Origin of the sequence: Sphingobium sp. LF-16, from assembly GCF_003711185.1 — a bacterium.
Classification (GTDB): Bacteria; Pseudomonadota; Alphaproteobacteria; order Sphingomonadales; family Sphingomonadaceae; genus Sphingobium; species Sphingobium yanoikuyae_A.
Genome location: NZ_CP029335.1, coordinates 2325280 through 2438752, shown reverse-complemented (window position 1 = coordinate 2438752; position 113473 = coordinate 2325280). Strand labels below are relative to the sequence as shown.

Annotated in this window: 107 protein-coding genes and 2 pseudogenes (2 of these 109 running past the window's edge); 66 read left to right on the top strand and 43 right to left on the bottom strand. The window is 64.9% G+C overall.

All coding sequences use genetic code 11. The features are described 5' to 3' along the window. The 3 genes from ligA to DIZ22_RS11365 all read left to right on the top strand — a co-directional run. On the top strand, positions 1–858 hold the 3' end of the coding sequence (gene ligA, locus DIZ22_RS11375; protein WP_048939446.1) for an NAD-dependent DNA ligase LigA. 1254 nt of this gene lie to the left of the window's left edge; the window shows 858 of its 2112 coding nt (coding positions 1255–2112); the start codon falls outside the window, past its left edge; the stop codon is at positions 856–858. Between the two features lie 114 nt (positions 859–972). After that, positions 973–1290, top strand: a complete 318-nt coding sequence (locus DIZ22_RS11370) for a hypothetical protein (protein ID WP_004211293.1) — start codon at positions 973–975, stop codon at positions 1288–1290. A 77-nt stretch (positions 1291–1367) separates the two neighbouring features. Continuing rightward, entirely contained in the window at positions 1368–2396 is a 1029-nt protein-coding gene (locus DIZ22_RS11365; protein ID WP_048939445.1) for an acyltransferase, read from the top strand. Here the strand turns inward: DIZ22_RS11365 and DIZ22_RS11360 are convergent. Then, complete coding sequence (locus tag DIZ22_RS11360; protein WP_048939444.1) at positions 2393–2785, bottom strand: helix-turn-helix domain-containing protein; 393 nt, start codon at positions 2783–2785, stop codon at positions 2393–2395. The genes DIZ22_RS11365 and DIZ22_RS11360 overlap by 4 nt on opposite strands. A gap of 110 nt (positions 2786–2895) precedes the next feature. Here DIZ22_RS11360 and DIZ22_RS11355 point away from each other — a divergent pair, with 110 nt between their 5' ends. Continuing rightward, positions 2896–3507 carry an NAD(P)-dependent oxidoreductase gene (locus DIZ22_RS11355; RefSeq protein WP_048939443.1) on the top strand — a complete coding sequence of 204 codons (612 nt, stop codon included), beginning with the start codon at positions 2896–2898 and terminating at the stop codon, positions 3505–3507. Positions 3508–3651: 144 nt separating this feature from the next. On the opposite strand, the gene yghU is transcribed toward DIZ22_RS11355, so the two are convergent. After that, complete coding sequence (gene yghU, locus DIZ22_RS11350) at positions 3652–4521, bottom strand: glutathione-dependent disulfide-bond oxidoreductase (RefSeq protein ID WP_048939442.1); 870 nt, start codon at positions 4519–4521, stop codon at positions 3652–3654. A 115-nt stretch (positions 4522–4636) separates the two neighbouring features. Next, complete coding sequence (locus DIZ22_RS11345; protein ID WP_048939441.1) at positions 4637–5074, bottom strand: universal stress protein; 438 nt, start codon at positions 5072–5074, stop codon at positions 4637–4639. A 292-nt stretch (positions 5075–5366) separates the two neighbouring features. Between DIZ22_RS11345 and DIZ22_RS11335 the strand changes: the two genes are divergently transcribed. From DIZ22_RS11335 to DIZ22_RS11315, 5 genes are all read left to right on the top strand, one after another. Then, the gene (locus tag DIZ22_RS11335; protein WP_137405291.1) at positions 5367–5975 is read left to right on the top strand and encodes a hypothetical protein; all 609 of its coding nucleotides are present in this window, start codon (positions 5367–5369) and stop codon (positions 5973–5975) included. Between the two features lie 23 nt (positions 5976–5998). Further along, the gene (locus DIZ22_RS11330) at positions 5999–6244 is read left to right on the top strand and encodes a hypothetical protein (RefSeq protein WP_048939438.1); all 246 of its coding nucleotides are present in this window, start codon (positions 5999–6001) and stop codon (positions 6242–6244) included. A gap of 1190 nt (positions 6245–7434) precedes the next feature. Then, positions 7435–7722, top strand: coding sequence for a co-chaperone GroES (groES, locus tag DIZ22_RS11325; RefSeq protein ID WP_004211301.1), 288 nt, complete (start codon positions 7435–7437; stop codon positions 7720–7722). Between the two features lie 56 nt (positions 7723–7778). Continuing rightward, positions 7779–9422 (top strand): chaperonin GroEL, encoded by a 1644-nt coding sequence (gene groL / locus DIZ22_RS11320; RefSeq protein ID WP_004211302.1) that lies wholly within the window; start codon positions 7779–7781, stop codon positions 9420–9422. A 241-nt stretch (positions 9423–9663) separates the two neighbouring features. After that, positions 9664–11655 (top strand): EAL domain-containing protein, encoded by a 1992-nt coding sequence (locus DIZ22_RS11315; protein ID WP_037517799.1) that lies wholly within the window; start codon positions 9664–9666, stop codon positions 11653–11655. A 3-nt stretch (positions 11656–11658) separates the two neighbouring features. Here DIZ22_RS11315 and DIZ22_RS11310 read toward each other — a convergent pair whose 3' ends face one another. Next, complete coding sequence (locus DIZ22_RS11310; protein WP_048939437.1) at positions 11659–12594, bottom strand: crotonase/enoyl-CoA hydratase family protein; 936 nt, start codon at positions 12592–12594, stop codon at positions 11659–11661. 235 nt (positions 12595–12829) lie between these two features. Between DIZ22_RS11310 and DIZ22_RS11305 the strand changes: the two genes are divergently transcribed. Together DIZ22_RS11305 and tgt are read left to right on the top strand one after the other, a co-directional pair. Continuing rightward, positions 12830–13012, top strand: a complete 183-nt coding sequence (locus DIZ22_RS11305) for a hypothetical protein (RefSeq protein WP_004211308.1) — start codon at positions 12830–12832, stop codon at positions 13010–13012. Between the two features lie 59 nt (positions 13013–13071). Beyond that, a complete protein-coding gene (gene tgt / locus DIZ22_RS11300; protein WP_048939436.1) occupies positions 13072–14202 on the top strand; it encodes a tRNA guanosine(34) transglycosylase Tgt in 1131 nt (376 codons plus the stop codon). A gap of 7 nt (positions 14203–14209) precedes the next feature. Here the strand turns inward: tgt and DIZ22_RS11295 are convergent, their stop codons facing one another. After that, positions 14210–15763, bottom strand: a complete 1554-nt coding sequence (locus DIZ22_RS11295) for a sensor histidine kinase (RefSeq protein ID WP_037517808.1) — start codon at positions 15761–15763, stop codon at positions 14210–14212. 59 nt (positions 15764–15822) lie between these two features. After that, positions 15823–16017, bottom strand: coding sequence for a NepR family anti-sigma factor (locus tag DIZ22_RS11290; RefSeq protein ID WP_037511289.1), 195 nt, complete (start codon positions 16015–16017; stop codon positions 15823–15825). Positions 16018–16349: 332 nt separating this feature from the next. Between DIZ22_RS11290 and DIZ22_RS11285 the strand changes: the two genes are divergently transcribed. The 8 genes from DIZ22_RS11285 (at position 16350) to DIZ22_RS11255 (ending at position 25608) form a co-directional block, all read left to right on the top strand. Next, a complete protein-coding gene (locus DIZ22_RS11285) occupies positions 16350–17144 on the top strand; it encodes a response regulator (protein ID WP_004211315.1) in 795 nt (264 codons plus the stop codon). Positions 17145–17236: 92 nt separating this feature from the next. Further along, positions 17237–17368, top strand: coding sequence for a hypothetical protein (locus DIZ22_RS22400; protein WP_004211316.1), 132 nt, complete (start codon positions 17237–17239; stop codon positions 17366–17368). Between the two features lie 142 nt (positions 17369–17510). Then, complete coding sequence (locus tag DIZ22_RS11280; RefSeq protein ID WP_048939435.1) at positions 17511–18197, top strand: sigma-70 family RNA polymerase sigma factor; 687 nt, start codon at positions 17511–17513, stop codon at positions 18195–18197. An 82-nt stretch (positions 18198–18279) separates the two neighbouring features. Next, entirely contained in the window at positions 18280–18537 is a 258-nt protein-coding gene (locus tag DIZ22_RS11275; RefSeq protein WP_004211319.1) for a hypothetical protein, read from the top strand. Between the two features lie 207 nt (positions 18538–18744). Then, entirely contained in the window at positions 18745–20133 is a 1389-nt protein-coding gene (locus DIZ22_RS11270) for a TIGR03013 family XrtA/PEP-CTERM system glycosyltransferase (RefSeq protein ID WP_122928209.1), read from the top strand. Between the two features lie 10 nt (positions 20134–20143). After that, positions 20144–22225, top strand: coding sequence for an XrtA/PEP-CTERM system histidine kinase PrsK (prsK, locus tag DIZ22_RS11265; protein ID WP_122928208.1), 2082 nt, complete (start codon positions 20144–20146; stop codon positions 22223–22225). Continuing rightward, on the top strand, positions 22225–23589 hold the full coding sequence (prsR, locus tag DIZ22_RS11260) for a PEP-CTERM-box response regulator transcription factor (RefSeq protein ID WP_004211323.1): 1365 nt from the start codon (positions 22225–22227) through the stop codon (positions 23587–23589). Before prsK ends, prsR begins: the two co-directional genes overlap by 1 nt. A gap of 3 nt (positions 23590–23592) precedes the next feature. Further along, positions 23593–25608 (top strand): tetratricopeptide repeat protein, encoded by a 2016-nt coding sequence (locus DIZ22_RS11255; RefSeq protein ID WP_122928207.1) that lies wholly within the window; start codon positions 23593–23595, stop codon positions 25606–25608. A gap of 29 nt (positions 25609–25637) precedes the next feature. Here the strand turns inward: DIZ22_RS11255 and DIZ22_RS11250 are convergent, their stop codons facing one another. Both DIZ22_RS11250 and DIZ22_RS11245 read right to left on the bottom strand, forming a co-directional pair. Then, a complete protein-coding gene (locus DIZ22_RS11250) occupies positions 25638–25982 on the bottom strand; it encodes a GntR family transcriptional regulator (protein WP_004211328.1) in 345 nt (114 codons plus the stop codon). A 73-nt stretch (positions 25983–26055) separates the two neighbouring features. Next, the gene (locus tag DIZ22_RS11245; protein ID WP_048939433.1) at positions 26056–26634 is read right to left on the bottom strand and encodes a nitroreductase; all 579 of its coding nucleotides are present in this window, start codon (positions 26632–26634) and stop codon (positions 26056–26058) included. 176 nt (positions 26635–26810) lie between these two features. Between DIZ22_RS11245 and DIZ22_RS11240 the strand changes: the two genes are divergently transcribed. From DIZ22_RS11240 to DIZ22_RS11220, 5 genes and pseudogenes are all read left to right on the top strand, one after another. Continuing rightward, positions 26811–28340, top strand: a complete 1530-nt coding sequence (locus tag DIZ22_RS11240) for a peptide MFS transporter (protein ID WP_048939432.1) — start codon at positions 26811–26813, stop codon at positions 28338–28340. Then, entirely contained in the window at positions 28337–29740 is a 1404-nt protein-coding gene (locus DIZ22_RS11235) for an amidohydrolase (protein WP_048939431.1), read from the top strand. Before DIZ22_RS11240 ends, DIZ22_RS11235 begins: the two co-directional genes overlap by 4 nt. After that, positions 29737–31050, top strand: coding sequence for an amidohydrolase family protein (locus DIZ22_RS11230; RefSeq protein WP_048939430.1), 1314 nt, complete (start codon positions 29737–29739; stop codon positions 31048–31050). The genes DIZ22_RS11235 and DIZ22_RS11230 overlap by 4 nt, the downstream gene beginning before the upstream one ends. A gap of 127 nt (positions 31051–31177) precedes the next feature. Continuing rightward, the gene (locus DIZ22_RS11225; protein ID WP_004211334.1) at positions 31178–31375 is read left to right on the top strand and encodes a hypothetical protein; all 198 of its coding nucleotides are present in this window, start codon (positions 31178–31180) and stop codon (positions 31373–31375) included. Between the two features lie 54 nt (positions 31376–31429). After that, positions 31430–31516: pseudogene (locus DIZ22_RS11220) on the top strand (IS5/IS1182 family transposase); the annotation flags it as partial. A 109-nt stretch (positions 31517–31625) separates the two neighbouring features. Here DIZ22_RS11220 and DIZ22_RS11215 read toward each other — a convergent pair. After that, positions 31626–32162 carry a CAP domain-containing protein gene (locus DIZ22_RS11215; protein WP_234415741.1) on the bottom strand — a complete coding sequence of 179 codons (537 nt, stop codon included), beginning with the start codon at positions 32160–32162 and terminating at the stop codon, positions 31626–31628. Positions 32163–32200: 38 nt separating this feature from the next. After that, entirely contained in the window at positions 32201–33136 is a 936-nt protein-coding gene (locus DIZ22_RS11210) for a hypothetical protein (RefSeq protein ID WP_122928206.1), read from the bottom strand. Positions 33137–33302: 166 nt separating this feature from the next. On the opposite strand from DIZ22_RS11210, the gene DIZ22_RS21815 reads away from it, so the two are divergent. Next, complete coding sequence (locus DIZ22_RS21815) at positions 33303–33641, top strand: hypothetical protein (protein ID WP_137405288.1); 339 nt, start codon at positions 33303–33305, stop codon at positions 33639–33641. Positions 33642–33672: 31 nt separating this feature from the next. Here the strand turns inward: DIZ22_RS21815 and DIZ22_RS11205 are convergent, their stop codons facing one another. Then, on the bottom strand, positions 33673–34170 hold the full coding sequence (locus DIZ22_RS11205; RefSeq protein ID WP_004211336.1) for an SH3 domain-containing protein: 498 nt from the start codon (positions 34168–34170) through the stop codon (positions 33673–33675). A 102-nt stretch (positions 34171–34272) separates the two neighbouring features. Here DIZ22_RS11205 and DIZ22_RS11200 point away from each other — a divergent pair, with 102 nt between their 5' ends. From DIZ22_RS11200 to DIZ22_RS11165, 8 genes are all read left to right on the top strand, one after another. After that, positions 34273–35271, top strand: coding sequence for a D-glycerate dehydrogenase (locus DIZ22_RS11200; protein WP_122928205.1), 999 nt, complete (start codon positions 34273–34275; stop codon positions 35269–35271). Between the two features lie 71 nt (positions 35272–35342). After that, complete coding sequence (locus DIZ22_RS11195; protein WP_004211340.1) at positions 35343–35528, top strand: DUF1328 domain-containing protein; 186 nt, start codon at positions 35343–35345, stop codon at positions 35526–35528. A 5-nt stretch (positions 35529–35533) separates the two neighbouring features. Next, a complete protein-coding gene (locus DIZ22_RS11190; protein ID WP_004211342.1) occupies positions 35534–35737 on the top strand; it encodes a DUF5818 domain-containing protein in 204 nt (67 codons plus the stop codon). A 54-nt stretch (positions 35738–35791) separates the two neighbouring features. Next, complete coding sequence (locus tag DIZ22_RS11185) at positions 35792–37546, top strand: DUF885 domain-containing protein (protein ID WP_122928204.1); 1755 nt, start codon at positions 35792–35794, stop codon at positions 37544–37546. Between the two features lie 306 nt (positions 37547–37852). Then, the gene (acnA, locus tag DIZ22_RS11180; protein WP_048939073.1) at positions 37853–40522 is read left to right on the top strand and encodes an aconitate hydratase AcnA; all 2670 of its coding nucleotides are present in this window, start codon (positions 37853–37855) and stop codon (positions 40520–40522) included. Positions 40523–40601: 79 nt separating this feature from the next. Continuing rightward, the gene (locus DIZ22_RS11175; protein ID WP_037515777.1) at positions 40602–40859 is read left to right on the top strand and encodes a hypothetical protein; all 258 of its coding nucleotides are present in this window, start codon (positions 40602–40604) and stop codon (positions 40857–40859) included. After that, entirely contained in the window at positions 40856–41527 is a 672-nt protein-coding gene (locus DIZ22_RS11170) for a cyclase family protein (RefSeq protein WP_048939074.1), read from the top strand. Before DIZ22_RS11175 ends, DIZ22_RS11170 begins: the two co-directional genes overlap by 4 nt. Before the next feature lie 123 nt (positions 41528–41650). Next, on the top strand, positions 41651–42385 hold the full coding sequence (locus DIZ22_RS11165) for a Bax inhibitor-1/YccA family protein (protein WP_048939075.1): 735 nt from the start codon (positions 41651–41653) through the stop codon (positions 42383–42385). A gap of 79 nt (positions 42386–42464) precedes the next feature. Here DIZ22_RS11165 and DIZ22_RS11160 read toward each other — a convergent pair whose 3' ends face one another. The 4 genes from DIZ22_RS11160 to DIZ22_RS11145 form a co-directional block, all read right to left on the bottom strand. Further along, positions 42465–43094, bottom strand: coding sequence for a glutathione S-transferase family protein (locus DIZ22_RS11160; protein WP_048939096.1), 630 nt, complete (start codon positions 43092–43094; stop codon positions 42465–42467). Between the two features lie 62 nt (positions 43095–43156). Next, positions 43157–45220 carry a S9 family peptidase gene (locus tag DIZ22_RS11155; protein WP_122928809.1) on the bottom strand — a complete coding sequence of 688 codons (2064 nt, stop codon included), beginning with the start codon at positions 45218–45220 and terminating at the stop codon, positions 43157–43159. Between the two features lie 109 nt (positions 45221–45329). Then, the gene (locus DIZ22_RS11150; RefSeq protein WP_122928203.1) at positions 45330–46568 is read right to left on the bottom strand and encodes a hypothetical protein; all 1239 of its coding nucleotides are present in this window, start codon (positions 46566–46568) and stop codon (positions 45330–45332) included. 88 nt (positions 46569–46656) lie between these two features. After that, positions 46657–47316, bottom strand: a complete 660-nt coding sequence (locus tag DIZ22_RS11145) for an alpha/beta fold hydrolase (protein ID WP_170978360.1) — start codon at positions 47314–47316, stop codon at positions 46657–46659. 445 nt (positions 47317–47761) lie between these two features. Between DIZ22_RS11145 and DIZ22_RS11135 the strand changes: the two genes are divergently transcribed. Further along, entirely contained in the window at positions 47762–48190 is a 429-nt protein-coding gene (locus DIZ22_RS11135; RefSeq protein ID WP_199909698.1) for a DUF4279 domain-containing protein, read from the top strand. Between the two features lie 359 nt (positions 48191–48549). Here the strand turns inward: DIZ22_RS11135 and clpA are convergent, their stop codons facing one another. Then, positions 48550–50871 (bottom strand): ATP-dependent Clp protease ATP-binding subunit ClpA, encoded by a 2322-nt coding sequence (clpA, locus tag DIZ22_RS11130; RefSeq protein WP_048939078.1) that lies wholly within the window; start codon positions 50869–50871, stop codon positions 48550–48552. A gap of 156 nt (positions 50872–51027) precedes the next feature. Then, on the bottom strand, positions 51028–51225 hold the full coding sequence (locus DIZ22_RS11125; protein ID WP_004211362.1) for a DUF1192 domain-containing protein: 198 nt from the start codon (positions 51223–51225) through the stop codon (positions 51028–51030). A 102-nt stretch (positions 51226–51327) separates the two neighbouring features. Between DIZ22_RS11125 and DIZ22_RS11120 the strand changes: the two genes are divergently transcribed. The 8 genes from DIZ22_RS11120 (at position 51328) to DIZ22_RS11085 (ending at position 58698) form a co-directional block, all read left to right on the top strand. Next, entirely contained in the window at positions 51328–52335 is a 1008-nt protein-coding gene (locus DIZ22_RS11120) for an NAD(P)H-quinone oxidoreductase (RefSeq protein ID WP_048939079.1), read from the top strand. A gap of 10 nt (positions 52336–52345) precedes the next feature. Then, positions 52346–53077, top strand: a complete 732-nt coding sequence (locus DIZ22_RS21810; RefSeq protein WP_164488889.1) for a hypothetical protein — start codon at positions 52346–52348, stop codon at positions 53075–53077. A gap of 85 nt (positions 53078–53162) precedes the next feature. Further along, positions 53163–54026, top strand: a complete 864-nt coding sequence (locus DIZ22_RS11110) for a UDP-2,3-diacylglucosamine diphosphatase (RefSeq protein ID WP_048939081.1) — start codon at positions 53163–53165, stop codon at positions 54024–54026. A gap of 14 nt (positions 54027–54040) precedes the next feature. Then, the gene (locus DIZ22_RS11105; RefSeq protein WP_122928202.1) at positions 54041–55069 is read left to right on the top strand and encodes a glycosyltransferase family 1 protein; all 1029 of its coding nucleotides are present in this window, start codon (positions 54041–54043) and stop codon (positions 55067–55069) included. 115 nt (positions 55070–55184) lie between these two features. After that, entirely contained in the window at positions 55185–55868 is a 684-nt protein-coding gene (locus tag DIZ22_RS11100) for a cell cycle transcriptional regulator TrcR (protein ID WP_010337928.1), read from the top strand. Positions 55869–56016: 148 nt separating this feature from the next. Then, positions 56017–57738: a long-chain fatty acid--CoA ligase gene (locus DIZ22_RS11095; RefSeq protein ID WP_048939083.1), complete on the top strand. Its 1722-nt coding sequence runs from the start codon at positions 56017–56019 to the stop codon at positions 57736–57738. A gap of 45 nt (positions 57739–57783) precedes the next feature. Further along, complete coding sequence (msrA, locus tag DIZ22_RS11090) at positions 57784–58317, top strand: peptide-methionine (S)-S-oxide reductase MsrA (protein WP_004211369.1); 534 nt, start codon at positions 57784–57786, stop codon at positions 58315–58317. 114 nt (positions 58318–58431) lie between these two features. Then, complete coding sequence (locus DIZ22_RS11085; protein ID WP_004211370.1) at positions 58432–58698, top strand: hypothetical protein; 267 nt, start codon at positions 58432–58434, stop codon at positions 58696–58698. Between the two features lie 14 nt (positions 58699–58712). Here DIZ22_RS11085 and DIZ22_RS11080 read toward each other — a convergent pair whose 3' ends face one another. Then, positions 58713–59669: an L-threonylcarbamoyladenylate synthase gene (locus DIZ22_RS11080; RefSeq protein WP_029547760.1), complete on the bottom strand. Its 957-nt coding sequence runs from the start codon at positions 59667–59669 to the stop codon at positions 58713–58715. A 110-nt stretch (positions 59670–59779) separates the two neighbouring features. On the opposite strand from DIZ22_RS11080, the gene DIZ22_RS11075 reads away from it, so the two are divergent. Beyond that, entirely contained in the window at positions 59780–60595 is an 816-nt protein-coding gene (locus DIZ22_RS11075) for an ATP-binding protein (RefSeq protein WP_048939084.1), read from the top strand. 3 nt (positions 60596–60598) lie between these two features. Here DIZ22_RS11075 and DIZ22_RS11070 read toward each other — a convergent pair whose 3' ends face one another. The 3 genes from DIZ22_RS11070 to DIZ22_RS21805 all read right to left on the bottom strand — a co-directional run bounded on the left by DIZ22_RS11070 (position 60599) and on the right by DIZ22_RS21805 (position 62626). Next, positions 60599–60937 (bottom strand): hypothetical protein, encoded by a 339-nt coding sequence (locus tag DIZ22_RS11070; RefSeq protein WP_230588606.1) that lies wholly within the window; start codon positions 60935–60937, stop codon positions 60599–60601. A 128-nt stretch (positions 60938–61065) separates the two neighbouring features. After that, on the bottom strand, positions 61066–62394 hold the full coding sequence (locus DIZ22_RS11065) for a sorbosone dehydrogenase family protein (protein WP_122928201.1): 1329 nt from the start codon (positions 62392–62394) through the stop codon (positions 61066–61068). Positions 62395–62455: 61 nt separating this feature from the next. Next, positions 62456–62626: a hypothetical protein gene (locus DIZ22_RS21805; protein ID WP_010337933.1), complete on the bottom strand. Its 171-nt coding sequence runs from the start codon at positions 62624–62626 to the stop codon at positions 62456–62458. Between the two features lie 231 nt (positions 62627–62857). Between DIZ22_RS21805 and DIZ22_RS11060 the strand changes: the two genes are divergently transcribed. Beyond that, a complete protein-coding gene (locus tag DIZ22_RS11060; RefSeq protein WP_004211380.1) occupies positions 62858–63061 on the top strand; it encodes a hypothetical protein in 204 nt (67 codons plus the stop codon). 72 nt (positions 63062–63133) lie between these two features. Here the strand turns inward: DIZ22_RS11060 and argC are convergent, their stop codons facing one another. The 4 genes from argC to DIZ22_RS11040 all read right to left on the bottom strand — a co-directional run bounded on the left by argC (position 63134) and on the right by DIZ22_RS11040 (position 66810). Next, complete coding sequence (gene argC, locus DIZ22_RS11055; protein WP_048939086.1) at positions 63134–64078, bottom strand: N-acetyl-gamma-glutamyl-phosphate reductase; 945 nt, start codon at positions 64076–64078, stop codon at positions 63134–63136. Further along, on the bottom strand, positions 64075–64983 hold the full coding sequence (locus DIZ22_RS11050; protein ID WP_048939087.1) for a C40 family peptidase: 909 nt from the start codon (positions 64981–64983) through the stop codon (positions 64075–64077). Before DIZ22_RS11050 ends, argC begins: the two co-directional genes overlap by 4 nt. After that, complete coding sequence (locus DIZ22_RS11045; protein WP_004211384.1) at positions 64943–65350, bottom strand: MarR family winged helix-turn-helix transcriptional regulator; 408 nt, start codon at positions 65348–65350, stop codon at positions 64943–64945. Before DIZ22_RS11045 ends, DIZ22_RS11050 begins: the two co-directional genes overlap by 41 nt. A 62-nt stretch (positions 65351–65412) precedes the next feature. Then, positions 65413–66810: a leucyl aminopeptidase family protein gene (locus DIZ22_RS11040; RefSeq protein WP_048939088.1), complete on the bottom strand. Its 1398-nt coding sequence runs from the start codon at positions 66808–66810 to the stop codon at positions 65413–65415. Positions 66811–66965: 155 nt separating this feature from the next. Between DIZ22_RS11040 and DIZ22_RS11035 the strand changes: the two genes are divergently transcribed. Both DIZ22_RS11035 and DIZ22_RS11030 read left to right on the top strand, forming a co-directional pair. Continuing rightward, positions 66966–67166 carry a hypothetical protein gene (locus DIZ22_RS11035; RefSeq protein ID WP_004211387.1) on the top strand — a complete coding sequence of 67 codons (201 nt, stop codon included), beginning with the start codon at positions 66966–66968 and terminating at the stop codon, positions 67164–67166. Further along, on the top strand, positions 67166–68008 hold the full coding sequence (locus DIZ22_RS11030) for a DUF4163 domain-containing protein (protein ID WP_048939089.1): 843 nt from the start codon (positions 67166–67168) through the stop codon (positions 68006–68008). Before DIZ22_RS11035 ends, DIZ22_RS11030 begins: the two co-directional genes overlap by 1 nt. An 18-nt stretch (positions 68009–68026) precedes the next feature. On the opposite strand, the gene rimO is transcribed toward DIZ22_RS11030, so the two are convergent. From rimO to serS, 6 genes and pseudogenes are all read right to left on the bottom strand, one after another. Continuing rightward, a complete protein-coding gene (rimO, locus tag DIZ22_RS11025) occupies positions 68027–69409 on the bottom strand; it encodes a 30S ribosomal protein S12 methylthiotransferase RimO (RefSeq protein ID WP_170978359.1) in 1383 nt (460 codons plus the stop codon). A gap of 94 nt (positions 69410–69503) precedes the next feature. Continuing rightward, a complete protein-coding gene (locus DIZ22_RS11020; protein WP_048939090.1) occupies positions 69504–72329 on the bottom strand; it encodes a TonB-dependent receptor in 2826 nt (941 codons plus the stop codon). A gap of 155 nt (positions 72330–72484) precedes the next feature. Beyond that, complete coding sequence (locus tag DIZ22_RS11015; RefSeq protein ID WP_048939091.1) at positions 72485–73543, bottom strand: potassium channel family protein; 1059 nt, start codon at positions 73541–73543, stop codon at positions 72485–72487. Beyond that, positions 73540–74633 (bottom strand): annotated as a pseudogene (locus tag DIZ22_RS22440) (M23 family metallopeptidase). Before DIZ22_RS22440 ends, DIZ22_RS11015 begins: the two are co-directional and overlap by 4 nt. A 59-nt stretch (positions 74634–74692) precedes the next feature. After that, positions 74693–75457, bottom strand: a complete 765-nt coding sequence (surE, locus tag DIZ22_RS11005; RefSeq protein WP_004211396.1) for a 5'/3'-nucleotidase SurE — start codon at positions 75455–75457, stop codon at positions 74693–74695. Between the two features lie 13 nt (positions 75458–75470). Continuing rightward, a complete protein-coding gene (gene serS, locus DIZ22_RS11000) occupies positions 75471–76748 on the bottom strand; it encodes a serine--tRNA ligase (protein ID WP_048939092.1) in 1278 nt (425 codons plus the stop codon). An 88-nt stretch (positions 76749–76836) separates the two neighbouring features. On the opposite strand from serS, the gene DIZ22_RS10995 reads away from it, so the two are divergent. Then, a complete protein-coding gene (locus DIZ22_RS10995) occupies positions 76837–77277 on the top strand; it encodes a host attachment family protein (protein WP_164488888.1) in 441 nt (146 codons plus the stop codon). Positions 77278–77473: 196 nt separating this feature from the next. Here DIZ22_RS10995 and DIZ22_RS22395 read toward each other — a convergent pair whose 3' ends face one another. After that, positions 77474–77608 carry a hypothetical protein gene (locus tag DIZ22_RS22395; protein ID WP_017501572.1) on the bottom strand — a complete coding sequence of 45 codons (135 nt, stop codon included), beginning with the start codon at positions 77606–77608 and terminating at the stop codon, positions 77474–77476. Positions 77609–77657: 49 nt separating this feature from the next. Here DIZ22_RS22395 and DIZ22_RS10990 point away from each other — a divergent pair, with 49 nt between their 5' ends. The 3 genes from DIZ22_RS10990 (at position 77658) to DIZ22_RS10980 (ending at position 79687) form a co-directional block, all read left to right on the top strand. Next, on the top strand, positions 77658–78257 hold the full coding sequence (locus DIZ22_RS10990) for a hypothetical protein (protein ID WP_234415744.1): 600 nt from the start codon (positions 77658–77660) through the stop codon (positions 78255–78257). Positions 78258–78777: 520 nt separating this feature from the next. Beyond that, complete coding sequence (dksA, locus tag DIZ22_RS10985; RefSeq protein ID WP_004211401.1) at positions 78778–79242, top strand: RNA polymerase-binding protein DksA; 465 nt, start codon at positions 78778–78780, stop codon at positions 79240–79242. Positions 79243–79318: 76 nt separating this feature from the next. Then, positions 79319–79687, top strand: a complete 369-nt coding sequence (locus DIZ22_RS10980) for a PilZ domain-containing protein (protein WP_048939094.1) — start codon at positions 79319–79321, stop codon at positions 79685–79687. Positions 79688–79980: 293 nt separating this feature from the next. Here DIZ22_RS10980 and DIZ22_RS10975 read toward each other — a convergent pair whose 3' ends face one another. Beyond that, positions 79981–80139, bottom strand: a complete 159-nt coding sequence (locus DIZ22_RS10975; RefSeq protein WP_010337949.1) for a YdcH family protein — start codon at positions 80137–80139, stop codon at positions 79981–79983. Positions 80140–80325: 186 nt separating this feature from the next. Here DIZ22_RS10975 and DIZ22_RS10970 point away from each other — a divergent pair, with 186 nt between their 5' ends. From DIZ22_RS10970 to DIZ22_RS10935, 8 genes are all read left to right on the top strand, one after another. Further along, on the top strand, positions 80326–80505 hold the full coding sequence (locus DIZ22_RS10970) for a DUF465 domain-containing protein (RefSeq protein WP_037492086.1): 180 nt from the start codon (positions 80326–80328) through the stop codon (positions 80503–80505). A gap of 120 nt (positions 80506–80625) precedes the next feature. Beyond that, the gene (locus DIZ22_RS10965; RefSeq protein WP_010337951.1) at positions 80626–81096 is read left to right on the top strand and encodes a DUF1465 family protein; all 471 of its coding nucleotides are present in this window, start codon (positions 80626–80628) and stop codon (positions 81094–81096) included. 128 nt (positions 81097–81224) lie between these two features. After that, positions 81225–83243 carry an autotransporter assembly complex family protein gene (locus tag DIZ22_RS10960; RefSeq protein WP_122928199.1) on the top strand — a complete coding sequence of 673 codons (2019 nt, stop codon included), beginning with the start codon at positions 81225–81227 and terminating at the stop codon, positions 83241–83243. After that, a complete protein-coding gene (locus DIZ22_RS10955; protein WP_122928198.1) occupies positions 83243–87448 on the top strand; it encodes a translocation/assembly module TamB in 4206 nt (1401 codons plus the stop codon). Before DIZ22_RS10960 ends, DIZ22_RS10955 begins: the two co-directional genes overlap by 1 nt. Before the next feature lies 1 nt (position 87449). Then, positions 87450–88844 (top strand): L-serine ammonia-lyase, encoded by a 1395-nt coding sequence (locus DIZ22_RS10950; protein WP_048937372.1) that lies wholly within the window; start codon positions 87450–87452, stop codon positions 88842–88844. 177 nt (positions 88845–89021) lie between these two features. Then, positions 89022–89675: a porin family protein gene (locus DIZ22_RS10945; RefSeq protein ID WP_004211411.1), complete on the top strand. Its 654-nt coding sequence runs from the start codon at positions 89022–89024 to the stop codon at positions 89673–89675. 95 nt (positions 89676–89770) lie between these two features. Next, positions 89771–90199 (top strand): thioesterase family protein, encoded by a 429-nt coding sequence (locus DIZ22_RS10940; protein WP_048937371.1) that lies wholly within the window; start codon positions 89771–89773, stop codon positions 90197–90199. Positions 90200–90405: 206 nt separating this feature from the next. Then, positions 90406–91506, top strand: coding sequence for a glycoside hydrolase family 43 protein (locus DIZ22_RS10935; RefSeq protein ID WP_234415745.1), 1101 nt, complete (start codon positions 90406–90408; stop codon positions 91504–91506). A gap of 57 nt (positions 91507–91563) precedes the next feature. Here DIZ22_RS10935 and pyrF read toward each other — a convergent pair whose 3' ends face one another. From pyrF to DIZ22_RS10900, 7 genes are all read right to left on the bottom strand, one after another. After that, positions 91564–92238 carry an orotidine-5'-phosphate decarboxylase gene (gene pyrF / locus DIZ22_RS10930; protein WP_010337957.1) on the bottom strand — a complete coding sequence of 225 codons (675 nt, stop codon included), beginning with the start codon at positions 92236–92238 and terminating at the stop codon, positions 91564–91566. Beyond that, positions 92235–92573, bottom strand: a complete 339-nt coding sequence (locus DIZ22_RS10925; protein ID WP_048937369.1) for a LapA family protein — start codon at positions 92571–92573, stop codon at positions 92235–92237. The genes pyrF and DIZ22_RS10925 overlap by 4 nt, the downstream gene beginning before the upstream one ends. A gap of 68 nt (positions 92574–92641) precedes the next feature. After that, positions 92642–93442: an aldose 1-epimerase gene (locus DIZ22_RS10920; protein WP_240626848.1), complete on the bottom strand. Its 801-nt coding sequence runs from the start codon at positions 93440–93442 to the stop codon at positions 92642–92644. Positions 93443–93495: 53 nt separating this feature from the next. Continuing rightward, positions 93496–94908 (bottom strand): sugar porter family MFS transporter, encoded by a 1413-nt coding sequence (locus tag DIZ22_RS10915; RefSeq protein ID WP_017501562.1) that lies wholly within the window; start codon positions 94906–94908, stop codon positions 93496–93498. A 29-nt stretch (positions 94909–94937) separates the two neighbouring features. Beyond that, positions 94938–95813 (bottom strand): SMP-30/gluconolactonase/LRE family protein, encoded by an 876-nt coding sequence (locus DIZ22_RS10910; protein WP_048937367.1) that lies wholly within the window; start codon positions 95811–95813, stop codon positions 94938–94940. Between the two features lies 1 nt (position 95814). Beyond that, a complete protein-coding gene (locus DIZ22_RS10905) occupies positions 95815–96573 on the bottom strand; it encodes an SDR family oxidoreductase (RefSeq protein ID WP_048937366.1) in 759 nt (252 codons plus the stop codon). Continuing rightward, positions 96570–97718 (bottom strand): fumarylacetoacetate hydrolase family protein, encoded by a 1149-nt coding sequence (locus DIZ22_RS10900; protein ID WP_010337963.1) that lies wholly within the window; start codon positions 97716–97718, stop codon positions 96570–96572. The genes DIZ22_RS10905 and DIZ22_RS10900 overlap by 4 nt, the downstream gene beginning before the upstream one ends. Positions 97719–97941: 223 nt before the next feature. On the opposite strand from DIZ22_RS10900, the gene DIZ22_RS10895 reads away from it, so the two are divergent. Further along, complete coding sequence (locus DIZ22_RS10895) at positions 97942–98127, top strand: hypothetical protein (RefSeq protein ID WP_004211421.1); 186 nt, start codon at positions 97942–97944, stop codon at positions 98125–98127. Between the two features lie 137 nt (positions 98128–98264). Here DIZ22_RS10895 and DIZ22_RS10890 read toward each other — a convergent pair whose 3' ends face one another. Beyond that, a complete protein-coding gene (locus DIZ22_RS10890; protein ID WP_026109251.1) occupies positions 98265–98678 on the bottom strand; it encodes an EF-hand domain-containing protein in 414 nt (137 codons plus the stop codon). Between the two features lie 287 nt (positions 98679–98965). Here DIZ22_RS10890 and purB point away from each other — a divergent pair, with 287 nt between their 5' ends. Both purB and DIZ22_RS21800 read left to right on the top strand, forming a co-directional pair. After that, positions 98966–100282: an adenylosuccinate lyase gene (gene purB / locus DIZ22_RS10885; RefSeq protein ID WP_048937364.1), complete on the top strand. Its 1317-nt coding sequence runs from the start codon at positions 98966–98968 to the stop codon at positions 100280–100282. A 623-nt stretch (positions 100283–100905) separates the two neighbouring features. After that, on the top strand, positions 100906–101229 hold the full coding sequence (locus DIZ22_RS21800; RefSeq protein WP_137405452.1) for a hypothetical protein: 324 nt from the start codon (positions 100906–100908) through the stop codon (positions 101227–101229). 221 nt (positions 101230–101450) lie between these two features. On the opposite strand, the gene DIZ22_RS10875 is transcribed toward DIZ22_RS21800, so the two are convergent. Together DIZ22_RS10875 and DIZ22_RS10870 are read right to left on the bottom strand one after the other, a co-directional pair. Then, on the bottom strand, positions 101451–102524 hold the full coding sequence (locus DIZ22_RS10875; protein WP_048937363.1) for a LacI family DNA-binding transcriptional regulator: 1074 nt from the start codon (positions 102522–102524) through the stop codon (positions 101451–101453). Positions 102525–102598: 74 nt separating this feature from the next. Further along, positions 102599–104743: an alpha-glucuronidase family glycosyl hydrolase gene (locus DIZ22_RS10870; RefSeq protein WP_122928196.1), complete on the bottom strand. Its 2145-nt coding sequence runs from the start codon at positions 104741–104743 to the stop codon at positions 102599–102601. 201 nt (positions 104744–104944) lie between these two features. On the opposite strand from DIZ22_RS10870, the gene DIZ22_RS10865 reads away from it, so the two are divergent. The 5 genes from DIZ22_RS10865 to DIZ22_RS10845 all read left to right on the top strand — a co-directional run. Beyond that, positions 104945–107269: a glycoside hydrolase family 3 N-terminal domain-containing protein gene (locus DIZ22_RS10865; RefSeq protein WP_240626847.1), complete on the top strand. Its 2325-nt coding sequence runs from the start codon at positions 104945–104947 to the stop codon at positions 107267–107269. Between the two features lie 3 nt (positions 107270–107272). Continuing rightward, the gene (locus DIZ22_RS10860; protein WP_048937360.1) at positions 107273–109651 is read left to right on the top strand and encodes a glycoside hydrolase family 3 N-terminal domain-containing protein; all 2379 of its coding nucleotides are present in this window, start codon (positions 107273–107275) and stop codon (positions 109649–109651) included. 86 nt (positions 109652–109737) lie between these two features. Next, complete coding sequence (manD, locus tag DIZ22_RS10855) at positions 109738–110949, top strand: D-mannonate dehydratase ManD (protein WP_004211435.1); 1212 nt, start codon at positions 109738–109740, stop codon at positions 110947–110949. A gap of 138 nt (positions 110950–111087) precedes the next feature. Next, entirely contained in the window at positions 111088–112362 is a 1275-nt protein-coding gene (locus DIZ22_RS10850) for an MFS transporter (RefSeq protein ID WP_048937359.1), read from the top strand. A gap of 4 nt (positions 112363–112366) precedes the next feature. Further along, positions 112367–113473, top strand: partial view of a mannitol dehydrogenase family protein gene (locus DIZ22_RS10845; protein ID WP_122928194.1) — the 5' portion only. Its footprint extends 354 nt past the window's final position; only the first 1107 of its 1461 coding nucleotides appear in the window; its start codon is at positions 112367–112369; its stop codon lies beyond the right edge, outside the window.

The following is a 113473-nucleotide window of genomic DNA, read 5'->3' as shown; positions in this document are numbered from 1 at the left end:
CACTGCCCGGTCTGCGGATCGGAAGCGGTGCGCGAGGAGGAGGAAGTCGATTATCGCTGCACCGGCGGCCTGATCTGCGCCGCCCAGCGGTTCGAGCGGCTGCGCCATTTCGTCAGCCGCGCCGCGCTCGATATCGAGGGGCTGGGCGAAAAGACGATCGAGGAATTTCTCGACCTTGGCTGGATCAAGGAGCCGGCCGACATCTTCCGCCTGCGCACCCATGCCGGTGAACTGCTGGGGCGTGAGGGCTGGAAGGAAAAGTCGGTCGACAATCTGCTCGCCGCGATCGAGGCGAAGCGCGCGCCCGATGCCGCCAAGCTGCTGTTCGGCCTTGGCATCCGCCATGTCGGCGCCGTGACCGCGCGCGACCTGCTCAAGCGCTACACCACGCTTCCAGCGCTCCGCACCCTGGCCGACGAGATCATTGCCCTGCGCGATCAGGCCTATGAGACGCCGGCGAAGAAGGACAAGGCGATCGCCGAACATATCGGGGTCGAGAATGTCGGCGCTGCCGTGGGCCATGCGCTCGCCGATTTCTTCCACGAACCCCATAATGTCGAGGCGTGGGACGATCTGCTGAGCGAAGTGTCGCCGCCCGATTATGTCGTCGAGACCACCGCCAGCGCCGTCACCGGCAAGATCGTCGTCTTCACCGGCAAGCTGGAGACGATGAGCCGCGACGAGGCCAAGGCGCAAGCAGAGCGCCTGGGTGCCAAGGCGGCGGGATCGGTCAGTGCCAAGACCGATCTGGTCGTCGCCGGTCCGGGTGCGGGATCGAAGCTCAAGCAGGCGACGGCACTCGGTATCGAGGTGATTAGCGAAGAAGCCTGGGCTGACATCGTCAGGGCGGCAGGCTAGAGCATTTTCGAAGCAGATGGTATCATCTGCTGGCTCGGAAAATGCGGAAAATAAAAGGAAAGTAGAGCATCATCCATTCAGAATGAATGGATGATGCTCTATAGGGCGATCATCATGTCAAACAGCAACAACAGTGGCACCGTCCTGGTCGACGGCGCGCATTATGATTGGGAAGTGCGGCGCGAACCGCAATGGAGCGATGCCGATGGCTGGCGCGGCATGACCGTCGCCCTGCAGCAGCAGGGGACGCAGCGCGGCGCGGTGCTGGAATTTCCGCCGCCCAAGCGCCTGCTCAAAGGACTGGCGCGCGGCCGGCTCCAGATCAACGATGCCATCGTCGCGCGCGGCGTGCGCGCGGCGCTGGCGGCCGGCTGGGAACCGGAATCGCGCGGTAAGCCGATGCAGTTCATGGTCGACGCCGACGGCAATTGATGCCGGCGCCCCGGCGCGGGCGCTATCGTTCACGCAAATTTACCCAATCTTATCGCGTGGGGGCGTAGGGCAGGGGGATGATGGGGCAGGGCAGGACGCGATTGCAGGAACTGGACGCGCTGCGTGGCATCGCGGCCTTTTCCGTGCTGCTCTTCCATTATTTCAACATCTACCCCAAGCTCTTCCCGCATGGGCATCGCCTGCCGCCCTTGTTCGAACATGGCGGCTATGGCGTGCTGCTCTTCTTTGCCATTTCCGGCTTCGTCATCGCCTTCTCGCTGGAAGGAACGCGCAGCGCCGCCGATTTCGCGGTCAAGCGCTTCGCCCGGCTTTTCCCGGTCTATTGGGCCGCGATGGCGCTCTCGATCGGCATCGTCCTGCTGCTCGGCGCCGGCCAGTTGCTGCCGCCCGCCTGGGTGATCCCGGTCAACATGACGATGCTGCAGGGCTATTTCTATCTGCCTGCGGTCGACGGCGTCTACTGGACGCTGGGCGTCGAACTCGCCTTCTATTGCTGCATGCTGGCGATCTGGATGGGGCGCGGCTTTGCCCGGCTCGAATGGCTGCTGCTCGGCTGGCTCGCGATCAAGGCCGCAATCGCCGGCTGGCACGCCATGCCCAGCCGCCTCGTCATGCTGCTGGTGCTCGACTATATCCCCTTTTTCATCATCGGCATGCTCTTCTACCGCATCTGGTCGGGGCATCGTCGCTGGGGGCAACAGGCGCCCTTCTTCGTGGCGGCGCTGGCGACGATCGCCTGGGCCGACCCGCGCGAATATCTGGTCGCCGCGCTGCTGGTGATGGCGATCTTCGCCGCGATGCTGCGCGGCTGGCTGCCCTTCCTGCGCCATCGGCTGCTGCTCTGGCTGGGGGCGATCAGCTACGCGCTCTACCTCATCCACCATAATGCCGGGCTGGCGATCATGAACCTGGTCGATCGCGCCGGCCTGTCGACCTGGATCGGCTTCCTGCTGGCAACCGCTGCTTCGCTGCTGCTGGCGAGCGCGCTCACCTATGGCGTGGAGCGTCCCGCCGCCCGCCGCATCAACCGCTGGTGGCGTGAACGCACCGCGTCACAGGGCCAGCGCGCCACCCAGGCCGGTTAGGCGGCCTCGACCTCGCGCGCGTCATGCGCCCGGCGCGCATCCATGATCGCGCCGACATGGCCCTCGGCCCAGCGGGTGATCTGGTCCAATATGCCGATCAGCCCCTGCGCCATCTCCGTCAGCCGATATTCCACCGTCACGGGCACCGTGGCATAAGCCGCGCGGCTAACCAGTCCGTCGCGCTCCAGGCTTTTCAATGTCTGGGACAGCATCTTCTGCGAGATCGCGCCGATCCGCCGGCGCAGATCGTTGAATCGCACCGGCCCGTCCTTCAACGTCAGCATCACCAGCACAGCCCATTTGTCGCCGATCCGGTCCAGCACATGGCGGGTCGGGCAATCGGGATCATAGGCGTCGCCAGTGCGGGGCAGGGGCGTGGGCGCAGTCATGGCAGGCGGTTTCCTCGGCGTAACCAGGTGATGGCAAAGTGCCTTCTTGCGACCATGATATCAGGATCGCTATCTGGTTTCCATTGGTAACTACCCATGGAGAATGGAACATGAAGATCGCGATCATCGGCGGCAGCGGCCGTGCGGGGCGGGAAATCAGCGCGGAGCTGGCCCGCCGCGGACATCAGGTGACGGCGATCTCGCGCCATCCCGAACAGGCTGTGCAGGATGCCGGCGTCACCGCCATCGCTGGCGACGTCAATGATGCCGCCGCGCTCAGCGCGCTGCTCGCCGGCCATGATGCGGTGGTCAGCGCCGTCATGTTCGCTGACACCGATCCGGCATCGCTGGTCGGCGCGGTGCGTGCGTCGGGCGTGGCCCGCTATCTGGTGGTCGGCGGCGCCGGCAGCCTGGAGGTCGCGCCGGGCGTCAAGCTGATCGACACGCCAGACTTTCCCGAAGCCTATAAGGCCGAAGCTGGTCGCGGCGGCGATTTCCTCGCCTATCTGCGCGGCGTGGACGATCTCGACTGGACCTTCCTCTCGCCCTCCGCCCTGTTCTTCGTCGGTGATCGCAAGGGGACATTCCGTCTCGGCACCGACCAGCTGCTGGTCGATGGCGAGGGCAATAGCAGCATTTCCTATGCCGACTATGCCATCGCGCTCGTGGACGAGATCGAGGCGCCCCGGCACGTCCGCCAGCGCTTCACCGTGGGCTATTGATGGAATTCCTCCCCAAGCTTGGCTTGGGGAGGGGGACCGCCACAGGCGGTGGAGGGGCCGGTGCGTGACCTTGCATCATGCCCCTCCGTCCGTGCTTCCCGTTTCTCGACAGGCTCGAAACGAACGGAAGCTATGGAATGGGTGTCAGGCCACCCCCTCCAGCTTGTCCTGCGTCTTCGTGGCAAAGTCGCCCGCGTCATGCCGCTCGTGCAACTGATCCTCCAGCGGCCCGTTGGTCTTGTTGACGATCCGCCCGCGCTTCACCGCCGGGCGCGCATCGATCTGCTTCGCCCAGCGCAGCACGTTCTTGTAGCTGCCCGCGTCCAGAAACTCCGACGCGCCATAGACCCGGTTCAGCAGCACGCCCGCATACCAGGGCCACACCGCGATATCGGCGATCGAATATTCGTCGCCCGCCAGATATTCGTTGTCCGCCAGATGCCGGTCCAGCACGTCCAGCTGCCGCTTCACTTCCATCGTGTAGCGGTTGATCGGATATTCGTATTTTTCCGGCGCATAGGCGAAAAAATGGCCAAAGCCGCCGCCCAGGATCGGCGCGCTGCCCATCTGCCAGAACAGCCAACTCAGCGCCGCGGTGCGCTTGGCCGGATCGGTCGGCAGGAACTTGCCGAACTTCTCGGCCAGATAGAGCAGGATCGCGCCGGATTCGAACACGCGCTGCGGCGGCGACACGCTATGGTCCATCAGCGCGGGGATCTTGCTGTTGGGATTGACGTCGACAAAGCCGCTGCCGAACTGGTCGCCATCGCCGATGCGGATCAGCCAGGCATCATATTCGGCCTGCGTGACGCCCGCCTCCAGCAATTCCTCCAGCAGGATCGTCACCTTCTGCCCATTGGGCGTGCCCAGCGAATAGAGCTGGAGCGGATGCGGGCCGACCGGCAATGGCTTGTCATGGGTGGCGCCGGCGATCGGCCGGTTGATATTGGCAAAGGCGCCGCCCTTATCCTTGTCCCAAATCCAGACGGCGGGCGGGGTATAGCTGTCGGTCATGCAGGCATCGCTCCGATAAGGGCCTGTTCCAATAAAGGCCTGGGATGCCCGGCAGGTAGGAACGGCGCCCGCCCGCCGCAACCGAGCGCCGCTCAACCCCTGTTGATTATTTCTGCTAACCCGCTGCCTGCGTCCGCACCACCAGCACGCTGACCGGCGACTGGTGGATGATCGCCGACGCATTGGACCCCAGCATCTTGGATGTGAGCGAGGGCTGGTGCGAGCCGATCACCACCAGGTCGGCCTTCAGCCGCGCCGCCTCGCTCAGCACCTCGTCGCGCACCCGCCCGCGCCGGGTCAGGAAATGGGTGCGATCGGGCGCCAGCCCGGCCTCGCTCGCCCATGTCTTCATCGCCGCCAGCGCATCACGCTCCTCATTCTCGTCGAAACTGCCGTCCAGCAGTTCGGAATAGCGGGTCGGCAGATAATAGCGGACATAGAGCAGATGGACGACGCCCTGGTGCCCCGCCACATCGGCCGCGCCGGCAATGGCGGCACGGGCGAGGTCAGGGGCGTTGACATCGACGGCGGCGACGATCGTGGCATAGGACATGGCGCTCTCCTCTTATCGCTTATGCGCCGTCCAACCATCGACGCGCGTGCGGGATGCCCCAGCCATCAAAGATTCCCGACCCGACATGAATAAGGACATACCGCAATCGCCGGGCAATGGGAGAGAGGCAAACTCGACCATTCCCACCCGTCGCTGAGATGGCGGAGTGGGGTGGATTTGCGACAGTCAGCTTTTGGAGAGAGGAGCGACGATAGCTTACCTTGGACAGTAAAAATCAAGCGGCAACAATCGTCGATAGCGAGCTTGCGCCAGAAGTGGCATCGTCATCATCATGATCATGCGGATTACACTGCTCGCGATTGTTTTTGGATTGGGCGTCTCTCCAACCTCCAACTCCTCGCCTGTCTCAGCGCGGCTCTGCCCATCGGACCCAAAGATCGCCACGCTGCTCGCTGGGTCAAGCATTGTGCTTATCGGCAAGATGGATGTGCCGAAGCAACGACTTACCGAGGAAGCGGCAAAGCCGTCACCGGGGTATCTGGACATCCCTATAAAGGTCGAGAGCGTCGTGAAAGGCGAAGACATGAGCAGTGCTACTGTCCGCTTCTATCCGCAGGATGCCACATACAAGCTATCTAATGCTGCGATGCTTGGCTTAGCTGGCGAACCGGCCATCCTATTTCTTAACCGAGGAGATGATGGTCCTGTTAGCCTATACTTCGCTGGCTATACGCCGGACGCATTGAAGCGGGCAACTGACCTGACGGTCGCCGCTACACGCGCCGAAGCTTCACGGCAGGCGAAGATCGTCGCATCGTGGCGGGCCAATACCACGCTTCCCCACTTCGCGAAGGTGCGCGCGCTCATCGCCAATCTCGGTCAGTCGATGGCGATCAGCAGCAGCATGTATTCGACCAGCTTGAAGCGTTGGGTTACGTAGCAGTGCCTGCTATCATTGCGCAGATGGATGATCGTCGCCATCTACGCACGCAGGCGATCTCCCTCGTGAACCACGCCCCAGACGCGTTCGAGGGGATGCGTCACTACGGGCCAGAGCAGGTCGGGGATGGACTTGATGCGGTGCTCAATCAAATCACCGGCGAGAGCTTCGGATCAATTGTGAACGGCGGTTCGAGTCGTCAACGCGATGCAGTGGTTGCCGGCTGGAGGGTCTACGCCGCCGATCTTGCATGTAAGCAGGACAAGTAACGCCCGGCTGTTTCTATCCTTCAATAAGCTTTATTGGCTAGATTTGGTGATGCAGCCTTCAATGTGCCACCTGAATGAGTGTCCGGTTTCAGCGATACGGAAGATTTTGGGGAGTGGCCAAGAATGGTCGAAAGCCGCTTCAGGGGTTCCGTCGCTTTGATCGTCGAATGCAGAGTGCAAGGAATATCGGATAAAGGCCCAACGAAGCTATAAAACCATAGAACAATCTGCCATCCGCTCTGGCTGAGCAGGACCGATAAACTTCATCGGTCAAGGCTGTTGAGCAATCACCCGCCATCATCGCCGAGATTACAACAACCATAAAGGCAGTAAGGATATAAATAACGGTCGCGGCGAGCAGATTACGCTTTTTCATATCAGTAATATGCGCCCCACGATGGGGCGCCGCAATGTCAGCTCATGGGCAAGGCGATAGTTTCGATTAGCGGCAAAAACTGGTCGTTACTTAGCTGTCAAAGCCGGATATCGTCATTGCGAGCGGAGCGAAGCAATCCACTGGCGCGAGATGGATTGCTTCGCTCCGCTCGCAATGACGGAGATGCTCGCGTCGCCGATACTGTCCTACATGCCCGATTTCTGATCTACCCTGCGCGATGGACCAGCGCCTTTCTTCGCATCGCCGCCTCTGCCTCGCCTGTAGCCTCATCGATGCGCGGCAGGCGCCTATGTGCCGCGTCGCCGTCGCTTCGCCGCCGCATGACGGGCGCGCGCCACTGACCCGCACCCCCACACCCCCGACGCGCGGCAGGCGCGTAGTCGACGCGTTCCCGGCGCGTTGGCGGTGCAAAGACCCCGGAAACCCCGTTTACACTGTGAACTTCGACGGGCGCGTGGCCCTATGCTGTTACCCGTCCTGCCGCCTGTCGCGTCGCAATCGTCGTGCGGTCCGTCGCGCCCGGCATGACGGGGCGGGGTGATTGCGCTATGGCCTGCGTGCCGGTCCGATCGATCCCCGATCCATCGGGACGGCGAAAATTTTTATCCCGTCCCGCCCTTGACCGGCGAAACGACTTTTCCATATGCATGCCGCTAGCACTCTCCATCCGCGAGTGCTAACAAGTGAGAGAGTTCATCGGGAGAAGGACAAGGCGGGGCACAATATCGCACGGGGGCATTCCTCTTGCGGGCCACGCCGGACCCATCCCAGCACAAAGGGAAAGGCAATCATCATGGCATTCCGTCCGTTGCATGACCGCGTTCTCGTTCGCCGCATTGAAGCGGAAGCGAAGACGGCCGGTGGCATCATCATCCCCGACACCGCCAAGGAAAAGCCGCAGGAAGGCGAAATCGTCTCCGTCGGTTCGGGTTCGAAGGCCGAAGACGGCAAGGTCACGCCGCTGGACGTCAAGGCCGGCGATCGCGTGCTGTTCGGCAAGTGGTCGGGCACCGAAGTCAAGGTCGACGGTGAAGACCTGCTCATCATGAAGGAATCGGACATTCTGGGTATTGTCGCCTAAGCGATTTCCCGAATTTCGGTTTTCCATTTTTCCCCATTTTTCGAAGGAATTAGATCATGGCAGCGAAGGACGTAAAGTTTTCGCGTGACGCTCGTGAGCGCATCCTGCGCGGCGTCGACATCCTGGCCGACGCGGTCAAGGTGACCCTGGGCCCGAAGGGCCGCAACGTCGTCATCGACAAGAGCTTCGGCGCCCCCCGCATCACCAAGGACGGCGTCAGCGTCGCCAAGGAAATCGAACTGAAGGACAAGTTCGAGAATATGGGCGCCCAGATGGTCCGCGAAGTCGCTTCGAAGACCAACGACATCGCCGGTGACGGCACCACCACCGCGACCGTCCTGGCCCAGGCCATCGTGCGCGAAGGCATGAAGTCGGTTGCCGCCGGCATGAACCCGATGGACCTGAAGCGCGGCATCGATCTCGCCGTCGCCAAGGTTGTCGAGGACATCCAGTCGCGCTCGAAGCCGGTTGCCGGTTCGGCCGAAGTGGCCCAGGTCGGCATCATCTCGGCCAATGGCGACAAGGAAGTCGGCGAGAAGATCGCCGAAGCCATGGAAAAGGTCGGCAAGGAAGGCGTCATCACCGTGGAAGAGGCCAAGGGTCTCGACTTCGAGCTGGACGTTGTCGAAGGCATGCAGTTCGACCGCGGCTACCTGTCGCCCTACTTCATCACCAACCCGGAAAAGATGGCCGTCGAGCTGGCTGATCCCTACATCCTGATCCACGAGAAGAAGCTCTCGAATCTGCAGTCGATCCTGCCGATCCTGGAAGCCGTGGTTCAGTCGGGCCGTCCGCTCCTCATCATCGCCGAAGACATCGAAGGCGAAGCGCTGGCGACCCTGGTCGTCAACAAGCTGCGCGGCGGCCTGAAGGTTGCTGCGGTCAAGGCACCGGGCTTCGGCGACCGCCGCAAGGCCATGCTGGAAGACATCGCCGTCCTGACCAAGGGCGAAGTGATCTCGGAAGACCTGGGCATCAAGCTCGAAAACGTCACCCTGGGCATGCTGGGCACCGCCAAGCGCGTCACCATCGACAAGGACAACACCACCATCGTCGATGGCGCCGGTGATGCCGACTCGATCAAGGGCCGTACCGAGCAGATCCGTGCGCAGATCGAAGTCACCACTTCGGACTATGACCGTGAAAAGCTGCAGGAACGCCTGGCCAAGCTGGCTGGCGGCGTTGCCGTCATCAAGGTTGGCGGTGCGACCGAAGTCGAAGTGAAGGAGCGCAAGGATCGCGTCGACGACGCCCTGCACGCGACCCGCGCTGCCGTCGAAGAAGGCATCGTCCCCGGTGGTGGCACCGCGCTGCTCTACGCGACCAAGGTTCTCGAAGGCGTCGCTGGCGCCAATGACGACCAGACCCGCGGTATCGACATCGTTCGCAAGTCGCTGACGGCGCTGGTTCGCCAGATCGCCGCCAACGCCGGCCATGACGGTGCTGTCGTCTCGGGCAAGCTGCTCGACCAGACCGACACCTCGTTCGGCTTCAACGCGTCGACCGACACCTATGAAAACCTGGTTGCCGCCGGCGTCATCGACCCGACCAAGGTCGTGCGCACCGCGCTCCAGAACGCTGCCTCGGTTGCTGGTCTGCTGATCACCACCGAAGCCGCGGTTTCGGAACTGCCCGAAGACAAGCCCGCCATGCCCGCCATGCCGGGTGGCATGGGCGGCATGGGCGGCATGGACTTCTAATTCGGTCGCGACCGAAACGAAGTTCTCGCTCACGCGACAAGAAAGGGGCCGGTGGAGCGATCCACCGGCCTTTTTCATGCCCGTCGTTTCTGCTGTCCTACAGCCTGTTTCCGGCCCCATATGACGGTGCCTTGGCCGGGGAGGGGTAGGGGGATATTGTTGATCGGGCAGCGGAATTGATCTGCTTTGGTGGGCATCGGATTTACCAAATCTCAAGGCTGATCCGCCACTATGCTGGCACGTGTCACGCCTCGTCCGCCATCTGTGCGCAGTCCTGCGCGCGCGCTTTGCGCCCCGTACCCAGCAGAATGCTGAGGTGCAGGACAGCCTCGTCAAAGCGCTTTATGCCTCCCCGGCATCGCTGCTTTCCGGCGCGATTTCAGGTGGTTCGCTCAGTCTCGTGATCGCCTGGCAGGCCCATGTCCTGACCATGCACATCATTGCCGCGCTGGTCCTGATCGTGGGAATCAGTCGCTCCATTTCGGCCGTCTATTTCCAGCGTGCGCTGGCGCATCAGGATGGTCCGGCGCGTCCGATCTGGGGAATCGCCTATGAAATGGGCGCCTGGATCTATGCCGCGCTGCTCGGGCTTCAATCGCTCGCGACCCTGACGATCAGCCAGGATGCGACCCTGCATGTGCTGGCCGTCGGCATGGTCGCCTCCTATGCGGGCGGCATTTCCGGCCGCAATGCCGGCCGGGTCCATGTCGCGGTCGGCCAGACCTGCTTCACCATGCTGCCGACCTCCATCGGCCTGCTGATCGCTGGTGGCGTCGGCTATGTCGTCCTTGGCGTGCTCTGCTTCCTGATGATCTTCGCCATGGCGGAAATCACCAAGACCACGCACCGCATCGTGCTGGAAGCGATGCAGGGCAAGCAGGAGAAGAGCAACCTTGCGATCAAGTTCGAGCGGCTGGCCCGCTATGACAGCCTGACCGGGGTGGAAAACCGCATGGCGATGCAGATGCGGCTGCGCGACCTGTTCGACAATCGCATTTCCGATGCGGATCAGACCGCCGTCCTGTGGATGGACCTCGACCGGTTCAAGGAAATCAACGACACGCTGGGCCATATCGTCGGCGACCAGCTGCTGTGCCAGGTGGCCGAGCGGCTGACCCGCGCGCTCGACCGGCGCGGCCATGTCGCGCGTTTCGGCGGCGACGAGTTCGTGCTGATCTGCCCCGGCGTCAGCCGCATCCAGGCCGAAGTGATCGCCGGCGACATCACCCGCATTCTGGCCGGCGATTTCGAAGTTGGCGGCCATCACCTGACCATCTCCGCCTCGATGGGTATTGCCGTCGCGCCCGAAGATGGCGCCGATGGCGACGAACTGCTGCAGCATGCCGATCTGGCGCTCTACAAGGCCAAACATGCCGGGCGAAACCGCCATGCCCAGTTCGACTGGACCATGAAGGAGCGGCAGAACCGCACCTATGAGCTGGAGACCGGGCTGCGTAGCGCGCTCGCCAATGGCGAGCTGCAACTTCATTATCAGCCGATCTTCGATACCGAGACTGGCCGGATCACCATCTGCGAGGCGCTGATGCGCTGGCAGCATCCCGAACTGGGCTGGATTTCCCCCGCCGAGTTCATCCCGATCGCCGAAAGCTCGGCCCTGATCGAGCCAATGACCAACTGGGCACTGGCCCAGGCGTGCCGCGACGCGATGGGCTGGGACGAGGATATCCGGGTCGCGGTCAATATCTCGCCCGCGCTCATCAAGACCGACGGCCTGCCGCGCGCAGTCATCTCCGCTTTGCTCCAGTCGGGGCTCAAGGCGCGCCGGCTGGAGCTGGAAGTCACCGAATCCATCTTCCTGGAAGATGACCGCCGCACCCATCTGATCCTCAGCGAATTGCGCCGTATCGGCTTGCGCCTCGCGCTCGACGATTTCGGCACCGGCTATTCCTCGCTGGGCGCGCTGCGCACCCATGAGTTCGACACCATCAAGGTCGATCAGAGCTTCATGCGCGGCGTCGGCGAAAATCCCCGCGACCGCGCCATCGCCCAGTCCGTCGCCTATCTGGCGCGCGCGCTGGAGGTGGAGACGGTGGCCGAGGGGATCGAGACCGAGGAACAGTTGCGCTACGCCCGCGAAACCGGCTTCACCAACGTCCAGGGCTTCGTCCTCAGCCGGCCGGTCCCGATCGGCGAGTTGCAGGCCCTGCTCAACCGCAACAGGGCCGATGTCCATGACATGGCGGCGCTGATCCGCCAGCGCCGCCTGGCCTGATCCTTATTTGGTCAGCCGCGTCTGGGCCGACGCCAGCCGGCGCATCATGCGGATATCCTTGAGGTCGGTCTTGAGCGCCGAAGCGGCCCAATTCTCGACAATATCCTTCAGTTCGTCATGGTGCAGCGGATCGACCCGGCGCCCGGCTTCATAGACGCCGACATGGCCGGCATGGTGCGGGCGATTGCGGGCGACGAAATCACGCACAGCCGCTTCCCCCTCGCCATCCTCGACCAGCGTATGGACGATGCCCATGTCGAACATCTCCTCCGCGGTGAAGACCTTGCCCGACAGGATCATGCGCTCGGCCGCCAGCCGGCCCAGCTTGCGCGACAGGATCGAATAGGCACCCATGCCGGGGAACAGGCCGAACAGCATTTCGGGCAGGCCGAAACGGGCGCTGCGCTCGGCGATCACCACGTCGAAACAGAGCAGCGCCTCGAACCCGCCGCCCAGCGCATCGCCCTGCGCCAGCGCGATCGACACCACCGGCATGTCGCCATTGCGCCAGGTGCGATGGACGACGTCGATGCAGGCATGGCCATATTGGACCAGGCCGGGCAGGTCGCCGCGCTCGATGCAGCCGGCGAACAGTTCGAGGTCGCCGCCCAGGTTGAACACGCCGGGGAAGCGGGAACCCGCGACCATATATTTGACCGGCAACTGGCCGACATCGAACAGCCGCTTGGTCTCGGCATACCAGTAGCGGACGTCGCGCAGCATGGTCATGCTGAAATTGGGTCGATTGGCCGGCGTCATGAACGCCCAGAGCGTTTCGGATTCGGCCTCCCACTGCACGTCGATCTGGCCCAGGTCGAACAGTTGGGAAGGGGCGGGAGATGACGTTACGGCATCCTCGCCAAAGCTTTCGATCTCGAATGCCGCTTCGACCTCGGTCGCGCGCTCGTCAGCTGCACTAAAGCGTCCTGAATCAATCATGTGCGCCCCATTTTTCTCTTGAATCTGAACCTTCGACGGTCGGCGCTTATGATGCAGTGCGGGACAAATAGTTGACAGATCATTAACCATTTTTATCCGCAACTGTTGCCCGGAAAGCGCGGTAAATGCGCCGAAATGGAGATTGTTGTTGCGATATCGCAACAGAAATTTTCGTTTCCCCTTTTCAGCCCGTCTGCTCAGCCCTTTGTTAACCATTGTTAATTAGGGCGGTCGCATGGACATGCATCGCCTTCCGGCCCGCAAGAATGTGACACTCACGCTACAGGATGCGCAGGGCCAGCCCTGGACCTTGCGCCTGTCCACCGATTGTCTGCGCTTCATCGGCCGCTATCGCCGGGTCGAGGGGTTCGACATCGACGCGATGACCCTGTTCGACGGCGTCCGCCGGGCCGGCTGAAACGGCGCTCCGACCGCGCTGCTCTTGTGCGCGCGGGCGTTCGCTCCTAGAGCGCGGCGATGACCAAGCCCCGCTTTTCCTTCTCGATCGCCGCCACCGACGGCAAGGCCCGCACCGGCGCGATCCAGATGCGCCGCGGCGAGATCCGCACGCCGGCCTTCATGCCGGTCGGCACCGCCGCCACCGTCAAGGCGATGCGCCCGGCCGAAGTGCGCGCCACCGGCGCCGACATCATCCTGGGCAATACCTATCATCTGATGCTGCGCCCCGGCGCCGAACGCATGGCGCGACTGGGCGGACTGCACGGCTTCATGGGCTGGGACCGGCCGATCCTGACCGACAGCGGCGGCTATCAGGTGATGAGCCTCAGCGCCCTTACAAAGATGAGCGAGGAGGGGGTCGCCTTCTCCAGCCATCTCGATGGCTCCAAGCATATGCTCAGCCCCGAGCGCTCGATGGAGATCCAGCGGCTGCTCGACAGCGACATCGTCATGGCGTTTGACGAATGTACCAAGAATGGCTGCACCCATGATGAAGCTGCCAAGTCGATGGAGCGGTCGATGCGCTGGGCCAAGCGCTCGCGCGACGGCTTCGATGCGGGCGGCGACCATGCCGAGCGTGCGGCGCTGTTCGGTATCCAGCAGGGCTCGCTCAACGAAGGGCTGCGCAAGATTTCAGCGGAAAAGCTGATCGAGATCGGCTTTGACGGCTATGCCGTGGGTGGCCTTGCAGTGGGCGAGGGGCAGGAGGCGATGTTCGCCACGCTCGACTTCGCGCCCGACATGCTGCCGCAGGACAAGCCGCGCTACCTGATGGGCGTGGGCAAGCCCGACGACATCGTCGGTGCAGTGGAGCGCGGCATCGACATGTTCGACTGCGTGTTGCCGACCCGGTCGGGCCGCAATGGCCAGGCCTTTACCTGGGCCGGCCCGCTCAACATCCGCAACGCCAAGTTCAACGAGGATCTGGGCCCGCTCGATCCGCGCTGCGGCTGTCCGGTCTGCGCGACCTGGAGCCGCGCCTATCTCCATCATCTGGTGAAGTCGGGCGAGATGCTGGGCGCGATGCTGATGACCCAGCATAATATCCACTTCTATCAGGAACTGATGCAGGGCCTGCGCGACAATATTGCGGCGGGCACATTGTCGACCTTCACGGCCGATTTCCGCCGCGACTATCAGCGGGTCTGACGCTTTTTCAGGGAATGACACTGATCGCGATGCTGTAGCGGCCCGCTTCGGCATCATGATCGAGCGGGGAGCGGAGCTGGCGCGACAGGCCGGTCAGCACCCGGCCATAGCGTTCGTTCAGCAATAAAGTCATTTCCGGCCCGGCGCACAGCGCGGGCGACGCCATCTGCAACAGGGCGCGGTCGTTGCGATCGGCCTCCAGATGCACCGAAATCCGCATCGTTGCGCGCGGATCGGACAGCATCGCCAGTTCGACCAGTTCGGTCACCAGGAAGGCGACCGGAACGGCGACATCCTGGCTGATGTGCAGATCATCGTCGCTGTCGATCTGGATACCGAAACGGCGCGCCTCATGCGGGGCAGTGCCGCGCAGGCTGGCGGACAATTCGCTGATCAGCGGACGCACGCCGACGCCGCGATTTTCCTCCAACTCGGCAAAATGGTTGCGATGGACGACCGACAGGGCGTCGACCCGGCGCTGGATCGACCCATAGGCCGACACCGCTTCGGGCTCATGCGCCGACCGGGCGTGCAGGCTGATCAGGCTGGCGATGATCTGCAGGTTGTTCTTGACCCGATGATGCACCTCGCGCGTCAGCTTGCGCTGGGTGTCGAGCGCGGCGGCCATTTCCGCCTCATGGGTGGCGACATCCTCACTGATCTCGCGGAATGTGTCGCCCAGGTCGCTGATCTCGTGCGCGGGGGTGCGGATGCGCCGCAGCGGCTCCAGCACTTCGCCGGGCTGATAGGCGGCAACCTGGCGCCGCAACAATACCAGCGGGCGGATCAGCAGCCGATTGACCACGAACCAGCCGATCGCCGCGGCCGCGAACCACATCACCAGCGGCAGGAACAGCGACAGCAGCCGGGCGATCGTCGCGGGCGGCTCGCGCACCGTCATGGTCAGCAATATGTCGGGCGGGTCGAGCCGGGCAGACAGGCTGCTGCTATGACCGTCGATCCGGCTGCCGGGGCGGCTGACGATCATCTGCCGCTCGCCCTGGCGCAGGCTCAGTTGCCGGTTCTGCAGCGCGGTGGCCGGATCGGCGACGCTTTCGAGGTGCGGCCGCGAATAATAGGCCAGCGCCGCGACGCGGTTGTCATGGCTGTGGGTGCGCGAGAGCAGAAAGTCGCCGGACGACAGCAGTTCGACGCGCGGGCCGATGAAGCGGCGCGCGGGCGGAATGCCGGCCGGTTCCGGCGTGGCCGATCCGCACAGCTTCTTGCCCGATCGGTCATAGATATAGAATCGGATGCCGTTCCGGTCCTGCGCGGTGAGGAAGAAGGAGAGGCGGTTGCAGATTTCGCCGTCCGCCTTGCCATCGGCCAGCGCGTTGACGGTCAGGCCCAGCGCGGTGCGATCAGCGTTCAGATCTGCGGTCAGCTTGCGCGCGCTCTGCGTCACGGCGACACGCAGCAGCGCCTCCTTCTCCAGGTCAGCGGTGCGGATCGCCTGCAGCGACGCCACCAGCGCGATCAGCCCCAGCGGCAGCAGCGCGAGCGTCAGGATGAGGAACATCTTGACGCCGGTGGACCGGAGATAGACGCCGAACATGGTCATGGGGGATCGAGAGGGTCCTTGTCTGGGCGGCAGAGAAATGCCGCCCCGACCAGCGTTGATCAGTCCAGTTTGCTGAGCAGGTCCAGCATTTCGGCGGGAATATCTTCGTCGACCGTGCGCTGATAGACGGACTTGAGCACCTGGGACACCTGGGCCTCGTCCTTTTTCGCGGCCGCGCGGCGCTTGCGTGGTTCGGGCGCAGTCTTCATGTCGCGGTCGCGGATGGTCGTGCCGACGTCAATATCCCCTCCCATCCTGTCCCGTTCCGTTGTTGAAGAAACCAAAATCAGCCCCTTTGAAGCTAAATCCGTGACGCCAGCCTGTCCGCTATTTCGCCGCAACGCATAGCGGCGTCAATTCACCAAGCTGGGCAAATTTCACCAAAAAGCCGTTACCGTCGAAAAAACCGAACGAGAGTGAAACAAATCTTGGTGTCGATGGTTCCGGCATTCGAAGCATTTTTTGCACCGTCGGTCATTCGGCGGCAGGGGGAGAGGGGCTTGCCAGCGCGGCATCGTCATCCCATCCTCCGGTGGAGCCGATGTTTCGGACAACAGGCCCGACAGGGCAGGGAGAAGACTTACCGATGTCGCTTGGACAGCAACTGCACCCCCATCTTCCTTTCTTGCGGCGCTATGCGCGCGCGCTGACGGGCAGCCAGACTCATGGCGATGCCTATGTCCGCGCCACGCTGGAAGCGATCGTCGCCGCGCCGGAGGAGTTTCCCAGCGGTGTCGATCCTCGCCTCGGCCTCTACAAGACCTTCCATGCGATCTGGTCGTCCTCGCATCTGGATGACGAGCCCGGCTTCTCGGGTTCGATCGGGCAGGAGGCGATCGCCCATGCCCGCCTGGCCCGGCTGACCCCGCTGCCGCGTCAGGCGCTGCTGTTGACCGCGCTCGAAGGCTTCACCACGGAAGATGCCGGCTATCTGATCGGTCTCGACACCGCCGATGTCGAGGCCCTGGTCGAGGAAGCGCTGGAGGAAATCGAAGCGCAGACCCGTGCCAAGGTTCTGATCATCGAGGATGAGCCGATCATCGCGATGGATATCGAGACGATCGTGCGCGACCTTGGTCATGACGTGACCGCCATCGCCGTCACCCGCGAGGATGCGGTGCGCGAGGCGCTGGCGGAGCGGCCCGGCCTGGTGCTGGCCGATATCCAGTTGGCCGATGATTCGAGCGGCATCGACGCGGTGAAGGACATTCTCGCCGAATTCTCGGTGCCGGTGATCTTCATCACTGCTTTCCCCGAACGGCTGCTGACCGGCGAACGGCCCGAGCCGACCTTCCTCATCACCAAGCCGTTCCAGCGCTCGACGGTCAAGGCCGCGATCTCGCAGGCGCTTTTCTTCGACGAAGCGACCGCTCCGGCCTGACCTGTCTTCCCGCCGGCCGATCCTTTGTGACGGTCGGCGGAACCCTCCCGGCTTTAACGCGTTAAATATGCGTAACGATTCGGAGAGGGCCGATGGCCGACGAGGAGCAGCATATCTCGACGCAGGACGCACGGGGCGGCGCCACGCCGCACGTCGTTCGCTATGTGCTGGGCATTTCGCTCGCACTGGCCGTGATCGTGATGCTGCTGGTTCTCTGGCGTTAAGGCAGTGGAAAAAATGGGCGTTTCTAGGGGTATCTTGGGAATTGGCCTTTGGCGGTAATCGAACTAGGGTGCGGATGCATATATGGCTTTGACGACTTCGGTTCATGCAGCGAGGGCGACAGTCGAAACGGGGGTTGCTGCCGTGGATGAAGGGCTGAACCAGGCGCCGCGCGAGGCACTGTCGGACGGCGAGTTCAAGCGGGAACTGGCCGCGGTCATTCCGCATCTGCGCGCCTTCGGGCGCTCCCTGTCGGGCAATCGCGACACCGCCGACGATCTTGTCCAGGAAACCCTGCTCAAGGCCTGGGCCGCCCGTGCCCGCTTCCAGGCCGGCACCAACATGCGCGCCTGGACCTTCATCATCCTGCGCAACCATTATCTCTCGCAGATGCGCCGCTCGCGTTTCCGCGGCGACTGGGACGACCTGACCGCCGACCGGCTGCTTGCCGCGCCTGCGGGGCAGGACAAGCATGTCGAACTCAGCGACATGCAGCGCGCCTTGCTGCAATTGCCCCAGCCCCAGCGCGAGGCACTGATCCTGGTTGGCGCGGGTGGCTTCGCCTATGAGGAAGCTGCGGAGATCTGCGGCGTTGCGGTCGGTACGATCAAGAGCCGCGTGGCCCGCGGTCGCGCCGCGCTCGAGCAGATATTGGAGGAGGGCGCGTTGCCCTCGCGCCGGACGCAGGAAACGACCGACACGGCGGTGCTGGACGAGATTATGGACGATGTCGATCGCCTGAGCCGGGGTCGCATCTCCGACAATCTGGTCGACCATGGTGCCGACGACGACGGCGATGACGACATGGGTGGCAAGACCGTCGAGGATTGAGGGCGGGATGCACTTGCCCCGGCGTGATCGGGAACGATCCGCCCGGCTTGTCGGTTGAAAGGCCATGGGAAGGACGGAAGCCATGGGCAGCGACCCGCAACATCGACAGGATCGGACCGGGCGACGCTCGGATCGTCCGCAAGGCAGCGGCGGTATCGTCTTCGCGCTGGTGGCGCTGGCCCTGATCCTGGCGATCGGCTTCTTCTACCTCACCAACGAAAGCCGCGAAGATCGGCGCGCCGACGCCATTACCCAGGCGGCGGATTCGGTCGATAATGGTGCCCGGATCGTGGGTGAAGCTGCGCGCAATGCGGCCGACAAACTGCGCAACAACAACTGACACGACACCGTTGTCTCGCGACGCTGACGCATCCTGGTGTCGCTTTCATTTACAGTCATTGGCGCCATCTTCAGATTTTCTTTGTCATTTTCAGGCAGGGTCTGAGCCCTGTCGGATTTCCTTACAGCTTGTTGTAAGGCTGGGCCGACTCCAGTTGGCGGCCCTTCCCGACCGGAGGGGCGGTGCTGCGGGAAGAAGCGCGATACGATGATCAGGCTGTTCAAACATTATGTCCCTCATGCGGTGCTGCTGCTCGGCCTGCTCGATTTCCTGCTGCTGATCGGCGCGGCGGAAGCGGGCTGGATCCTGCGCGCGCATCAGATCGGCATGGATGTCGAGCCGATCGCGACCCGCATCGGCCCGCTGCTGAGCTTCGCCTTCGCCATCCAGACCGGCATGATCGCGGTGGGCGTCTACAGCCCCGAAGCACTGCAATCGATCCGCTTCGCCTGCGCCCGCCTGCTCGTCGCCATCTCGCTCGGCGTCATCTTCCTCTCGGTCATGTATTTCCTGCTGCCCGGCATCACCCTGTGGCGCTCCAACTCGCTCTACGCGATGGGGCTGGCGATGGGGCTGCTGCTGCTGGCGCGGATGCTGCTGGGTTCGCTGCTCGGCGGCGAGGCGTTCAAGCGCCGCCTTGTCGTGCTGGGGGCCGGCCGGCGGGCCAACCGCATCCGCGACCTGGAACAGAAGCGCGGCGCCGGTTTCCTGGTGGTCGGCTATATCGCCATGAATGACGGCGACCAGGTGGTGGAGGAGGCGATCAACCGCACCGCCATCTACAACATGTCCGATTATGTGGTGCGTCTGAACGCCAGCGAAGTCGTGCTGGCGCTGGAGGAACGGCGCAACGCCATCCCCATGTCCGACCTGCTGCGGATCAAGACCACCGGCGTCCATGTCAACGATCTCTCGACCTTCCTGGAGCGCGAGACCGGGCGCGTCGATCTCGACAGCGTCAATCCCAGCTGGCTGATCTTTTCCGATGGCTTTTCCGCCGGTCGTCGCCTGTCCAGCATCGCCAAGCGCATCTTCGACATCATCGCCAGTTCGATCCTGCTGCTGCTGACCGGCCCGATCATCCTGTTCGCCGCCTTGCTGGTGAAGCTCGACAGCCGTGGCCCGGCTTTCTACCGGCAGCAGCGCGTTGGCCTCTATGGCCAGGAATTCTGGATCGTGAAGCTGCGCACCATGCGCCAGGATGCGGAGGTCAAGGGCCAGGCAGTCTGGGCGGAGAAGGATGATCCGCGGATCACGCGCCTGGGCTATTGGCTGCGCAAGCTGCGCATCGACGAACTGCCGCAGAGCTGGACCGTGCTGAAGGGCGAGATGAGTTTCGTCGGTCCGCGCCCGGAACGGCGCCAGTTCGTCGAGGATCTGGAACAGCATCTGCGCTATTATGCCGAACGGCATATGGTGAAGCCGGGCATCACCGGCTGGGCGCAGATCAACTATCCCTATGGCGCGTCGATCGAGGATGCCCGCCATAAGCTTGAATATGATCTTTATTATGCCAAGAATTACACGCCCTTCCTGGACCTGCTGATCCTGATCCAGACGGTGCGGGTGATCCTCTGGCCCGACGGCGCGCGCTGAGCGGCAGGCCATGAGCGCGCTGCTGCAATTCATCGGCGACTGGGGCCATGCACTGGCCGCGGTCCTGTTCGCCGCGCTTGGCATCTTCATCCTGCGGCGCCGGGACGATGCGGCCGAGCCGCGCATGCTCGCCAGCGCGCTGCTGCTGACCTCCTGCTGGGCGCTCTATGTCTCGTTCGGTGGCGTCGACAAGCCGCTGTCGGGCATCGGGGAAAGTGTCCGCAACGCCGCCTGGCTGATGCTGCTGTTCGTCATGCTGCGGCGCGGGCCGGCCTCGCGCGGCGGCGCGCTAGTCGCCGTCGGCCTCGTCTATCTCGCCGTCGCCGGCCTCATCTTCCTCCAGACCTCGACCGATCTCACCTGGCGGCAATTGCCGGTCCGCAGCGACCTGCATCAGATGCTGGTGGCGGTGTCGCTGGTGCTGCGGATGATGACCGCGATCGGCTGCCTGCTGCTGGTCCATCATCTCTATACCGCCTGGCCCTCGCGCGATCGCGGGCGGGTGTCGCTGTTGCTCGGCGCGCTGGCGGCGATGTGGACCTATGACCTCAATCTCTATGTCATCGGCTATTTCGCGATGGACCGGGTCAACGAACTCTATGCGCTGCGCGGGCCGCTGATGGCGCTGTTGGCGCCGGTGATCGCCATCGGCATGCGCAAGGAAATGGCCGGGCGGCTGCAATTGTCGCGCACCATCGCCTTCCAGTCGCTCTCGCTGGTCGCGGTCGGCCTCTATGTCGTGGTGCTGACCGCGGCGGCGGTGCTGATCGAGATGATCGCCGGCCCCTATGCGCGGGTGGTGGAGATTGGCGCGGTCTTCTTCGTCGCGGTGACCGCGCTCGTCCTGCTGCCCTCGCCACAGATGCGCGCGCTGTGGAAGGTGCAGGTCGCCAAGCATTTCTTCCAGCATCGCTACGACTATCGCACCGAATGGATGCGCTTTGGCGAAACCATCGGCCGGCCGGGCGAAAATGCCCCGCCGCTGGGCGAGCGGGTGGCCAAGGCGGTCGCCGACATCACCGATTCCCCCGCTGCCTTGCTGCTGCTGCGCACCGATGACGGTCGGCTGGCGTTCGAGGCGCAATGGAACTGGCCGCAGGAGCCGATTGCCGGCATGTCCCTGCCGCTCGACCAACTGGAAAGCTGGGAAGGGAGCGGCTGGATCGTCGATGTCGGTCGCATCCGCGATGGCGACGCCACCTTCGACCTGCCGCTTTGGCTGATCGAGGATGCCCATGTCTGGGCGCTGGTGCCGCTGCTCCATTATGGCCGGCTGATCGGCGCGATCCTGCTTGCGCCGCCGCCGATCGACCGCCGCCTCGACTGGGAGGATTTCGACATGCTGCGCGCCGCCGGGCGTCAGGCGGCGACCCATATCAGCGAGGCGCAGGGGCAGCAGGCGCTCGACGACGCCCAGCGCTTCGACGAGTTCAACCGCCGCTTCGCCTTCATCGCGCATGACATCAAGAATCTGGTCAGCCAATTGTCCCTGCTCTCGCGCAATGCGGAGCGGCACGCCGACAATCCCGATTTCCGCGCCGACATGCTGCTGACGCTCAAGGAGTCTGTGGGCAAGATGAACGACATGCTCGCCCGCCTGTCGCAGCATAACAAGGGCCGGCCCGAAGAGCCGCGCCCGGTGGCGCTGGGCCCGCTGGTCGAACAGGTCGTGCGCAGCCGCGCCCGCCAGCGCGCGATCACCGTCAGCGGCGACGTGCCGGTCGCGCTCGCCGATCCGGCGCGGGTCGAGCAGATATTGGTCCATCTGCTGCAAAATGCGATCGATGCCAGCGATGCCGATCGCCCGGTCGAACTGCATCTGGGCAGCGCGCATGGCCAGGCGACATTGGCTGTGGTCGATCAGGGCTGCGGCATGACCGCCGAATTTATCCGCCGCGATCTGTTCAAGCCCTTTTCGTCCAGCAAGGCCGGCGGCTTTGGCCTCGGCGCCTTCGAGGCGCGCAGCCTGGCCGAGGCGATGGGCGGGCGGATCGACGTGGAAAGCAAACCCGGCGTGGGGAGCCGTTTCACCCTGCGCCTGCCGCTGGCGCCCGCGCCGGCGTGCGATGATGTTCAAGGAAAGGCCGCCTGATGAGCGACACCCGCCCCAAATTGCTGATCGTCGAGGATGATCCCGGCCTGCAGCGGCAATTGCGCTGGGCCTATGAGGATTATCAGCTCTTCATCGCCGGCGACCGGCTGGAAGCGATCGAGATGCTGCGGATGGAGGCGCCCGATGTGGTGACGCTCGACCTGGGCCTTCCGCCGGACCCGGACGGAACCAGCGAGGGCTTTGCCACGCTGGAGGAGATATTGCGCATCAAGCCCGATACCAAGGTGATCGTGGCGTCGGGCCATGGCGCGCGGGAAAGCGCGCTCAATGCCATTTCCGGCGGTGCCTATGATTTCTACCAGAAGCCGGTCGACATTGACGAGCTGGGCCTGATCGTCCGGCGCGCCTTTCACGTCCATGCACTGGAACAGGAAAATGCCCGCCTCGCCGAAGCCGCGCCGGAGGGGGGCAGGGTGCTCGGCCGGATGATCACCGGCGCGCCGGAAATGATGCGGGTCGCCCGCACGATCGAGCGGGTCGCCAGCGCCGATGTCTCGGTCATGCTGCTGGGCGCCAGCGGCACCGGCAAGGAATTGCTGGCGCAGGGGCTGCATGATGCGAGCCCGCGTCGCGGCGGTGCCTTCGTCGCGATCAATTGCGCGGCCATCCCCGAAACCCTGCTGGAATCAGAACTGTTCGGGCATGAAAAGGGTGCCTTCACCGGCGCGGTCAAGACCACCCCCGGCAAGATCGAGCAGGCGCAGGGCGGCACCCTGTTCCTGGACGAGGTCGGCGACATTCCGCTGCCCTTGCAGGTGAAACTGCTGCGCTTCCTGCAGGAAAGGGTGATCGAACGGATCGGCGGGCGCCAGCCGATCGCGGTGGATACGCGCATCGTGTGCGCCACCCACCAGGATCTCGACGCGATGATTGCCGCCGCCAGCTTCCGCGAGGATCTCTATTATCGCCTGGCCGAGATCGTCATCCGCATCCCCGCGCTGCGCGACCGGCCGGGCGATCCCGCGCTGCTAGCGCGCCACTTCCTCACCCGCTTCGCGCAGGACATGAACCCGCAGGTCAAGGGCTTCGCCCCCGATGCACTCGCGGCACTCGACGCCTGGGGCTGGCCGGGCAATGTGCGCGAGCTGGAAAATCGCGTGAAGCGCGCGGTCATCATGGCTGATGGCAAGCATGTGACGGCGGCCGATCTCGACCTAGACGGCGATCGGGCCGAAGGCAGCGAGGTCGTCAATCTCAAGGCGGCGCGCGAAATGGCCGATCGTCGCGCCATTCGCCGGGCGATCGCGCGCACCGACGGCAATATTTCCAGCGCCGCCAAGATATTGGGGATCAGCCGGCCGACCCTCTACGACCTGCTCAAACAATATAAGATGCAGGGCTGATCGATGCGGCGCTCACGCCTGATCCTGCTGGCGGGCCTTGCCCTGCTGCTGCTGGCGCTGGCCGGCCTGTGGCAGTGGCGCGTGCATGAGGCGGACGGCAGTGCCGCGCTCGCGCGCGGGCTGGCCGCGCTGGATGCCGGTGATGCGCGCACCGCCCGGATCGAGATGATGAACGCCATTCGTGGCAATCCGGCGTCGCTGCCGGCGCGGCTGGGCCATGCCCGCGCGCTGGTGCAGTTGGGTGATGGCGCCGGGGCGCAGGCCGATCTGCTGCGCGCGCGCAAGCTGGGCGCCAGCGTCGGCGACACGAATGGACTGCTGGCGCAGGCGCTGCTGTTGCAGGGCGATGCCGATGGCGCCCTGCGCGCCGTGCAGGCGGGCGAAGGCAAGTCGGCCGAGGCGGCCCGTGTCGCCGCCCGCGCCTGGCAGGCCAAGGGCGACAATGACGCCGCGCAGCGCGCCTTTGACGATGCGCTGCATCTCGCCCCGCGCGCAGCCCGGACCTGGGTCGATCTTGGCCGGTTCCGCCTGACATTGGGCGATCAGGCCGGGGCGATTGCGGCCGCGGACAAGGCGCTGACGCTGGCACCGGGCGATCCGGATGCGCTGACCCTGCGCGGCATGCTGATCCGCGATCAATATGGGCTGGTGGCGGCGCTGCCCTGGTTCGAACGGGCACTCGACGATCATCCCAATGCGCTTGCCCCGCTCACCGAATATGCCGCGACACTGGCCGATGCCGGCCGCGCGAGCCGCGCGCTCAGCGTCAGCCGGCGCATCCTGGCGCTCGATCCCGGCAATCCGCGCGCCTGGTTCCTTCAGGCGGTGATCGCGGCCCGCGCCGGGCAGATCGATCTTGCCCGCACCCTGCTGGCGCGCACCGATGGCCGGCTGGATGGCGAGCCGGCGACCCGGCTGCTGCGCGGCGTGTTGCACCTGTCGGATGGCAATGCCGTGCTGGCGGCCGATGCGCTGGGGCCGCTGGTGGCGATGCAGCCCGACAATCGCGTGGCGCGCACGCTGCTCGCCCGCGCTTCCTATCTGACCGGCGACTATGCCGGCACGGCGGCGACGCTCGCCCCCCTTGTCGATCGCCATGATGCCGATCCCTATGTGCTGACGCTGGCCGCCCGCGCGCAGGAGCAACTGGGCGATCGCGCGCAGGCCGATGCGTTGCTGGCCCGCGCGTCCTGGCCGGTGCGTCCCTCGTCGGACCTGCTGGGGGGCACGAACGCCGTCATGACGCCGCCGGCCGATGTCGCCACCGCGGCCGACAATATCCCCTATATCCGCGCGTTGCTGATGCAGGGGCGCACGGGCGAGGCGGTCGACCGCGCCGGGCTGCTGGCGCGAGCCAATCCCGGCGCGCCGGCCGCTCATGTCGTGCTGGGCGATGCGCTGGTCGCTGCCGGCCGGCCGGCCGATGCCGCCCGCAGTTTCGAGGCGGCGGCCAATATCCGGTTCGATCGCAATGCCGCGCTGCGGCTGGTCGCGGCCTGGAGCGCGGCGGGCGATCCCGCCCGCGCGCTGCAACTCGTCCGCCTGTTCCTGGCGCAGAATCCGATGGATGTGGAGATGCAGCGACTGGCGGCCGGGGCGGCGATGCAGGCGCATGACTGGCGCGGCGCGCTGCGCCTGTTGCAGGCGGTACAGGCCCAGACGGGCGGCCATGATGCGCTGCTGATGGCCGATCTGGCCCGCGCGAGCCTGGAAACGGGATCGCCCGGCAAGGCGCGCCTCTATGCCGCCCAGGCCTATCGCCTGATGCCGGCCAATCCGGTCACCGCCGATATCTACGGCCTGGTGCTGCTGCGCACCGATGCGCAGGGGCCGGCGGCGATCGATCTGCTGGAAAAGGCGGTCGCCCTCGCGCCGCAAAACCCGCCTTTCCAGTTCCATCTGGGGCAGGCCTATGCCGCCGCCGGGCGCAAGGCGGAGGCGAAGCGCGCTTTGTCGCGCGCGGCCGCCGCCCATTTCCCCGATCGCCAGCAGGCGGTGAAGGCGCTCGCTTCATTGTAAAAAAAAAGCGCCCCGCGGGGCGCTCTTCTTCAGACCTTCTGGCTGTCCAGTTCGTCGAGCCGGATGCCCAGCCGCCGGATCTGTGCCGCGACCGGCGGCCACACGCTTTCCAGGAAGCGGCTGCGTTCCGCCTCGCGCAGCTTGCGGGTCGCGCCATCGGCGACGAACATGCCCACGCCGCGTTTCACGACGACCAGCCCGTCATCCTGGAAGCTCTGATAGGCCTTGGCCACGGTCAGCGGATTGGCGCCCTGCTGCGCGGCAAAGGCGCGGACCGAGGGGAGGAGGTCGCCATCGCGATAGTCCCCATCCAGGATGGAGGCGGCAATGATCTCGCGGAGGCGGAGATAGACGGGTTTGGATTCGTCGCTCATAAGTGCATCAGTGCCATAATACAGCCGTGCAGGTCAATGGACCTTGTTACGTGAAAGCCCGTATTTTCGGCAATTATCTGTCCCATGTCGATACGATATCGTTATAATCTGGCCGGGGCCGTTCTTCCAGCGCGCGTGAGGGCGTGCCGATGAAGACGAATCCGGCCAGCCGCTCGTCCTCGCTGCCAAAGGCGTCGCGCACATCGTCATTGAAGCTCGGCCATCCGGTCAGCCAGCCGCCGGCAAAGCCCAGCGCATGGGTGGCGTGCAACAGGTTCATGATCGCGGCGCCGGCCGACAATTCCTGTTCCCAGACCGGGATCTTGCTGCTCGCGATCGGCTTGGACAGCGCCACCACCAGGGTCGGCGCCTGATGCGCGAACTGGTGCATCGCCTCGATCTCCAGCCGCCCGGCCTCCGGCTTCTCGGCGCGATAGGCGGCCTCCAGCAGCGCGGCCAGCTTTTCCCTTTTGTCCTGCGGCACGATCACGAAGCGCCAGGGCGCCAGCTTGCCATGATCGGGCGTGCGCAGCGCGACTTCGAGGATCTGGCGCAGCTGCGCATCGTCCGGGCCGGGCGCGATCAGGTCGCGCGGCTTGCCGGAACGGCGGGTCTGCAGCAGGGTGAGGGGGCTGGAAAGGTCGTTGAACATCGGTTGCCAAATGGGAGGCTTTGCCGCCGGACGCAAGGGTGAAGGGCGCACTTCCTATCGCTTCAATCCTGCCCCAAACCCCTCTTTGACTCTGCCCACCTTTCCCCTCTAGGGTCCGTGCCATAACGCCGCCGCTCTTGCCGGCCGGCACAAAAAGACAATTTCAAGGGGGTCCGATGGCGACCGCAATCACCGTACCGGCGGAGGCAGGCAAGACCTGGCTCGGCCATCCGCGCGGCCTGTTCCTGCTGTTTTTCGCGGAAATGTGGGAACGTTTTTCCTATTATGGCATGCGTGCCATCCTGATTTTCTACCTCACCAAACATTTCCTGTTCGGCGAGGACAAGGCCTATATCCTCTACGGCGCCTATACCTCGCTGGTCTATATCACCCCGGTGATAGGCGGCTATCTGGCCGACCGGTTCCTTGGCCCGCGCAAGGCGGTGCTGGTGGGCGGCGTGTTCATCGCCATCGGCCATTTCCTGATCGCCATCACCGAAGGGCCGGGGGGGCAGGATGCCTTCTATCTCAACGGCTTCTATCTGGCGCTGGCCAGCATCATCGTCGGCACCGGCTTCCTGAAGGCTAATATCTCGGTGCTGGTGGGCGAACTTTATGCCCGTGACGATCATCGTCGCGACCCGGCCTTCTCTATCTTCTACATGGGCATCAACCTGGGCGGCGCCAGCGGACCGATCGTCTGCGGCCTGCTGGGCGAGCTGTGGGGCTGGAGCTGGGGCTTCGGCGCGGCCGGCGTCGGCATGCTGCTCGGCCTCGTCATGTTCGTCTGGCTGCGGCCCTGGCTGCTGGGCAAGGGCGAGCCGCCCGCGCCGGAAAAGCTGCGCGCGCCGGCGATCGGCACGATCTCGCAGGAATGGACCATCTATGCCAGCGCCGCGCTGGGCGTGGCGGCGATCTGGATGGTCATCCGCTATGCCGAACTGCTGGGCTATACGCTGCTGATCTTCTCCGCCCTGACGGTCGCCTACATCCTTTGGCGCTCGGTCACGGTGCTGACCAAGGTGGAGCGCGACCGGATGTTCGCCGCGCTCTTCCTGATCGCGCTCAATCCGCTCTTCTGGGGCCTGTTCGAACAGACCGGCTCCTCGCTCAACATCTTCACCGACCGCAATGTCGATCGCGTCATCCTGGGCTGGGACGTGCCGGCCTCTTTGTTCCAGTCGGTCAATTCCATCTACATCATCCTGCTCGCGCCGCTGTTCGCGGTGCTGTGGACCTTCCTCGACGAGCGCCGGCTGGAGCCATCCTCGCCCGCCAAGTTCGGCATCGGGCTCATCCTGTGCGGTGCCGGCTTCCTGGTGCTGGTCGCGGGCGCGGCGATGGCCGGCCAGTCGCTGACGCCGGTGATCTTCGTCTTCCTCATCTATCTGCTCCACACCATGGCGGAACTCTGCTTCTCGCCGGTCGGCCTGTCGGCGATGACGCGCCTGTCGGTGTCGAACATGGTCGGGCTGGTGATGGGCACCTGGTTCCTGGCGATGGCCGCGGGCAATTTCATCGCCGGCCTGATCGCGCGCGCCACCGGCAGCGGGGAAGCGGGCGACGTGACCCAGGTGCTGGACGTCTACAGCCGCATCGGCTGGTTTTCCGTGGTGGTCGGCGGCCTGGTGCTGCTGGTCTCGCCCTATGTGAAACGCATGATGCATCTCGATCTCATTGCCGCTGAAAAGGGGAAACAGGCATGAACGCACGCAGCAAGCTGCTGCTGGGGCTGGCGCTGGTCGCGACCGGCATGACCGCGCCGGCGGTCGCCAAGAAGGAAAAGGATCAGCCCGCACCGGCGTCCCAGGGCAGTTCGGCCGAGCCGGACAATCCTTACCCTTCGACCTACAAGCCCTATCCGGGCGTCGCGACCGCGATCCGCGGCGCAACCATCTTTGACGGTGAGGGCGGGCGGATCGACAAGGGCGTCGTCTTCCTGTCGGGTGGCAAGATCACCTCGATCGGCGGCCCCGACACGCCGATCCCGGCCGACATCGCGGTGTTCGACGGCACCGGCAAGTTCGTGACGCCCGGCGTCATCGACATTCACAGCCATCTGGGCGTCTATCCCTCGCCTGCTGTGGACGCGCATTCGGACGGCAATGAAATGACCTCGCCGGTCACGCCCCATGTCTGGGCCGAACATTCGGTCTGGCCGCAGGACCCCGGCTTTGGCCGTGCGCTCGCCAATGGCGGCGTCACCACGCTTCAGATCCTGCCCGGTTCGGGCAATCTGTTCGGCGGTCGCAGCGTGATCCTGAAGAATGTCCAGGCCCGCACCATGCAGGGGATGAAGTTCCCCGGCGCGCCCTATGGCCTGAAGATGGCCTGCGGCGAAAATCCCAAGCGCGTCTACGGCGCCAAGGGGCGCGAGCCCAGCACCCGCATGGGCAATATGGCGGTCGATCGCCAGACCTGGATCAAGGCGCGCGAATATCAGAAGAAGCGCGCCGCCGGTAAGGACCAGACCCGTGACCTGGGCATGGAGACGCTGGCCGACGCGTTGGAAGGCAAGATCCTGGTCCAGAACCATTGCTACCGCGCCGACGAGATGGCCAATGTGATCGATATGTCGAAGGAGTTCGGCTACAAGGTCACCGCCTTCCACCACGCGGTCGAGGCCTACAAGATCGCCGACCTGCTGCGCGAGAACGGCATCTGCGCCGCCATGTGGGGCGACTGGTATGGCTTCAAGATGGAAGCCTATGACGGGATCAAGGAAAATGTCCCGCTCGTCCACCAGGCCGGCGCCTGCGCCATCGTCCATTCCGACGACGAGAATGGCATTCAGCGGCTGAACCAGGAAGCGGCCAAGGCATTGGGCGCGGGCCGTCGCATGGGGCTGAATATCCCTGACGAGATCGCCTGGACCTGGCTCGCCATCAACCCGGCCAAGGCGATGGGCATCGCCGACCAGACCGGCAGCCTGAAGGTCGGCAAGATGGCCGACGTCGTGCTGTGGAACGGCAATCCGTTCAGCACCTATACCCGGCCGGAAAAGGTCTGGGTCGACGGCGCCTTGCTCTATGACGCCAATGATCCCAAGCGGCGCCCGGTAACCGACTTCGAACTCGGCCAGATCGGCGCGGGAGACGTGAAATGACGATGAAGACCGCAATCCGCGCCGCCGCCGCGCTGCTGGCCGTTGCCGCCTCGCCCATGGCCCTGGCCCAGACCATCGCCATCACTGGCGCCACCCTAGCGATCGGTGACGGGTCGGAACCGATCCAGAATGGCACCGTGGTCATTTCCGCCGGCAAGGTGGTGGCCGCCGGGGCCGGCGTTGCCGTGCCGGCTGGCGCCAAGACCATCGACGCCAGCGGCAAATGGGTGACGCCCGGCATCGTCTCGGGCTTCTCGCGCGTGGGCCTGGCCGAAGTGCCCGGCGTCAAGGAAACCAACGACATCAACGCCCGCACGCCTTTCTCGGCCGCGATCGATGTTGCACCGGCAATCAACCCGCTGGCCAACCCGATCGCGATCAGCCGCACCGCCGGCGTGACCCGCGCGGTGGTGGTGCCCGCGACCGGCAACGGCATCTTTGCCGGGCAGGGCGCCGTGGTCGATCTGGGGGCCGACATGGACCCGATCACCAAGGCGCGCGCCTTCCAATATGTCGAGATGGGCGAAGAAGGGGCGGAGGATGCCGGCGGCAGCCGACCGGCCGCCTATCTCACCTTCAAGATGATGCTGCGCGAGGCGCAGGATTATGCCAAGGCCCCGGCCAGCTATGATGGCCGGTCGAAGGACGCTTTGCTCAACCGCGTCGATGCCGAGGCGCTGGTCCCGGTCGTCACCGGCGCCATGCCGCTGATGATCCATGTCGAAAGCGCGCGCGACATTCTCGGCGTGCTGGCGCTCAGGAAGGACTTCCCGGCGCTGAAGCTGATCCTCGCCGGCGCGACCGAAGGCTGGATGGTCGCCAGCCAGATCGCCGCCGCCAAGGTGCCGGTGATCGCCGGCGGGCTCGACGACCTGCCCTCCAGCTTCGAGAAGCTGGCGGCGACCCAGAGCAATGTCGGCCGCATGGTGAAGGCCGGCGTGCCCGTCGCCATGGGCCTGATGGACCGGGACGAAGCGCTGCAACTGCGCCTCGCCACCCAGCAGGCGGGCAATATGGTCGCGCTCAACAAGGTGCCGGGCGCCACTGGCCTCAGCTGGGGCCAGGCGCTGCGCAGCATCACCTCCGCCCCGGCCGAGGCGATGGGGCTGGGCGACCGGATCGGCTCGCTCAAGGCCGGCAAGGCGGGCGACGTGGTGATCTGGGACGGCGATCCGCTGGAAATGGAATCGGCGCCGGTCGCGGTGTGGATCGACGGCATCCAGCAGCCGATCGACAACCGCCAGACCAAGCTGCGCGACCGCTACGCCACCCCGACCGAGGGCAGCCTGCCCAAGGCCTATGAATGGTAAGATGGGGAAGGGGGCCACGGCCCCCTTTTTCATGCCGCGCACATCTGCCGGCAAAATGCGGGGGCCATGGCACCAAAGGCAACCCTGCCTCGTTGGGGCAGGACGCAACCGCGATAGGAGAGGCCCCATGCCCGATGAACTGAACGAAGCCCTCGAGCGGTTCCAGATGTTTGCCGCCCGCTTCAAACTGGATGATCTGATCGATGCCGAAAGCGGCTTCACCGGCAACGACGCCGCGCTGCTGGCGGGCGAAGTCGAAATGGCCATCCAGACCAGAGGCATGCAGGACAGCCCCGAGCCGGATATAGACGGCAGCCTGTTCTAGGGGCCGTGAATCCAGCTGGGCGACGATAGAAGCGCACTATCTGGGCAAACTGCCCCCGGACGTAGCGGCAAGAACAATCAGCTATTCATGGAAGTCGTGCTGTGGACTGTTCGAAAGGGCAGTCCATGGCGCGACCTGCCGACCCATTCGATTAACCGGGAAAGGCGCCGCCTCTGGCTCTCGGTCATGGTCGACTTCTGACAGGAATGCTGCCCTCCCTGCGCGACAGGCGCCGCATGATCTCGCGCGATCAGTAGGTCATCTGGCCGGTGACATTGCCGCCGTCGAGATAGCGGCAGACCAGTATCTCATCCTCGCCGCTGGCCACGGTGACGAGCGCACATCCCACCTGCGTCGTGTCGCGCCAGATCACCTGCGTGTAATGGCCGACATCTTCCCACTGGCCCGATGTGCTCACATCGGTGAACACGCCATTCTTGAACGCCGCCTTCTCGTCGATCCACATCGTCACCATGTCTTCGGGCGTATAGGCGCCCTTGCTGCCCCGCCACAGATTCTCGCCCTCGGCGACCAGCGAACCATCATGTTCGAGATCGCTTAGCGTCTGGAGATTGGCGCCCCATCGCGCCGCGTCGGCGGCGAGCGCCGGGCTCCAGCTAAGGTTGGGCACGCCAATCTGGCCACGCTCCGCATTATGGGCGGCCAGGACGCGCTGGTCGAAATTGTCGAGCCGGTTCTGCGCCTGTACCGGTGATGCGGCGATAAGGCCCAGCAGAATGGCGGCTGACCGTTGTATCGAGGGGCGCGTGAGAAGCTCCAGCATCATCAACCTCTCCTTGTTCTGATGGTAGATCGCGCGGGGCATCAGCCGAATTTTTCGAGCAGATATTGCGAGACCCAGATCTGGGTGCCAGCCAATTGGGGCAGCGCCAGCCTGATCCGCTGGTCAAAGCGCAGCTGCCGCGCCAGCCCATCGCCGATGGCCGCCCCGGCGGCCATCTCGTGCGGGTTGAAGCTGTTCCGCACCCGGTGCAGGGCGTCGCGCACGCGGTCGCCTTCCTCGCCGGTCAGGGTCGCGGGTAATGGCCCACCATAAGGGGTGCCGCTTGCGATCAGGCCGAGCAGGTTCGCAAAATCATCGGGTTGCATCTCTACCCAATGATGAGGCTGGAGAATGGCCTTCGGGCGGAAGATCACGGCGGTTGCCGTCACGATCCCTCCCGTCAGATAGACGGTCGGGCGTTGCTGGGGTGGGGGTTCCGTCGCAATCTGTGGCGCCAGCACCGGAGCCACGGTGTCGCCGTAAAATTCCGATGCCCTTTGGCCGACGGTGGCGGTGCGGACGTCCGGCCAGTGAAGCTTGACCGCGCCGGCCATCGTCTTGGCTCCATAGGGTGCCGAAAGGGCGACAAACTGGCCATGCTGGTCATAATAGCCGCCCTTGATAGTGCCGCTGGCGATGTTGACGTGCATCACATTGCGGCGATCAGCGGGGCGCACGATCCAGTCATAGCCCAGCCGCGCCTGATCCTTGATCGAGATGATTTCGGGGGTGATGCCCGTTCGTGCGGGAAGGGCGGCGATGAATTGCTCCACCCGGCCTGGCGCGAAGTCGATCAGGCCGCCCGAGACCAGCACGGCAATGTCGCTGGTCTGCAATCCATGCTGGGACTTCAGCCGATCGATATGGCCAGCCACGATGTCGACGCTCTGGGCGGCCATGGCGTCATCCGCTGCGGGGCCAAGTGGGCTGGCCAGTTCGGTTTCCACGAAGGCCTTGCCGGTGGGTTCCGGCGCCATGCGCTCGAAGCCTGAAAGCTTTCGTCGGCCCAGCTGGTCACGGTCAAACCGGTAGGCTGCGACGCTCATTCCGCCCCGCCGGATTTCGACGACGCCATAGGTTTTTTGCCGGTTCGCCTGCGCATTCGCCCTGGCTGGTATCAGGCCCGGTATCAGGGACAGGCCTGTGACCGATGCTGCCGTTGCGCCGATGAATGCGCGCCTGCTCCAAGCCATCGCTGTCCCCCATGTCCAGGCAGATGTCGGGGTCAATCCCGGCGCGCTGCGACAAACGGATTGCTATGACGATGTCGGGTGCGAAACAATCGGGCTATTCCGGATGGCCGATGGCGGAAAATCCTTAGGGGCGATGGCGCCGGGGCCGTGGCGTCTGTCCTACAGCGCCGGCTTTCCGCTATACCGTCGCCGGCTCTTTCCCATCGTCCGCGCGCATCCATGGTCTCGCACGATAATTTCCATCATCGGCACGAAAATGTCAGGATGTGCGGGAAATATGCGAAGTTAAGCGCGGCATTTCCTATTTTGCCGCGCCGGGTTCAGCCGCTGGTGGCGCCCCACACGTCGCTCGCCTTCACGAAGCCCTTCTGGCCCTTTACGTCGAATGCGCACCAGCCGCTCGAGCAGGAACCGATCCGGCCGACCACGCCCTTTTCGGCGCGGAACAGGGTGCGGCTGGTTTCGCTCGCGCCCTCGTGCATCGGTGCTTGCGCCGCGGTGACGATCGCCGTGGCGGTATCGCTCAGCAGGCGGACATGCATCCAGCCCTGGGCACCGTCAGGGTCTTCCACCTTGCGCCACAGGCCCAGCACCTGCACCACTTTCACCGGCAGGTCGCGGCGCTGATAGACCCAGTTGGACGGGTAATCGAGGCTGGGGCCGACGCGCATCCGCGCCTCGTCATGCGACAGCGACGCCCAATAGGGCACCGGCTTGGCCGGGGCCGCCGCCGCGCCGCTCATATTGGTCAGTGCCGCGATCATGCCCGCGCCCAGCAGCAGGCGCTTCATGCCCGACCCTTTGCCCATATCACCCATGGTCTTTCCATACGCTTGTCCGGCCGGTCGCGACAAGCTTTCAATCGCAGGCGGCAGCATATCCGCTTGACCGGCGGGGCAGGCGGGAATAGCGGCCATGCTATGGCCAGGAAACCGCGCCCCGCAACGCCGCGCGTCATCGTGACGCGTCGCCTGCCCCCCAATGTGGAGGCGCGCATGGCCGAACTGTTCGACGCCAGCTTCAACACCGGCGACATTCCCATGAACCGGGCCGAACTCGCCGCCGCCATGGCGCAGTGCGACGTGCTGGTGCCCTGCATCAGCGACCAGATCGATGCGGAACTGATCGCCGGCGCGCCCGACCGGCTGCAACTGATCGCCAGCTTCGGCAGCGGCGTCGACCATATCGACCTGGCCGCCGCGCGGACCAGGGGCGTGATCGTCACCAACACGCCCGGCGTGTTGACCGAAGACACGGCCGACATGACCATGGCGCTGATCCTCTCCGTGCCCCGCCGCCTGGCGGAGGGGGAGAAGCTGGTGCGCTCGGGCCAGTGGCATGGCTGGAGCCCGTCGGGCATGCTGGGGCACCGCATCGGCGGCAAGAAGCTGGGCATCATTGGCATGGGCCGCATCGGTCGCGCCGTCGCCCGCCGCGCCAAGGCGTTCGGCCTCTCCATCGCCTATCATAACCGCCATCGCCTGCCGTTCGAGGTGGAGCAGGAGTTGGAGGCCAGCTGGCATGACGATCTCAACGCGCTGCTGCGCGAATGCGACATCGTGTCGATTCATTGCCCGCTCAATGCCGACAGCCGCGGCCTGATCGATGCGCGGCGGATCGGCCTGATGCGGCCCGACGCCTATCTCATCAACACCTCCCGCGCGGAAATCACCGACGAGCCGGCGCTGATCGCCGCGCTTGCCGAAGCACGGATCGCCGGCGCCGGGCTTGACGTTTACACCCATGAGCCGGCGGTCGATCCGCGGCTGCTGGCGCTCGCCAATGTCACCCTGCTGCCCCATGTCGGCTCGGCGACCTTCGAGGGGCGCGACGCCACCGGCGCGCGCGTCATCGCCAATATCCGCACCTGGGCCGACGGCCACCGCCCACCCAATCAGGTGCTTGAAGGCTGGGTCTGAACGCTGCGCGCGCGGAACAATGCGCGCCTTCCTCCGTTTGGAAACATCAGAGAAACGGAAGGAATCCCACCATGATTCGTCTTGCCATCATTGCCCTTGTGATCGCGGCCGTGCTCGCCGTCCTCGGCTTCGGCGGCGCCGCCGGCACCTTCGTCGGCATCGCCAAATTGCTGTTCGGCATCGCCATCGCCCTGTTCCTGATCTTCCTTGTTCTGGGCCTTCTGGCTGGCAAGGGCATCAAGGACGCGATAGACTGACACGCATGATCGAGATTGGCGCTGGAGTGGATGAAACCGGGCGGTTGCTGCGCGATGAGGCCGGCTTCCTGCTCCAGCGTGATCTTGGCGGCACCTGGCGATTGGTGCTGCTGCGGGTGCCGGTCGACCATGTGGAAAAGCGGGTCCGGGTGCGCGGCTATTATGCCGGCGACGACATTGTCGAAGCGGACGGCGTAGCCGCCGCCTGAACCGGCATCGGGCCATCTTGCCAGAATCGTTGCGCCGCGCGATCAGTTGCGCCCATGCGCAAGATCATTTCCCTGATGCTCGCCGTTGCGGCGCCCGCTCTGGCTCACGCCCAGACTCCCCATGACCAGCTGACCAAGGTGATCGACGATCACTGGGCATGGTATCTGTCGGTCCATCCGGTGGAGGCGACGGCGCGCGGCGTGCGCGACTATGACGACCAGATTTCCGACCTGTCGCTTGGCGCCCGCGATGCCCAGATCAAGGCGGAACAGGGCTTCGTCACCCGGCTGGATGCGGTGCCGGAGACAGGGCTGGACGCCGCTGACAAGGTCAATCGCGCGGTGCTGCTATGGATGCTGCGCGACGATATCGCCAGCGACAAGCATCAGGCCGAACGGCTGATGCTCTTCACCACCTATTATAGCTGGCATCAGGGCTTTTCCGGCATGGCCGACGGCCTGCCTTTCTACACCCGCGCCGATTATGAGAGCTATCTGAAGCGCCTGGCCCTTTACCCGAAGCAGAATGGCGATGGCATGGTGATCACTCGCCAGGCGATCAAGGGCGGCTATGTGCTGCCCTGTTCGGTGCTGGGCGGCTTTGCCAAGGGGATCAGCGGCATCGTCGCCGGGGCGCCGGAAGGAACGCGCTTCTACGAGCCCTTCACCCGCACCAAGCCGCGCGACATCAGCGATGCCGACTGGGCGGCGCTACAGGCGCGCGCGGTGGCGGTGATCCGCGATGTCATCACGCCGGAATATGGCAAATGGCACGACCTGTTCGTGGCGGACTATCTGCCCAAATGCCGCAAGAGCGACAGCGCATCGACGCTGCCGGGTGGCGCGGCCTGGTATGCCAGCCGGGTGCGCACCCACACCACCACCGACCTGACCCCCGATCAAATCCACCAGATCGGGCTGGATGAGGTCGCCCGCATCGGCAAGCGGATGGACGCGATCGCGGCCAAGGCGGGCTATCCCAGCCGTGCCGCCTTCATCCAGCATCTGCGTACCGACCCCAGCTATTACGCGAAGACGCCCGAGGAATTGCTGCGCGTCGCCGCGCGCCAGGCCAAGATGATCGACGGCCTGCTGCCGCGCTATTTCGCCACGCTGCCGCGCCTGCCCTATGGCATCAAGCCGATCCCGGCGGCCGAGGCGGAAGGGACGACCACCGCCTATTATGGCCCCGGCGCGCCCGAAGCGGGGATATCGGGCACCTACTGGGTCAATACGTCGAAATTGGACCAGCGGCCCTTCTGGGAATTGCCGGCACTGACCGCGCATGAGGCGGTGCCGGGCCATCACAATCAGATCGCACTGCAGCAGGAATTGCCGCTGCCGCCCTTCCGCAAATATCTCGCCGGCTTCACCGCCTATGTCGAGGGTTGGGCGCTCTACACCGAATATCTGGGCGAGGAGATGGGCCTCTACGACACGCCCGAAAAGATGATGGGCCGCCTGTCCTATGAGATGTGGCGCGCCTGCCGGCTGGTGGTGGACACCGGCATCCATGCCAAGGGCTGGGACAAGGCGAAGGCCGTCGCCTTCATGAAGGCGAACAGCGCCCTGAGCGACGCCAATATCGATGCGGAGGTCAATCGCTACATCAGCTGGCCGGGGCAGGCGCTGGGCTACAAGCTGGGCGAGATCAAGATCCGCGAGCTGCGGGCGCGGGCGGAACAGCAGCTCGGGCCCAAGTTCGACCTGCGCCGTTTCCATGATGCGGTACTGTCGCAGGGGGCGGTGCCGCTTACCGTGCTGGAAAGCCAGATCGACGGCTGGATCGCAGCGGAAAAGGCGCGCTGATAAAGGCAAGATATGGGGCGGGGCGGGCGTGATTTCTACGCCCCGCGCACAATAAAAGTGCGGCCCTTGTGCGCGTCGCTGCGAATGATTTTCAGTAAGCAAAAATGGCGGAAATAAAGGCGGTTTCGACCATTTTGTCCCTTTTACTTGGCGGTGGCAATCTGTATGCCACCGCTCATCGGGACACACTTGCTTCGACCATAGGTTGGGGCGCCTCCCTCCACCTTGCCGCGTCTTCGTGGCTTCTGGTGGGAACGCGACGCTTCCTTCCGCATGGCCGGGCCTATGCGAGGAGACGCATATCTTATGACCGCCACCGGACAGGATACTCTCGGCACGCGCGACACGCTCAATGTCGGCGGCAAGGACATCGCCTATTATTCGTTGGAAAAGGCTGCTGCGAAGCTTGGAGACGTTTCGCGCCTGCCTTTCTCGATGAAGGTGCTGCTGGAAAATCTGCTGCGCTTCGAGGACGGCGTGACCGTCACCACCGACGATATCAAGGCGATCGTCGACTGGCAGAATGACAAGGGCAAGGCCGAGCGCGAGATCCAGTATCGCCCGGCGCGCGTGCTGCTGCAGGACTTTACCGGCGTGCCCTGCGTCGTCGACCTGGCCGCCATGCGCGACGCGATGAATGCGCTGGGCGCCGATGCCAGCAAGATCAACCCGCAGGTGCCCGTCCACCTCGTCATCGACCACAGTGTCATGGTCGACGAGTTCGGCACGCCCCGCGCGTTCCAGGACAATATGGAGATCGAATATCAGCGCAACATGGAGCGCTACGACTTCCTGAAATGGGGCAGCAAGAGCCTTGCCAACTTCTACGCCGTGCCGCCGGGCACCGGCATCTGCCATCAGGTGAACCTGGAAAATATCGCCCAGGGCGTCTGGTCGAGCGAAGGCTCCGACGGCGCCACCATCGCCTATCCCGACACCTGCGTCGGCACCGACAGCCACACCACCATGGTCAATGGCCTGGGCGTGCTGGGCTGGGGCGTGGGCGGGATCGAGGCGGAGGCCGCGATGCTGGGCCAGCCGGTGTCGATGCTGATCCCCGAAGTTGTCGGCTTCAAGTTCACCGGCAATTTGAAGGAAGGCGTCACCGCCACCGATCTGGTGCTGACCTGCACCCAGATGCTGCGCGCGCGTGGCGTGGTCGGCCGCTTCGTCGAATATTTCGGCCCCGGCCTTGCCACGCTCAGTCTAGCCGACCGCGCGACGCTGGCCAATATGGCGCCCGAATATGGCGCGACCTGCGGCTTCTTCGGCATCGACGACAAGACGCTGGACTATATGCGCCTGACCGGCCGCAGCGACGAGAATATCGCGCTGGTCGAGGCCTATGCCAAGCAGCAGGGTTTCTGGATCGATCCGTCGATAGAGCCGATCTTCACCGATACGCTGGAACTGGACCTCTCGACCGTGGTGCCGAGCCTCGCCGGCCCCAAGCGCCCGCAGGACCGCGTCGCGCTGCCCGAAGTGGACGATGTGTTCAACGCGGACATGGTGAATACCTACAAGAAGGCGCAGACCCGCGTTCCGGTCGAGGGCAAGGATTATGATATTGGCGATGGCGACGTCACCATTGCCGCGATCACCAGCTGCACCAACACCTCCAACCCCAATGTGCTGATCGCCGCCGGCCTCGTCGCCAAGAAGGCGAATGAGCTGGGCCTGAAGCCCAAGCCCTGGGTCAAGACGTCGCTGGCGCCCGGTAGCCAGGTCGTCACCGACTATCTGGAAAAGGCGGGCCTCCAGGCGCATCTCGACGCGATCGGCTTTAACCTCGTCGGCTATGGCTGTACCACCTGCATCGGCAATTCGGGCCCGCTCGCCGAGCCGATCAGCAAGGCGATCAACGAAAATGGCCTGGTTGCCGCCGCCGTCATTTCGGGCAACCGCAACTTCGAAGGTCGCGTCTCGCCCGACGTGCGCGCCAACTTCCTCGCTTCGCCGCCGCTGGTCGTCGCCTATGCGCTCAAGGGCACGGTGATCGAGGATTTCATCACCACCCCGATCGGCACGAGCAAGGATGGCGAAGCGGTCTATCTCAAGGACATCTGGCCGACCAATGACGAGGTCGCGACCACCCTGGCGGGGGCGGTCGACCGGGAGATGTTCCGCGCCCGCTACGCCAATGTCTACAAGGGCGACGCCCATTGGCAGGCGATCGAGGTGACCGGGTCGGACACCTACAAGTGGCGTGCCGGGTCGACCTATGTCGCCAACCCGCCCTATTTCGAGGGGCTGACCATGACCCCGGCGCCGGTCACGGACATCATCGGCGCCATGCCGCTGGCGATCTTCGGCGACTCGATCACCACCGACCACATCTCGCCGGCCGGTTCGATCAAGGCGACCTCGCCCGCAGGCAAGTGGCTGAGCGAGCATCAGGTCGCCCAGGCCGACTATAACAGCTATGGCTCGCGCCGTGGCCATCATGAAGTCATGATGCGCGGCACCTTCGCCAATATCCGCATCAAGAATCTGATGCTCGACGGCGTCGAAGGCGGCATGACCAGCTATCAGGGCGAAGTCATGCCAATTTATGACGCGGCGATGAAGCACAAGGCCGACGGCACGCCGCTGGTCGTGATCGGCGGCAAGGAATATGGCACCGGATCGTCGCGCGACTGGGCGGCCAAGGGCACCAACCTGCTCGGCGTGCGCGCCGTGATCGTCGAAAGCTTCGAGCGCATCCACCGCTCGAACCTGGTCGGCATGGGCGTGTTGCCCCTGGTGTTCAAGGACGGCCAGACCCGCGACACGCTGGGCCTCAAGGGCGATGACAGCTTCACCATCACCGGTGTCGCCGACCTCAAGCCCCGCCAGGATGTCGAAGTGCAGGTCACCCGCGCCGACGGTTCGACCTTCAGCTTCACCGCGCTCTGCCGCATCGATACCGTCAACGAGCTGGAATATTTCCTCAATGGCGGCATCCTGCAATATGTGCTGCGCAAGCTCGCCGCCTGAGCGCTTGATCGGTTGACGCGCTGAGCTAAGGAATGAGGGCTCTCTCCGTGAGGAGGGAGCCCTTTTCATTTGGGGGTGGATGGTGGCGCTGTTCGTGGAGATCGTCGGCTGGGCCGGCGCGATATTGGTGCTGATCGCCTATGTCGGCGTCTCGACCGGGCGGCTGTCGGGCGGGTCGGCGACCTTCCAGTGGCTCAACGCCGTCGGCGCCGCCTTCTTCATCCTCAACACCTGGTGGCATGGCGCCTTTCCCTCGATGGTGCTCAACATCATCTGGGCGGTCGTCGGCTTTTCCACCCTGTGGCGCATCTTCCGTAGGAGAATGTCCCCGTCATGACCCGCTTCATCGATCTCAGCCACGCCATCGAACATGGCATGACCACCTATAAGGGCGTCGCCGCGCCGCATATCTGCGATTACTGGACCCGCGAACAGTCGCGCGCCAACTATGCCGATGGCAGCGCGTTTCAGATGGGACGGATCGACATGGTGTCGAACACCGGCACCTATCTCGATGCGCCCTTCCACCGCTTCGAGGAGGGCGATGATCTCTCCATGCTCGACCTCGACCGGCTGGCCAGCCTGCCGGCGATCGTGGTGCGCAGGCCGTTCGAGGCCGTGGGCCTGGCGACCGACGCCGCCGATCTGGATGGGATCGATGTCGCCGGCCGCGCGGTGCTGGTCCACACCGGTTGGGACCGGCACTGGCGCACGCCCGCCTATTATGAGGATCACCCCTTCCTGACCGAAGCGGCGGCGCAGATGCTGGTGGCGCGCGGCGCCCGGCTGGTCGGCATCGACAGCCATAATATCGACGATACGCGGCCCGGCACCGGCCGCCCGGTCCATCGCGAGCTGTTGGGGGCGGGCGTGCTGATCTGCGAACATATGACCAATCTGGCCATGCTGCCGGATGCCGGCTTCGCCTTCACCGCGGTGCCGCCCAAGATCGTCGGCATGGGCACATTCCCGGTCCGAGCCTTCGCGCAAGTCAATTTGACATGATCTTTTAGCGTAGCCTTCAGGCATGACATCGCTGTTAGCCTTCGGCTTTCGCTTGAACTGAGAGGCGTTAGCGCCGATACTATGACGATCGGCCGAGAAAGGCCGTCCAAGGAGATTTTACCCATGGCCAATTGGTCCGACCCCCGTTCCGACATCGCAGGCTTTGGCAATGCCAGCGCCGCGCGCAGCGAGGCGTTCGATGCCGGGCTGCGCAAATATATGCTGTCGGTCTATAATTATATGGCGAGCGGCGTGCTGCTGACCGGTGTCGTCGCGATGCTGTTCGCGTCGAGCGGTCTGGCGCTCCAAATCCTCGCCGGCCCCGGCATCCTGAAATATGTCATCATGTTCGCGCCGCTGGCTTTCGTCATGGTGATGAGCTTTGGCATCAACAAGCTGTCGACCGTCGCGATGCAGAGCCTGTTCTGGGCCTATGCCGCCGTGATGGGCCTGTCGCTGTCGTCGATCTTCCTGGTCTATACCGGCACGTCGATCGCGCAGACCTTCTTCGCGACCGCTGCGGCCTTCGCCGGCCTCAGCCTGTTCGGCTACACCACCAAGAAGGATTTGTCGGGCTTCGGCACCTTCCTGATCATGGGCGTGGTCGGCCTGTTGGTCGCCAGCCTGATCAACATCTTCCTGCGCTCCAGCATGATGGATCTGGTCATCAGCGCCGTTGGCGTGCTGCTGTTTGCGGGCCTCACCGCCTATGACACGCAGAAGATCAAGAGCATCTATGCTTATGTCGCCGGCACGGAGATGATGGGCAAGTCGGTGGTGATGGGGGCGCTGAACCTCTATCTCGACTTCATCAACATGTTCCTGTTCCTGCTGCGCCTGTTCGGCGATCGTCGCTGATAGCGGTCGAACGGCAAGTCAAAAAAGGCCCGGCGGACATCTCCGCCGGGCCTTTTGCTTTGTGGGGAAGGGGGCAGGCTCAGCCTTGTTTCTGCATCTCGGCGATCAGGGCGTTGTCCATCTCCTTCTGCCTTTTATAGGCTGGGCGCTCGCGCAGCCGGGAGGCATAGGCCTCGAACGCCGGGCGGCTGGGGATGGTGCCGAAGGCGAGCCCCCAGTCGATCTGCGCGCCGACATAGACGTCCGCCGCGGTGAAGGTGCCGCCGCAGATCCAACTGCGGCCGGTGACCGCCGTTTCCAGCGTATCGAGCGTGTCGTCGAGCGAGCCATAGCCCGCGCTGCGCTCGCGTCCCTCGGGCAGGACGAAGCCCATCGCCTTGTTGGTGACGGCGGCCTCCACCGGTCCGGCAGCAAAGAAGAGCCAGCGATAATAATCGGCCCGGTCATCGGTCGCCGGCGCCAGGCCGGCGGCCGGGAAGGCGTCGGCCAGATAGGCGCAGATGGCGGCGCATTCGGTCACCACCTTGCCGCCATGGACGATCGCCGGCACCTTGCCCATCGGGTTGATGGCGCGATAGTCGGCGGTCTTCATCCCGCCGGCATAATCCAGGATCACCGCCTCATAGGGGGCGCCGACCTCCTCCAGCATCCAGCGGGCAATCTGCCCGCGGGACATGGGGTTGGTATAGAGAAGAACCGGGTCCGCCATCATGCATTCTCCTTGGAAAGTGGCCGGAACATATCATGAACAATATGCTCCGGCCAGCCGGATCATTGAGCCGGTGCGGTGGCCGCCGCCGCAGGCTTGTCGCGATAGCGATCGAACCAGGCGATGATAGCCGCCGCCTTGGCCGCCGATTGCGACGGGCGGGCGGCGATGCCGCCATGGCTGGCACCCGGCACCTTCACCAGCGCGGTCGGCACGCCCCGTATCTGCAGCGCGCCATAATATTGCTCCGCCTCGCTGACCGGGGTGCGATAATCCTCGCTGCCCACGACCACCAGGGTCGGCGTCTTGACGTTGCCAACCAGGCTGAGCGGCGAGCGGTTCCAATAGCCCATCGGATCTTCCCAGGGCTTGGCCGGGAACCAGTAGCGCGAGGTGAAGAGGGTATTGTCCATGGTCAGCGCCTCGCTGATCCAGTTGATCACCGGCTTCTGCGTCGCGGCGCCCTTGAACCGGTCGGTCTTGCCGATGATCCAGCTGGTGAGCACGCCGCCGCCCGAACCGCCGGTGACGAACAGATTGTCCGGATCGGCCACGCCCGCAGCGATCGCGGCATCGACCGCGGCCATCAGGTCGCCATAGTCGTCGCCGGGATATTTATGATGGATCAGCTGGGCGAATTCCTCGCCATAGGAGGTGGAGCCGCGGGGATTGGTGTAGAGCACGGCATAGCCGGCGGCGGCATAAAGCTGGTCGTCGGTCGAGAAATGCGGGCCATAGGCGGTGTGCGGGCCACCATGGATTTCCAGCAGCAACGGCACGTGGGTGCCGGGCTGATAGCTGGGCGGGGTGACGAGCCAGGCCGGCACGGTGCGGCCGTCGGGCGCGGTGACGGCCAGTTCCTTGACCTGGCCCAGCGCCTTGTGGCCCAGGAAATCCTCGTTGAGGCGGGTGAGTTGGCGGCTCTTGCCACCGCTGCTGACCGACAGGTCGGCCGGGCGCAACGCCGATCCGCTGGTGAAGGCCAAAGTGCCATTGGCCGCGACGCTGAAATCGCCGCCGCTATAGGGCCGGTCGAACGCCGTGCCGGTAAGGCCACTCGCCAGTTCGGTGACATGGCCGTCGAGGCTGATGCGGGCGAGGCGGTTGACGCCGCGCTCGTCATATTGGGCATAGAGCGACTTGCCGTCGGCCGCCCAATAGGCGCGGTCGATGCTGCGGTCGAAACTGGCGGTGATCGCATGGGCGCCGCTGCCGTCGCGGTTCATGACGTAGAGGTAAGTGTTCTGGTAGGAGAGGCGCTTGTCGTCATAGCCGAGATAGGCGACCTTGCTGCCGTCGGGCGATACGACCGGCGCCACATCCGGGCCTTCGCGGCTGGTGAGTGGGCTGATCGCGCCCGAGGCGATGTCGAGCGCATAGATTTCCGGGTCGAAAACCTTCTGCTGCCAGTCGGGCTTGCGCACCGCGCTGAACAGGATGGCGCGGCCATCGGGCGTCCAGCTCAACGGGCCGCCATCCTGATAGTCGCCAAAGCTCAGCTGCCGGGCCGGGCCGCCATCGGCCGACACCAGGAAGATATGGTCATAGCCGGCCTGGACATAACCGCCGCCATCATTGCGATAATCGACCCGGTCGATCACCTCCAGCGGCTTGGCCCATTCGGCGCCCTCCGGCTTGTCGGGCGCCTTGCCCAGCTTCATCGGGTCGGCGGGCACGCGCATGATATAGGCGAGGGACTTGCCGTCGGGCGACCAGGTGACTGACTGCGGGCCGTCGGGCAGGGTGGTGACGCGCACGGTCGCGCCGGTGTCGAGCCAGCGCACGAACAATTGCGGCTTGCCCGCATCGGCGGCGATATAGGCGATGCGCTTGCCATCGGGCGACCAGCGCGGCTGGCTGGCGTCGGTGACCAGCGGGCGCTGCGCGCCGGTGGCGGTGTCGACCAGCCAGATCGCGCCCTTCTGCCGGTCGGTCATGATGTCGCCCTGGCGGCGGACATAGGCGACGCTCTTGCCGTCGGGGCTGATCTGCGGATCGGTCGCGACCTGCAGCGCGAAGATGTCGCGGCCCTCGAACCTGGACGACGGGGCAGCCGACTGGGCGGCGAGCGGCAGGGGGGAGAGGGCGGCGCCGAGCAGCAGCGCGGCCAGTAGCTTGTGTCGCATGAAAACCTCGAAACGGAAGAATGGCGCGAGACTTGCCGGATTTTCCTTTCGTTTCAAGTGCAAGTCGTGGCCGGGGCGCGATAGCTGGTGCCGCGCCCCGACCAGAGCTTCAGCAGCCCGCGCCCATCGCGCCGGCCAGCATGCCGCCAAGGCCGCCCTTGCATTTCTTCTTCTTGGGTGGCGAATTGTCGCCGGAGGCGTCGGCGCTGTCGTCACTGCCCTGGCTCATCATCGATCCCATGTCCGGCCCGTTGAGCATCCACATGGTGTTGGAGCGATAGCGCACACGGGCGATCCATTCTGGTTTCCAGGCGATCTTGGGATCGGCCGGGCGCGGTGGATAGGCGAAATTGGCTTCCGGGCCATAGGCGTAGAGGCTGCCCATCAGCATCTCGCCGCCCGACTGCACCACCTGTGACGGCACGGTGCAACTGGTCTGGCTGGGCGGCATGACGATCTTGTCGACGATCAGCTTGCGCACGGCACCGGGGGATAGCCAGTCCCATACCGGCCCGCCGAACGCCTGGCTGGCCGATGACGCCCACCACACCATGTCGCCGCCCTGCTTGGCCGCGAACACCCAGGCATAATAGCCGGTCGCATTGGGCACCGCGTTCCAGCTCAACTGGGTGGCGCCGCCCGCCGCCGGGCTGGCGCGGCCCGTGATCGGCGGCATGAAGTCCTGGTTCAGCGCGAACTTGATCTCGGGCGAATAATTGCCGGCGATGCGATGGTCGCCGATCAGCGAGGAATTGCCCGACAGCGTCTTGCGCGTCTGACCATTGGGCCATTCGCCATAGGTCTTGCTGTTGGTAAAGCGGACCTGCCATTCCTGCGGGATCGCCGCGCCGGTCATGTAGAGGCCGGGCGGAAACTGGCCGCGCGCGACCTTGGCGAAATCGATCACCACCGGCTGGTTCGGCCCTGCGGTCGCGCCGCATCCCCAATAGATGAGCAGCCGCCCCTTGGGCTTCTCACCGGGCAGCGCCGGCTCGTCGCTCGGCGTGACCTTTGGCGTGACCAGCGGGACGGAGGCGCCCAGCCGGGCGCCGGCGGGCATATAATGTTCGGCCGCCGGCGAGCCGCTCGCGGTCTGGGTCGATCCCAGGCGCAGCACCAGTTCATGGATCGGCTGGTTGCCGCCGCCCATCATCATCGACATGGCCCCGCCCATGCCACCGCCGCCCGCCATTGCGGCCATGCCGGACATGGTGCCGGCATCCATCGCATAGCGGGCGATCGGTCCGCCGGCCTGCTGGCTGGCGCCGGGCGTGGCGAGAAGGACGAAGCTGATGCTGAGCAGCGCGGCGCGTGGCGCGGCGGACCGCAGATGAAGCGAAGTGGACATGCATTCCCCTATGAAAGCGTGGAAGACATGCGACCTTTCTGTTCTGGAGTCGGCTTAGCAGAATTTAAGGGGGGCGGGGAGAGGGCGGCTAAGTGCGCGCGAAATGCCCATGGCGCAGGAAATGCACGACCTGATCGGCGACGGGGCGGGTGTAGATCATCGCGGTGTGGGCGACGGGCAGGGTGATATGGTCGCCTTCGCCCGGACAATGGGTGGCGGCGACGCTGACCTTGCCGTCATTGGGCGCGCGGAAGATGCGGCTGGGGAGCAGGCCATTCATCGGCCGGTCGCCCGCGATGATGCCGAGCGGATAGTCGACCTCACCCAGCGCCGCCAGCGTGATCGCATCGCGGCGAGTGCGTAGCAGCGCGCCGGCCTGGTTCAGGATCAGCGGATGAAGGTGCAGGCGGTAGAGAAGGTCGGCAATCTCGCTGCCACCATTGGGCGTGCCTAGCATGACGACGCGGCCGAGATGATCGGGGCGATGGCGCGCGAGCCAGGCGCGGAGCATGAGGCCGCCCATCGAATGACCGACACAATGAACGGTCGTAGCATGATAGGCCGGGCTGGCGATGATGCGGGCGTGGAGATGATCGACGACGCGGGCCAGCGGCCAGCGCCAGCTGGGATAGCCGATATTGGCAACGTCGTAGCCCTCCCCGCGCAGCCGTCGGGCAAGCAGCGCGGTCTGCACCTGATGACCGCCAAAGCCGTGGAGGAGGATGACGGACTGGGTGTGGGGCTGCATGATGGCATGGGTGTCATGCAATGCTTACGCAGGCAAGGGCATGTGGGTTTAGGGGGAGGGTGCTAACGACCAGAAGCGGCTGTGAATTCCTCCCTGCAAGGTTCGGCAGAGGCACGCGACTCTGCCGAACCTTGCAGGGGAGGATGGTCTGGAAGCGACCACCCCCGTCATCGCGAGCGACGATGCCGGGCTTTGACGGCTGACGACCAGAAGCTACCTTCACCATCTTCGTCATCCCGGACTTGATCCGGGATCCATTCAGCGCTCCCCATCCGCCGTAGCGCAGAATGGATCCTGACTTCCGTCAGGATGACGGTGGCTGTGACTGGCAAGTAACGACCATTCTTCGTCACTCGCTTAGGCCATACGCATCGTTGAAACCGGCCACTCATTCAGATGGTACGTCAGATGCTGAACGACGAAATTTGGTAGGAAGCCGCCGCCTATGTTAGGCTCCGATATGGGCGTCTTACACCGATCGGCAGCATCAATAGGATTTTATGGAGATGATCTCGACCCGACAGAGATAACAGAACGACTTGGTGAGCCGACTATCGCCGTGAAGATGGGCGGAACATTTCAGACCCTCGGAGGCAGGGACAAGATCGCCCGCACGGGGTCATGGCAGGTGACTGCAAAAGATCAGCAGCCGGCTGATCTCGATCGACAAATCAACGATCTGTTAGATGGTTTGTCTGATGACATCGTATCGTGGCAGGCTTTCTCGCAGCGATTTAGAAGTCGCGTATTTTGCGGCCTCTTTCTTGAAGATAGCAACGAGGGCCTTGCACTCCGTTCTGAAACGCTCGCTCGTCTTGGAGATCGCGGTTTGTGCCTCCATCTCGATATTTATAGCGCACCAGAGCTAGGGTGAATGTCCGAAACTGCTGCAACTGTTGTAGAACGATTTGTCCGCACAACGTCAGCTTCCGCCGATTGTCTTCCCAACAGCCGACAGTCAGCAAACCACCCAAGTTGGCCTTCCCTTTTCTTCTCCGCGCCTCCGCGTGATTCATTTTCGCGCGGAGCCGCGGCGGCACGGAGATAGTGGATGAGGGCTAACCGCCTGTGCGGCAATGACGGAAAAAGAGGGGAGCAGCAGCTGCGCGGGGATGTGGCTCTTTGTGGCGCGTGCCCCTCCACCGTGCTGCGCATGGTCCCGCTCCTTGTGCCGGGGAGGAATAAAAAAGGCGGCCCTCTCGAGCCGCCTTTCCCGTGGGCCTGTGAAGCCGCTTATTTCGTGCCTTCCGGCGCCTTGGCCTTGCCGCCCTTCTTGCCGCCCTTCTTGGGCGCGGCGGGGGTGATCTGGAAGGCGAGGGCTTCGTCCTTCATGTGGACATGGACCTCGCCGCCATGGACCAGCTTGCCGAACAGCAATTCCTCGGCCAGCGGCTGCTTGATCTTCTCCTGCATCAGGCGGCCCATCGGGCGGGCACCATAGAGCTTGTCATAGCCCTTCTTGGTGAGCCAGGCCTTGGCCTCCTCGTCCAGCGTGATGTGGACGTCGCGATCGGCCAGTTGAAGTTCCAGTTGCAGCACGAACTTGTCGATGACGCGGGCGACGATTTCCGGCGGCAGATAGCCGAACGGCACGATCGCATCGAGGCGGTTGCGGAATTCGGGGGTGAAGAGCTTCTTCACCGCGTCTTCCTGCACATCCTCGCGGGTCAGCTCGCCAAAGCCGATCGATTCCTTCGCCATGTCCGACGCACCCGCATTGGTGGTCATGATGAGGATGGTGTTGCGGAAATCGACGGTCTTGCCGTGGTGATCGGTCAGGCGGCCATTGTCCATCACCTGCAACAGGATGTTGAACAGGTCGGGATGCGCCTTCTCGATCTCGTCGAGCAGCAGCACGCTGTGCGGCTGCTGGTCGACGGCATCGGTCAGCAGGCCACCCTGGTCATAGCCAACATAGCCCGGAGGGGCACCGATCAGGCGGCTGACCGAATGGCGTTCCATATATTCCGACATGTCGAACCGCTGCAGCGGGATGCCGAGCAGGGTCGCGAGCTGGCGTGCCACCTCCGTCTTGCCGACGCCGGTGGGGCCGGAGAAGAGATAGTTGCCGATCGGCTTGTCGGGATCGCGCAGACCGGCGCGCGACAGCTTGATCGCGGACGACAGCACCTCGATCGCCTGATCCTGGCCGAAGACGACGCGTTTCAGATCGGTGGTCAGCGATTCCAGCACGCTCTTGTCGTCCGACGACACGGTCTTGGGCGGGATGCGCGCCATGGTGGCGATGACCGCCTCGATCTCCTTGGGGGTGATCGTCTTCTTGCGCTTGGAGGGCACCACCAGCATCTGCATCGCGCCCACTTCGTCGATCACGTCGATCGCCTTGTCCGGCAGCTTGCGGTCGTTGATGTAGCGGGCCGACAACTCGACCGCCGCCTTGATCGCGTCCGGCGTATATTTGACGTGATGATGTTCCTCGAACGCGGTGCGCAGGCCGGTCAGGATCTTGATCGTATCCTCGACCGAAGGCTCGTTTACGTCGATCTTCTGGAAGCGCCGCAGCAGCGCGCGGTCCTTCTCGAAATGATTGCGGAATTCCTTGTAGGTGGTCGAACCGATGCAGCGGATCGTCCCGCCCGACAGGGCCGGCTTCAACAGGTTCGAGGCGTCCATCGCGCCGCCGCTGGTCGCGCCGGCACCGATCACGGTGTGGATCTCGTCGATGAAGAGGACCGCGTGCGGCATCTTCTCCAGTTCGGTGACGACCGCCTTCAGCCGCTCCTCGAAATCGCCGCGATAGCGGGTGCCGGCCAGCAGCGCGCCCATGTCGAGCGAATAGATGACCGCTTCCTTGAGCACGTCGGGCACTTCGCCCTCGACGATCTTGCGCGCCAGGCCTTCCGCGATCGCGGTCTTACCGACGCCCGGATCACCGACATAAAGTGGGTTGTTCTTCGAACGGCGGCACAGGATCTGGATGGTGCGGTCGACTTCCGACGACCGGCCGATCAGCGGATCGACCTTGCCGCGTTCCGCCTTCTCGTTGAGGTTGACGGTGAACTGCTCCAAGGCACTATCCTTCTTGCCCTTGCCGTCCTGCACCTTCTTTTCCTCCTCGGCTGCCCCCTTGGTCTCCTGACGCTCGGGCGTGGGCGTGCCCTTGCCGACGCCGTGGCTGATATAGCTGACGGCATCGAGGCGGCTCATGTCCTGCTGCTGCAGGAAATAGACGGCATAGGATTCGCGTTCGGAGAAGAGCGCGACGAGGACATTGGCGCCCGTCACCTCATCCTTGCCGGACGACTGGACATGGAGGATGGCGCGCTGGACGACGCGCTGGAAGCCGCTGGTGGGCGAGGGGTCGCTGGCGCCCTCCACCTTCAGGCTGTCAAGTTCGGTGTCGAGATACTGGGTGACGGCATCGGCCAGTTCGCCCAGTTCCACGCCGCACGCCTGCATCACCTTCGACGCATGTTCATCGTCGATCAGCGCGAGAAGCAGATGCTCCAGCGTCGCATATTCATGCTTGCGCTCCGACGCATGGGTCAGCGCATTGTGCAGGGTGGTTTCAAGGGCGGCTGCGAAAGATGGCATGTCTTTTCTACTCCTGGCCCCGGTTAGGGGCTGACTTGAACCTTATGTCGGCATTGCTCGACGACGGTTCAAGGGAGAGGCCCTGACCGCCGGAATTGCCAGACTGCCCATGCCCGGTGGAGCCCATGGTCGGGCCGTCAGGGGCGAGGCGCAGGTTCATCGCTTGAATAACGCCTCGGCAGTTGCCTTATGGTTAACGGCGCTTTCAATTTTTGTTCGAGTGCGGGTGATTTCGGTTTCCAGCGCCCTGATGCGCGCTTCCAGTTCCGCAACGGACAGGGGACCCAGATCCTGTCGGAGCAGTTGGGCCAGCGGATCATCGGCCTTTCTCGGCAGATCATTGTCCATGTCCATAAAGGGTAATGTTGACCCTGTAGGCTAGTCTGTCAATAAGAAGCGAAGCTCCGTCCGTCGATTTTGGGTGCGGCGCAATATCTCTGGCCCGGGGGGGCACATATGATCCTCGACAGTTTCACGATTCCATCGCAGATGACGGCCATCGGCATCCCGGTGCCGGGCGGTCCCGACGCTCTGGTGCCCGAACAGCGGCCGGTGCCGGTGCCCGGCGAGGATGAGGTGCTGATCCGCGTCGCCGCCGCCGGCGTCAACCGGCCCGACGTGCTGCAGCGGCAGGGCAAATATCCGCCGCCGCCCGGCGCGTCCGACATTCCCGGACTCGAAGTGGCGGGCACGATCGTCGCCGCCGGCCGGTCCGCCGACATGCTGGTGGGCCAGCGCGTCTGCGCGCTGCTGCCGGGCGGGGGCTATGCCGAATATGCGATTGCCCCGGCCGGCCAGTGCCTGCCGGTGCCGGCGGATTATGACCTGGTCGAGGCGGCGGCGCTGCCCGAAACCCTGTTCACCGTGTGGACCAATCTGTTCGAGCGCGCCTATGTGGTCGGCGGCGACCGGGTGCTGGTCCATGGCGGCACCAGCGGCATCGGCACGATGGCGATCTCGCTCTGCCGCCTGTTCGACATAGAGATCATCGTCACCTGCGGCAGCGACGACAAAAGCGCCCAGGCGCTCGAATGGGGTGCTTCCCATGCGATCAATTACAAGAGCCAGGACTATGTCGCCGAGGTGAAGCGCATTACCGGTGGGCAGGGGGTGCAGGCGGTGCTCGACATGGTCGGCGGCGACTATGTCCCGCGCAACATCGAATGCATGGCGGAAGATGGCCGCCATGTGTCGATCGCGGTGCTGGGTGGAGCCAAGACCAGCATCTTCCTGCCGACGGTGATGTCCAAGCGCCTGACCCTGACCGGATCAACCCTGCGGCCGCGCTCATCGGGCTTCAAGAGCCTGGTCGCGGACGAGATCATGCGCACCGTCTGGCCCTTCGTCGAACAGGGCAAGCTGCGCCCGGCGATGGACCAGCGCTTTGCCCTCGCCGACGCGGCCAAGGCCCATGCCCGCATGGATGCGGGCGAACATTTCGGGAAGATCGTGCTGACGGTGTGAGGATAGTTTAGTGCAGAACCGTTATGTCGCTGACGTCGGCGATTATGTGAAGCTGTCGATGTTGCGTCGATTGGCGCCAGGGTTGAAACTGGGTGTTCTGTGGTGGCTATACCCTGATGAAGCCCATAATGCGGATGGTAAGCACATAGCCTATTTGGATCGACCACAGATATGGCGCGCCATTGATCCGGTGTTGTTTGATAAGTTGAAGCTTATTGTTCAGCGCAACGATCGTAGTGTGGATGCTTTGGAGCGGGCCGGACTGATTGACGGTGCTGTCTATCACAACGCGATGCTTCCTGCTGGCGATGCAAAATCCAGACGCGCCTTGCGAGCATCTTGGTTCGCGCGAGCCGCCGAGTTTGTGGATGGTTGCGATCTTATATTTGTAGATCCCGACAACGGCCTTGAACCAGCGACCTATAGTGTCGGATCTGCCAAGGCCGGTAAAAGTGTGGCTTTGGCAGAATTAATGGCGTTGCAACGAGATGGTCGGACCATTGTGGTCTATCACCATCATACAAGGATGGCAGGCGGCAACATCGTGGAGTTGATGCACTGGGGTGAGCGCCTCGCGGAATTGGGTTTTAAGGTTGATGCGCTCAGGTCGGCAGTGGGAACTGCGCGAGCATTTTTCCTTTTAGACGCCACTCCTGAATTGCGGCAGCGAGCTACTGAGTTCGCGCGGCATTGGGGAGGGAAAGTCACTTGGCACCCTGCATTGGATGGTCGAAGGTCGTAGCATTTCCGTCATATTCGGTGCGGAGTTGTAACAGAGCGGCGCTAAGGATTCGGCCTCAAGGACAACAGCCCTTGAGGACGTAGACATGAACGCCATCACGCGCTTGCCCTTCCTGAGCGAACTGGAAGAGGGGGCTGACGACCGCTTCCACATCCCTGAACGGGAAGGCGCGCGTCGCCGCTATCGCACCATCTGGATTTCCGACATCCATCTGGGCACGCGCGGCTGCAACGCCACGATGCTGATCGATTTCCTGGACAGCGTCGACAGCGACACCATCTATCTGGTCGGCGACATCATCGACGGCTGGCGGCTCAAGAAGCGCTTCTACTGGCCCGCCGCGCATAATGACGTGCTGTGGCGGATCATGAAGCGGGCCAAGCGCGGCACCCGTGTCGTCTATATCCCCGGCAATCATGACGAGATGTTCCGTCAGTTCACCGGCATGAATTTCGGCGGCGTCGAGATCCGGCGCAAGGCGATCCACGAGACCGCCGACGGGCGCAAGCTGCTGGTGCTGCATGGCGACGAGTTCGACACGATCATGCTGGCGCATCGCTGGCTCGCCTTTGTGGGTGACGCAGCCTACACGACGCTGATGCGCCTCAACGTGGTGGTCAACGCGGTGCGCCGGCGCATGGGCCTGCCTTATTGGTCACTGTCCAAGATGGCCAAGCACAAGGTCAAGAATGCCGTGTCCTTCATCTCCCGCTTCGAGGAAGTGGTGGCGCATGAAGCCGGCGCGCGCGGCGTCGACGGCGTGGTGTGCGGCCATATCCACAATGCCGAGATGCGCGAGATCGAGGGCATCGAATATTATAATGATGGCGACTGGGTGGAGGGCTGCACCGCGCTGGTCGAACATGCCAGCGGCGCGATGGAGGTGCTGCACTGGGCCGACGAGATCGCCAAGCGCGGCGAAAAGACGCCGGCGCTGATGGCGGCCTGACGCGGAGAGGGGCCATGCGGATCGCGATCGTCACCGACGCCTGGACGCCGCAGGTCAATGGCGTGGTGCGCACGCTGCAGACGATCCAGGCCGAACTGGAGCATATGGGCCATGAGGTGAAAGTGATCTCGCCCGATCTCTATGGCTCCATTCCCTGTCCGACCTATCCCGAAATCCGGCTGGCACTGGTGCGATCGGGCGTGGTGGGGCAGGCGATCGCCGCCTTCCGTCCCGACGCCGTCCATCTGGCGACCGAAGGGCCGCTCTGCTTTGCCGCCCGGCGCTGGTGCCTGCGCGGCAATGTGCCCTTCACCACCGCCTATCACACCCATTTCCCCGATTATGTGTCGCAGCGCACCGGGCTGCCGGCGGCCTGGTTCTGGCGCTATATTCGCTGGTTCCATGGCCCGGCGCAGGCGGTGCTGGTGTCGACCCGGTCGGTGCGGCAGCAATTGCGTGCCCATGGCGTCGCCAATGTCCGCAAATGGGGCAGGGGCGTGGACCTCAAGACCTTTGCCGGCAGTGTCGCCCCCTCGGCCCTGCTGGCGGACCTGCCGCGCCCGATCCAGCTCTATGTCGGCCGGGTCGCGGTCGAGAAGAATCTGGAAGCCTTTCTGGCCAGCGAGCATCCCGGAACCAGGGTGATCGTGGGCGACGGCCCGGCGCGCGGGGCGCTGGAACGGGCTTATCCCGACGCCCGTTTCCTGGGTGCGCAGTTCGGTGCCGATCTGGCGACGATCTATGCCGGCGCGGACGTGTTCGTCTTCCCCAGCCGCACCGACACGTTCGGGCTGGTGATGATCGAGGCGCTGGCCGCCGGCACGCCGGTCGCAGCCTATCCGGTCACCGGGCCGATCGATATCGTCACGCCGGAAACCGGCGCGCTGTCGGAGCGGCTGGAGGATGCCATCGCCGCCGCGCTGCTGTGCGATCGGGCAGCCTGTGCCGCCTATGGCCGCAGCTTCAGCTGGGAACGCAGCGCGCAGGAATTCCTGGCCGGATTGCATCCGATCGATCCGGTGGTGATGGACAGCGCCGCCTGACGCTTTTCCTTGCCGCAAGCCCCGCGATGCTCTATCCCTGACATGTCGTGGCCGCCCTGCTTGGGCGGCCCTTATCGTTTTTAGAGCCGGAGAAGACCCCGTGTCCCAGCCCCTCATGCCCCATGCGACCGCCAGCTGGCTGGTCGACAATAGCGCTCTGAGCTTTGACCAGATCGCGGAATTTTGCGGGCTCCACATCCTGGAAGTCCAGGCCATCGCCGATGACACTGCCGGCATCAAATATACCGGCCGCGATCCGGTGCGCGCCCATGAAATCACCATGGATGAAATCCACAAGGGCGAGAGCAATCCCGACTACAAGCTCAAGATGCTCAAGGGCCCCGAACCGGTCCGCCGCACCAAGGGGCCGCGCTACACCCCGGTAAGCAAGCGCCAGGACAAGCCCGATGGCATCGCCTGGATCCTGCGCAACCATCCGGAGATTTCGGACGGCGCGATCGGCAAGCTGATCGGCACCACCCGCACCACCATCGCCGCGATCCGCGATCGCAGCCACTGGAACATCAGCAACATCACGCCCAAGGATCCGGTGACGCTGGGCCTGTGCTCGCAGCGCGAACTGGATGCGCTGGTCAGCAAGGCGGCGAAGAAGGCCGGCATCGAGATGCCGACCGATTCGCGTCTGGATGGCGATCGTGAGGCGCTGATCGAGGAACTGCGCCGCGAGCGCGAGGATAATGCGCGCCGCATCGAGCAGGCGCTCAAGAGCGAGTCCGAGCTGATTTCGGGCGCCGCGACCATCCTTGATCCGTTCAGCAGCAACAAGGGCGAGGTCTGAAGACGTAGCGTCATCCGACGCTCTTTCCGACCCGCTGCGATGCAGCATTCTCAAGGGCCGCGCCGGCTTTCGGGCGCGGCCTTTTTGCTACAATCCAGACACAGGTTGACGCTTGCGTAAAGCGCTCGGGCCACTTACACTTCTGTAAATGGAGAGCAGAGAAAAGATCTGGCGCGAGCATTATCAGCACCCTACGCCGTGGGAGCAGACGTTCCCGCCGATGTCGATGGGGGACATGGTAACGCAGAGCGCCACCGCCCACCCGCAGGCCCACATGATCGACTTCATGGGGCGCAAGTTCAGCTATGGCGCGATGATGGACGACATCAGGCGCATCGCCTGTGGTTTGCAGGCCATGGGCGTGAAGAAGGGGGACCGGGTCGGTCTCTACCTGCCCAACACCCCCCATTATGTCGCGGCCTATTATGGCGCGCTGCTGGCCGGCGCGATCGTCGTCAACTTCTCCCCCCTCTACACCGCCGCCGAACTGGAGCATCAGGTCGAGGATAGCGGCACCAAGATCCTGTTCACCCTGTCGGCCAAGGCATTGCTGCCGACCGCGCTCAAGGTGCTGGACAATAGCAGCCTCGAAAAGCTGGTGGTCGGCTCGATCGCTGAGGTGCTGCCGACCGCCAAGAGTATCCTCTTCCGCCTGTTCAAGCGCGGCGAGACGACGCCGCTGCCGCATGATCCGCGCGTCATCCGCTATGACCGGTTGATCGCCAATGCAGGCGAATGCATCGTGGCCGACATCGATCCGGTCAACGACGTCGCGCTGCTGCAATATACCGGCGGCACCACCGGCACGCCCAAGGGCGCGATGCTGACCCACCAGAATCTGACCGCCAATGCGCGCCAGGCGCAGGCGATCGACCCGCATGCGGGCGAGGGCGACGACCGCATCATCGCGGTGCTGCCCTTCTTCCACGTCTTCGCCAACACCTGCACGCTGAACCGGACCGTCATGAATGGCGGCGAGATGGTGATGCTGCCCCGGTTCGAGGCGGTGCAGGTGCTTTCGGCCGTGCAGCGGACCAAGGCGACGTCTCTGCCCGGCGTGCCGACCATGTATCAGGCGCTGCTCGATCATCCGGCCCTGCCGAACATCGATTTCTCGTCGCTGCGCACCTGCATTTCGGGTGGCGCGCCGCTGCCGATGGAGGTGAAGCAGAAGTTCGAGGCGGTGACCGGCGCGCGGCTGATCGAGGGCTATGGCCTCACCGAAACCAGCCCGATCGTCTGCGCCAATCCCTATGAGGGGCTGAACAAGACCGGCACCGTCGGTCAGCCCGTGCCGGGCACCCGCGTCAAGATCGTCAGCCGCGAGGATCCGACCCAGCCGCCGCCCGCGGGCGAGCCGGGCGAACTGATGTTCGCCGGTCCGCAGATCATGAAGGGCTATTGGAACCGGCCGGACGCGGACGCGCAGGTGTTCGTGGGCGAGTTCCTGCGCACCGGCGACGTTGGCGAGGTTGATGACGATGGTTATGTGCGGATCGTCGATCGCCTCAAGGACATGATCGCCGTCGGTGGCTTCAAGGTCTTCCCGAGCCAGGTGGAATCGGTCCTCTATCATCATGAATCGGTGAAGGAAGCGCTGGTGATCGGCGTGCCCGACCGTTATCGCGGCGAGCAGCCCAAGGCGTTCGTGACCCTGAACGAAGGCGCGACCATCGACGGGCCGGGGCTCAAGGACTGGCTCAACCCGCAACTGGGCAAGCATGAGCGGGTCTGCGAGGTCGAGGTGCGGGCCAGCCTGCCCAAGACGCTGGTCGGCAAGCTGTCGCGCAAGGAACTGGTCGCCGAAGAACGCGCCAAGGCCGAACAGGCAATGGCGCAGAATGCGGCGCAGACTGGAACCGCGGCCTGATTGCTCCTATCTAGCGCGCCAAAGCTGGATAAGGATTATCGATATATGGCGCAGGAAATCGCAACGCTGGCTGGTGGCTGCTTCTGGTGTACGGAAGCAGTCTACCAGACGCTCAAGGGCGTGGAATCGGTCCAGAGCGGCTATATCGGCGGGACCAAGGTCGATCCGACCTATGAGGAGGTCTGCACCGGCAATACCGGCCATGCCGAAGCGATCCGCATCGCCTTCGACCCGGCCGTCATCAGCTATGCCGACCTGCTCGACATCTTCTTCGCCACCCACAATCCGACGACGCTGAACCGCCAGGGCAACGACATCGGGACGCAATATCGTTCGGCGATCTTCCCCCATTCGGCCGAGCAGCAGGCCGAGGCGCTGGCCGGCATCGCGCGGGCGCAGGTGGACCAGGTCGATCCGGTGGTGACCGCGATCGAGGCGGACGCCCCCTGGTATCCGGCCGAGGATTATCACCAGAAATATTGGGAGCGGGTCGGCGACCAGAATCCCTATTGCATGGCGGTGATTCCGCCCAAGCTGGCCAAGCTGCGCAAGGGTTTTGCCGCGCGCATCGAGGAATAATCCTCGGCCTGGCCGATTTCCCGACCGCTCGTCCCGTTTCGCCGCGTTCTTAGCTTATGGTTAATGTCGACCATGGCAGATGCAGCGCAACGGACGAGTCGGGGGACTTTGAGAATGACCAAGACGATCATGCTGCTGGCGCCGGCGATGCTGCTGATGCTGCCGGGCTGTATTGCCAGGACGGCGGTGGATATCGTGACCTTGCCGGTGCGCGCAGGTGCGCAGGCGGCCGACTGGGCGACGACCAGCCAGGACGAGGCCGACCGCAATTATGGCCGCAAGATGCGCAAGCAGGAGGCCGAGGAAGGCAAGGCGCGCAAGAAGGCCGACGAACAGCGCCGCCGCGAATGCCGCAAGGCCGGCTACGACAATTGCGGCTGAGCCGGATCGACCGGTCAGGCCGCGGCGCGGCGTAACCGGTCGTTGATGGCGGTGCCGATCCCCTCGTCAGGGATGGGCGCGACCGCGATCCGCTCCTGGGTGCTGGCGTCGGCGACGTGCAGCGCCGCGAACAGATTGGCTGCCGCCTCGCGCAGATCCGCGTCGACGCTCAGGTTCAGATGGCAGGGCATCAGCCCGAAGCCGATCAGATATTCATCCTTTTCCGCCCGCAGCGCGTTGAGCCGCACCGGCTTCGACGGCGCATAATGGCTTTCGAGCTGGCCGGGTGCTTCGATCTTCGCATTGTCCTTCCCCGTGATGACCGGCAGGCCGCTTGCCTCCTCCAGCATCGCGGCCGTGACCGGGCCGGGGCGCAGCAGGCGGATGCGGTCCGCTTCGGGGGCGGCGATGGTCGATTCCAGCCCTTCGCTGGTCGGGCCTTCGTCCAGGATCATGCGGATCTTGCCGTTGAGGCTGGCCAGCACATGCTCGGCCCGGCTGGGGCTGATCGATCCGCTGCGATTGGCCGAAGGCGCAGCCAGCGGCCGGCCACTCTCGCGGATCAGCGCGCGCATCGCGGGATGGGCCGGCAGGCGCAGCGCCACGGTCGGCAGGCCAGCCATCACCAGCGGCGACAGGCCGCTATCGGCCCGCACCGGCAGCACCATGGTCAGCGCGCCCGGCCAGAAGCGGGCGGCAAGCTGCTCGGCCTGGGGCGAAAAATCGGCCAGCCGCCGCGCCATCTCCATGTCGGCGACATGGACGATCAGCGGGTTGAAGCTGGGCCGCCCCTTGGCGCTGTAGATGCCCGCGACCGCCTGGGAATCGGTGGCATCGGCGGCCAGGCCATAGACGGTTTCGGTGGGAACGGCGACGGGCTCGCCGGCGCGGATCAGCAAGGCTGCCTCGCGAAGCGCTTCCGCGCCATAGCGGCAGACCCTGGTGGAAAAGGCTGGATTTGGGATAGTCACGACCCCCGCGATATAGACCCCGGAACGCTGCAGTAAAAGGCCATTGCGACAGTGACATGACATTGTTGGCAAAGCTTGCCGCAACGGCGCGGCCCGGCTAATCCCGCGCCATGAACGACGCCCTGCTGACCCGTATCGCCGAAGCGCTGGAACGGCTCGCGCCGCCGCCGGCTTCCTCTGCCGACCTTGCGGCTGCTCCCGCCTATGTGTGGGACGGGGTGGCGATCCGCGCGGTGGATGCGTTCGCCCCGGTGGATTATGATCTGCTGACCGGCATCGATGCGCAAAAGAGTGCGCTGCTCGACAATAGCCGCCGCCATGCCGCCGGCCATGCCGCGCATGACGTGCTGCTGTGGGGCGCGCGCGGCACCGGCAAGTCGGCGACCGTGGCTTCGGTGGTCGGCAAGCTGCAGGCGGAAGGGCAGGACATCGCCCTGCTGCAATGCGCGATCGATGAACTGGCCAGCCTGCCGGCGCTCTTCACCCTGCTGCGCAGCACGACCCGACCCTTCATCCTGTTCCTCGACGATCTGGGCTTTGACGAAGGCGTGGGCGATGCCCGTGCGCTGCGTTCGCTGCTCCAGGGCGGCACCGCCGCGCGTCCGGCCAATGTCCGCCTCTATGTGACGTCCAACCGCCGCCATATCGTGCCGCGCAACCTGTCGGAGCAGGATGATCCGATCAATCCGCGCGACGTGGTCGATGACAAGATGGCGCTGTCGGACCGGTTCGGCCTCAGCCTGGGCTTCCATGCGCTCGACCAGGATGCCTATGTCGCCATTGTCGAGGGCTATGCGCAGGCGCTGGGTCTCAGCGTCGAGCCGCTCGACGCGATCCAGTGGGCAACGCAGCGGGGCAGCCGCTCGGGCCGTGTGGCCTGGCAATATGTGGTCGAACTCGCCGGCCGTCACGGCCTCTCGGTCTGATTCTCAGTCGCCGTCCTTTTCGGCAAGGCTCAGAAATTCGTCGACCAGTCGGTCCAGTTCCTTGCGGCAACGCGGCGGATCGACGGCGGTGTCGCATAGCGGCGCGGCATCGGCCATCGTCTTGATGACGCGGGCCAGGCTCAGCGTGTCGCTGTGACGTTGTCGATGGGCGAGGGCGGCGAAGGTGTTGAAATACATTTCCGCCAGCCGCCGATCATGCTCCAGGTCATAGCCTTGTCGTCGGTCCGGCTGGCCCAGCGCTTCCATGCGCAAGTGATGAAGGGATCGCCGCGCGCTGTCCGCCCGCAGCTGATATAGCTCCGCCGGTTCGATCGGTTTCATCTTGGACGCCTGTCGCATCGCGTATCAGCGCGCGAACGGGGCAATATATCCCTACTGTTGCCCGGCCGAAATTAAGCGTCTGGTTCTGCGAACAAGTTTTTTCGACGCTTCGGCCGGGCGAGCCATGATTATTGTGCGCGGGTCACCCGCCAGACGACGCCGCCGACATCGTCCGCCACCAGCAGCGCACCCTTGGCGTCCACGGTCACGTCGACCGGCCGGCCTCGCGCCGCGCCCTGTGCGTCCAGGAATCCGGTCAGCACGTCGACCGGCTTGGCCTTGCCGACTTCGCCATTATCCTCGAACGGAATGAACACGACCTTGTAGCCCGCGGCCGGCTTGCGGTTCCAGCTGCCATGCAGGCCGACAAAGGCGCCATTGCCATAGGTGGCGCCAAGCTGCGCATCCTTGGAGAAGCTCAGGCCCAGCGGCGCGACATGGTTGCCCAGCGCATAGTCGGGGCGCTTGGTATATTCGCGGATTTCCGGCCGCTGCGGCTGGACCCGGCGATCCTCATAGCCGCCCCAGTAATTCCACGGCCAGCCATAGAAGGCACCGAATTCGACGCGGGTCAGATAGTCGGGGACCAGGTCGCCGCCCAGCATGTCGCGCTCATTGACCACGCCCCACAGCACGCCGCTCCTGGGTTCGAACGCCAGGCCGACCGGGTTGCGCAGGCCCGACGCATAGATGCGATAGTCGCCGGTCTTGGGATTGACCTCCAGCACGGCGGCGCGGTTGGCTTCGCTTTCCAGGCCATTTTCGCCGATATTGCTGTTCGATCCGACGCCGACATAGAGCAGCCCGTTGGGGCCGACGGTCAGGCTGCGGGTCCAGTGCATGTTCGGCGCCTGGGCCGGCAGGTTCAGAATCTTCCGCCCCTTGTCGCTGATCTTGGTCTCGCCTTCCTTATAGGGGAAGGCCATCAGCGCATTGGTGTTGGCGACATAGAGGGTGTCGCCGATCAGCGCCATGCCATAGGGCGAATAGAGGCCGCTCAGGAACACCGTCTTGGTGTCCGCCTTGCCATCGCCATCGGTGTCGCGCAGCAGGCTGATGCGGTCGGGCGAGGGGACGCCGGCGCCGGCCTTGTTCATCAGGAAATTCATCACCCGGCTGACGATGCCGGTCTGCGGGCGGGGCTGGCTGTTGGTCTCGGCCGTCAATATGTCGCCATTGGGCAGGCGCAGCAGCGATCGCGGATGGCTCAGCCCCTCGGCAAAGCGCTCGACCACCAGACCCTTGGCCGCGACCGGCTTCTCTCCAGCCTTCCACGGCTTGACCTCGGCGATGTTAACGGTCGGGAAAAACTCGTTGCGCGGCGTGGTGAAGCGCGGTTCCCGGCCGACATCGGCACCGGCCGGCAACTGGGCCGTGTCGCCCTGCGCGAAGTAGAGGAAGGCGCCGCCGGCAATGACCAGCGCGACGAGGGGGATGGCGATGAAATGCTTCTTCATGTCGCCACATCTATGCGGCGATGCGACGCCCGGCAAGGCGCTCCGTTGCGCGGGTGGTTAGTTAAGCCTTTCGTTCGCGCAGCCACAGCAGCAGGGCGATCAGGATGCCGGCTCCGGTGCCGACCAGCAGGCCGATGCTGGGCTGTCCCAGCAGGCCGCCGCCGATCGCCCCGGCCATGATCAGCAATGCGATGATGGCGCCCGCGCCGGTCGGATTCTTCGCCTTGTTCATGGCCCATCCTTGCCATGGCCCGCCGCCCATGGCCAGTCGCTTGTCGCCCGCGTCTCCCCTGTCCCGGATCGGAACGGCTCGCGTCCCGAAATGGCGCGCCTGTCCCGCTGCGGGACTTGGCTAACCGGCTGTTCACCCTCGTCATCGGCCTGCTGCGCCAAAGCGCCAAACTGGCATGGGGGTTGATAGGGGAGGGGAAAGGGCGCGCAAAAAATCGGGGGTCGCATGCACATGCCATATCTTTCGGATCGAAAGAGCTATGAGGATGCGACGGAACTGATCGCGACCTTTGGCGCCAATGCCGGCTATGAGGCGGCGGCGCGGGCCGATCGCAGCCGCGACCTCGGCAACCACATCCATTTCTGCCACTGGCGCCAGATCGAGCGGCTGATCGTGTTGCTCGCCCATCACCAGCCGCTCGGCACGATCCACTGATAGTCTGAACGCAAAAAGGGCCGGAGCGTCATGGAACGCTCCGGCCCTTTTTGCTGTCTGGCTGACGGCGCTTTAGAGCCGCAGGCCGGCGGTTTCCGGCAAGCCGGCCAGGATGTTGAGATTCTGCACGGCGGCGCCTGCCGCACCCTTGCCCAGATTATCGAGCGTGGCGACCAGACGGACCTGGCCGCTCTGCGCATTGCCGAACACCGACAGCGACAGGCGATCGGTCGCGCCGACATGCTCGACATCAATCTGTGCCATGGCGCTGCTGTCGGCCAAGGGCGTCACGCTGACGATCGGCGATCCTGCATAGGCGGCGGCCAGCGCGGCGTGGATGTCCGCCGGGGCGGGCGTGCCGGGCATGGCGCGCAGCTGCAGCGGCACTTCCACCAGCATGCCGCGATAGGCATTGGCGACGGCCGGCGCGAACAGCGGCGGATGGGCCAGACCCGAATAGCGGGTCATTTCCGGCACATGTTTGTGCGCCAGGCTCAGGCCATAGGCGCGGAAGGCGGTCGGCGCGCCCTCGGCGCCCTCATATTCGGCGATCATCGCCTTGCCGCCACCCGAATAGCCCGATGCGCCCGATACCGTCACCGGCCAGTCGGCCGGCAGCAGGCCGGCCAGCACCAGCGGACGGACCAGCCCCAGAAAACCGGTCGGCCAGCAGCCGGGATTGGCGACGAAGCGGCTGTTGGCCAGCCGCTCGCGATGGCCCGGTTCCAGTTCGGGGAAGCCATAGGTCCAGCCGTCGGCGACGCGGTGCGCGGTCGATGCGTCGATCACGCGGGTGCGGTCATTGTCGATCATCGACACGGATTCGCGTGCGGCATCGTCGGGCAGGCACAGGATCACGATGTCGGCCGCGTTCAGCGCGTCGCGCCGGGCCGCCATGTTGCGGCGATCCTTTTCATCGACCGTGATCAGCGACAGTTCGGGCCGGTCGGCCAGGCGATCGGCAATCTCGATGCCGGTGGTGCCATGGCCGCCGTCGATGAAGATCTTCGTGGTCATGGGGCAATCCTCCGCCGCGCGATGATCGGCTGTTCATGGTCGGGCGCCAGCCGGGCGACGACATCGGCCAGCGGCTCGACCACCACGGCCATCCAATGGGCGTTGGCGTGCAGCATATGGGTGGCGTCGGTCATGATCCCGACATGGCCGGGGAAGAAGATCAGGTCGCCGCGCTGCAACGGCACGCTCGCCTCGATCGGCGCGCCAATGCCCTCGCACTGCAGGTCGGTGTCGCGCGGCACGGCGATGCCGCATTCGCCCAGCGCAACCTGCACCAGCCCCGAACAGTCGATGCCGCGATGGCCACGGCCGCCCCAGACATAGGGCTGGCCCAGATAGCGCTGCGCCACCGCGACCCAGTCGCTTTCCCGCGAGTCGAGCGGTGCGGCATGGCGGCCATGGATGAAGCCGTCGCCGGTCGCGAGGAAGCTGTCCTCGGCCTCGCCGCCGAAGCGGGCGCCCAGCGGCCAGTGATCGGCGATCGGTGCCTTGATGTCGGCGCGGCTGAACAGCGGCGCGCTCTGGTTGACGATGCGGTGGCTCACCGCCTCCTTCACGTCCAGTGCGTCGCGGCGGATATAGCCGACATAGCCGTCATGCCCGCAGAAGCCCCAGGCCCAGTCGGTCGTGACGTCGAGCGCATGGAAGCTTTCGCCGCGCAGCAATTCGCTGACCGCCTCGGCATTGTGCGAGGGCTGGGACAGGATCGGCGCGCCGGGCGCCACGCAGGTCAGTTCGACCGCGCGGGCATAATGGGCGGAAAAGAGCACGCCGGCGAGCGAGATGTCCGCAAGGTCGCCACGCGCCGCATGGACGCGGTGGTCGAGCGCTACGGATCTGCCGTCCAGCTTGAACCGGGTTCTTTCAGGCGGTGCGTTCCGCGTGGTGTTGATCTGGCCTGTCATCGCGCGCGGTTCCTGCGATGAAATGGTGAAAGGCGTCAAGGAATTCCGCGCCCTTCGACGTGCGGGTGATGAAAATATTGCGCCGATCGGCCGCATCCCGCTCTCGTCGGAGATAGCCGAGCGCCGAAAGCTTGTTCAGCGCGCGGGTGATGACCGGCTTGGACACATGCAACTGTTCGGCCAGGCCGCGCACCGTATGCGGGCCATCGCCGATATAGACGGTCAGCATCAGGGCCATCTGGCGGTTGGTGAGGTCGGGTTTTCCCGACCGCACATAATCCACCAGGGTCCGCATCCACTGGCTGAGCGGCTGTATGCCGGGACGGTCGATCTGGGCGGCCTGTTGCGGGGAAGCGAGCGCGTTCATGCCCCCCTAACGCATGATAGCCAATCCGGTTGCGTAACGGATCGCAGGATATTGCAGTTTGACTATCGCGCGCCGTCATAGCGTTGCTGGAGCAGGCGGAAGACTGCGCGCAGGCCCAGGGCCTCGCCGCCCTTGGGCCGGCCCGGACGGGCCGCCGGTCGCCAGGCGAAGGTGTCGAGGTGGATCCAGGCCGTGCCCTCCGGCACGAAGCGCTGCAGGAACAAGGCGGCGGTCACCGCGCCGGCAAAGCCGCCTTCGCCGGCATTGTTCATGTCGGCAATGTCGGACTTCAGCATGTCATAATAACCGTCCCACAGCGGCAGGCGCCAGGTCGGGTCGTCGACCGCCGTGCCGGCCGCCGCGATGTCGCTCGCCAGTGCCTCGTCATTGGTGAACAGCGCGGGCAGGTCCGGGCCGACGGCGACGCGCGCCGCGCCGGTCAGGGTCGCGAAATCGACGATCAGCTCTGGCTTTTCCTCACCCGCGCGGGTCAGCGCGTCGCCCAGTACCAGCCGCCCTTCGGCGTCGGTATTGCCGATTTCCACCGTCAGCCCCTGCCGGCTGCGCAATATGTCGCCGGGGCGGAAGGCATTGCCGCTGATGGCATTTTCGGCGGTCGGCACCAGCAGGTGCAGCCGCACCGGCAGTCGTGCGCCGATGATCAGCCGGGCCAGCGCGATCGCATGGGCCGCGCCGCCCATATCCTTCTTCATCAGGCGCATGCCCGATGATGGCTTGATGTCGAGGCCGCCGCTGTCGAAGCAGATGCCCTTGCCGACCACGGCGATGCGCGGCGCGGCGGGGTCGCCCCAGGCCATTTCGATGAGGCGCGGGGCAAAGCTCTTGTCCGCCGCCTTGCCGACGGCGTGGATCATCGGGAAACCCTGCTCCAGCGCGTCGCCGCGCGTCACCTGCACGTCGCCGCCATGGGCCTGCGCTAGCTGGCGCACGGCATCTTCCAGATCCTGCGGCCCCATGTCGGCGGCCGGCGTGTTCACCAGGTCGCGGACCAGCGCTACCGCTTCAGCCTGTTGCACGATCGCCTCGATCCGGGCGACGTCGCTGGTCAGCAACACGCGCGGCCCGGCCGCGCCTTCATCCTTGCGATAGCGTTCGAACCGATATTGCGCCGTCAGCCAGCCCAGCGCCGCCGCGCCGGTGCTGCCTTCGGCCAGGCGATAGCTGCCCTCGGGCAGGCTCTCGGCCAGTCTGGCCAGGCACCAGCTGCCGAGGGCGTCGCGCTTGGCGACCCCGGCCACGACCGACCAGTCGCTCTGCCCCTCGCCGGGGACGATCGCATATTCGTTCGGCTTGGCGTGGAATTTCTGGGCGCTGATCAGGGCGCGGACCCGCTCGGGCTGGGCGGTGAACCAGGCGTCCAGTTCGGCCGCTTCGATCAGCTGGATGGAACGGGCGGGCTGGCCATTATCGGCTTTGAGCAGGTCGGCAAATTCGGTCATGCACAGGGATGTAGGAGAAAGCGCTCCACATGGGAACGGGCCATTTTTGCATCTTCTTTCGTCCCGGTGGAAACCCGGCCGGCCGTCAGGGCATTTGCCTATTGTGGCCCGAGTGCCTAGGTTCCAGTTCATAATAAACGGCAAGGAGAGTAGCCATGATCCGTTCCGACAATAGCGGCCTGCAGGCGCTGCGCGCCCGCGCCTATGCGCTGGCCGAAAGCGGCCAGTTCGCCAACGCCCATGCGGTCGAGCAGGCGCTGGTGGCCGAAGGCTGGCCCAATATCCATCGCGCGCTCGCCGGCGACTATGCGCGCAAGGCGATCAGCGAACGCTGCCTGACGGCCAAGCCGCACTGATGCGGGCAGGGTGGGGGAACGGGACGACGGGGCTGCTGCTCGCAGCCCTGTTGCTGTCCGGCTGCTCGAAATCGACTGAGGATGACACGCCCGGCGGCAACATGCCCGCCAATGCGACGATGCGCGCCTTTGTCGACCGCATGGCCGGCACCACGCGACCCGCTGCCCCACCCGCCGAACCATTCGAGCAGACGGACAAGACCGAGCTGCTGGAATTTCTCTACGCCTATCCGGCGCAGGCGGCGGCGATCCCGACGCTGGTCGATCGCTTCGCCCACGCCATGGCCGAGAACAAGGCCGATGCGCTCAAGATGGCGACGCAGGACCGGGATTCGGCCAGGAAAGCGGGCTTCCCCTTCCACGCCCACAGCCGCGAGACGCGCTGGAGCGTGATGGCCGATACGCCGCGCTTCCTGGCGCTCGAATCCGCCAATTACATGTATACTGGCGGCGCCCATGGCATGACCGGCTATGAAGCGCTGCTGTGGGACAGGGAGCGGCGGCGCGAAACCGATTTCGGCGCGCTGCTGACCTCCGAAGCGGCCTTTGCAGCGGCGATCCATGACAGTTTCTGCGAGGCGCTGGACCGGGCGCGGGCGGAAAAGCGCGGCGCGCCGGTGGTGCCGGGCGATGACGACTTCACCAAATGCATCGATCCGATGAAGCAGGTGCTGGCGCCGACATCGCGCGACGGCAAGTTGATCGACGGCATCCAGGTGACGATCGGCCCCTATGGCGCCGGCCCCTATGCCGAGGGCAGCTATGACATCAAGCTGCCGGTCGATGCGGCGACCTACAAGGCGATCAAGACCGAATATCAGGACGCGTTCGTCAGGCCCTGATATCCGGTTCCCGATCGGTCAGGCCGGCACGCCGTACAGGTCGTGATCGTCGGCATCCTCGATCAGCACGTCGAACATGTCGCCCGCCTTGCGGCCTTCGCCGACGTCGCGCAGGAAGACATTGCCGTCGATTTCCGGCGCGTCGGCCTGGCTGCGCGCGGTGGCGCCGATGCTGCCATCTTCCTCGTCGGGCTCGCCGACCTCGTCGATGATCACCGGCATGACCCGGCCGACCTTGGCCTGCAGCTTGGCGGCGCTGATCGCGGCGGTTTTTTCCATGATCCGCTGGTAGCGTTCTTCCTTGACCTCTTCGGGCACGGCGCCCGGCAGGTCATTGGCGGGGGCGCCCTCGACCGGCTCGAAGCGGAAGGCGCCGACGCGGTCGAGCTGGGCCTCGTCCAGCCAGTCGAGCAGATACTGGAAGTCCGCCTCGGTCTCGCCGGGGAAGCCGACGACGAAGCTGGAACGGATCGCGATGTCGGGGCAGATGTCGCGCCACTTGCGGATGCGATCGAGCACCTTGGCTTCGTTGGCCGGGCGCTTCATCGCCTTGAGCACGCTCGGCGAGGCATGCTGGAAGGGGATGTCGAGATAGGGCGTCAGCAGCCCCTCGGCCATCAGCGGGATGACATGGTCGACATGGGGATAGGGGTAGACATAATGGAGGCGGACCCAGGGGGCGACGCCGTCCGCCGTGCGCAACTGGCCCAGTTCGCGTGCCATATCGGTCATATGGGCGCGGACCTCGCGGCCCTTCCACATGCGCGGCTCGTGGCGGGTGTCGACGCCATAGGCCGAGGTGTCCTGGCTGATGACCAGCAATTCCTTGGTGCCGGCCGCGACCAGCTTTTCCGCCTCGCGCAGCACCGCGTCGATGCGCCGCGACACCAGGTCGCCGCGGATCGAGGGGATGATGCAGAAGGAGCAACGGTGGTTGCAGCCCTCTGAAATCTTCAGATAGCTGTAATGGCGCGGGGTGAGCTTCAGCCCGCCTTCGGGCACCAGGTCGACAAAGGCGTTGGGGATGGGCGGCGACGCGTCATGCACCGCATTGACCACCTGCTCATATTGATGCGCGCCGGTGACGGCCAGCACCTGCGGGAATTTCGCGCGGATCACGTCCGCTTCGTCGCCCATGCAACCGGTGACGATGACGCGGCCATTTTCGGCCATGGCCTCGCCGATCGCTTCGAGCGATTCTTCCTTGGCGGAATCGAGGAAGCCGCAGGTGTTGACCAGCACGACGTCGGCGCCGGCATAGTCGGCGGACATCTGATAGCCGTCGGAACGCAGCTTGGTCAGGATACGTTCGGAGTCGACCAGGTTCTTCGGACAGCCGAGCGAAACCATGCCGATCTTCGGCGCGTCTGGGATTTTGGTTGCCATGATCGGCGCGCACATAGGGATTTTTGCGCCAAATGTCACGGGGTAGCCGAAAAGACAAAGGGCGCGCCCGGATGGACGCGCCCTTCGCCATGGCTAAGCGACTAATCTATCACATCTTGTAGGACAGGCGGATGTAGCCGAACTGGCCCGGCACATCATAGGTGGTCGGGTCGAAATTGGCGCTGTCGCAGGTGAAGCAGGCCGGCGGATCCTTGTCGAACAGGTTGTTGACGCCGATCGTCAGCCGGGTGCGATGGTCGAGCCAGGCCGGCGAGAAATAGGCCTGCATGTCGCCATAGAAGGTCGATCCCATGACATGGCCGTCGCTCTCGGTCACCTTGCTGATATAGCGGCCGGTGAAGGAAACACCCCAGGCATCGGCCGAATAGTCGAGCGTGGTGGTCGCCTTGAAGCGCGGATAGGCCTGGTCGACCGAACCGCAGCGTTCGGTGCCGGCGCATTTGATGGTCGGTGCATTCAGCTCGGCCGGAGCCTTGATGTCATAGCTCAGCAGATAGGCGGCGTTGACCGTCAGCCCGACCGTGCCTTCGCCCACCGGCTTGGAGCGATAGATCAAAGATCCGTCGATGCCGTCGGTGTTGATGGCGTTGAGATTCTGCAGCGTGGCGTCGATGCCGGCGACCAGACCGCTGGGCGTGCGGCTGATCGATGCGCAGCTGACCGGATCGGCATCGAAGGCGCAGCGGCGCAGGGTCAGCGTCGCAGGCACCGAGTCGATCGCGTTCTTGAGGCGGATATTATAATAATTGACCTCAAGGCTGAGCGCGCTGGCAAAGCCGTTGCGTGCCCAGGCCGGGCTGTAGACCATGCCGGCGGTCCAGGTCTTGGCGGTTTCCGGCTTCAGGTTGGTCGAGCCACTGGAAAAGACGCCCAGCTGGCCACCGGTCGGCTCGTCATAGCTGCCATCGGCCGGCACGCCATTGGCGATGCAGTTGGCGCGCACGGTCGGATTGTCCCAGGATCCGCCCGCTGCGCTGGTGCAGGGGTCGTTGATCGTCTGATCGGTGCGCGACCGGCCGGCATGCATTTCGCCGATGCTGGGCGCACGCAGGCTCTCGGCATAGCCGCCGCGCAGCAGCAGGTCGCTGACCGGTTTCCACAGGCCCGACACGGTGAAGGTCGTGTTGCTGCCAAAGCTGCTATAGTTGGAATGGCGCACCGCGCCGTCCAGTTCCAGCTTCTGGAAGAAGGGCACGTCGGCGAGGATCGGGATGCGGATTTCGCCATAGACTTCATCGACATTGAAGCTGCCGGCGGCCGGGCTGGTCGGCACGTCGGCGCCCAGGCCCGCGGTGATGATCGGGTCGGGGGTGTAGCTGGCGCGCTGGTTGCGATGCTCGTAGCCGACGGCGAAGCCGACCGCGCCGCCCGGCAGGTCGAACAATTCGCCCGACAGGTTGGCGGTGGCGTCCCACAATTCCTGCGTGCTGCGATCCTTCTGGTCGAAGGTCACATAGTCGAGCATGGCCTGGGTGATCGACCCGGCCCCGCCGAAGATGTTGAACGGTACGCAATCGCCGGTGCAGCCCGCGACTGGCCCCAGCGCCTGGGCCAGCTTGGCGGCGTTCAGGTTGCCGGTGAACACCTGATGCGCGTCATTGCTGCCATACATGCCGTTGACGTCCCAATACCATGTCTTGTCGCCGACCCCGAAGGAGCCTTCGAGCGTCGATTGCATGGTGAAGGTGTCGACATCCTGGCTGAAGATGCGCGGCCCGCCCTCGACGAAGCGGCGGGCGATCAGCGAATAGGTAGCCGGCTCGCCATTGGCACCCGACGACAAGGTGAAGCCGAACGGATTATAGGGATTGGTCGCATCGATGCTGATCGTGTCGAGCAGATTGCCGTTGCCCGCATCCGGGCCGACGAACAGCGGCAGCGGTGCGGCCTGGGTGGTCGAACTGCGATGCTGATAGACCAGCCGCGTGCGCAGGCTGACATTGTCGGAAAATTCGAACTTGGCGTTGAGGAAGCCGCCATAGCGTTCCGACGGCGTCAGCAGGTAATTTTCCGGCGCGAAATTATAGCGATCGGCCGAGGTGAAATTCTTGAAGTCGCCCGGATAGGTCGGGCGCCCGCTGACCGGCGCGATCAGCGTCAGATCATCGTCGCCGATCATGAAGCGGCCATTGGGCGTGGCACCGGAACAGCCGCCGATCGGGTCGGCGCAGCTCGTCTGGCCCGGATTGGGGAAGCGGGAGATGGAGCGATCGGCGGTGCGGACGCTCTGCTGCTTCACATAATTGCCGCCGAAGACGATCGACACCCGATCGGACTGCAGGCCATAGCTGGCGTTGAGGTCATAGGTTTCGCCATCGCCCTGTTCGTAGGTGCCGAACTGGGCGGACAGATCGAACCCCTTCTGCGACTGTTTGGTAATGATGTTGACGACGCCGGCAACCGCGTCGGAGCCATAGAGCGGGGAGGCGCCCGACTGCAGCACCTCGACCCGTTCGATCATGCTGGCGGGGATGGAGTTCAAGTCGACCGAGGCAGGGATGCCGCCGGCCGCCGAGCCGTTCACATAGCGCATGCCGTCGACGAGGATCAGCGTGCGCTTGGCGCCCAGGTAACGCAGGTCGATTTCGGCCGAGCCGGAGCTGACGCCGGTGCCGTCGGGCGGACCGCCGATATTGCCCGCATTGTTGACCTTGGTGTTGAGGCCGCCGCCAGCGCTCGGGATGCGCTGCAGAACGTCGGCGATCGAGGAAAGGCCGGTCCGCGCGATCGCTTCCTGATCGACCGTGACGATCGGCTTGTCCTGGTCCAGCGGATTCTGGCGGATGCGTGATCCGGTGACGATGATGGCCCCGGCATCATCGGCCTGCGGCGCGGTGGATTGGGCGAAAGACGGTGCGTTATAAAGGAAGGCGGACAGCAGGACGCCGGTTTTCAGGACATTTTTCAAGCGCATATTCTACCCCTCAAAAATCAGACCTGAGGGGGAGTGTTGCCATTCTATGACAGCAAGGCAATTGGCCTCATGCTGCGCTGCACCCTGGGTAGCACGAATTTTGCCATATGTTGCTGTGGCGCAACAAACATGTTCAGTCTGTCGCTGGTTTGAACCTATTGATCGTCGGCGCGGGGTGTGGCGCCGGTTTCTTCCACGATCTCGATGATGCAGTCGCCCGTCTGGAGCCGCTTTGCGCCTTCCTCCCAGAAGCCGATCGGATGGTCGCCGCGATAGATGCGCACGCCAAGCCCGGTACCGATCGCCGAGAGCGGCTGGCCGATTTCCTGCGGCAGGACAGGCCGTTCGTGCAGCTTTACCCGGCCGCCCGATGCGGCAAGATCGGCCATATAGTCGGCGATATGCTTGCCGCTGGTGCTGCCGGCCAGCAGCAGCCCGGCAAAGCTGACCGGGTTGATGACGGTGGTGGCGCCGGCCTGGCGGGCGGGCACTTCATTATCCTCGTTGCGCACGACGATGCTGATCGGCAGGCGCGGGGCCAGGTGACGCGCGGTCAAGGTGATCAGGATCGACGTGTCGTCGCGCCCGGCCGACACGATCATCGTGCGGGCACGGTGGATGGCCACGTCCTTCAGCGTCTTGTCGCGCGTGCTGTCGCCGCACAGCACGTTGCAGCCCAGCGCCTCGGCATGGTCCAGCGCTTTCTCGCTGCCGTCGATCACCACGATCTCGCGCGGGTCGGTGCCACGCGCCAGCAGCTCGTTCACCGCCTCCTGGCCGCTGGTGCCGAAACCGGTGACGACGATATGATTGTGCAGATCGGCCTGAATGCGTGCCATGCGCCACCTGTAGAGGATGTTGCGGAAGAAGAGATTATAGGCCGTGCCCAGAAAGATGATCCAGACGAACAGCCGGATCGGCGTGACGAAGATGGATTCGAACAGGCGCGCTTCGGGCGAGACCGGCACGATATCGCCATAGCCGACCGTGGTGACGGTGACCGTGGTGAAATAGAGCACGTCGATGAAGCTGATCTGGTCATCATAATTGTCCTTGAGACCGTCGCGCCCGAACCAGTGGAGCGCCAGCACGATCGCGATCAGGCCAAAGACCAGGACGACCCGCCAGGCGAGGTCCGCCCAGACCGGCAGCGCCGATCGCCGCCGCAGAAAGCCGGCCATGGGCGATGCCGAAGGCGGCGGCGCGATCTTCATGGGGTGGGCAATTGGGTCATGGGATTGATCGGCACCCGGTCCTTGCGCAGCTCGAAATGCAGCTTCGGCTTGCTGGCATAGCCTGTGTCACCGCTGAGGCCAATCACCTGGCCCTTCGTCACCTTCTGCCCGCGCACCACGTCGATCCGGTTAGCATGGCCATAGGCGCTGACCCAGCCGCTGCCATGGGTGATGAGGACCAGGCCGCCGAACACCGCGATGCTATCGCCGGCATAGGCGACGACGCCGTCCGCTGCGGCCCTGATTGGCGTGCCGATCGGCGCGGCAATGTCGATGCCGTTATTCTTGGCGCCGCTTTCGCCGGGGCCGAAGTGCGAGAGGATATTGCCCTTGAGCGGCCAGGCGAATGGACCGGAAAAACCGCCGGGCTGGGCGATCGGCACATTGGAGGGCAGGGGCGGGGCTGGGCCTTGGCCACCGCGCGCGGTTTCTCCTCCGCGACGGCAGGCTGGCCGCCGGTCAGCACATCGTCAATGTCGATGCGGAAGGCGGCGGCGCGCTGCTCCAGGCTGGATGCGGGCGCCCGCACCGGCGCTGCGGCCACCGGGGCGGCCGGCATCTCGCCACCGGGCAGCAGCAGCCGCTGCCCGCGCCGCAGCACATAGGGTTCGGTCAGGCCATTGATGTCGACAATGTCGCTCCAGCGCACGCCATAGGCAACGGCGATGGCGATGCCGGTCTCGCCCTCCGCCACCGCATGATAGCGGCCGCCGGGGATCGACAGGCTCTGCCCCGGCCGCAGCGCATAGGGCGGGGCCAGCCCGTTGGCCCGCGCGATCGCGTCCGATCCCGCGCCGGTGCGGTTGCCAATGCCGCGCAGCGTGTCGCCCGGCTGCACGCTGTAGAGGCTGGCGGCCACCGTCCGCGCATTTGCCGTCACCTGCTGCGCCGTCCAGACCGGTTTGCGCTCGATCATCTGCGGCTCGGGCCTGACCGGTTGCGGCGGCATGCTGGGTGATGGCGGAATGGCCGGCGCCGGCTGGGCCGGGGGCAGGGGCGCGGCATAGGGCGCGCTGTCCTGCACGGGGGCAGGGATGCAACCCGCCAGCAGCAGCGGCAGCGGCGCCATGGGCAGCCAGAGCCGCCCCTTGTCATGTCCAGCCATATGGTCTCCCCCCGGAGCGTAAGTCAGTCCGAAAATGCCTGCGCCGTTGCCGCCAGCGCGCCATCCTGCGTCAGATCATAATGGAGCGGCGTCACCGCGATATAGTCTTCTGCAATGGCTGCCAGATCGGTCCCCTCGGGCGCGGAATCGCTGCGGCCCAGGCCAAACCAGTAATAGCGATAGCCGCGCGGGTCGGTGCCCTCGATGATCTTCGTCCGGTCGATGTCATGGAAGCCCTGCCGCACCACGCGCACGCCCTTCACCCTGTCCGGGTCGATCGCGGGGAAATTGACGTTGAACAGCAGGCGCGGGCTGGCCGGCATCGCGATCAGCGGGCGCAGCACCCGCTCGCCCCAGGCTTCGGCGGCGGCAAAGGGCACCGCGTCGCCCATCGCCTCGCGGGCATAGACCTGGCTCAGTGCGATCGACTTGATGCCGGAAATCGCGCCCTCCATCGCAGCCGCGACGGTGCCTGAATAGGTCACGTCCTCGGCCAGATTGGCGCCGCGATTGACGCCCGACAGGACCAGGTCGGGTTTTGCGTCCTTCATCAGATGGCCGACCGCCATCATCACCGCGTCGGTCGGCGTGCCGGTGACGCTATAATGCTTCTCGCCATGCTTGCGAATGCGCAGCGGGCGCGTCAGCGTCAGGCTGTGGCCCGCGCCCGACTGTTCCTCGCTGGGCGCGACGATCCAGATATCGTCGGACAGGGTGCGGGCGATCGCCTCCAGCACCTTCAGCCCCGGCGCATGGACGCCATCGTCATTGGTGAGGAGGATGCGCATCGCCCGTTCCCTTTTATCGTGGCTCCAGCTTGGTGATGCCGCCCATATAGGGCGCGAGCACCTCGGGCACGATCACGCTGCCATCGGCCTGCTGGTAATTTTCCAGCACCGCCACCAACGTGCGGCCCACGGCCAGGCCCGATCCGTTAAGGGTGTGGAGGAAGCGCGTCGCCTTCTCTCCCTCCGGCTTGTAGCGGGCGTTCATCCGCCGCGCCTGGAAATCGCCGCAGTTGGATACGGAGCTGATCTCGCGATAGGTCGCCTGGCTCGGCAGCCAGACTTCCAGATCATAGGTCTTGCGCGCACCAAAGCCCATGTCGCCGCTGCACAGCAGCATCTTGCGATAGGGCAGGTTCAGCGCCTGCAAAATGCCCTCGGCCGCCTGCACCATCCGCTCATGCTCCGCGTCCGATTCCTCGGGCGCGCAGATCGCGACCAGCTCGACCTTCTCGAACTGATGCTGGCGGATGAAGCCGCGCGTGTCGCGTCCGGCCGATCCGGCCTCGGACCGGAAACAGGGGGTCAGCGCGGTCAGCCGCACCGGCAGCGCGTCGGTCGGCACGATCTGCTCGGCGACCAGATTGGTCAGCGATACCTCGGCGGTCGGGATCAGCCAGCGACCATCGGTGGTGCGGAACAGATCCTCGGCGAACTTCGGCAGCTGGCCAGTGCCGAACAGCGCCTCGTCGCGCACCAGCAGCGGCGGGTTGGTTTCCTCATAGCCGTTGGTGCCGCTCTGGGTGTCGAGCATATATTGCGCCAGCGCCCGGTGAAGCCGCGCCATCTGGCCGCGAAGCGCGGTGAAGCGCGCGCCCGACAGCGCCGCGCCGCCCTCGAAATCCAGCCCCAGCGCCGGGCCGAAATCGGCATGGTCCTGCGGCGCGAAATCGAATTCGCGGATATTGCCCCAGCGGCTCAGCTCGACATTGCCGGCTTCATCCGCGCCCTGCGGCACGTCGTCGGCGGGCAAGTTGGGGATCGCGGCCAGCATGGCATTGAGCGCCGCGCCGATCTCGGCCTCTTCGGCTTCCAGCGCCGGCGTGCCTTCCTTGAGCGCCGCGACCTCGGCCTTCAGCGCCTCGGCCTTGGCCATGTCCTTGGCGGCCATCGCCTGGCCAATCGCCTTGCTCGCCTCGTTGCGGCGGGCCTGCCCCTGTTGCAGCTCCGTCTTGAGCGCGCGGCTCTTCTCGTCCAGCGCCAATATGTCGGCGGACAGCGGGGCCAGGCCACGGCGCGCCAGGGCTGCGTCGAAAGCGGCGGGATTTTCGCGGATGAAGCGGATGTCGTGCATGGCTGCCCTATGCCGTCGCGAACGGGGCCACGCAACCCTGTGCGCCTTCACCCGTTGGTGATGCGTCCACAAAATGAAGGAGAAGGCGATGCAGATCGATCATGATGCGATGGTGCTGGTGGCGGACGGGCGCAAATTGCTCTTCTTCCGCAACAAGGGCGACCGCGCCTTTCCCCAACTGGAGGCGGAAGAGGTGAAGGTGCAGGATAATCCGGCCGATCGCGATCAGGCGTCGGATGCGCCGGGCCGGGCCTTCAATTCGGTCGGCAGCCATCGCAGCAGCGTGGAACAGACCGATTTCCATGAACTGGAAGAGGCACGCTTCGCGGCGGAGGCGGCCGACCTGCTCAAGCGCCGCGCCTTTGCCCAGGATTATGAGAAGCTGATCATCGTCGCCCCGCCGACGGCATTGGGCGAGATGCGCAAACATTATCACAAGGAAGTGCAGGACCGGCTGGTCGGCGAGATCGCCAAGGATCTGGCCAATCATCCTGTGGCGGAGATCGAGAAGATCATCGCCCGCAGTTGAGCGGGAGATCGTGTCGGTAAAAGAAAAGGGCGGCTCCTAGACATTGATCGCTTCAGCCTGAATCGGCCTGAAGCGTGAATCAATGTCTAGAATCAAGGAATAGAGCCTGATTCACGCCATCGGTGAAAGCGCGAAGCGCTTCCACCTCAGACGATCAGGCTCTTGCCGCCCTTTTTGGTTCTCGGACAGTGCCGGCTCAGATATTGCCGGTGCGGATGATCGGGATCGGCTTGGCCGGGCCATGGCCCTCGATCGACAGCTCCGTGTTGCGATCGGCCAGGCGCTTGCGCATCAGCAGTGCGGCGGCACCGGCGCCGAACAGCAGTACCATCGGCGGCGCCGGCACATCGGTCGGCGGCGGCGGCGCGGGAGGCGGCGGCGTGCCCGAAGACGTGCCCGACGACGTCGAGGTCGACGTGGAACTGCTGGTCGAGCTGCTCGTCGACGTGCTGCCGAAGCTCGACGATCCGGTCGAGGTCGAACTGGACGTCGAGGTCGATGTCGCGCCCGACGAGGAAGATGTCGACGTCGATGTGGACGTCGAAGTCGATGTGGAGGTCGACGTCGAGGTCGTCGTGGTCGACGTCGTACCGCTGGAGGTCGACGTCGGCGGGGTCGGCGAATCCGAACCGCTGGTCGTCGATGTTGGCGGCGTGGGCGAGTTGGAGCCGCTCGAACCGGTCGAACCGGTGGTGGAGATCACCACCGTGCCGCCACCGCTGCTACCGCCACCAAAGAAGCCGCCGATGAAACCGCTGCTGCCGCCAAAGCCGCTGCTGCCGCCGATCGGCGCTGCGGTCGGAGTCGGTCCACCAGCCATCAGGGGCAGGGCTGCCTGCACCGGCGGCGGGGGCAGTGGGATGGGCGGCGACGGCGTGGTCACAGTCACGCGGATCGGGTCGGGCTTCTTGGCCGGCGGGCGCTTGGCCGTGGCCAGGACGCGCTGGCGCGGCTTGGCCTTCACACTCTTGGTGCTGTAGACCGTTGCCGGACGCGCATTTTCCGCCACATGGACGGCGCCCCCGCCAATGATGGCGCCGCCACAAGTGCAGGCGCACAATTTTGCCAAAGCCATCCGAACCGACATAGGATCTTCTCTAGTCCTGTTTACCCATTCGCGCCATCGGACCCTTCCGTAGCGTGAACCCTGCCATTCCCTACTGCATACCAACGCAAAATAAAGCGTTAACTGCAAGGGCATTAACCATCTTTGCGCCGTAAAAGGTCCGAAAAATCGGGCGTTTGAGTCAACTGCAATGGTTAACGTGTCATTGTGGAACGTTAAGGATGGGCTGCGTGGACATCCCGATGGCCGGATCGGGGAAAACCCGGATGGAGTCGCGCCGTCCGTTCCGGGCGGGTCAGCCGACCTAGGGGATGCGCCGGAGTGCGCATTGTCCGCTTGTATCGCCTCGTCGCGGTGGCTATGAGGCCCGCTCAAACAAAAGTCATGGGCGCCCGGAACTTACAGCGCCGGGGCCTCTCGAGTCGGAGAGCCAGATGGCATCGGTACTGAATTCCGATAAAGACGGTGTGAAGCCGCCAAAATCGACCGTAACACTCCCGGACGATTATCGTCCGTCGGCTGACGAAGAATTCATGAACCCCCTGCAGCAGGAATATTTCCGGCAGCGTCTCTGGGACTGGAAGAAACAGATCCTGTCCGAAGCTGAAGGCACGCTCGCTGTGCTGCAGAATGAACCGCTGCGCGAACCCGACCTCAACGACCGCGCATCGAGCGAGACCGACTGGTCGATCGAGCTGCGCACCCGCGACCGCCAGCGCAAGCTGATCTCCAAGATCGACGCGGCGCTCCGCCGTATCGATGAAGGCGAATATGGCTATTGCGAAGTCACCGGCGAGCCGATCTCGCTGGGCCGGCTGGAAGCCCGTCCGATCGCGACCATGACGGTCGAGGCGCAGGAGCGGCACGAGCGTCAGGAAAAAGTCTCCCGCGACGATTAACCCCCAGCGGCGGTTAACCCTTTCTCCACGTCGCATGACTATCCTGTTGGCCAAGTGTCATTTTGCGGGAATAGTCATGGACAAGGAAACGGGAAATTCTGATCGGGGACCGGCTCGTTCCGCGCCGCGCGACAGCCTGTTCCTGCTCACCAGCCTCAGCACGATCGATGGCGTCGATCTGGGCAAGGCGCGCGTGCGCAATCTGTCGGCCACCGGCCTGATGGCGGATTGCGAACGCGCCATTCCTGCCGGCACGCGTCTTCGTCTCGAACTGCGCGGTGTTGGTCTGGTCGAGGGTTCGGTCGCCTGGTCGCGCGATGACAAGATCGGTTTTGCCTTCGACGCGCCGATCGACCCGCAACTGGCGCGCAAGCCGGTCGCCAACGGTGTGTCGCGGCAGGCGTTGCCGGACTATCTGCGTTCGGCGACGATCACGCGCCGTTGATACCGATGATGTAAATGGGTTGGCAAAAGGCCCCGCCGGTTCGCCGCGTGGGGCTTTTTCATATGCGGCCTGTTCCATGCCGCCGCGACGCCTCCACTTGGGGCGAGCGTTAGTCGAAGACCGCCACGCTGAACGCCTGTCATCGCCAGGTCATCTTCCCCGGCTAGGCGTCATCCGTTGCACTATGTCGAAAATCTGGCCGGGGTTCTGGCCGGATCGATGCGCTGCGTCCCGCTGGCAGGAAAATGGCCGGTCCGGTGATCCGGCCCCGGCCTTTTCCGTGCGGAATGGGCTTAATGTCGGCCCTGCATCTCTTCCTTGACCCGCAATTTCTGCTTCTTCAGCGAGGCGACGAGAATGTCGTCGGGCATCGGCCGACTCGACTCGGCCTTGATCCGGGCTTCGAGCCCGGCATGCTTTGCGGAAAGAGCTGAAACGTGGGAATTTTCCATGACATTCTCCTTACGAGGGTGATGGATGACGAAGTAGATCATGATTCGGCGGACCTGTCTCGCGATGATTCGCGCTTTGCGATGGGCCGTCGGTAAAATTGCGATGGCCCGCGCGTCCGCGCCGGGCTATCAGGAGAGGCTATGTTGGGTTCAGAAGGCGGGGGCTTGGTGAGCCGCGAAGACATTATGCGCCGGTTGGAGCTGCTGCGGGTCGAGCATCGCGATCTCGACGCTGCGATCGCGGCGCTGGTCGATGGCGGGGTGGGCGACCAGATGCAGGTCGCGCGCCTCAAGAAGCGCAAGCTGCGGCTGCGCGATGAGATCGTTGCGCTCGAAGACGCGCTGGTCCCGGACATCATCGCCTGATGCGTCCGCCGCGTCGCAAAATTGCGGGACTGCGGCGTAAAGCGATCCCAAATGGGACAGGCGGGCTTCCGGCGCCATTCACGGCCCTGACAATCGCACCGCGATATGTCAGCTAGGCCTATGCGCAACGCAGCCGCCCTTGATCCCGGTCTTCATCGCCGCCTTGTCGATGGCCTCTATATGGAGGCTATGGTGATGGCGGATGAGGCGCGCTCCTATTTCGACGCGGATGAGGCTGGACAGTTTGCCGCCGACGATCCGCTGCGTCGCGTCTCCTTCGCCTGTGAATCGCTCAAGGTGACGACCCGGCTGATGCACATCATCGCCTGGCTGCTCAGCCAGCGCGCCTGGCAGCGCGGCGAGATTGGCGATGCGGATGTGGCCGATGAGAAATATCGGCTCGGCCGCGCCACCGCCACCGATCCGGGCATCGCCGGCGACTTCCCCTTCGCCGCCCGTTCGCTGATCGAGGCGAGCCAGGAGCTTTATGGCCGGGTCGCTCGGCTGGAGGAGCGGATGCTGTCGCCGGACGCGCCGCTGGCCGACAGTCCGGCCCGCGCACTCATGGATCGGCTCAACACCGCCTTCTGACCATTGCGCCATCGCCATCTCTTGGCTGGCATAATCGCCCCGACTTGGTCTAGACCGGTCGCATGACCCATGGCTTGCGGACAGGGCGCCGCTTTCCCGTTGATCCGCGCGCCGCAGGGCTATGTCTCTTGTCCCTGGCGCTTTGCACCGCCGGCACTGCGTTCGCGCAGGCGGCCCAGCCTGCGCCTGATCCCGCTGCCGATCCCGCCAGTCCGCCGGTCGATCCGGCCGCATCGCTCGATGCCATGCCCGACATCGGCATCGACTGGCCCGACATGGGCCAGCCCGATACGGTCGGCCCGTTGCCGGAGGATCCGGTTGCAGCCAGCGAACCCGATACCTCCGATCAGCCAGCGCAGCAGGCCGCGGACGCCGCCGATACCGGCCCGGCCGAGGAGGTCGTCACCTTCACCGACGCGGGGGAGGAGCGCAAATATGGCGTCACCCTGCGCGGTATCGAGGCGATCGGCGACAATCAGATCGCGCCACGCTTCGACAGCCTGTCGATATTGCACCAGGGGGAGGGGAAGGCCGCCAACCTTGCCCAGATCAACCGCCGGGTGAAGGAAGACAGCGACCTGCTCGACCGGTTATTGCGCGCCGACGGCTATTATGCCGCGCGGGTGCGCGGCAGCGTCGCGCCGCCGCCCGCCGGCAGCGACAAGCTGTCCGTCATCTTCGATGTCACGCCGGGCCCTCTCTATCTCCTCGACACGGTGGAGATTGCCGGCCTTGCCGAGACCGGCCCGCGGGAGGAGACGCTGCGCGGCGCCTTCACGATGAAGTCGGGCGATCCGATCAACGCCGACCGCATCCTTGCGGGCCAGACCGCGCTGGCGACGGCGCTGGGCGAAAATGGCTATCCCTTTGCCAGGGTGGACGAACCCGAAGTGCGGATCGACCATGAAGCGCGCAACGGCGATCTCGACATCATCGTCACGCCCGGCGGCTATCGCAGCTTCGGCCAGATTTTGCTCGACAATGATGATGTGTTCAGCGCCCGCCATCTCCAGCGCATGGCTCGGTTCGAGCCGGGCGAAACCTACCGCGCCACCGATGTGGAGGATTTGCGCCGGGCCATCGTCACCACCGGCCTCGTCTCGTCCGTTACCCTGACGCCGAAGGATGCGGGCGATGGCGAACATGTCGACCTGGATGTCGATCTGCGCCCGGCGCCGATGCGCACCATTGCGGGCGAGCTGGGCTATGGCACGGGTGAAGGTTATCGCGCGGAGGTCAGTTGGCAGCATCGCAATCTCTTCCCGCCCGAAGGATCGCTCACCCTGCGCGGCGTTCTCGGCACCCAGGAACAGACGGCGCAGGCGACCTATCGCCGCAATAATTTCCGCGAGCGCGACCATGTGCTGACCGGTCTCGTCTCCTACAGTAATATCCGCCGCGACGCTTATGACGCGCGCACCATCACCCTGTCGGGCGGGCTGGAGCGGCAGACCAACATCCTGTTCCAGAAACATTGGGTCTGGCGCGTCGGCGCCGAACTCATCGCCTCGGACGAAGCGGACGCCTTTTCCAGCGGCAGCCGCCGTACCTTCTTCATCGGCGCGGTGCCGCTCAGCCTGACCTATGATGGCAGCGACGACCTGCTCAACCCCAGCAAGGGCTTCCGCCTCGGCGGCCGCCTCAGCCCCGAACTCTCCTTTCAGGGGTCGACCTTCGGCTATGCCAAGGCGCAGGTCGACGCCAGCGCCTATCAGCCGATCAATGATCGTGTCGTGCTCGCCGGGCGGACCCGGCTCGGCACCATCCTCGGCTCCACCGTCGATCGCATCGCGCCCTCGCGGCGCTTCTATGCCGGCGGCGGCGCGTCGGTGCGCGGCTATGGCTATCAGGCGATCGGCCCGCGCTACGGCCCGGATGATGATCCGGTCGGCGGCAAGAGCCTGATCGAATTTTCCGCCGAGGCGCGCATCCGCTTCGGCAATTTCGGCGTCGTGCCCTTCCTCGACGCGGGCAATATCTCGACCACCTTCCTGCCGCGCTTCCGTGACCTGCGCGTCGGCACCGGGCTTGGCGTGCGCTATTATAGCAGCTTCGGCCCGATCCGCGTCGATGTCGGCACGCCGATCAATCCGCAGCCGGGCGATGCCAAGGTCGCCGTCTATGTCTCGCTGGGGCAGGCCTTCTGATGGCCACGCCGCCGCCCGACAGCCAGCCGCCCGTGCCGCCGCCGCCGCCGGCCGCGCCGCGCCGCCGCGCCTGGGACGGGCGCTGGCAGCGCTGGCTGGCGGGCGCACTGGCGCTCGCGCTACTGGTGGTGGTGGCGACGCTGGCCTGGCTCGACAGCGCGCCCGGCCATCGCTTCCTCGTCTCGCGCATCGCCGCCGTCAGCCCGCCCTCGGGCCTGCGCATCCATGTCGACCGGATCGAGGGCAGCATCTATCGCAAGGCGGTGCTGCGCGGTCTCGTCCTCTCCGATCCCAAGGACCGCTTCTTCGACGCGCCACGGGTGGAGCTGGACTGGTGGCCCTTCGCCTGGCTCTCCAACCGGCTCGACATCGACCGGCTGGTGATCCCGCAGGCGACCCTGCACAAACTGCCCAAACTCAATCCCAGCGAGCGGCAGGGGCCTATCCTGCCGGGCTTCGACATCCGTCTGATGCAATTCTCGGTCGATCGGCTGACCGTCGCGCCCGCCGTCACTGGCAAGGTCGAACTGGCGACCCTGTCGGGTGATGCCGACATTCGTGGCGGTCGCGCGATCATCGACCTGTCGGCCCGCGTCATCGGCGCGGAGGATGCGCTGAACCTCACGCTCGACAGCCGGCCCGACGATGACCGGTTCAACCTGGCGGTCACCGTCAACGCGCCCAAGGGCGGCGTGCTGGCGGCGATGGCTGGCCTCAATCAGGACGGGAATCTGCGCATCAGCGGCAAGGGGCGCTGGACCCGATGGGACGGGCGCCTCGCCGCCACCCTGGCCGGCAACCCCGTCGCCGACCTGAAACTCGGCGCGCGCAGCGGCGCCTACACCATCCAGGGCACGATCGAGGGCAGCGCCATTCCCGGCAAGGGCCTGCTGCCGCGCCTCGCTTCGCCGCGCCTCACCATCGGCGCCCAGGGCACGCTCGCCGACCGGGTGGTCGATGGCAGGCTCACGCTGCGCTCGGCGGCGATCGACATGGTCGCCGACGGCGCCATCGACCTGCGCAACAACGCCTTCGACAATCTGCGCGTCGACATGAACCTCGCCCGGCCTGAAGCGCTGCTCAAGGATATGCGCGGCCGCGACGTGGTGGCGAAGGTCCGGCTCGACGGTCCGTTCGCCGGCTTCGGCTATGAATATCTGCTCACCGCGCGCCAGCTTGCCTTCGGCAAGACCCAGATCAACGATGTCCGCATCGACGGCAAGGGGCGTCAGGCGAAAAGCGGGCCGGTGCTGCTGCCGGTCCGGTTGCGCGCCCGCAGCCTTGACGGGCAGGGCGATCTGGTCGCCGGCATCGTCCGCAATTTCGCGCTCGACGGCGTGCTGCAGCTCAAGGGGCAGCAGATCGTCAGCAACCCCATGCCTTTCCGGTCGGACCGCCTGAACGGCAAGCTGCTGGTCATCGCCGACCTCAAGAGCGGCCGCTATGATGTCGGCATCGACGGCCGGATCAGCGGTCTCTTCATCCGTGGCCTCGGCATCGTCGATCTGGAGTCGAAACTGCGTGCGGCCCCCGGCGCCAATGGCGCCTTCGGCCTGTCGGGCAATGCCGTGGCCAAGGTCCGCCGGCTCGACAACGCCTTTCTCAAGGGGCTGGGCGGCGGCCTGCCCACGGTCCGCAGCGCGCTGGCGCTGCTGCCGAGCGGCGAGATCGGCTTCTCCAACATGAAGCTCGACGCGCCGCTCATCAGCCTCAATGCCAAGGGCGTGCGCCACCGCGACGGCACCGTCCATCTCGAAGGCGATGGCAGCCACAAGCAATATGGCCCGGTCGATGTCGTGCTCGATGGCAAGATCGACCGGCCGATCGTCCATGTCCAGCTGGCGCGGCCGATGGATGCGCTCGGCCTGCGCGACGTGCGCGGCGAATTTCTGCCCGGCGTCGATGGCAATTACAGCTTCACCGCCAATGGCGGATCGACACTCGGCCCGTTCACCGGAGAAGGCCGCATCTTGCTGCCGCCCGGCGGCCAGGCGGTGGTCCGTGTCGCGCGCATCGCGGTCTCGGGCGTCACCGCCAGCGGCGACATCCGCCCCGTCACTGGCGGGCTCGACGGCCAGTTGCTGGTCGCCGGCCCGGTCAGCGGCACGATCGGCTTCCAGCCGGTCGGCGGCATCCAGCAGTTGAAGCTCGATCTCGACGCCAATGATGCCAGCTTCGACGGCCCCTCGACCATCGCCGTGCGGCGCGGCTCGCTCGACGCCACCATCCTGCTCGATCCTGACGGCACCTCGATCAACGCCACCGCCCAGGCACGCGGCCTGCGCGTCGGCGGCATGCTGCTCGGTCGGCTCGATGCCACCGCCGCGCTGGTCGACGGGCGCGGCAAGGTCTCGGGCAATCTCTCGGGCCAGCGCGGCCGCCTGTTCGACCTCAAGGGCGAGGCCCAGGTCGATCTCGACCGGGTCCGCCTGTCGGCCAGCGGCACGATCGACAAGCGGCCGATCCGCCTGACCCGCGCGGCGCTCTTCACCCGTGCCGAGGATGGCTGGCGCCTGTCGCCCGCGACCATCAGCTATGCCGGCGGCACGCTGCAACTGGCGGGCGAACTGGGCGGCGAAACCACCCGGATCGAGGCGCGCGCGCAGAAGATGCCGCTCGCTCCGCTCGACATCGCCTATGACAATCTGGGGCTGGGCGGCATGGCCACCGGCACCTTGAGCTACAGCCGTCCGCGCGGCGGCCTGCCGACCGGCAAGGCGGAACTGCGCATCCGTGGCCTGTCCCGCTCGGGCCTGTCCCTCAGCTCCCGCCCGGTCGATGTCGGCGTCAACGCCGTGCTGACCCTCGACCGGCTCGCCACCCGCATGGTCTTCGTCGCCGATGGCCAGACCATTGGCCGTGGCCAGGCGCTGCTCACCCCGCTCATCTCGACCGGCAGCCTGGTCGAACGGCTCAACGGTGCGCCGCTGATCGCGCAACTCCGCTTCAACGGCACCGCCGACACGCTCTGGCGCCTGACCGGCGTCGAGATCGTCGATATTGCCGGCCCGGTCAGCGTCACCGCCGACGCCCATGGGACACTCGCCGACCCGGTCATCACCGGCTCGCTCGCGACCGACAATGCTGCGCTCAACAGCCCGGTCACTGGCATGCGCCTGCGCAACGTCAAGGCGCGCGCCCGTTTCGCCGGGGCGCAACTGGTCTTCTCCAGCTTCACCGCCAATGCCCAGAATGGCGGCAGCGTGACCGGCACCGGCAATTTCACCTTCAACGGCATTGGCGGCGTCGGCATGGACCTCGCCTTCCAGGCGGACAATGCCGCGCTGCTGGAACGCGACGATATCGCCGCCACCGTCACCGGCCCGCTCACCATCCGCTCCGACGGCAAGGGCGGGGAGATTGGCGGCGACGTCACCCTCAACAAGAGCCGCTTCACCATGGGGCGCGCCGCCGCCGTCGCCCAAATCCCCGAACTCAAGGTGGTCGAGATCAACCGGCGCGGCGAGGAGATTGAACGTCCCCGCGCGACCGTCCCCTGGACCATGGCGGTCAAGGCGCGGGCGCGCAATCGCCTGACCGTGACCGGCCTGGGGCTCGACAGCGAATGGCGCGCCGATCTCAATATCGGCGGCACCGTCACCAATCCGGCGATCGCCGGTCGGGCCGAACTGGTGCGTGGCAATTATGAATTTGCCGGCCGCCGCTTCGAACTGCGCGAGGGGCGCATCCAGTTCGACGGCAAGACCCCGGTCAACCCGACGCTCGACATCGATGCGGAGGCGGACGTCAGCGACCTCACTGCCACCATCCATGTCGGCGGAACCGGCCTCAAGCCCGACATCAGCTTCAACTCCGTGCCCTCGCTGCCACAGGACGAACTGCTCTCGCGCATCCTGTTCGGCACCTCGATCACCAACCTGTCCGCGCCCGAAGCGCTCCAGCTTGCCTCGGCGGTCGGCTCGCTTCAGGGCGAGGGCGGGCTTGATCCGATCAATGCGGTGCGCAAGGCGGCGGGCCTGGATCGTCTGCGCATCATCGCGGCCGATCCGACCCAGGGGCAGGGCACTTCGCTTGCCGCCGGCAAATATCTGACCCGCAAGACCTATGTCGAACTGATCAGCGACGGGCAGGGCTATAGCGCCACCCGGATGGAATATCAGGTGACACGCTGGCTGTCCCTGCTAGGCGCCATTTCCACCCTCGGCCGCCAGAGCGCCAACCTGCGTATTTCCAAGGATTATTGACGTGACCAAATCGCGCATCGACAGCGCCGCCGCGATCAGCGTGATGGATCTGTTCACCATCGGCATCGGCCCGTCCAGCTCGCACACGGTCGGGCCGATGCGCGCCGCGCTGATGTTCATGGATACGCTGCCGACCTGTCCGGTGCGCGTGCAGTGCGAACTTTACGGGTCGCTGGCGCTGACCGGCCGGGGCCATGCCACCGACAGCGCGATCCTGCTGGGCCTGTCGGGCCACAGCCCCGAAAATGTCGATCCCGATGCCATCCCCGCCATCCTTCAGGCGATCCGTGACGATGGCCGCATCCGCGCCGGCAGCGCCCATCTCGACTGGGTGCCGTTCGAGGAAGCGCGCGACCTTGTCTTCCGCATGGGCGAATTTCTGGAGGCACACAGCAACGGCATGCGCTTCACCGCCTGGCTGCCGGGCCGGGACGAACAGCTGGTGCGCGACTATTATTCGATCGGCGGCGGCGCGGTGCTGCCTGGCGCCATTCCCGCCGACCCGGATATTCCGCTCGGCCATAATGTGGTTCAGCCCTTTCCCTTCTCGTCCGGCGCCGAACTGCTGGCGCAGGGGGAGGCGACCGGCCTCAGCATCGCCACGCTGGTTCTCCGCAACGAGGGCGCCTGGCGCGCCCAGGGAGAGACCGAGGCCTTCCTCGACAGCGTGATCGACGCCATGTCCGCCTCGATCGATCGCGGCCTGAAAGAAGAGGGCCTGCTGCCCGGCGGGCTCAAGGTGCGCCGCCGGGCCAAGGCGATCCATAACAAGCTGCGGTTGCAGGGCGCCAGCGTCGGCCCCGCCCAGATCTTCGAATGGGTCAGCCTGTTCGCGCTGGCGGTGAATGAGGAAAATGCCGCCGGCGGCCGGGTCGTCACCGCACCCACCAACGGCGCGGCCGGTGTGATCCCGGCGGTGCTTCATTATTATCGCCGCTTCGTCCCCGGCGCCGATCGGGAAGGGGAGCGCCGCTTCCTTCTCACCACCGCCGCCATGGGCTTCCTCTACAAGAAGCGCGCCTCCATCTCGGCCGCCGAAATGGGCTGTCAGGGCGAAGTCGGCGTTGCCTGCTCGATGGCGGCGGCGGGTCTCGCCGCCGTGCTGGGCGGCACCAACAGCCAGGTCGAAAATGCCGCCGAGATCGGCATGGAACATAATCTGGGCCTCACCTGCGATCCGATCGGTGGCCTCGTCCAGATCCCCTGCATCGAACGCAACACCATGGGCGCGGTGAAGGCGATCAACGCCGCCTATCTCGCCCTCCAGGGCGATGGCCGCCATATCGTCAGCCTCGACGCGGTGATCGAGACGATGCGCCAGACCGGCGAGGATATGGCCAGCCGTTACAAGGAGACATCGCTTGGCGGTCTGGCCGTCAATGTCGTGGAATGCTGAAGGAAGGCGGCCTCATTTCGTCGCTCCCGGCCCACGGGAACGCGCCGAACTGAGCGGCTTTCGTGGCATTAATGCCACATTATCAGCTGTTTATCTGAGGTTCATGAAACAAATATGACCGCTCCGGCTTGAGCGTCTCACCCCCAAGGGGAAGAGAAAGACAACGGAGTGATGTTTATGCGTAAGTTGATGGTCGCCACTTTGCTGGCCGGTGGTGCAGTCGCCGCGCCGGCGCTCGCACAGGATGCCACCCCGACCTTCACCGGCCCGCGTGTCGAAGCGATCCTGGGCTATGACCATACCGGGGCCGGCAGCTCGATCGACAATGACAATGGCAGCGACGATCAGAAGATCGACGGCCTGCTCTATGGTGTCGGCGCGGGCTATGACGTGAATGTCGGCGGCGCCGTCGTCGGCGTCGAGGGCGAGTTCACCGACTCGACCGCCAAGAGCAGCCGCAACGACTTCACCGACCAGTTCGGCTATGGCCGCGTCAAGCAGGGCCGCGATCTCTATATCGGCGCCCGCGCCGGTATCCTCGCCGATCCTTCGACCCTCATCTATGTGAAGGGTGGCTACACCAACACCAAGCTGGGCGTGCTGGCCGGTGACACCAACCAGGTCACCGACACCTCGTTCAAGCTGGACGGCTGGCGCGTCGGCGGCGGCGTGGAGCGCGCGCTCAACGCCAACACCTTCGCCAAGATCGAATATCGCTACTCCAAATATGACAGCGCCCATATCGACTTCATGGACGGCTCGACCAGCAGCGAATTCGATGTCGACACCGATCGCCATCAGGTCGTCGCCTCGGTTGGCTGGCGCTTCTAAAACGATACGGAAAGGGGGCCGGTCACCGATCGGCCCCCTTTTTTGCAGCATCCGCCCATAGCCTCTATCAGCCGCCCTGCGGGGATGTTACTTACATGGTTGTGAGTAACGCGATTCCCCATCTGTACCCGGTTGGCATCCAGCCCGACGACATCGACTTCATGGGTCATGTCAACAATGCCAGCTACCTCAAGTGGGTGCAGGATGCCGTGCTCGACCATTGGCGCGCGCTCGCCCCGGCCGAGGCGGTGGCCCAGCATCTCTGGGTCGCGCTCAAGCATGAGATCACCTATCGCAAGCCAACCTTCCTGGATGATGAAGTGATCGCCACCGTCCTCCTCGAAAAGGTGCAGGGCGCCCGTGCCTTCTACGAAACCGTGATCCGCCGTGGCGAAGAAGTGCTGGCCGAGGTCAAGTCGAGCTGGTGCTGCGTCGATGCCTCCACCCTGCGCCCGGCCCGCATTGCCCGCGAAGTGATGCAGCATTTCTTCGCGCCCGACGACAGCGGCACCAGCGCCGACTGATCCCAACCCATGAATGGCAGGGTTGCAGCGCGGGAACCCGCTTGACCCATGCGCGGATGTTTGCATTAGTCCGACAAATAAAGGGCCGGTGACGGGGCGGCGAAGAGCGCCGTCCGCTGCGGCCCTGTCGGCGAAGCGCGTCTGTCGATCATCATGCGCTCGCCCGATGGATGAGGGAGAGGGCGTTGATGCGGTGGCAGTCGGGAATGACATATCTGGGGTTTGGCCTGCTGCTGGGCAGCGCCACCATGGCGATCGCGGCCCCCGCCACGCCGCCGCGCCAGCTCGACATCGTCAAAAGCATCGCCAAGGGCAAGCCGGAAGCGAAGGACGAAGCCAGCGCCCGGACGTCCTACCTCCTCGTCTATTTCAAGGACGAGACCCACTCGCTGCATTTCGCGACCTCGGCGGACGGCTACAGCTTCACCGACGTCAATGACGGTGCGCCGGTCCTCAATGGCCGCGATGTCGCCGAACAGAAGGGCATCCGCGATCCCTATATCATGCGCGGCCCGGACAATGCCTTCTACCTCGCCATGACCGACCTGCATATTTTCGCCAGGCGCGAAGGGCTGCGCGATACCGACTGGCAGCGGCCGACCGACAGCTATGGCTGGGGCAATAACCGCTCGATGATCTTCATGAAATCCTATGATCTCACCCATTGGACGCTGGCGTCCGTGACCATCGATCAATTGTTCAAGTCGACCGCCAATGCCGGCACCGCCTGGGCGCCGGAAATGATCTATGATCCCGACAAGTGCAAGATCATGGTCTATTTCAGCACCCGCAACGGCAAGGAGACCGACCATATGGTCTATGCCTATGCGGATGACGCCTTCACCACGCTGACCAGCGAACCGCGCGACCTGTTCACCTATCCCAAGGCCGGCATCGGCACGATCGATGGCGATATCACCAGGGTCGGCGATCGCTACCGCCTCTTCTATGTCGCGCATGACAAGCCTGGCCATCTGCGTCAGGCGACCTCATCGCGCATGGATGGCGGCTATGTCTTCGATCCCGCCAAGATCGACCCGGAAACGGTCGGCACCGAAGCGCCCAATTTGTGGCGGCGCCACGGCACCGACACCTATGTGCTGATGTATGATGTGTTCGGCGCCAAGCCGGTCAACAATATGGGCTTTTCGGAGACGGAGGATTTCGTCCATTTCCGCGACATCGGCCATTTCAACGCGCCGGGATCGCCGATGAAGGCGACCAACTTCACCCAGCCCAAGCACGGCGCCGTCATCCCGATCACCCCGGCAGAAGCGGAGCGGCTGAAAACCTATTTCCAGAAATAGGGGGCAGGGGAGGATCGCACCGGATCGGCTCAGCGCCGCCGGTGCGATCCGCCATCCTTACAGCGTCGCTTCGATCGCGCGCGCCGCCTGGTCGGGATCTTCGGCCTGGCTGATCGGGCGACCGATCACCAGCATCGACGCGCCCCGGTCCAGCGCCTCGCGCGGGGTCACGGCGCGCTTCTGGTCGCCCATGGCGCCGCCCGCCGGACGCACGCCGGGCACGACGAAATAGCCGTCGGGCCAGATCTTCTTGACCAGTGCGACCTCCTCGCCGGAACAGACGATGCCATCGAGGCCGGCGTCCCGCGCCAGTTCGGCGAGGCGCGTCACCTGTTCCTCGGCCGCGCCATTGACGCCGATGTCGTTAAGGTCGCCATTGTCGAGGCTGGTGAGCACCGTCACCGCCACCACCTTGGTCTTGGTGCCGGCCGCCGCCTTCGCATCCTCCAGCATCGCCCGGCCGCCGGCCGCATGGACCGTCAGCACCGCCGGCTCCAGCCCGTGCAGCGCCTGCACCGCCTTGGCCACCGTATTGGGAATGTCGTGCAGCTTGAGGTCGAGGAAGATCGGCAGGCCGAACTTCATCATCTCATGCACGCCATGATGGCCATTGGCGCAGAAGAACTCCAGCCCCAGCTTCAGCCCGCCGACATGGTTGCGGACCTGCCCGGCCAGATGCTGGGCCTTGGCAAGGTCGGGCGTGTCGATGGCGACATAGATCGGGCTGCTCATGCTTGTCCTGTAGGGGTAAGGGGCGACGGCGTGGCGTCGGGCAAGATCGGGGTTGTCACCGTCACAGGCGTGGCCGGCGCGGCGGAAGCGGTTGCGGCGACCAGCGCACGCTCGGTGCTCTCCAGGCGGCGCTTCATGCGCCAGCGCGTCGCGCGGGCCATGATCCAGAAGGGCATGGCGCCCAGCAGGAATGCGCCGATCAGAAGCACCGGCAATTTGGTTTCCATCACCATGTCGCCCCACAGGCGCACGGTCACGGGGACATAGTTCGCCATGCAGAAGAAGGCGAGGGCGACGGCGATGACGACCCAGAAGGCAGTCCGCAGAAATTGCATCGGCGATCCTCTCGCTGCTGATAGGGCGGTCAGCCTAGGCGATTTTGGCGAAGGGCGAAAGCGCCTGTTCAGATTTCGCGGATGGCGACCATCATCGACAGGCTTTGCGTGGCGCCTGGCGCCAGCATCGCCATGCCCACGGGCCGGTTGATCGCGTCCGGCATATGGCTGACCGGCTCCAGGCAGAAGAAGTCACCGGCGGGCGGGCGGAAGACATGCAGCCAGTCCGCACCCTGCGCCGTCAAGGTCAGGCGGATGCCGTCGCCGCGATCGACCAGCGCCACATGGTCCCAGCCGCCATGGACATTGTCGATCAGGCTGTCGCCGGTCACGCGCGCGCCCTGCGACCAGTCGCCCAGCGCATCGGCCGACACTTCCCGTTCGGGCAGCATGTCGGGGGAGGAGAGCCAGAGCGTGTCGGCGTGGAAGCGCAGCATCGTGTCGCCGTCCAGCGCGAAATAGGGATGGAAGCCAAGGCCGCAGGGCATCGCGCTGTCGCCCAGATTCTGCACCAGCAGCGTGACATCCAGCGCATCCTCGCCCAGCCGCACATGCTGCTGTGCGCGCCAGGCCCAGGGCCAGCCCGCATCGCCGTCATGCGTCTGTTCCAGCCTGACGTTATGGCCCGACTGTTCCAGCACATGCCACGGCCGCTGCCAGCCAAAACCATGGATGCTGTGGGGATGGTCGCCGAAATTGAGCGGCAACTGATAGCTTTGCCCGTCCACGCTATAGCGCCCATGGGCGATGCGGTTGGCATAGGGCACCAGCGGGAAGCTGGCCATGTCCAGCGGATCATGGCTGTCCTGCGGCGCGCGGCGCAGCAGGGCCACGCCGTCGCGATCGAAGGACAGGATCGACCCGCCAATGTCAGGGGCGAGCGCGCAACTGAGCGCGCCCGCCTTCAGGGTGACGATCTTGCTCAGCCGACCATGTCCTCAAGCTCGCGGCCCTTGGTCTCATGGACCATAGCGCGCACGAAGAAGAAGGAAATGGCGGCAAACAGGGCATAGCCGGTATAGGTCACGACCAGGCCCGGCGACACGGCGAGCGAGGGGAAGCTGACCGAGATCGCCGCATTGGCGATCCACTGGGCAAAGCCGGCGACGGCCAGGCCCGAACCACGGATCTGGTTCGGGAACATCTCGCCCAGCATCACCCACATGATCGGACCCCAGCTCAGGTTGAAGAAGATCACATAGAGGTTCGCCGCGATCAGCGCCATCAGGCCATTATGGCCCGGCAGCACCACGCCGCCATCCGCGCCGGTGACGGCGGTGGAGAAGGCATAGGCGACGATCGCCAGCGTCACCGCCATGCCGGCGGAGCCGATCAGCAGCAGCGGCTTGCGGCCGATCTTGTCGACCAGCATGATCGTGCCCAGGCACGCGCCGATCGACAGCACGCCCGACAGGATGTTGATCTGCAGCGCATTATCCTCGGAAAAGCCGACGGCTTCCCACAGGGTGGCGCCATAATAGAAGACGACGTTGATGCCGACCAGCTGCTGGAACACGGCCAGGCCAATGCCGGCCCACACGATCGGGCGCACCTTGCCGCTGGCCTTGTCGATCAGGTCACTGAGCTTGGGGCGGTGATGATCGGCGGCCAGGCTGGCGCGGATCTCGGTAACCTTGCGATTGGCTTCCTCGGCACCGAACAGCTTGGTCAGGACCGCGCGGGCGCGTTCGTCCTGGCCGCGCGCGACCAGATAGCGGGGGCTTTCCGGGATCACCAGCAGCGCCAGGAAATAGATGGCGGCCGGGATCGCCTGCAGCCAGAACATCCAGCGCCAGGCCGGGAAGTCGAGCCACAAGGGCGCGGTCGAACCGCCGGCATAGCGGGCCAGCACGAAATTGGCGACGAACGCGCCAGTGAGGCCGGAAATGATCATCACCTGCTGCACGCTCGACAGCCGGCCGCGGATCGATGCGGGGGTGACTTCGGAGATATAGACCGGCGAGATGACGCTCGCCGCGCCCACGCCCAGGCCGCCGATGATGCGGGCGATGATGAAGATGGCGGAGGAACCGGCGGCACCGGCCAGCAGCGCGCTCACCAGGAACAGGATCGCCGCCAGCATCATCACGCCGCGACGGCCGATGATGTCGGCCATGCGGCCTGCGCCGAACGCGCCGATCGACGACCCGACCAGGATCGCGCCGACATTGACGCCGATGCCCAGCTTGCCCAGGTCGAAGGCGGCTTCCAGCCCCTTCTGGGTGCCGTTGATGACGCCCGAATCATAACCGAACATGAAACCGCCGATCGTGGCGACGGCCACGATGGCTGCGATGAAGGCCATATTGACCTTCCCGGCGCTCCCCTCACTCATCTGCTTGTCCTTCCAGCTCTCTATTTCTTCTATATCGTGGCGACATGGCCCGGCAGCCCCGCGACGCCGGCGTCGAAGGCGAACAGATCGCCTGCCAGGGGCTGTTCTGTCAACGCTGTCACATCCAGTCCCTTGCGCGCCGTCGTGGCATAGGTCGTCATCAGCTCCGGGCCGCCAAAGGCGATCTTGGTGATGTTGGCGACGGGGAAGCGGATTTCCCGCATCAGCCGCCCGGCCGGATCATAGCGGCGCACCGCCCATCCGCCGAACAGCCCGGTCCACAGACAGCCTTCGGCATCGACCGTGGGGCCATCGGGATAGCCCGCGCCATCCTCGATCCGGGTGAACAGGGTGGCGGCGCCGGCGACGCCATCGGCATCGACCGGGCATTGCCAGATGGCGCGACCCAGCGTGTCGGTATGATAGAGGATGCGCCCGTCGGGCGAGAGGGCAGGGCCGTTGGTGATCGACACGGCGGCCAGCCCGCTCTCGACCAGGTCGCCGCGATGCAGCCGATAGAAACGGCCGCTTTCCTCTTCCTCCGCATCGTCCATCGACCCGAACCACAGGGCCCCGCCGGGTGCCACCGTGGCGTCGTTCAGCCGGTTGCCCGGCCGATGCGCCTCGGGCGCGTGGAGCAGGGTGAAGGCGCCGCTCTTCGGATCGAAGCGATGCACGCCCGATTGCAGGCCGACCGCGAACAGCCCGTCGTCGGTCGGCACGATCCAGCCGACCTGGCCCGGCGTGGTCCAGCTCTTGGACACGTCCAGCGCCGGGTCGAAGCGGTGGATCGCATGGCCCTTGATATCGACGAACCACAAGGCCGCCTCGCGTTCGACCCAGATCGGCCCTTCGCCCAGTATCGCCCCGACCGACAGGACGCTGCGCGGTGCGGCGTCGCTCATATCAGCGCCAGCCGGCGTCGATGAAATAGTCATGGCCGGTGCAATAGCGCGCATCGTCCGACGACAGGAACATGGCCAGCGCGGCGACGTCGACCGGCAGGATGCGGCCGTCCAGGCACTGGGCCGCGACGATCTCGGCCTCGCCTTCGGGCGTGTACCATTTTTCCTGGCGCAGCGTCTTCACATTGCCCGGAATGATCGTGTTGACGCGGATATTGTCGCGGCCAAGGTCGCGGGCCAGGCTGCGCGTCAGCCCCTCGATCGCCGCCTTGGCGGTCTGGTAGAGGATGAGGTCGGGCAGGGCGAGGTGCCAGCTGATCGAACCGAAGTTCAGGATCACGCCGCCGCCCGCGCGCTTCATCGCCGGGATCGCCGCCTGCGCCGCGAAGAACTGGTGGCGCAGATTGACCGCCATCCGCTCGTCCCAATAGGCCTGGGTCACATCCTCGATCGTGTGGCGATCGTCATTGGCGGCGTTGTTGATCAATATGTCGATCCCGCCCAGTTCCGCCTCGACCCGCGCCATCATCGCCTGCAGCGCGTCGATGTCGCGCAGGTCGCAGGCGTGGAAGATCGGGGTGAAGGCGCAGCCGCTCAGCCGTGCGGCCAGCGCCTCGCTCTCGGGGATGGCGATGTCGCAGAAGGCGACATGCGCGCCCTGCATCGCATAGGCTTCGACCAGCCCTTCGCCGATGCCGCTGCCGCCGCCGCTGATGAAGACCCGCTTGCCCTTCAGGCTCGGGTAGATGGCGCGGCTCATGCAGTTTCTTTCTGGTCGACGGCCGAGAGCAGACCGCGCCCGGCAAGATTGGTCATCAGCGCGGTCAGGCCAAAGGTCCAGGGTGCGGCGTCCTTCGACGTCACCACCGGATTGATCAGCTTGCCCAGGCGCGGGGTGGAGATGGCAACGATGTCACCGACCTTGTGGGTAAAGCCGCGACCTTCCTCATCACGGTCCTGCACCGGCGCGAACAACGTGCCCAGGAAAAGGGCGAAGCCATCAGGATATTGATGTTCGGACAGGGTCTGGCGCACCAGTTCCAGCGGATCGCGGCTGATCTGGTCCATCCGGCTCGTGCCTTCGAGCATATAGCCTTCCGGCCCCTCGATGGTCAGGCCGACTTCGGCATTGCGCACATCGTCGATGGTGAAGTCGCCGTCGAACAGGCGGACGAGCGGGCCGAGCGAGCAGGACGCATTATTGTCCTTCGCCTTGCCCAGCAGCAGGGCGGAACGGCCCTCGAAATCGCGCAGGTTGACGTCATTGCCCAGCGTCGCACCCACGGCCTGGCCATCGGCATTGACCAGCAGCACGACCTCGGGTTCGGGATTGTTCCAGGTGGAATCGGACCGGATGCCGATTTCCGCCATCGGGCCGACCGTCGCCAGCACCGGTGCCTTGGTGAAGACTTCCGCATCCGGGCCGATCGCGACCTCCAGATATTGCGACCACAGGCCGTCCTCGATCAGCGCGGCCTTGAGCGCAGCGGCTTCCTCGGTGCCCGGCACCACGGCGCGGATCGATCCGCCCACCCGCTCTTCCAGGCGGCCACGGATTTCGGCGGCAGCGCCGGCATCGCCGCGCGCCCGTTCCTCGATCACGCGCTCCAGCGCCGACAGGGCAAAGGTTACGCCACAGGCCTTGACGCATTGCAGGTCGACCGGGCTCAGCAGGGCCGCCTCGATCGCGTCCAGATCGCCGATCTTCTCGCCATCGGTGGCGGCGACGAAGGGCAGCTTCTCGACCAGCTGGGCGCTGGTCGGCGCGATCGCGCTCATGTCGTACACGATGCCCTGCGACACCAGGATCGGGCTCGGGCCCGCGTTCGTCTGGATGCGGCCCAGGAAAAGCCCGGTCCGCCAGTCATGCGGCAGACAGTCAAGCAAGGCGGTATCCCCCGGCATCATCTTCTCCTATGCACCTGGTTGTTGATTGATAGCGCTACCAACATGGAAGGGCGGTGCAAGTCAAGACCCTCTGGTGAAAATCGCTCGCAGCGTCGGGGCGTCGGGGCTTTGCTGGCCGCGGGTCAGGCGTCATGGCGTGCGCGTGGCACGGCGAATTTCCGGCCTTGCCGCTACGTCAGCCCTTTTCAGTCCCGCCGGGCTGCGGCATAGAAGGGGGACTATGAAGAAGAACCAAGAGAGCGTGCCGGACGCCGGCGCAGAAGCCCTCCAGCCAGAGGATAATGCCCCCGATCTTGCCGATGCGGCGCGCAAGTCTGCCGGAAAGGCCGTGTGGATGGGCACTGCCGTGGGCATCGGTTCGGCCGCGATCGTCGCTGCCCTGCTCTATACCAAGAAGCGTCGCTGAACCGGTCGGGGTCTGTTTCCGGCCCCGCGACCATCCGCGATCAAAAAAAGGAGGCGGCATGTTCTGTGACATGCCGCCCCGGTGCGACCCGCTTGGGGTTCTGTATTTTCCCTGCCTTCGTGACGGGAAGGGAATATTTATGCGCCCGCGCTGCCGCTCAGATAGCTGATCAGTTCGGGCTTGCTGACCGATATGCTCTTGTCGGCATCGGCAGTGGTGAAGGCGCCGCTGGCCCAGGCAGTGACTTCGGCCGGCGGCAGCGTCTTGCCGGTGGCCTTCATCTCCTGATCCTTGAGGGCCACCATCCAGCGCGAAAACTCGCCCTGGTCCAGCTGTCCGTCCTTGTTCGTGTCATAGGCCGGGAATTCCGACTCGACGATCGCGGCGACCGAATTGGCCGGGTTTGCCGGCTGCGCGGCCTGCGGTTCTGCCGGGCTCGCGGGCGCGGCCGGTTGCGCGGCCTGTGCTGCCGGATCGGCCGGCGCAGCCTGCTGCGCCAAAGCGGGCGCTGCGACCAGCATGGCGCTCGTCAGAAGCAAGGTGCGGATCATGGCGACATCCTTTATATCATTGAAACGCGCAGGGCCTGCACTGGGCGCCTGCTTTGGCTTCATGCCTTAATTGCCATGACATAATACATGAAGACTAGGAAAAGTTCCTGAATATCGGTTCATCTACGCATTTGGACTTATGAAATGCTTCGGTTCGACTGTCTTTGCTTGGATAATTGCGGCCGGATGAGGCGCGCGCGGGGCAGGGGAGCCTCCTCAATTGCCCCAAAGGGCGCAGGCTGCTAGGCGGCGCGGCAATATCCACCCTCCAGCCGCAGGATTCGCCCATGGTCCCCCGCTATTCCCGTCCCGCAATGACCGCCCTCTGGGAGCCGGAAGCCCGCTTCAAGATCTGGTTCGAGATCGAGGCGCACGCGACCGAGAAGCTGGGCGAACTGGGCGTCGTCCCGCCGTCGGCCGCCAAGGCGCTGTGGGACTGGTGGGCCACCAACCCCGCGATCGACGTGCCCGCGATCGACGCGATCGAAGCCGTCACCAAGCATGACGTCATCGCCTTCCTGACCTGGGTCGCCGAACAGGTGGGCGACGAAGCCCGCTTCATGCACCAGGGCATGACCAGCTCCGACGTGCTCGACACCTGCCTGGCCGTGCAGCTGACCCGCGCCGCCGACCTGCTGATCGAGGATCTCGACAAGCTGCTCGACGTCATCAAGCGCCGCGCCTTCGAGCATAAGCTGACCCCGACCATCGGCCGCAGCCACGGCATCCATGCCGAACCGGTCACCTTCGGCCTCAAGATGGCCGAAGCCTATGCCGAATTTTCGCGCTGCAAGACCCGCCTGGTCGCGGCGCGCGAGGAAGTCGCCACCTGCGCCATTTCGGGCGCGGTCGGCACCTTCGCCAATATCGATCCGCGCGTCGAGGAACATGTGGCGCAAAAGCTCGGCCTCGCGATCGAGCCGGTCTCGACCCAGGTGATCCCGCGCGATCGCCACGCCATGTTCTTCGCGACGCTCGGCGTCATCGCCTCCTCGATCGAACGCCTCGCCGTCGAGGTCCGCCACCTGCAGCGCACCGAAGTGCTGGAAGCAGAGGAATATTTCTCGCCCGGCCAGAAGGGCTCGTCGGCCATGCCGCACAAGCGCAACCCGGTCCTCACCGAAAACCTCACCGGCCTCGCCCGCATGGTGCGCAGCTATGCGCTGCCCGCCATGGAAAATGTGGCGCTCTGGCATGAGCGCGACATCTCGCACTCCTCGGTCGAGCGCTATATCGGCCCCGACGCCACCATCACCCTCGACTTCGCGCTCGGCCGCCTGACCGGCGTGATCGATAAGCTGCTCGTCTACCCCGAGCGGATGATGAAGAATCTCGACAAGATGGGCGGCCTCGTCCACTCGCAGCGCGTGCTGCTGGCCCTGACCCAGGCCGGCGTCAGCCGCGAAGACAGCTATCGCTACGTCCAGCGCAACGCGATGAAGGTCTGGGAATCCGACGGCCAGCTCTCGCTGCTCGAACTGCTCAAGGCCGACGAAGATGTCGCCAAGGCATTGAGCGCGCAGGAAATCGAGGACAAGTTCAACCTCGACTATCATTTCCGCCAGGTCGACACCATCTTCGCCCGCGTCTTCGGCGAAGCCTGACACCGCGCACGGCCAGCGCCGCGCGACAGTAAAGAAAAGGGCGCCCGACCACCCGGTCCGGCGCCCTTTTGCGTCCTTGCGAGCATGGCGAAGTCATGACGATAACGGGTTTTGACCGCTGACGACCAAGCGGTGCCCTCACCATCGTCGTCATCCCGGAGTTGATCCGGGATCCATTCAACGCTCCCCATCCGTCGTAGCGCAGAATGGATCCTGACTTTCGTCAGGATGACACCTGCTGTCACTGGCAAGAAACGACCAAGAGCGACGGTAAATTCCTACCCTTTCAGGGTAGGATGGTCTGGAAGCGATCAGAAGCGGCCCATCCCATCATCGTCACCCTGAACTTGTTTCAGGGGCCATTCCTCCCAATAGACCAATGGCTTGTTAGGCTTGATGGATGCTGAAACAAGTTCAGCATGACGTAGGTGGGATGGCCGCAACCCACCCTCGATTGCTGTCCACAGAGCCGATCGCTACAAAGCGCTCCCCGCAGCGACCTGTCCGCTTATGGCCGGAAAAGCTGCCCGGCGCGACACGACCAAAAATTGCCTTTTACGTTTCTGTATCGGGCGTCCAAAAGCGGACATCTTGCCGAGCATTGTCTGGCAACCGGCGGAACGATGAGTAAAGCCATGAATGAAAGCGTAATTATCCGCGCAAGCATCCGACTTTTATCGACGATAGAAGGAGGGCGAAGGCATGCGATCAGCGGAAGTTACCGTCCGAACCATAATTTCTTTGAGCCGTTGGACCTCGAAATGGCAAGGGGTTCGATTGATGTGCCAAATGGAAAGGAATTAAGACCGGGCGAGAGTGCTGAGTTTCTAATCGAGTTGTTTATTGGACCTCAGCATCAAGCGGAAATTTATCCCGGCCGAAAGTGGCGCATTCAAGAGGGCGCGACATTGGTAGGATGGGGAACCGTCAAAGAAGTCCTATCATGAGGAAGTTGAAGGGGGGCGATGGCAAAAATTGCCCCTCAACGCTCGAAACCCGCCATTCCGCTTCCCACCCAAACCTGTCCTACACCCAGCCAACCCTGCTACACCGGGCCCAGGCTCTTTCCCATCGTCCGCGCACCATCCATCCTCGCAAGAAGATTTCCAACGCGCGCATGAAAATGTCGCAATGTGCAGGAAATATGCGAAGTTAAGCGCTGCTGATCCTATTTTCGGCCCTTGTGCTTGGGGCGCAATCGCGGCGCCGCGTCGGACTGGCGGCGGACCAGTTCATAGTCCAGCAGCATGTGCGGCGGGCCATCCTCGCTCTGGGTGCGGCGGCCCTTGATGTGGCGGACCAGCAGGTCGACCGCCGCCCGCGACATGGCGCTGATCGGCTGGCGGATGGTGGTCAGTTCCGGCCAGATGGTGGTGGCGAGCGAGGTATCGTCGAAGCCGCAGACGGTGAGGTCGCCCGGCACGTCCAGCCCGTTGCGATGGGCGATCGCCACCGTCGCGGCGGCCATGTCGTCATTGCTGGCGAAGATGGCGGTCGGCGGATTGTCCCGCGCCAATATATGCTCGGCCGCGTCCAGGCCGGATCGGTAGGTGAAGAAGCCCTGTTCCACCAGCGCATCGTCCAGCGCGATGCCGGCTTCGCCCAGCGCGCGGATATAGCCCTGATACCGTTCCTCGCTGGCGCTCAGGTTCGGATGCCCCTTGATGAAGCCGATGCGGTTATGGCCAAGGCCAATCAGGTGCCGGGTCATTTCATAGGCCGCGCCCCGGTCGTCGATGCTGACCGCGGCCAGGCTGGCCGGCGCATGGCCGGTCGCCACCACGACGGCGGGGATGCCCGCCTCGCGCAGGGCATCGATCATCGCTTCATGGTCGCACAGCGGCGGCGGCAGCACGACGCCGTCGATCCGGCCGCGCACCAGATGGTCGACCACCGCCTTGATCGCGGTCTGCTCGTCCCATTTCTCGACGACCAGGTCGATGCCGGCACGGCTCGACTGGTCGAGGCTCCCGACCAGAAATTCCGACAGATAGGATGCCGACGGGTTGGAATAGAGCAGGCCGATCCGCGTCTCGTCGCCGCCCGCCAGGCTGCGCGCGGCGGCGCTGGGGGAGTAGTTGAGCGCGGCGATCGCCGCCTCCACCTTCTCCTTGGTCGCCGCCCGCACCACCTGTTCACCGTTGATCACCCGCGACACCGTCATCGGCGAAACGCCGGCATGTTTCGCCACATCGTTGATGGTGGGCGCGTTGCGCTGGCGGCGGGAACTTCTGGCTTCCATCAGTTTTTCGGGGCCTTCGACATGGGGCTAAACCTCTCTGCTAGCGGGATCATTGCGCAAGCTTAAGTAAAATCTCATTTCGGATGCCCCGGCGCATAGGGGAAGCTCAGCGCCTTGTACCAGTCGAGCGGATGGGCGGGCGCCGCGCTGCCGGCGGGCAGGGGGCGGCCGGACACCGACTGGAAATAGGCGATGCAGGCGTCGCGCCACCATTGCGCTTCGCGATGCTGGATCGCCAGGAAGGTCTCGACCTGCGCGAAACGCTCGGCATCGACCTGGGGCTTGAGCTTGGCCCAGTCCCGCTGCATCGCCGCGACCGTTTCGACGCCCCGGTCATAATGATGGATGAGGCCGTCCCACAGTGTCTCGCCCGATTGCAGGCGATAGTCCCAGGGCAGGTGATGGAACCACAGCAGTTCGCGCTCCGGCGTGGTCTTCGGATTATCCAGCAGCTTCGCCAGCGCCGGCGCATATTGGCCGGTGGCATTGCTGCCCGTCCTGGTCCGGTCAAAGCCGATGCCTTGCCTGTCGGCCTTGTGATAATAGACCGGGTTCCATTCGGGCCGCGCCAGTTCGGACACCCAGGGGGCGGGGCCATAATGATGGCCAGTGCCCATGATATGGGCTAGGCCCAGCGGCGTCATATAGTCGACCGCCGCCTCGCGCGATCCCATCATCATCGCGACGATCGGCGCAACCACCCTGGGATCGGGGGAGAAGGTCTGCGCCGCCCATTCGCGCGCGACAGCTTCGGCGGTCAGGTCCGTATCCCACGCCATGCGGCCGAACGCATACCAGTCTGCCTGGTTGAAGATCGACCCGCTCCAGTCGCGGTCGACGCCGATATTGGCGACCCCGGCGATGCCGGTCAGCTTGTGGCCTTCCAGCGATCCGTCGATCACCTTGGCGACGGTCGATCCCTTGCCCCTGGCCAGCGTATCGCTCTTCAGTGTCTCCTCGAACAGCGTGCCGAGATAGGTAAGGTGGGTCGACTGGCCCAGATATTCCTTGGTGATCTGGAATTCCATCATCAGCGGCGTCTTGGGCATCGCGCCGAACAGCGGGTGGAAGGGTTCGCGCGGCTGGAAGTCGATTGCGCCATTCTTCACCTGGACGATGACATTGTCGGCAAACTGGCCGTCGAGCGGCTTGAAGTCGCTATAGGCCTGCTTGGCGCGATCGTCGGGATTGTCATGGGCATAGACGAAGGCGCGCCACATCACGATGCCGCCATGCGGCTTGACCGCAGCCGCCAGCATGTTGGCGCCGTCGGCATGGGTGCGCTTGTAATCCTGCGGGCCGGGCTGGCCCTCGCTGTTCGCCTTCACCAGGAAACCGCCGAAATCGGGGATCGCCTTGTAGATTTCGTCGGCCTTGGCCTTCCACCAGGCGGCAACCGCCGGATCGAGCGGATCGGCGCTTTTGAGGCCATCCAGTTCCATCGGCGCGGTCCATTTGACCGACAGATAGACCTTGATGCCATAGGGGCGGAACAGGTCGGCCAGCGCCGCCGCCTTGGCGATATAGGCCGCCGTCAGGCTGTCCGACTTGGCGTTCACATTGTTGAGCACCGTGCCGTTGATGCCCAGCGAGGCATTGGCGCGGGCATAGTCGGTATAGCGTGGCCCCTTATAATCGGGCAGGCGCCACCAGTCCCAGATCGACTGGCCGGCATAGCCGCGCTCGACCGTGCCATCCAGATTGTCCCAATGGTTGAGCAGGCGCAGGCCGATGCGCGGCGCGCTGCGCATATCGATCCGGTCGAGCGCTGCGCCGGTGCGGGCAAGGCGCAGCCAGGCATAGGCGCCGTGCAGCACGCCGACATCGGTCGCGCCGGCAATCACCGTCACCGGCTTGCCCGCGACCGTCATGGTGCGAATCGCATAACCATCTGCGCCCAGCCCGTCGGTCGATATGGACGGCTTGTCCTGCTGCGCGGCCGATTGCAGCAGGATCGCACCTTGCTGCACTTTTGCTGTCAGGGGCACGGTGGCGCCGGTCAGCCCGGCAATGCCGCGCTGCAATTCCCGCCGGGCGATCATCAGGGTAGGGCTGGCCCCGCCGACAATGCTGCGCGCGTTGGCCCCAATCTGTTGGGCAGCGGCGGCATCGGCCGGCGCATTGCGCAACCACAGATCATAACCGTCTTCCGCCAGCGCACGGGGCGCGCTGATCAAAAGGGCGCTGGCCATGATCCAGCAAAACAGGCGCGCAAACATTCGGTCCTCTCCCCCTTGGCCCGCAGGCAATTTTTTGGTGCATTGCCAACGGTGGCATTGACAAGCAGCTCTTGGGTTGTGATGGTAACGCTATCAGTTGATCGGCGGCAAGCAAAAAGGAAAGCCGCGACAAAATTGGAGAGGGGCGTCGTGATCCGGTCAGTTCAGTTTTTGTGCGCAGCATCAGCGCTGTCGCTGGTGATGGCGGCGCCGCTCACGCCCGTTACGGCAGCACCAGCGACCGGTCAGTCGGCCCGCCCGCTCTACAAGGATGCGTCCGCCCCGATCGAGGCGCGCGTCGATGATCTGCTGGCGCGCATGACGCTGGATGAAAAGATCGCCCAGATCACCACCGTCTGGACCGACAAGGTGAAGCTGCTGGACGCGCAGGGCGAACTGGACCCCAGCAAGCTCAGCCCGACCTTCCCCAACGGCATTGGCCATTTCACCCGGCCTTCCGACGGGCGCGGCAGTTTCAGCCCGCGCGTCGTGCCCGGCCGCGATCCGCGCCGCACCGTGGCACTGGTCAACGGCTTGCAGAAATGGGCGATGACGCAGACCCGGCTCGGCATCCCGATCCTGTTCCATGAAGAAGGGCTGCACGGCTATGCCGCCGTTGGCGCCACCAGCTTCCCCCAGTCGATCGCCATGGCGTCGAGCTGGGATCCCGCCATGCTGCGCCAGGTCAATCAGGTGATCGCCCGTGAAATCCGCGCGCGCGGCGTGCCGATGGTGCTCTCGCCCGTGGTCGACATCGCCCGCGACCCGCGCTGGGGCCGGATCGAGGAAACCTATGGCGAGGATCCCTATCTGGTCGGCGAAATGGGCGTTGCTGCGGTCGAGGGGCTTCAGGGTGTTGGCCGTTCGCGCACGCTCCAGCCCAATCATGTCTTCGCCACGCTCAAGCATCTGACCGGCCATGGCCAGCCCGAAAGCGGCACCAATATCGGCCCGGCGCCGGTATCGGAACGGGAATTGCGCGAGAATTTCTTCCCGCCCTTCGAACAGGTGGTGAAACGCGCCGGCATCGAGGCGGTGATGGCCAGCTATAACGAGATTGACGGCGTGCCCAGCCATGCCAATCGCTGGCTGCTGGAAAATATCCTGCGGGAAGAATGGGGCTTTCGCGGCGCCGTCGTCTCCGATTATTCGGCCGTCGATCAGTTGATGAGCATCCACCATATCGCCGCCAATCTGGAAGAGGCGGCGATGCGCGCGCTCGATGCCGGCGTCGATGCGGACCTGCCCGAGGGCCTGTCCTATGCCACGCTCGGCAAGCTGGTGCGCGAGGGCAAGGTCAGCGAGGCGAAGGTCGATCTCGCCGTGCGCCGCATGCTGGAGTTGAAGTTCCGCGCCGGCCTGTTTGAAAATCCCTATGCCGACGCCAATGCTGCGGCCGCGATCACCAATAATGAAGATGCCCGCGCGCTCGCCCGCACCGCCGCGCAGCGGTCGATCACCCTGCTCAAGAATGACGGTATGCTGCCGCTGAAGCCCGAAGGCACGATCGCGGTGATCGGCCCCAGCGCGGCGGTCGCGCGGCTGGGCGGCTATTATGGCCAGCCGCCGCACAGCGTCTCGATCCTCGAAGGGATCAAGGCGCGGGTCGGCACCAAGGCGAACATCGTCTTCGCTCAGGGCGTGAAGATCACCGAGGATGACGACTGGTGGGCCGACAGCGTCACCAAGTCGGACCCGGCCGAAAATCGCAAGCTGATCGCCCAGGCGGTCGAGGCGGCGCGCAATGTCGACCGCATCATCCTGACGCTCGGCGACACCGAACAGTCGAGCCGCGAGGGCTGGGCCGACAATCATCTGGGCGACCGCCCCAGCCTCGACCTGGTCGGCGAGCAGCAGGAGCTGTTCGATGCATTGAAAGCCCTGGGCAAGCCGATCACCGTCGTCCTCATCAACGGCCGTCCCGCTTCCACGGTCAAGGTCAGCGAACAGGCCAACGCCATCCTCGAAGGCTGGTATCTGGGCGAGCAGGGCGGCAATGCCGTGGCCGACATCCTGTTCGGTGACGTCAATCCGGGCGGCAAGCTTCCCGTTACCGTGCCGCGTTCGGCCGGCCAGTTGCCGCTTTTCTACAATATGAAGCCCTCGGCCCGGCGCGGCTATCTGTTCGACACCATAGACCCGCTCTATCCTTTCGGCTTCGGCCTTAGCTACACCAGCTTCAGCCTGTCGGCGCCGCGCCTGTCCGCCACCAGGATCGGCACCGGCGGCAAGACCAGCGTTTCGGTCGATGTCCGCAACACCGGCGCGCGGGAAGGGGACGAGGTCGTCCAGCTCTATATCCGCGACAAGGTCAGCTCGGTCACCCGCCCGGTCAAGGAGCTGAAGGGCTTCCAGCGCGTGACGCTGAAACCCGGCGAGAGCCGCACCGTGACCTTCACCGTCGGTCCCGAGGCGCTGCAGATGTGGAATGACCAGATGCACCGCGTCGTCGAACCCGGCGATTTCGAGATCATGACCGGCAACAGCTCGGTCGCGCTCCAGTCCACCACCCTGACGGTGCAATAAGCCATGATGACGACCCGTTTCGCCCGTCGCCAGGCGCTCGGCCTGCTCGCCTCCACCTCCGCGCTCGCCGCCGCCCCGCTGGCGGCGAAGGGGAAGGGCGGTCCGCTCTACAAGGACGCAACCGCCCCCATCGACCTGCGCGTGCGTGACCTGCTCGGCCGCATGACGCTGGAGGAAAAGGTCGGCCAGATCATCGCGCTCTGGGCGACCAAGGCCGACATCATGGACGATCTCACCTTCTCGCCGGCCAAGGCGAGCAAGGCCTATCCGGCGAGCTTCGGCCAGATCACCCGGCCGTCCGACCGGCGCGGCGCGCCCAATGGGTCGACCCAGGCCGGCGGCGTCGGTGCGCGCTGGCGCACCCCGGCCGATACTGTCGCCTTCATCAATGCCGTCCAGAAATGGGCGGTGGAGGACACCCGCCTCGGCATCCCTGTCCTCTTCCACGAGGAATCGCTCCACGGCTACATGGCGACCGACGCCACCATGTTCCCGATGGCGATCGGCCTTGCCGGCAGCTTCGACCGCCAGCTGATGACCGATGTCCAGTCGGTTATCGCGCGGGAAGTGCGCGCGCGCGGCGTCCATCTCGCCCTCTCGCCGGTGGTCGACATCGCCCGCGACCCGCGCTGGGGCCGGATTGAGGAGACTTTTGGCGAAGACCCCTATCTCTGCGGCGAGATGGGCGTTGCAGCCGTGCTGGGCCTGCAGGGGGAGGGCAAGCAGATCGGCCCGGACAAGGTCATGGCCACGCTCAAGCATATGACCGGCCATGGCCAGCCGCAGGCGGGCGAGAATATCGCGCCCGCGCCGATCAGCGAGCGCGAACTGCGCGAGAATTTCTTCCCGCCCTTCCGTCAGGTGGTCAAGCGCACCGGCATCGCCGCCGTCATGCCCAGCTATAACGAGATTGACGGCGTCCCCAGCCATCAGAACAAATGGCTGCTCGGCGACATTTTGCGCGGCGAATGGCATTTCGACGGCGCCGTGGTCAGCGACTATGGCGCCGTCCCCGAACTCGACACCATCCACCATGTCCAGCCCGACCTGGAGGCGACGGCCCGTGCCGCGCTCCGCGCCGGGGTCGATTGCGAGCTGCCCGATGGCCTGGCCTATCGCACGCTCGTGGAGCAGGTCCGCGCCGGAAAAGTGCCCCTTGAGGCCGTCAACCTCGCCTGCACGCGGATGTTGACGCTCAAGTTCCGCGCGGGCCTGTTCGAAAACCCCTGGCCACGCGCCGATTATGATGCGCTCACCGGCAATGCGGAGGCGCGCGCGCTGGCGCTCAAGGCGGCGCACAAGTCGATCGTCTTGCTCAAGAATGACGGCACCTTGCCGCTCAAGCCCGGCGCCCATCGCAAGGTGGCCGTGATCGGCCCCAATGCCGCGATCGCGCGGCTGGGCGGCTATTCCTCGATCCCGCGCCAGGCGGTTTCACTGCTCGATGGCATCAGGGCGAAGCTCGGCAACCGGGCGGACATCGTCCACGCCCAGGGCGTCTTCATCACCCAGAGCGAGGATCGCTCGGTGGACGAAGTGCTGCTGGCCGATCCGGCGAAGAACCGCCAGCTGATCGCCGAAGCGGTCGAGGTCGCGAAGACCGCCGACATCATCCTGCTGGCCATCGGCGACACCGAACAGACCAGCCGCGAAGGCTTTGCCAAAAACCATCTGGGCGATCGCACCAGCCTCGATCTGGTCGGCGAGCAGAATGACCTGTTCGCCGCGATGAAGGCGACCGGAAAGCCGGTGGTGGTGTGCGCCATCAACGGTCGCCCGCCCAGCTATCCCGCCGTGGTCGATGGCGCCAATGCGCTGATCGAATGCTGGTATCCGGGGCAGGAGGGCGGCACGGCCATGGCCGACATATTGTTCGGAGACGTCAATCCGGGGGCCAAGCTGCCCGTCACCGTCGCGCGCGACGCGGGCCAGATCCCGATCTTCTACAACCGCAAGCCATCCTCGCGGCGCGGCTATCTCTTCGCCGATGCCAGCCCGCTTTTCCCGTTCGGCTTCGGCCTCAGCTACACCAAATTCGCCTTCGGTCCGCCGCGCCTGTCGGCCAGCCGCATTGGCGTGGGCGGCGACGTGACGGTGGAGGTCGATGTCCGCAATGTCGGCACTGTCGCGGGCGAAGAGGTGGTGCAGCTCTATGTCCATGACCAGACCGCCTCGGTCACCCGCCCGCTCAAGGAACTGAAGGGCTTTGAGCGGATCGCGCTGGCGCCGGGCGAAAGCCGCACCGTGCGCCTGACCATCGGTCCCGAAGCCTTCGCGCTGTGGAATCTCGACATGCGCGAAGTGGTCGAACCCGGCCTGTTCGACATCATGGTCGGGCCGGACAGCGCCACGCTTCAGACGATTACATTGGAGATCGCCTGACGGTATTGGCCTGACCAATATCGTTGAAGGCAAATTGATTATCGCCTATGGCCATTATTGGTCATACCAGTTTTAGGGGAGCATCCATGCCCAAGATTACCGGCGCCAAGGTCATCGTCACCTGCCCTGGCCGCAATTTCGTCACCCTCAAGATCGAGACCGAAGAGGGCGTCTATGGTCTGGGCGATGCGACCCTCAATGGCCGCGAACTGTCCGTCGCCTCCTATCTGCAGGACCATGTCATTCCCTGCCTGATCGGCCGGGACGCGCACCAGATCGAGGATATCTGGCAATATCTCTACAAGGGCGCCTATTGGCGCCGTGGCCCGGTGACGATGTCGGCCATCGCCGCCGTCGACACCGCGCTCTGGGACATCAAGGGCAAGATTGCCGGCCTGCCGGTCTATCAGCTGCTCGGCGGTGCCAGCCGCGAAAGCGTCATGGTCTATGGCCATGCCAATGGCACGACGATCGAGGATACGGTCAAGGTCGCGCTGGAATATCAGGCGCAGGGCTACAAGGCGATCCGCATCCAGTGCGGCGTCCCTGGCATGGCATCGACCTATGGCGTGTCGAAGGACAAATATTTCTACGAACCCGCCGACGCCGACCTGCCGACCGAAAATGTCTGGAATACCAGCAAATATCTCCGCATCGTCCCCGAACTGTTCAAGGCGGCCCGCGAAGCGCTGGGCTGGGACGTGCATCTGCTGCACGACATCCATCATCGCCTGACCCCGATCGAGGCCGGGCGTCTGGGCAAGGATCTGGAACAATATCGCCCCTTCTGGCTGGAAGATGCGACGCCGGCTGAAAATCAGGATGCGTTCAAGCTGATCCGCCAGCACACCACCACGCCGCTGGCCGTGGGCGAGATTTTCAACTCGATCCATGATTGCCGCGAACTGATCCAGAACCAGCTGATCGACTATATCCGCGCCACCGTGGTCCATGCCGGCGGCATCAGCCACCTGCGCAAGATCGCGAACCTCGCCGATCTCTATCAGGTCCGCACCGGCTGCCACGGCGCGACCGACCTGTCGCCGGTCTGCATGGCCGCTGCGCTCCATTTCGATCTGTCGGTGCCCAATTTCGGGGTGCAGGAATATATGCGCCACACGCCCGAGACCGACGCGGTCTTCCCCCATGCTTACACGTTCGAAAACGGCGCGATGCATCCGGGCGACAAGCCGGGCCTGGGCGTCGACATCGACGAGGAACTGGCCGCCAAATATGAATATAATCGCGCCTTCCTGCCGGTGAACCGGCTCGAAGACGGCACCATGTTCAACTGGTGATCGCTTGACCTGCTTTGGCCACTCCACGCCGTCATCCCCGCGAAAGCGGGGATCCATCTCCTGCCATAGCCCCAATCGCGAGGTCCGGAGGTGGATTCCCGCGTTCGCGGGAATGACGAAACATTGTCGGAGTGGCCAATGACCACCATCCCCAAACCGTCCGGAAAGGTCCGCTGGATCGTCTGCGGCTTGCTCTTTGCGGCGGTGGTGCTGAGCTATATCGACCGGCTCGTCCTGCCGACGCTCAAGCCCGATCTGCAGGCCCGCTATGGCTGGAGCGAGAGCGGCTATGCCGATCTCGCCATCTGGTTCCAGGCCGGCTACGGCATCGCCTATGTCGCCTTCGGCCGGCTCATCGACCGGATCGGCGCGCGGGCCGGCTATGCGCTGGCGGTCGGCCTGTGGACCGTCGGCCATGTCATGCACATCTTCTTCACCTCGACCGCCGGCATGCTGTTTGCCCGCATTCCGCTGGCGATCGGCGAGGCGGGCACCTTCCCGGCGGCGATCGCCGCCACCAATGAATGGTTCCCCAAGAAGGAACGCGCCTTCGCCATCGGCATCTTCAATGCCGGCTCCAATGTCGGTGCGATCCTGACGCCGCTGATCGTCCCGGTCATTGCGGTCACGCTGGGCTGGCGTTGGGCCTTCATCCTCACCGGCCTGCTGACGGTCTTCTGGCTCGCCGCCTGGCTGACCTTCTACCGCCGCCCGCGCGAAAAGAAGGGGCTGAGCGCGCAGGAACTGGCCTGGATCGAGGCGGACCCGCAGGAACCGGCCCGCCCGGTCAAGTGGCGCACCCTGTTCCGCTATCGCCAGGCCTGGGCCTATATGACCTCGCGCTTCCTGATCGATCCGGTCTGGTGGACCTTCCTCTTCTGGCTGCCCGATTTCTTCAACAAGCAATATGGCGTGAAGATGCTGGATTTCGGCCCGCCGCTGATCGCCGTCTATCTGCTCGCCGATGTCGGCTCTGTCGCGGGCGGCTGGCTGTCGTCGCGCCTGATGGGCCGGGGCATGGCCATCAACCGCGCCCGCAAGACGGCGATGTTCTGTGCCGGGCTTTGTGCCCTGCCGATCGCCTTCGCCGCACAGGCGCCCAATATGTGGATCGCGGTCGGCCTGATCGGCCTCGCCTGCGCCGGGCACCAGGGCTTTTCGGCCAATGTCTATGCGCTGCCGGGCGATCTCTTCCCGCGCTGGATGGCGGGGTCGGTGGTCGGCCTTGGCGGGCTGGCCGGCGCGATCGGCGGCATGCTGATGGCCAAGTTCGCCGGCATCATCCTGGAAACCGTCGGCAGCTTCCAGCCGATCTTCATCGTCGCATCCTGTGCCTATCTGCTGGCGCTGCTGGTGCTGCACCTTATCGTCCCGCGCTATGCGCCCGTGACTCTCTCGCAAGAGGCTGCCTGATCCTGTGACCCGTCTATCGTCCGCCACGCTCGCCGGCCTGCCCGCCGATATCGTCCGTCCCGGCTATGATCGCGCGGCGGTCCGTCCCGGCGTCGTCCATCTCGGCATCGGCGCCTTCAACCGCGCGCACCAGGCGGTCATCTTCGATGATGCCCTGACCGCCGGTGACCTGCGCTGGGGCGTGATCGCCGCGTCGCTGCGGTCGCCCGGCGTGCGCGACCAGATGATGCCGCAGGACTGCCTCTACACCATGCTGGTGCGCGATGGTTCGGCCGAGCAGGCGCGCATCATCGGCGTGGTCAGCCAGGTATTGGTCGCCCCGGAAGACCCGGCCGCATTGGTCGCCTCGCTCGCCGCGCCCGATACCCATATCGTTACCCTGACCGTGACCGAGAAGGGCTATAAGCTCGATCCGGCGACCGGCGCCCTGATCGAGGGCGATCCCCAACTCGCCGCCGACCTTGCCTCGCTCGCCGCGCCGCAGACTGCGCCCGGCTTCCTCGTCGCCGCGCTCGCCGCGCGACGGGCCGCGGGCCTGCCGCCCTTCACCGCGATCAGCTGCGACAATCTGCCGCACAACGGCACCCGGTTGCGCAACGCCGTGCTGGCGCTCGCTGCCCGGCACGACCCGGCGCTGGCCGACTGGATCGCGGCGGAAGGGGCCTTTCCCGAAACCATGGTCGACCGCATCGTCCCCGCCACCACCGACGCCGACATCGCCGCGCTCGCCGACCGGCTGGGGGTGGAAGACCAGGCCATGGTCAAGACCGAACCCTTCCTGCAATGGGTGATTGAGGATAAATTCTGCGGCCCGCGCCCGGATTTCGGCGCCGGGGTTCAGGTCACCGCCGCCGTCGCCCCCTGGGAGGAGGCGAAGCTGCGCCTGCTCAACGGCGCGCATAGCGGCATCGCCTATCTCGGCGGCCTTGCCGGCATCGACCATGTCCATGAAGTGCTGGCGCTGTCCGAAGCCCGGCATTTCGTCGAAACCCTGTGGGACGAGGCGCAGACCACCCTGTCGCCCCCGCCCGAGCTGGACGTCGCCGCCTATCGTCGCGAGCTGATGGCGCGTTTCGACAATCCGACCCTGCAGCATCGCACCCGCCAGATC

Bases quoted from the DNA above. Each gene is read 5' to 3' on its own strand.
- DIZ22_RS11370 (WP_004211293.1), top strand. From the start codon at position 973: ATGTCAAACAGCAACAACAGTGGCACCGTCCTGGTCGACGGCGCGCAT.
- DIZ22_RS11365 (WP_048939445.1), top strand. From the start codon at position 1,368: ATGATGGGGCAGGGCAGGACGCGATTGCAGGAACTGGACGCGCTGCGT.
- DIZ22_RS11360 (WP_048939444.1), bottom strand. From the start codon at position 2,785: ATGACTGCGCCCACGCCCCTGCCCCGCACTGGCGACGCCTATGATCCC.
- DIZ22_RS11355 (WP_048939443.1), top strand. From the start codon at position 2,896: ATGAAGATCGCGATCATCGGCGGCAGCGGCCGTGCGGGGCGGGAAATC.
- yghU (WP_048939442.1), bottom strand. From the start codon at position 4,521: ATGACCGACAGCTATACCCCGCCCGCCGTCTGGATTTGGGACAAGGAT.
- DIZ22_RS11345 (WP_048939441.1), bottom strand. From the start codon at position 5,074: ATGTCCTATGCCACGATCGTCGCCGCCGTCGATGTCAACGCCCCTGAC.
- DIZ22_RS11335 (WP_137405291.1), top strand. From the start codon at position 5,367: ATGATCATGCGGATTACACTGCTCGCGATTGTTTTTGGATTGGGCGTC.
- DIZ22_RS11330 (WP_048939438.1), top strand. From the start codon at position 5,999: ATGGATGATCGTCGCCATCTACGCACGCAGGCGATCTCCCTCGTGAAC.
- groES (WP_004211301.1), top strand. From the start codon at position 7,435: ATGGCATTCCGTCCGTTGCATGACCGCGTTCTCGTTCGCCGCATTGAA.
- groL (WP_004211302.1), top strand. From the start codon at position 7,779: ATGGCAGCGAAGGACGTAAAGTTTTCGCGTGACGCTCGTGAGCGCATC.
- DIZ22_RS11310 (WP_048939437.1), bottom strand. From the start codon at position 12,594: ATGATTGATTCAGGACGCTTTAGTGCAGCTGACGAGCGCGCGACCGAG.
- DIZ22_RS11305 (WP_004211308.1), top strand. From the start codon at position 12,830: ATGGACATGCATCGCCTTCCGGCCCGCAAGAATGTGACACTCACGCTA.
- tgt (WP_048939436.1), top strand. From the start codon at position 13,072: ATGACCAAGCCCCGCTTTTCCTTCTCGATCGCCGCCACCGACGGCAAG.
- DIZ22_RS11295 (WP_037517808.1), bottom strand. From the start codon at position 15,763: ATGACCATGTTCGGCGTCTATCTCCGGTCCACCGGCGTCAAGATGTTC.
- DIZ22_RS11290 (WP_037511289.1), bottom strand. From the start codon at position 16,017: ATGGGAGGGGATATTGACGTCGGCACGACCATCCGCGACCGCGACATG.
- DIZ22_RS11285 (WP_004211315.1), top strand. From the start codon at position 16,350: ATGTCGCTTGGACAGCAACTGCACCCCCATCTTCCTTTCTTGCGGCGC.
- DIZ22_RS22400 (WP_004211316.1), top strand. From the start codon at position 17,237: ATGGCCGACGAGGAGCAGCATATCTCGACGCAGGACGCACGGGGCGGC.
- DIZ22_RS11275 (WP_004211319.1), top strand. From the start codon at position 18,280: ATGGGCAGCGACCCGCAACATCGACAGGATCGGACCGGGCGACGCTCG.
- DIZ22_RS11270 (WP_122928209.1), top strand. From the start codon at position 18,745: ATGATCAGGCTGTTCAAACATTATGTCCCTCATGCGGTGCTGCTGCTC.
- prsK (WP_122928208.1), top strand. From the start codon at position 20,144: ATGAGCGCGCTGCTGCAATTCATCGGCGACTGGGGCCATGCACTGGCC.
- prsR (WP_004211323.1), top strand. From the start codon at position 22,225: ATGAGCGACACCCGCCCCAAATTGCTGATCGTCGAGGATGATCCCGGC.
- DIZ22_RS11255 (WP_122928207.1), top strand. From the start codon at position 23,593: ATGCGGCGCTCACGCCTGATCCTGCTGGCGGGCCTTGCCCTGCTGCTG.
- DIZ22_RS11250 (WP_004211328.1), bottom strand. From the start codon at position 25,982: ATGAGCGACGAATCCAAACCCGTCTATCTCCGCCTCCGCGAGATCATT.
- DIZ22_RS11245 (WP_048939433.1), bottom strand. From the start codon at position 26,634: ATGTTCAACGACCTTTCCAGCCCCCTCACCCTGCTGCAGACCCGCCGT.
- DIZ22_RS11240 (WP_048939432.1), top strand. From the start codon at position 26,811: ATGGCGACCGCAATCACCGTACCGGCGGAGGCAGGCAAGACCTGGCTC.
- DIZ22_RS11235 (WP_048939431.1), top strand. From the start codon at position 28,337: ATGAACGCACGCAGCAAGCTGCTGCTGGGGCTGGCGCTGGTCGCGACC.
- DIZ22_RS11230 (WP_048939430.1), top strand. From the start codon at position 29,737: ATGACGATGAAGACCGCAATCCGCGCCGCCGCCGCGCTGCTGGCCGTT.
- DIZ22_RS11225 (WP_004211334.1), top strand. From the start codon at position 31,178: ATGCCCGATGAACTGAACGAAGCCCTCGAGCGGTTCCAGATGTTTGCC.
- DIZ22_RS11215 (WP_234415741.1), bottom strand. From the start codon at position 32,162: ATGATGCTGGAGCTTCTCACGCGCCCCTCGATACAACGGTCAGCCGCC.
- DIZ22_RS11210 (WP_122928206.1), bottom strand. From the start codon at position 33,136: ATGGCGCCGGAACCCACCGGCAAGGCCTTCGTGGAAACCGAACTGGCC.
- DIZ22_RS11205 (WP_004211336.1), bottom strand. From the start codon at position 34,170: ATGGGTGATATGGGCAAAGGGTCGGGCATGAAGCGCCTGCTGCTGGGC.
- DIZ22_RS11200 (WP_122928205.1), top strand. From the start codon at position 34,273: ATGGCCAGGAAACCGCGCCCCGCAACGCCGCGCGTCATCGTGACGCGT.
- DIZ22_RS11195 (WP_004211340.1), top strand. From the start codon at position 35,343: ATGATTCGTCTTGCCATCATTGCCCTTGTGATCGCGGCCGTGCTCGCC.
- DIZ22_RS11190 (WP_004211342.1), top strand. From the start codon at position 35,534: ATGATCGAGATTGGCGCTGGAGTGGATGAAACCGGGCGGTTGCTGCGC.
- DIZ22_RS11185 (WP_122928204.1), top strand. From the start codon at position 35,792: ATGCGCAAGATCATTTCCCTGATGCTCGCCGTTGCGGCGCCCGCTCTG.
- acnA (WP_048939073.1), top strand. From the start codon at position 37,853: ATGACCGCCACCGGACAGGATACTCTCGGCACGCGCGACACGCTCAAT.
- DIZ22_RS11175 (WP_037515777.1), top strand. From the start codon at position 40,602: ATGGTGGCGCTGTTCGTGGAGATCGTCGGCTGGGCCGGCGCGATATTG.
- DIZ22_RS11170 (WP_048939074.1), top strand. From the start codon at position 40,856: ATGACCCGCTTCATCGATCTCAGCCACGCCATCGAACATGGCATGACC.
- DIZ22_RS11165 (WP_048939075.1), top strand. From the start codon at position 41,651: ATGGCCAATTGGTCCGACCCCCGTTCCGACATCGCAGGCTTTGGCAAT.
- DIZ22_RS11160 (WP_048939096.1), bottom strand. From the start codon at position 43,094: ATGGCGGACCCGGTTCTTCTCTATACCAACCCCATGTCCCGCGGGCAG.
- DIZ22_RS11155 (WP_122928809.1), bottom strand. From the start codon at position 45,220: ATGCGACACAAGCTACTGGCCGCGCTGCTGCTCGGCGCCGCCCTCTCC.
- DIZ22_RS11150 (WP_122928203.1), bottom strand. From the start codon at position 46,568: ATGTCCACTTCGCTTCATCTGCGGTCCGCCGCGCCACGCGCCGCGCTG.
- DIZ22_RS11145 (WP_170978360.1), bottom strand. From the start codon at position 47,316: ATGCAGCCCCACACCCAGTCCGTCATCCTCCTCCACGGCTTTGGCGGT.
- DIZ22_RS11135 (WP_199909698.1), top strand. From the start codon at position 47,762: ATGTTAGGCTCCGATATGGGCGTCTTACACCGATCGGCAGCATCAATA.
- clpA (WP_048939078.1), bottom strand. From the start codon at position 50,871: ATGCCATCTTTCGCAGCCGCCCTTGAAACCACCCTGCACAATGCGCTG.
- DIZ22_RS11125 (WP_004211362.1), bottom strand. From the start codon at position 51,225: ATGGACATGGACAATGATCTGCCGAGAAAGGCCGATGATCCGCTGGCC.
- DIZ22_RS11120 (WP_048939079.1), top strand. From the start codon at position 51,328: ATGATCCTCGACAGTTTCACGATTCCATCGCAGATGACGGCCATCGGC.
- DIZ22_RS11110 (WP_048939081.1), top strand. From the start codon at position 53,163: ATGAACGCCATCACGCGCTTGCCCTTCCTGAGCGAACTGGAAGAGGGG.
- DIZ22_RS11105 (WP_122928202.1), top strand. From the start codon at position 54,041: ATGCGGATCGCGATCGTCACCGACGCCTGGACGCCGCAGGTCAATGGC.
- DIZ22_RS11100 (WP_010337928.1), top strand. From the start codon at position 55,185: ATGCCCCATGCGACCGCCAGCTGGCTGGTCGACAATAGCGCTCTGAGC.
- DIZ22_RS11095 (WP_048939083.1), top strand. From the start codon at position 56,017: ATGGAGAGCAGAGAAAAGATCTGGCGCGAGCATTATCAGCACCCTACG.
- msrA (WP_004211369.1), top strand. From the start codon at position 57,784: ATGGCGCAGGAAATCGCAACGCTGGCTGGTGGCTGCTTCTGGTGTACG.
- DIZ22_RS11085 (WP_004211370.1), top strand. From the start codon at position 58,432: ATGACCAAGACGATCATGCTGCTGGCGCCGGCGATGCTGCTGATGCTG.
- DIZ22_RS11075 (WP_048939084.1), top strand. From the start codon at position 59,780: ATGAACGACGCCCTGCTGACCCGTATCGCCGAAGCGCTGGAACGGCTC.
- DIZ22_RS11070 (WP_230588606.1), bottom strand. From the start codon at position 60,937: ATGAAACCGATCGAACCGGCGGAGCTATATCAGCTGCGGGCGGACAGC.
- DIZ22_RS11065 (WP_122928201.1), bottom strand. From the start codon at position 62,394: ATGAAGAAGCATTTCATCGCCATCCCCCTCGTCGCGCTGGTCATTGCC.
- DIZ22_RS21805 (WP_010337933.1), bottom strand. From the start codon at position 62,626: ATGAACAAGGCGAAGAATCCGACCGGCGCGGGCGCCATCATCGCATTG.
- DIZ22_RS11060 (WP_004211380.1), top strand. From the start codon at position 62,858: ATGCCATATCTTTCGGATCGAAAGAGCTATGAGGATGCGACGGAACTG.
- argC (WP_048939086.1), bottom strand. From the start codon at position 64,078: ATGACCACGAAGATCTTCATCGACGGCGGCCATGGCACCACCGGCATC.
- DIZ22_RS11050 (WP_048939087.1), bottom strand. From the start codon at position 64,983: ATGACAGGCCAGATCAACACCACGCGGAACGCACCGCCTGAAAGAACC.
- DIZ22_RS11045 (WP_004211384.1), bottom strand. From the start codon at position 65,350: ATGAACGCGCTCGCTTCCCCGCAACAGGCCGCCCAGATCGACCGTCCC.
- DIZ22_RS11040 (WP_048939088.1), bottom strand. From the start codon at position 66,810: ATGACCGAATTTGCCGACCTGCTCAAAGCCGATAATGGCCAGCCCGCC.
- DIZ22_RS11035 (WP_004211387.1), top strand. From the start codon at position 66,966: ATGATCCGTTCCGACAATAGCGGCCTGCAGGCGCTGCGCGCCCGCGCC.
- DIZ22_RS11030 (WP_048939089.1), top strand. From the start codon at position 67,166: ATGCGGGCAGGGTGGGGGAACGGGACGACGGGGCTGCTGCTCGCAGCC.
- rimO (WP_170978359.1), bottom strand. From the start codon at position 69,409: ATGTGCGCGCCGATCATGGCAACCAAAATCCCAGACGCGCCGAAGATC.
- DIZ22_RS11020 (WP_048939090.1), bottom strand. From the start codon at position 72,329: ATGCGCTTGAAAAATGTCCTGAAAACCGGCGTCCTGCTGTCCGCCTTC.
- DIZ22_RS11015 (WP_048939091.1), bottom strand. From the start codon at position 73,543: ATGAAGATCGCGCCGCCGCCTTCGGCATCGCCCATGGCCGGCTTTCTG.
- surE (WP_004211396.1), bottom strand. From the start codon at position 75,457: ATGCGCATCCTCCTCACCAATGACGATGGCGTCCATGCGCCGGGGCTG.
- serS (WP_048939092.1), bottom strand. From the start codon at position 76,748: ATGCACGACATCCGCTTCATCCGCGAAAATCCCGCCGCTTTCGACGCA.
- DIZ22_RS10995 (WP_164488888.1), top strand. From the start codon at position 76,837: ATGCAGATCGATCATGATGCGATGGTGCTGGTGGCGGACGGGCGCAAA.
- DIZ22_RS22395 (WP_017501572.1), bottom strand. From the start codon at position 77,608: ATGGTACTGCTGTTCGGCGCCGGTGCCGCCGCACTGCTGATGCGCAAG.
- dksA (WP_004211401.1), top strand. From the start codon at position 78,778: ATGGCATCGGTACTGAATTCCGATAAAGACGGTGTGAAGCCGCCAAAA.
- DIZ22_RS10980 (WP_048939094.1), top strand. From the start codon at position 79,319: ATGGACAAGGAAACGGGAAATTCTGATCGGGGACCGGCTCGTTCCGCG.
- DIZ22_RS10975 (WP_010337949.1), bottom strand. From the start codon at position 80,139: ATGGAAAATTCCCACGTTTCAGCTCTTTCCGCAAAGCATGCCGGGCTC.
- DIZ22_RS10970 (WP_037492086.1), top strand. From the start codon at position 80,326: ATGCGCCGGTTGGAGCTGCTGCGGGTCGAGCATCGCGATCTCGACGCT.
- DIZ22_RS10965 (WP_010337951.1), top strand. From the start codon at position 80,626: ATGCGCAACGCAGCCGCCCTTGATCCCGGTCTTCATCGCCGCCTTGTC.
- DIZ22_RS10955 (WP_122928198.1), top strand. From the start codon at position 83,243: ATGGCCACGCCGCCGCCCGACAGCCAGCCGCCCGTGCCGCCGCCGCCG.
- DIZ22_RS10945 (WP_004211411.1), top strand. From the start codon at position 89,022: ATGCGTAAGTTGATGGTCGCCACTTTGCTGGCCGGTGGTGCAGTCGCC.
- DIZ22_RS10940 (WP_048937371.1), top strand. From the start codon at position 89,771: ATGGTTGTGAGTAACGCGATTCCCCATCTGTACCCGGTTGGCATCCAG.
- DIZ22_RS10935 (WP_234415745.1), top strand. From the start codon at position 90,406: ATGACATATCTGGGGTTTGGCCTGCTGCTGGGCAGCGCCACCATGGCG.
- pyrF (WP_010337957.1), bottom strand. From the start codon at position 92,238: ATGAGCAGCCCGATCTATGTCGCCATCGACACGCCCGACCTTGCCAAG.
- DIZ22_RS10925 (WP_048937369.1), bottom strand. From the start codon at position 92,573: ATGCAATTTCTGCGGACTGCCTTCTGGGTCGTCATCGCCGTCGCCCTC.
- DIZ22_RS10915 (WP_017501562.1), bottom strand. From the start codon at position 94,908: ATGAGTGAGGGGAGCGCCGGGAAGGTCAATATGGCCTTCATCGCAGCC.
- DIZ22_RS10910 (WP_048937367.1), bottom strand. From the start codon at position 95,813: ATGAGCGACGCCGCACCGCGCAGCGTCCTGTCGGTCGGGGCGATACTG.
- DIZ22_RS10905 (WP_048937366.1), bottom strand. From the start codon at position 96,573: ATGAGCCGCGCCATCTACCCGAGCCTGAAGGGCAAGCGGGTCTTCATC.
- DIZ22_RS10900 (WP_010337963.1), bottom strand. From the start codon at position 97,718: ATGCCGGGGGATACCGCCTTGCTTGACTGTCTGCCGCATGACTGGCGG.
- DIZ22_RS10895 (WP_004211421.1), top strand. From the start codon at position 97,942: ATGAAGAAGAACCAAGAGAGCGTGCCGGACGCCGGCGCAGAAGCCCTC.
- DIZ22_RS10890 (WP_026109251.1), bottom strand. From the start codon at position 98,678: ATGATCCGCACCTTGCTTCTGACGAGCGCCATGCTGGTCGCAGCGCCC.
- purB (WP_048937364.1), top strand. From the start codon at position 98,966: ATGGTCCCCCGCTATTCCCGTCCCGCAATGACCGCCCTCTGGGAGCCG.
- DIZ22_RS21800 (WP_137405452.1), top strand. From the start codon at position 100,906: ATGAGTAAAGCCATGAATGAAAGCGTAATTATCCGCGCAAGCATCCGA.
- DIZ22_RS10875 (WP_048937363.1), bottom strand. From the start codon at position 102,524: ATGGAAGCCAGAAGTTCCCGCCGCCAGCGCAACGCGCCCACCATCAAC.
- DIZ22_RS10870 (WP_122928196.1), bottom strand. From the start codon at position 104,743: ATGTTTGCGCGCCTGTTTTGCTGGATCATGGCCAGCGCCCTTTTGATC.
- DIZ22_RS10865 (WP_240626847.1), top strand. From the start codon at position 104,945: ATGGCGGCGCCGCTCACGCCCGTTACGGCAGCACCAGCGACCGGTCAG.
- DIZ22_RS10860 (WP_048937360.1), top strand. From the start codon at position 107,273: ATGATGACGACCCGTTTCGCCCGTCGCCAGGCGCTCGGCCTGCTCGCC.
- manD (WP_004211435.1), top strand. From the start codon at position 109,738: ATGCCCAAGATTACCGGCGCCAAGGTCATCGTCACCTGCCCTGGCCGC.
- DIZ22_RS10850 (WP_048937359.1), top strand. From the start codon at position 111,088: ATGACCACCATCCCCAAACCGTCCGGAAAGGTCCGCTGGATCGTCTGC.